We start from the raw sequence: 112334 nt of genomic DNA, 5'->3' as shown, positions 1-112334 counted from the left end.
GGCGTCGGCAAGCCCGACGAGGGTCAGGTAACGGTGGGCGGCCGGGTCGGCGCCCTGCTCGATCTCGGCACGGGCCTCACCGACGACCTTACCGGACGCGAGAATATATTCGTTGCGGGCGTGATCGCCGGCATGCTCCGCTCGGAGGTGGAAGCCAGGTTCGACTCGATTGTCACCTTTGCCGAGCTCGAGTCGTTCATAGACAATCCCATCCGCACCTACAGCACCGGCATGCGGATGCGCTTGGCCTTTGCGGTCGCCGTCCATGTCGATCCGGAAATCCTGCTGGTCGACGAGGCCCTTGCTGTCGGAGACCTTGCCTTCCAGCGCAAGTGCCTGGCGCGCATCGCCGAGATCAAGGCTTCGGGCTGCACGATCTTCCTCGTCTCCCACGAAGCGTCGCAGATCCGCGCCTTGTGCGACGAGGTGCTCTATTTGCGGCAAGGGCGCCTGATAGCGCATGGGCCGCCCGACGAGACGCTGGCCCTGTACGAAACGTCCGCCCTGTCCGGATACCCGAGCGAGCCGGTCGAGGACACTGCCGATCGCCCGATAGCCGAGGGCCGGTCGCTCCGGATGGGCGTCAATCGATTCGGCTCCTACGAGGCGGAGATTACCTCGGTGACCTTTTTCGACGGGCACGGCCGAACGACCAGCACTCTTTTTGCCGGAAACCCGCTGATCGTCGAGCTCGGCATCGAACCCAAGCGGCCGGTTCGGGGTGCGCTGGCCAGCGTCGCCATCCTCCTGTCCGACGGTACCCCCGTCCTGGACACGAACACGCAGATAGGCGGCCTCGATCTGGGCGAGTTGAGCGATGCTGCGACCATTCGGCTGGTGATCGACCGAGTGGACCTCATCGGCGGCGAATACCTCGTCACCGTGGGCCTGTACGCCGCGGAGTGGGAGTACAGCTATGACTATCATGCGGAGGCCTATCCCCTCAGAGTCATCGGTTCCAGCTCCGGGAAGGGCCTCCTCAATCCGCCCGTCAAATGGGCGATGGAAAGCGTTCGGTCGGCCGGGGACCAGCCGCGCCAGGTCAGCGACAGGCTTGGCTGAAATGAAGTTCCGACCGGCTCTGGCCATGGAGTCGTTCGCGGAGCTTTCGGAGCCTTCCATCGCACTCCTGGCGGCAGGGGGCGAATTGTGGGACGACTTCCTTTCGACGATCCACCTTCCGCTCGAACGCTTTTGCCACGAGGGTCCTGGCGGTTGGATGCTCGGCTATATGGACGCCCTCGCCCTCGAAGGGGTCAGGACGGTCTTGATCCTGTTTTCGGGACAGGTCCCCTCCCCCCGCCGCTACCTTCATGCCCCCAGCGGGAATGTGATCGCCGTGCTCCCGGCTCCGCCCCGCTATCTGAAGCTTCGGCCCTACGTCCCCGATTATCGGCAGCTGATGGGCATGCAGGGCTTAGGCGGACTGAAGAGCGTGCCGGCGAGGCTCGCCGGATCGGCGGCTTCGCACGCAAGCACGCCCTGGCGCAGTCTCGCGAACGAGCTGAGACTCCATCGATGCCGGGCACTCCTCAGCCAGGAATATGAATATTTCCGTTTCGACACGACCGTCGTGATGGGGAAACGGCTTGGACTTCCTGTCTTCGCGACGTTCCAGGGAAGCAGCACCGAACCCAACCTTCTCAGCCGCGCCTGGAAAGCGCCTCTCGTGCGCCGGGCGGACGGCCTCATCATCGCCGCCAGCGAGGAAATCGATCGCGTGCGCCGGCGCTATGGCCGCGGCGTCCGGGTGACTCAGATATTCAACCCGGTGGACGTGCGGCAGTGGCACGGCCGCGACCGAACGCAATTGCGCGCGGAGCTGGAGATCGGCCCTGAGACGTGCCTCGTCGTTTGGCATGGAAGGATCGCCATTCACGACAAGGGCCTCGACATCTTGTTGGCCGCCTGGGCGGAGGTGCGGCGCAGCCGGCCGGACCAGGACCTTAGGCTGATGCTGATGGGCACCGGCGAGGATGCATCCGAATTCCAACGCATGATCGACGAGGCATCGGACCCGACGATCTCGTGGAGGAAGGATTACGTCACGGACAGGGAGGCTATACGGCGCTTCCTGGCCGCCGGAGACATTTATGCCTTTCCGTCGCGGCTTGAGGGATTTGCCGTCGCGCCGGTCGAAGCCATGGCCTGCGGGCTTCCCGTCGTGGCCGCCGCGGCATCGGGCGTCCCGGCCATCTTCCGGAGCGAGTCGGATGGCGGATTGGTCGCCCCTACCGGAGTCGCGCCTACCTTTGCCGCTCTGCTCGGGAGCCTGATCGACGATCGCGATCGACGCAAACGGCTCGCTGCCGCAGCCAGAATGCGCGCAGAGGAGGCATTTTCCCTGGAGCATGTGGGCAGGCAGTTGCGAGAGACGCTGCTGAACGGGGACGGCCGCTGATGGAATCGCCGATCCGAAGAAGCCGGATAGAGCCGCATCCCGACCTCCCGCGCCCCTACTGGTCGGTGATGATCCCCGTTTACAATGCGCGTGCCGAGCTTCGCAGGAGCCTCGCCAGCGTCCTCGAGTGCGGACTGGGGCGGGAGGTCATGCAGATCGAGGTGGTGGACGACGGGTCGAGTGACGACCCGCAGGAGGTCGTCGCCGAGATCGGCCGCGGACGCGTCGAATTCTACCGTCAGCCATTCAATGTGGGACACAGTCGCAACTTCAATACATGCATCGAGCGCGCCCGGGGACATGTCGTTCACATCCTCCACGCCGACGATCGCGTCGCCGAGGCTTTTTATGTGAGGATGGCTCGGCTCTTCGACACCTATAGCGAGATCGGGGCGGCCTTCTGTCGTCATGCGATCGTCGACCCGGACGACCATATGCTGCGGGTCTCAAGCCTGGAGCGGGAGGAGAGCGGCATCCTCGAACGATGGCTGCCCCGCATCGCGGCCGAATTGCGGCTGCAGCCACCGTCCATGGCGGTGCGCCGCTCCGTCTATGAACGGTTGGGCGGGTTCGACACGCGGTTGGTCAGCTGCGGGGAGGACTGGGAGATGTGGGTCCGGATCGCGGCACATTATCCGGTCGCCTACGAGCCTGAGGTTCTCGCCTATTACACCGACAATGCTGAATCGCTCACGAAGCGATCCATCAAGAATGGTCAGAACATCCGCGACGTCCGCGCCGCCACCCACATGGCACGAACCTATTTGAACGATGAGGCGGCGCTAGCGGCCAATCGCCGTGCCTTGGAGAACTGGGCCAATTGGGCCGTCTACTGGGCGTGGCAAATGATCGAACATCGTGAATACAAGGCTGCCGGGGTCCAGCTTTGGCAAGCGCTTATGTGCAGCCGCTCGGCAACGATCCTTCGCGCCGTGGCACGCATCGTGCGGCTCGGGGCGGCAAGGGCCGCCGGACGAGCCGTGGCTTGGGCGAACATTGGCTAAGGCTGCGAGCATGGGTTGGCCCCTGTTGCCGTCGGTGCCGGACGGCCCCCGTCCGCTCTGGTCGGTGATGATCCCGACCTACAATTGCGCGCAATATCTGCAGGACACCCTTGCAAGCGTGCTGGCCCAGGATCCGGGTCCGGGCGTCATGCAGATCGAGGTCGTGGACGATTGCTCGACCAGCGATAATCCGGAGGCGGTGGTCCGGGAGTTCGGAGCGGGCCGCGTCTCCTTCCACCGAAGGCCGGCCAATGGCGGCCATGTCGCGAATTTCCGGACCTGCCTCGAGCGTTCACGGGGTCACCTGATACATCTTCTCCACGGCGATGATGCCGTACGTCCCGGCTTTTACGACAAGCTCCTGCGCGGCTTCGAAGCCGGCGACGATATCGGCGCGGCTTTCTGTCGGCAGATCTATATCGACGAGAAGGGACAGCAGGTCTGGATTTCGGAGCCGGAACGGCAGGAGAGCGGCCCCCTCGATCATTGGTTGGAACGCATCGCCGAGCGTCAGCTGATCCAGACGCCGTCCATTGCGGTTCGCCGTAAAGTATATGAGACTATCGGCACGTTCGATCCCCGGCTGTCTTGGTCAGAGGATTGGGAAATGTGGGTCCGGATCGCCGCTCATTACGGGATGTGGCACGAGGTGGAACCGCTCGCCCTTTACCGCGTCCATCAATCCTCCAGCACAGCCACCCGGATCAGGACCGGCGAAAATCTGCGCGACGCTCGCCGGGCGGTGGAGATCACCCAGACCTACCTGCCCCCCGAGCTGAGCCCCGTGCGCGCGAAATCGCTCCGTTTCTGGGCCGAGGATGCCATCACGAACCGCATTCCGCTGCTTCTGCGGAGGGATGAATTCCAGGCGGCCTTGGCTCAATTGCGGGAAGCGAGCCGCTGCAGCCGCTCTGAGGTCCTGCGGCACGCGCCATTCCTTGGATCGCTCATGGTCAAGGCTTGCACCAGGCGGCTGGCACGCTGGATCCGGCGGCGGGAGAGCGCCCCCACCTGAAACACATGTCACGCGGAACTGCCGAAGCCAGGAAGGGAAACGAATGCCGCACGCTGTCCTGGACCTGGACTTTTCGAGGCTGCCGGAAGGGTTGGAAGGAAACGGCGCCTGTGATGGGGCGCTCGTCCTGTTGCGACTCGATGGCCGCCCGTGCGGTCAGGCGCTGCTGACCCTGCGGGGGCTCGAAGCGGACGACCTTCGCGAACGCTTGCTGGAGGCGGCCGATTCCGGCTTCTGGGAAGCCTGGTTGCAACGCGAATTGGGCCTGTCTCAGCCTCCGCCGCCGGCTGCGACCGGCCTCGCCGCCACGGTTGCGGTCTGCACCCGTGACCGGGTCGACGATCTGGAGCGCTGCCTCGCGGCCTTGCTCGACATGCCGGACGATGACCAGGAGATACTGGTCATCGACAACGCTCCGACCAGCGACGCGACCCGTCAGCTTGTCGAGCGGGTCGGCCGCGTCACTTATGTCCGCGAGGACCGCCCCGGACTGGATGTGGCGAGGAATCGCGCCTTGCGGGAGGCGAAGCACGAAATCGTCGCGTTCACCGATGATGATGCGGCCCCTGATCCGCTTTGGCTGCGCAACCTTCTCAGGAACTTCTCGGATCCGCTCGTGCTGGCGTCGACGGGGCTCACCATGGCCCTGGAACTCGAGACCGATGCCCAGATCACCTTTCAACGGTTCGGCGGGTTCGTTCGCGGCTTCAAGCGCGTCACCCACGATGCGGGGAGCCTGGACCCTTTTCTCGCCTGGCATGTGGGCGCCGGAGTCAACATGGCGCTCCGCAGGTCGGTCGTCGAGCTGGTCGGCCCCTTCGACGAAGCACTCGATGCGGGAACGCCGACTATGGCGGGCGGAGATTCCGACCTTTTCCGGAGGATCCTCGCTGCCGGCTATCGCATTGCCTACGACCCGGAGGCGCTGAACTGGCACCGGCACAGGCGCACGATGACCGAGCTCGAGCGGCAGGTTTACGGTTACGAAGCTGCGGCCTTCGCCATTCTCACCAAGGCAATGCTCTTCGAAGGGAACTGGGCGGCGGGAGTGCATGTCGCGAAATGGACGCGCCGCCAGATTCGCGCCCTCGCGCGCTCGCTGCTGAGGCGGCCGGGCGCCACGGCTGCGCGCATGCAGCTTGCCCAGCTTCGTGGCGGGATAGCCGGCCCCCTATTGTACATGCGCGCCCGGCGGAGAGCGGCCCATGGCCAGTGACGCGACTGCCGGGATCAGCATCATCATCCCGAGCCATAATCGCTGCGCGCTGCTGCAGCGTGTGCTCGATGCGCTCGGCAGGCAGGACTTCGCGCAGCAGTCGTTCGAAGTCGTCGTAGTCGCCGACGGGTGCGTCGACGACACGTTGGAGATGCTGGCCTCCTATCGTCCCGACTTTCTCCTGAGGGTGCTTGAGGCAGATGGCGTCGGCCCCGCCGAGGGTCGTAACATCGGCGCCGCGGCGGCACAGGGGCAATTGCTGATATTCCTCGACGACGACGTCCTGCCGGAGCCTGAGTTTGTGGCCGCTCATGTAGAGGCCCATCAGGGCGAGTCCGAGAACGTCGTCATTGGGCCCTACCCTCCCTATCCCTACGCCTCGAAAAGCCTGTTCCGACTGCGCGTTCGCCATTGGTGGACCAAGCATTTCGAGGAGATCGCAAGACCTGGACACCGGTTCAGCTATCGCGACCTGCTGACCGGCAATCTCTCAATATCCGCCGAGCTGTGGCGCAGCATCGGGGGCCTGGACGCGCAATTCCGCTACGCGCGGGAGGATTATGAGCTCGGCGTGCGTCTGATGCGCAGAGGCGTGCGCTTCGCCTTTGCGCCCGGCGCTCTTGGTTATCATCACGAGCATTTGACCATGTCGCTTGAAGGGTCGTTTCGGCGAGCCTTCGAGGAGGGCCGGTCGGACATACGAATGGGGCGGAAACATCCACATATTAAGATCAGATTGAAAGCGTGGCAGTTCCGCATGCGCTCGCGCCGTCTGCAGCGGCTGGCCGACCGCGGCCTGTTTATGGCTAAGCACCGTGGCGACGGGCCGGCCACGCTCATCGCCCGGCTCCTCGGCCCGCTTGAGCGGCGCGGCCTGAGGTCTGCTTATCTGATGCTTTACTCCGCGCTCAACCGTTACTGGTATCTTCGAGGCGTTGCGGAGGAGCTGGGTTCGTTCGCCGCCTGGCGCGAGTTCACCAAGGGCCTCGCCGCACCGGGGGTGAAGAGCGAGATCACGATCGATCTGCGGGAGGGAGTCGACGCCGCCGCGGAGGTGCTGGACACCCTTCGCCCGAGATGCGCCCGCTTTCGTTACGGCCATCGCCCGATCGGCATCATGCTCGACGAGCCCGGTTCGGAGCGATGCCGCGGGGATCATATTCGTCGTCTGCTGGCAGAAGGCTGGGGATCGCGGCTGTTGGCCGCCATGGCCGCCGACGGTGCGATCCTGCCGTCGGGGCAGGTCCGCCAGGCAAGGCTGGTCAAGGCGATCGAGGCTGCCGGCGCCTATTACGGCCCGCCGCGCCCTGCCGATATGTGGATGGAACAATATGCCCAATGGAGACGGCTAGACCGCCGAATGATGAGGGCCGCCGACCGCGCCAGCGCCCGAGAGCCGCGTCAAGGCGCTCTTGCAGATCACGCCTATCCCGACTGAGCCTTTCTTCCGCTCCCTAGCGCTTGGGGTTGGCTCGGTCGGCGATCAGGGGCGGTTTACCCCGCCGCCACAGCACGAAGGCACGCCAGATTCCCGCGTCACGTGAGGCTGGGCGGAGTACCGGTCGGTCGCTCGCTTCGCCGTCTTCCCTGAACAACCACATCAGCCCGAAATGGGCGCCGGCAATGGCGGCGACGGTGAGCAGCAACATGCCCATGAATAGATAGACCACCGTCGCCTCCCTGCTGCCTTACTGCTCCCGGAGCGACCTCCACATGCCCGCGAAGAGCGGTTCAAACGCATATTGGAGCGCCGTCCGCTTCCTCAGCGGGATGAGAACCTGAGCGGGCATACCGGCTCTCAAGGCCAGCTTACCGTCGCCTTCGCCCCGCAGGCCTTTCAGCTCCTCCAGCGGGACCTCCACGTCGACCGTGAAATAGCTCTCGCCGGTGCGCTCGTCGACGAGCGCGTCCGCGGAGATACGGGTTATCCGTCCTTCGAGATTGGGCAGGTTCCGCTCGTGAAGGCCGGGAAAGCGCACGAGGCCAGTTTGCCCGGGTGCGAGGTCGTCCGCATCCTTCGGCGCCACTCGGGCCTCGACCAGCATCGGCGCGTTCCTCGGCACGACATCCAACAGCTTCTGGCCAGGCGCAACCACGCCGCCCACGGTAAAGACGCTAAGTCCGACAACGGCACCGCCGACCGGGGCCTTGATCGCTGTGCGTCTCAACTGGTCGCGCGCGGAGGTCAGCCTCGGCTGCACGTCGCGCAGCGTCGTTTCGACCTCACGCAACTCGGCAGCGACGCGCTCCTGATGCTCGCGCTCGAGCTCGAGTATGCGGACACGGGCTTCGCCCACCGCCTCGCCCGATCCGGCGATCGAGGCGCGATACTGCCCGCGCTGTCCGCGCAATTCCGCTCGGGCCCGCTCGAGGGCGCGAATGCGGTTGCGGGATACGAAACCCTTGGCGGCCAGTTCCTTGAGACCACGAAGCTCCTCGGTGAGGAGGCGTTCCTGTTCCGCGGCGGATTCCAACTGGCTTCGATAACCGTCCGCCTCGTGCGCTATCTGCGCCGTGCGCTGCCCGAACGCCGCCCGCTGCGCCTCCAGAAGGGACGAGCGCGTCTGCAATTGCATTTGCTGCAGCCTCAACGCTTCTTGCGCGATCGAAGCATCCTCGCCGCTCAATCCGGCAAGCCCCGCGGGCATCGGAATGACATTTCGGCCCGCCTGCTCGGCCTGGAGCCTGGCCTTTTGTGCCAAGAGGCCGATGAACTGCGACGTAAGGGACCGTTCCTGCGCGAGCAGCTCGGAGGCGGCGAGCTGCATCAGAACCTGACCGCGACGGACCTGCTGCCCCTCGGTGACGTAGAGTGCCCCGACGATGCCGCCATCGCGATGCTGAACCGTTTGACGCTGTCCCGACACGACCAGCTTGCCATCCGCATAAGCGGCGGCGTCCATGGGCGCGATCGCCGCCCATCCGAGGAAGCCGATAAAGAAGATCGCGGCGATGATCAGGCCGAAGCGAATTTCGCGGGACGGGTCACCCGTCGCGCCATAGTCTGGGCCGACAACAGGGAACCCGCCCACATTCGCAACGGCCCGCTTGCCCGAAAGCACGAGATCCTGCCTCACCTGATGTCTCCTTCGGTGCCCGCCTGAACGTGCGTCACCGGCCGTTTCGGTTCCGGCGGCGCGATTCGACCCATCACGTCGTCGCGAGGGCCGTACATCTCGACCCGCCCGTCCTGCATCACGACGAGCTTGTCGACGATCGGCAATATGCTGAGCTTGTGCGTAACGATGAGGATCGTGACGCCGTTGGCCTTGAGCTCTCCCAGCGTGGTGATGAGTTGCAGGTCGCCGTCCGCATCCAAGTGGGAATTCGGCTCGTCCAGCACGAGGAAGTCGGGCGAACCGAAGACCGCCCTCGCAAAGGCGATCCGTTGCGCCTGGCCCGTCGACAAGCCGCGACCGCCCCAATCGAGCTCATAGTCATAGCCGCCGGACAAGCGCAGAATGACGTCGTGCGCCCCGGTAAGCTTGGCCGCTTCAATGGCGGCGGCATCGACCGACCGACCTCCAGAGGCGGTATTGGACCTGAACCTCGCGATATTGTCCTTGATCGTGCCCGCGAACAGCGTCGGCTCCTGCGGCATATAGCCGACATGCTGGGCCAGGATCTCCGGATCCCAGTCCGTCTGTTCAGCGCCGCCAAACCTCACCGTCCCGCGGTCCGGAGTGAGGGCGCCGGCGATGACCCGCGCCAGGGTCGACTTGCCTGCCCCGCTGGGCCCGACAATGCCGACGACTTCCCCCGGTTCGACCGCGAAGCGGACGCCGCTCAGGATCGGCCGTTCCTCGGATTTGCCGAACACGCTGACATTCTCGACTTCGATCCGGCCCTGGGGAGGGGGGAGCGTCGTCTGTTCCGATTTTGAATCGTGAAGGAGGAGGAGCTTCGACAATGAGCGATGCGCGTCTCTCATCTGGACGATGTTCCTCCAGGCGCCCAGCATCTGATCGATCGGGGCCAAGGCTCTGCCAACCAGGAACATCGCCGCGAAGATCGCGCCCGGAGAGATCTGGTCATTGATCGCGAGCAGCGCTCCCAGGCCCAGCGCACCGGATTGGAGCGCCAGCCGGACGAACTTCGAGGCCGCCACATGCGTGCTCGACTTGAAGCTCGCCTCGGTTTGCAGACGCATCATCGTCTCGCGCTCGCGCAGGTGCCGGTTCACGATCGCCTCGCGCATGCCGAGTGCGCGAATGGTGTCCGCCGATGCGGCGCTCGCGTCCTGGCTGGCATAAGCGCGCGCGGCGGCATCATTCGCGTCCTTGAGCGGCAGATGCGTCGCCTGCTCATTGCGCCATGCGATGAAGATCAGGCCTGCCGCTCCCCCGAACGCCAGCAGCCCGAGCAGCGGATGGATGAGGAAACAGATCAGGATGTAGATCGGCGTCCAGGGGGCATCGAGGAGCGCCAGAATGCTGGTGCCGCTCACCGTCTGGCGCAGGGTGTCGAATTCACGCATCGCCTGGCGCAGCCCGATATCCGATCGATCCGACGATCCCAGCGCCATGGACAGGATGGGACGCGCCAGCACCTGATCCAGCCGTGCACTGGCTCGAACGAGCAGCCTCGACCGGGAATAATCGAGCAAGGACAGGGTCATCAGGGCGAACATCAGGACGATCGTCAACAAGACGAGCGTCAAGGTGCCTTGAGTCGGAACAACCCGATCATAGACCTGAAGCATGTACAGCACAGGAAATATGAAAAGAATATTCAGCAACGCGCTGAACGCAGCCGCATATTTGTAGTGGCTCTTGGTTGCAGCAATGGCCTGCTTCAAGGCGCCTTCATTCAATTTGTTCATAGACCTGACATTCTAATAAGCCGGATTCACCAGCGAAACGGCGGGAGCTCAAGCCAGAAGGGCTCCGCGCCAGCAAGGGCGTGCGATTGCGACTCGGCGAGTCAAAAGATGAATTTGTTTCGCTGCCCGTACTACTTTTGCCCGCTCTCCAACTAAATCTCAGGCTGACGTGAGTCTTACCGTAAAACACGCAGTGGTGCGGTGAGTCGACGACTTTTCTCGACCTGCCGAGCCAGGAAGGCTGTGCCGTATAGATGAGGGGCTGACAAACTGTTTTGCGTCATCGCGCAGATTCCTTTTAGCCGTAACGAATCTTACGAGAAAGGCGGCCAGGTACTCGCCTTTTGCGACGGCAACTTCTTCGCTCGTAGGCAGATGATGCAAGCTGGACTAAGCTCTGGTAAGATTTGCTCTGCGACGGCCACGATGGCTGGGCACTTGGGAGGATCATGTGGTTCGCGCCGCTTTGCTTTCCCTATTGGTGGCCGGTGTGACCAGTTCGGCCTGGGCCGCGAATTGGGTGAACGCGTGCGTGCCTGACGGTGCTGCCGACGGTTGGCATATCGATTCGGCCAGTCTGAAAGTCGAACGCGGGCAGCCGGTAGCTTGGCTGAGGCAGAGGTTCCCACAAGGCGGCGGCGCCGCGCACGAGGAAAGAGTTCGGGTGCGCTTCGACTGTATTGCCTGGAAGATGTCGGCACTGGAATGGAGCCGGCATAATGGCGAAGGCTCTCTTCTGGGTTCGGGCCGCTTGCCGGACACGCCGAACAACTATCGCGAGCTGCAATCTGAGTCGGTCTTCGATACGACAGCGACGAAATTGTGCAGCCAAATACCGGTCACCGCCGGTCTCTCTATCCCTTCCAAGGTCGGCACCAGGAGCTCCGGCGCTGCCGTTCGGCGCAAGGGCCTCGTCACGATCGACCGGGCCATTCAACAGCTTGGAGGTCGCATAACGAGCGGCAGGCGCACGGCGGCGTTGCAGCGGGCGCTTTTTCGGAGAGGCGTCACCCGCGTACTCAACAGCGCCCATGTGCTCGACCGTGCTCGGGACATCGTCGGCCTGACCCGGCAGCAGATCTTTGCGGCGGCACGCCTGGCGCAGGTCGAAGTGCAGTCGCTCATTTGGGAGTCGGGCCGAGGCCGCTATCAGGGCACGGGACCGCACTGGCATCTGGAATTCGGCCACGGGCCACGGACTCATGTCCGCGAGGCCGGGAAGCAATTGCGATGGCGAACATGTGAGGGGATGCGGCAGGCATCCTGACGCGAGCCAAGGTAAGCCGCCGTCACGGAACTTGCTGGCCCCTCGTCCCGTTCGTGCAACGACATGCACCAGGGATAAAGCATCATGCCCGAGCATAAGCAGGGGGAAATAGTGGTGGTGACGGGTGGCTCGGCCGGGGTTGGGCGGGCGACCGTGCGCGAGTTCGCCAAGGCCGGCGCTGACGTCGTAGTCCTGGCGCGAGGGAAAGAGCGGATCGATGCTGCCTGCGCCGAAGTGGAGGCGATGGGCGGGCGGGCACTCGGCATCTCGGTCGACGTGACCGACTGCGACGCCGTGGAGGCGGCGGCGGAACGGATCGAGCGCGAGCTGGGGCCGATCGATATCTGGATCAACAACGCTTTCGCCGGCATCTTCTCGCCCTTCATGGAGATGACGCCGGAGGAATATCGGCGCGTCACCGAAGTCACCTATATGGGCCAGGTCCACGGCACGCGGGCCGCGCTGAAACGGATGCTGCCGCGCGACAGCGGCATGATCGTGCTGGTCGGCTCCGCCCTCGCCTATCGCGGGATTCCGCTCCAGTCGGCCTATTGCGGCGCCAAACACGCCGTTCAGGGCTTCCTCGATTCCGTCCGTCCGGAGCTCGACTACCGCGGCAGCCAGGTCAGGATGTGCATGGTCCAGCTGCCGGCGCTCAACACGCCGCAATTCGAGTGGGCGCGGACCCATATGGGCAAGAAGCCGAGGCCGGTCGGCAAGATCTATCAGCCCGAGGTCGCCGCGCGCGCCATCCATTTCGCGGCCCACGCCAACCGCAAGGAAGTCTGGGTCGGATCGACCACGCTCGAGGCGATCCTCGGCGATGAAGCCGCCTCTGCCCTGCTCGACGAGTATCTGGCCGAAACCGGCGTGGACGGGCAATCCGCCCCTGCGCCGGTGTCGCCCGGCCGGAAAGACAATCTCTTCGAGCCGGTGCCCGGCGACTTCGCCGCCCATGGCCGGTTCGACGACGTCGCCCATGCGACCAGCACGCAGATGTGGCTCAACCGCAATCGCGGCGCGGTCGCGGGGGCGGTCGCGGCGGTCGCGGCGGGCGCCGGGCTGGGCTTCATGCTGGCCCGGCGGGACGAGGGCTAGCCTTGCTCAGCCGCTCCTCGGCAGGGCCCTTTGCTTCCGAAAGATTATAGGCGCTGTTCACCAGCGCGAGGTGCGACAACGCTTGGGGGAAGTTGCCGAGCATGAAACCCTTGGCGGCATTATATTGCTCGGAGAGCAGCCCCAGATCGTTCGCAAGGCCCAGCAATCTCTCGAACAGCGCATGGGCGTCATCGCGCCGGCCCTGCAGGTGATAATTGTCGACCAGCCAGAAGCTGCAGGCCAGGAAGCTTCCCTCGCCGGGCGGCAAACCATCCGGTGAGCGACTGGTATCGTAGCGCTGGACGAGCCCGTCCTTCATCAGCTCCGTTTCGATCGCGCGCGTAGTCCCGATCGCGCGTGGATCGTTGGCATCGATGAAGCCGACGATCGGCAGCAGCAGCGTGCTCGCGTCCAGTTCGCGCGATTCATAGGAGCGGACGAAGCTGTTCCTCTCCCTATCGAAGCCCCTGGCGAGCACCTGGTCGCGTATTTCGTCGCGCACGCGGGCCCAGCGTTCCAGCACGCCGTGCTCGCAATGCCCCTCGAAGCTCCGCACGCCCCGGTCGAACGCCGCCCAGGCGAGCACCTTCGAATGAATGAAATTCTGTGGGTTGGAGCGGACTTCCCAGATTCCGGCGTCCGGACCTTGCCAGCATTTCTCAAGCGCCTCCAGAAGCTTGCGCTGGAGATCCCATTCATATCCATCGGCTTCAAGACCGCGGCCGCGGGCTAGATGAAGAGAGTCGATCACCTCCCCGAAGACGTCGAGCTGGAGTTGGTCGTGCGCCGCGTTGCCGAACCGCACCGGCTGCGACCCGTTGAAGCCCTTGAGCCAGGGGGCCGGCCGTTCGAGAATGCCTTGATCGCCGTCGAGGGCGTAGAGCGGCTTGGCGTCGCCGGGTTCGCCCGCTCCTGCGCGAATCAGCCAGTCGCGCCACGCCGCGGCTTCCTCCCGGTAACCGCCGTGGACGAAGGCGAGCAGCATGAAGGCGGCGTCGCGCAGCCAGCAATAGCGATAATCCCAGTTGCGTTCCCCGCCCATGGACTCGGGGAGCGAGGCCGTTGCGGCGGCGACCGTTCCTCCCGTGGGACGATAGGTGAGGGCCTTGAGCGTGACGAGCGAGCGCACGACCGCGTCGCGATAGGGGCCCTTATAGGTGCACCGTCCGGCCCAATCCTGCCAGAAGGCCTCCGTCTCCTTCACGGCCGCGGCGACATCGACCGGCTCCGGCACGTCGGTGTGCGACGGGAAATAGGTGAGCACGAAATTGACGCGATCGCCCTCCTCGACCGTGCATTCGCCGACGATGGCGGTTTCCTCGACACTGAGCTCCCGGTCGCTCCTGAGGACGATGCCGTGCGGCCCGGCGATCGCTGAGATCTCGCCATCCTCGACCCGCCGGATGAGCGGGCGGAGCTTGCCATATTCGAAGCGCAGGTCGAGCACCGAGCGGATCGTCACCCGCCCCTCCCGGCCGACGAGCACGCGAACGATATCGGAATTGCGGCCTCTCAAGGGCATCAGGTCGATCAGGAGGACCTTGCCTTCATCCGTCTCGAACAAGGTCTCAAGGATCAGCGTGTTGCCGCGATAGCGCCGGCGGGTCCCGCGGATCTCGCCGCAGGGCGCAATGCGCCAGAAGCCGTTGCCCTCGTCGCCGAGCAAGGCGGCGAGGCAAGCTTCGGAGTCGAAGCGCGGCCAGCACAGCCAGTCGATCGAGCCGGTGCGGCTGACCAGCGCCGCCGTCTCGCTGTCGCCGATGAGGCCGTAATCCTCGATGCGCCGGCGACCATGGCCGCCGGTCCAGAATGTCGGCTTGTCCTCCGCCATCCTGCGCGAACGTCGGCCTGCATGGCGCGGTTCCGCTCAGTCGAAGCGCATCCAGGGATGGCGCCCTACCCGGTCGCGGACCGTGACGACGCGAGGCCGGTCGCCCAGCGTGATGGCAAGGCCGCCGGTGCGCTCCAGCAATGTGCGGTCGGCTTTGAGCCAGCGGGGGAGGCAGGTGCGCGGCAAGCTGCGATCGCTGACGACGATATCGGCCGCGGCGCAGGCGCGTTCCAGCGGCTCATAGTCGACATAGCGGCGGCTGCGGGTCGCCAGCAGCCGCCAGGTGCGACCGTCGCGCGTGAAATGGGCGGCGCACAGGTCGGCGCTGCAGGCGGCGGTCGGCAAATCCTCGATGGCGGCAAGTTCGCCCTCGTAGCCCGACGTCTCTGAAAGCATGTCGCGAACATAATCCCCGGCGCGGGTGCGGAGCAGGGCGAAGCCGCCGCGATCGGTGCGGAGGGCGAGATGTTGGCCGTCGCCGGTGACGACCAGGTCGGGCGCGGGGGTTCCGAGGGCCCAGAATGCTCCGGCCGCCACGGGAAGGAGGCCCCAGCGGCGCCATTTCGTCTTCCAGAGGCAGATCCAGAGCCCGCCCCCGACCATCAGCGCGAAGGCGGGCATCGGCATGGTCGGGAGCAGCGCCACCGCCCCCGGCGTCTCGGCAACGGCGTGCGCGAGGCCGAGCAGCAGGGAAAGGGTCTGGCCGGTCAGCCACCAGAAGGGCGCGCCGAGGGCGACAAGGTCGAACAGCAGCGCCAACGCCTCGAGCGGCATGATGATGAAAGTGGTGAGCGGAATGGCGACGACATTGGCGAGCGCGCCGTAGAAGCCCGCCTTGTGGAAATGATAGAGCGCGATGGGCGCCAGTGCGATCTCGACGGCGAGGCCGGTGAGGATGAGGGCGAGGAGGAAGCGGCCGACCTTCTGCGCCAGGCCTTCGTCCCGGCGGGTGAGCAGCGCCTTGATCCTGGGATGCTCGTGCAGGGCGACGATGGCGGTGATGGCCGCGAAGCTCAGCTGGAAACTCGCGCCGGCGAGGGACTCGGGCCAGAAGAGAAGCACGATGAGGGCGCCGACCGCGACCAGACGCAGAGTGATGGCCTCGCGCCCGAGCGCCACGCCGATCAGCACGAGGATCGCGGCGACGCAGGCGCGGACGGTGGGCACCTCGGCGCCGGTGACTATGGTATAGGCGATGCCCGCCAGCGCTCCCGCGCCCGCCGCCACGACGGTGAGGCGGAAGCGGAGGGCGAGCATGGGGCTCAGCGCCAGCAGCTTCAGCGTCAGCAGCATCACCGCGCCGACCACCGCCGTCAGGTGAAGCCCGCTCACCGACAGGAGGTGGGCCAGGCCGGAGCGGCGCATCGCCTCGGCATCCACCTCAGAGATGGCGCCCTGGTCGCCGGTGGCGAGCGCCGTGGCGATGCCGCCCTCGCCGCCCGACAGCCGCGACTGGACATGGTCCGCCAGCGACTGGCGCCACCCGGCGATCATCGCGCGCCAGCCCGGTTCTCCTGCGGGAGCGATCACCTCGACCTCGCTGGCGCGGCCGGTGCCGCCGATGCGGCTGAACCAGGCGTAGCGCGCGAAGTCATAGGCGCCCGGCACGGCCATCGGCGGCGGCGGCATCATCCAGGCGCGGATGCGGACGGTGGCGCCCGGCTGGAGAGCCGGAACCGCATCCTCCGCGTCGACATTGACACGCAGCCGGGGCGGCAGGCCGGTGTCGGCGGACCGGACGACCAGCCGCACCGAGTCTCGAGCCGGCAGGCGCTGGAAGCGCTCGATCGTTCCGGTGAATTCCGCCATTCGGGGATGATCGAGCACCGGCGCCGCGATCCGTTCCGCCTTCCACCAGATATGGCCGCATCCGAGCGCGGCGGCGAAGGCGAAAATGGCGAGCGCCTTGCCCCAGCGGGTGCCGGCGCGGCCAAGGGCTCCGAACAGGAGCGCTCCGGCCGCGAGCAGGAACGCCGTCCAGGCATAGGCGTCGGAGAGCGCGAACCAGGCCGCGACGCCCAGACCGAAGCCGACCGGCAGCCACAGCGGCAGCTGGTCGCGTTCGGCGTCGAAACGGGCTTCGAGCCGGCCGGAAAGACGCGAGAAGAGCACCGTCATCCCGAACTTGATCCGGGATCCAGGAACACCGGCCTCAGCGCCTATTTCCTCGGCGTTCATGGTCTTGGGTCCCGGCATTCGCCGGGATGACGCAGGGGCACGGATTGCCGCGTTTGTCGCGGCCCATCCGCTATGCTACGGGCGCCCCTGTCATCCGCCGGCATAGCCGGCATCCTTGGAGAATTGGCGCTTGAGCGCAACCACCGAATCCCGCCCGGTCATAACCCGTTTCGCGCCTTCGCCGACCGGCTTCCTGCATATCGGCGGCGCCCGCACCGCCCTGTTCAACTGGCTATTCGCCCGCCATCACGGCGGGAAGTTCCTGTTGAGGATCGAGGATACCGACCAGGCCCGCTCCACCCAGGCGGCGATCGACGCCATCCTCGACGGCATGAAGTGGCTCGGCCTCGATTGGCACGGGCATGAATATTACCAGTCCCAATTCGCCGCCCGGCACGCCGAAGTGGCGCAGGAGCTGCTGGCGCGCGGGCAGGCCTATCGCTGCTACATGACCCAGGAAGAGCTTGCCGACCAGCGGGCCAAAGCTCAGGCCGAGCGGCGGCCGTTCAAGGTGAACAGCGTCTGGCGCGATTGTTCGGCCGATGCGCCGACGCCGGATGCGCCCTTCGTCATTCGCCTGAAGGCGCCGCGGGAGGGCGAGACGGTGATCGAGGACCGGGTGCAGGGCCGGGTCGCCGTGCAGAACAGCGAGATCGACGATTTCATCCTGCTCCGCTCGGATGGAACGCCGACCTACATGCTCGCGGTCGTCGTCGACGATCACGACATGGGCGTCACCCACGTCATCCGCGGCGACGACCATTTGAACAACGCCTTCCGGCAGCTCGGCATCATCCGCGCCATGGGCTGGCCGGAGCCGATCTATGCCCATGTGCCGCTGATCCACGGCCAGGACGGCGCCAAGATGTCGAAGCGGCACGGCGCCACCGGCGTCGAGAGCTACCGCGACGAGCTCGGCATGCTCCCGGAGGCGCTGTCCAACTATCTGCTGCGCCTCGGCTGGGGGCATGGCGACGAGGAGATCATCTCCCGCGAAGACGCGATCAAATGGTTCGATCTCGACCATGTCGGCCGCTCCCCATCCCGCTTCGATTTGAAGAAGCTGGAGAATTTGAACGGCCACTATATCCGCGAAGCGGCGAATGGCCGCCTGGCGGGGCTGGCAGCGCCGAGACTGGCGGAAGCGCTCGGGCGGGAGGTCAGCGATGACGAGCTGGCCCTCCTCGCCGAAGCGATGGAAGGGCTGAAGCCCCGCGCCAAGAATCTCAACGAATTGGCCGACGGCGCTGCCTTTCTTTTCAAAACCGTTCCTCTGGACGTGGACGAACGCGCCGCGGCGTTGCTAGAGGGACAGGCACCGGACCTGCTCGCCCTCGTCCATGCGGCCCTCGCCGCGCTTCCGGATTGGACGGCCGAGGCGACGGAGCGGGCCGTGAGGGGAGTATCCGAGGCGGCCGGCGTGAAGCTTGGTCAGGTGGCGCAGCCGCTTCGCGCGGCGCTCACCGGGCGGGCGACCTCGCCGGGAATTTTCGACGTGCTGGTGCTGCTGGGCCGAGACGAAAGCCTGGCGCGCATAGCGGACAAGATGACGAACAAGGAGCAATAAGCATGGCGGACAGCAAGGCCAGCCTCACCGTCCACGACAAGAGCCACGACTATGACGTGCTGTCAGGGTCGGTAGGTCCCGACGTCATCGACATCCGCAAGCTCTACGGCCAGACCGGCGCCTTCACCTTCGATCCCGGCTTCACCTCGACGGCCAGCTGCGAATCCAAGCTGACCTACATCGACGGCGACAAAGGCGTCCTGCTCCATCGCGGCTATCCGATCGACCAGCTGGCAGAGCATTCGACCTTCATGGAGGTCGCCTATCTTCTCCTGCGCGGCGAGCTGCCGAAGCGGAAAGAGCTCGACCAGTTCACCTACACCATTTCGCGCCACACCATGCTGCACGAGCAGCTCATCCAGTTCTATCGCGGCTTTCGGCGCGACGCCCATCCGATGGCGATCATGTGCGGCGTGGTGGGGGCTCTGTCGGCTTTCTATCACGATTCCACCGACATCACCGATCCCGACCAGCGGATGATCGCGAGCCACCGGCTGATCGCCAAGATGCCGACCATCGCGGCGATGGCGTATAAATATTCGGTCGGCCAGCCCTTCATGTATCCCGACAACAGCCTCGGCTATTCGGGCAATTTCCTGCGCATGACCTTCGGCGTTCCGGCCGAGCCGTTCGAGGTCAACCCGGTCGTCGAGCAGGCGATGCGGACGATCTTCATCCTCCACGCCGATCACGAGCAGAATGCGTCGACCTCGACGGTGCGCCTCGCCGGATCCTCGGGGGCCAATCCCTTTGCCTGCATCGCCGCCGGCATCGCCTGCCTCTGGGGCCCTGCCCATGGCGGCGCCAATGAGGCTGCGCTCAACATGCTGCGCGAGATCGGCACGCCCGACCGGATCCCGGAATATATCGCCCGCGCCAAGGACAAGGACGATCCGTTCCGCCTGATGGGCTTCGGCCATCGCGTCTACAAGAATTACGATCCGCGCGCGAAGGTGATGCAGAAGACGGCGGAGGCGGTGCTGAAGGAAATGGGCGTCAACGACCCCATTTTCGACGTCGCCCGCGAGCTCGAGCAGATCGCCCTCAACGACGAATATTTCATCGAGAAGAAGCTCTACCCGAACGTCGATTTCTATTCGGGCGTGATCCTCTCGGCGATCGGCTTCCCGACCTCGATGTTCACCGCCCTCTTCGCCCTCGCCCGCACCGTCGGCTGGGTGGCGCAGTGGAACGAGATGATCTCCGATCCCGACCAGAAGATCGGCCGTCCCCGCCAGCTCTACACCGGCCCGACCCAGCGGGATTATGTGCCGGTGGACAGGCGGTAAGCGCGAAATCGGCCGGGCGTTGGAACGGACCCGGCCGGCTTCTTTATCTACATTGTTAGTAGACATTGGAACTGCGTCGCCTATTTCCTGAGGCGATGCGGCCGCGTAGCCCCTTGCCATCCCTGGTGCACGTCGCCGTCATAGGCGGCGGCTTCAGCGGCACGATGGCCGCGATTCACCTGCTGCGAAACAATCATTGCCGTGTGACGCTGATCGAGCGTCGCGACCGGGTTGCGGCCGGGGCCGCCTATTCGACGCAGGAGCCCGCCCATCTTCTGAATGTGCGGGCGGCGAACATGAGCGCCTTCGCCGATGCACCGTCGCATTTCGCCGATTGGCTGGAGCGTGCGACGGGCCAGCCGGCGGACAGCTATGCCGAGCGGCGTCTATATGGCCGCTACCTCGCCGAGCTGCTCGCGGCCCAGTCGCCCGACGAACGGCTGACGATCCTTCACGATGAGGCCGTCGCTCTCGAAAAGAACAGCGGCGGACTGACGGTCACCCTTTCCTCCGGAAGCGACCTTCACTGCGACTGCGTAATAGTGGCGAGCGGGAACGTCGCGACCAACCGCCCGTCCTTTCCGCTCCAGAGCCGCCGCCTGGTCGAAAATCCCTGGAGCGAAGATGGACAAGAGGCGCTCCGAGAGATCGCCGAGAAGCAGGGCGACGTCATGCTGCTCGGCACGGGCCTCACCATGGTCGACATGTGCCTGTCGCTCAGGACCAGGGGTTTTGCCGGCCGCATCATCGCCACGTCGCGCCGGGGCCTGGCCCCGCTCGCGCATCAGGCGTTCACGCCCGCGCCACTGGCGGCTGCGCCCGCGCCCCGGTTGAGCGATCTCCTTCGGCAGACCAGGAACCGGGCGGAAAGTCATGGCTGGCGCGCCGCCGTCGACGCCCTTCGACCGCACAGTGCTGCCTTGTGGCAAGGCTTTTCGATTGAGGAGCAGCGCCGTTTCCTGCGCCACCTGAGGCCCTATTGGGACGTGCACCGTCACAGGATCGCGCCGGCCGTGGCGGGGATGCTGGACGATCTTAGCCTCAAAGGAAGCCTCGAAATCGTCGCCGGCCGCATCGCTCATATACATGACGACGGTTCGTCGCTCGATGTCAGCATCGCGCACCGGGGCGACGGGCGGTCCGTCGACAGACGCGTGGAGGCGCTCATCAACTGCACCGGCCTCGCTGCCGATATTGGCGCGACGACCGACCCGCTGCTCCGCCAGATGATCGACAGCGGCATGGCGCGGCCGGACAGGCTGCGGCTCGGCCTCGATGTCGATCCGTTTTCCCGTGTCACCGATGGCGACGGGACGCCCCATGACAATGTTTTCGCGATCGGGCCGATCACCCGGGGACGATTCTGGGAGATTGTCGCCGTGCCCGATATTCGAGAGCAGATCAGCCTTTTGACAGCCCGGATCGCGGATGCCGCGGCGCCCTGCCTCGAGGCGGAACCCTCTTAAATCTCTGGAGACAGCTCGCCGACCCAGGCCGAGCCATGTCCCTCCTCCACCGGGTAGTCCAGCTCGCGCCAGGCCTTCATGCCGCCATCCAGCGCCGTGGCGCGGCGGAAGCCGAGCTCTCGCAGGGTGGCCGCGGCCAAGGTGGAGACCTTGCCATATTCGCAGACCGTGACGATGCGCAGTGTCGGATCGGGAAGGTCGTGGTTGACGCGGAGCTCCAATTGGCCACGCGGCAGGTTCCGGGCGCCGGGGATATGGGCGGTGTCGTAGGAAGCGCGCTCCCGCACGTCGAGGATCACGAAATCGTTGCGGCGCTCGCCGAGGCGCGCGCGAAGCTCCGACAGAGACATGAAGGGCACCCTGGCCGACGCTTCGGCCAGCAACTGGTCGACCGTCTTGCCGCCGCCCATGTTGGTCCGCAGCGCTTCAGTCATATGCTGGGGGGCTGACAGGTTCAGCCGATCCATCATCTCGATGAAGGCCTGGCGTTCCCGCTTCTGAAGGCGCGGATTCTCGGCCATCTCGCGGCCGATCGTGCTCGACTGTCGCCCCGAATAGTCGTGGCCGGGATAGACATGAATCTCGGCATCGAGGGTGAGGAGACGGTTGAAGAGGCTGTCGTAGAGGGCGTCGGGATCGCCGGTGGGAAGGTCCGTGCGGCCGGTGCCGCCGACATGCAGCGTATCGCCCGTGAACACCCGGTCGCCGGCCAGCAGGCACAGGGAATCGCTGGTGTGCCCGGGCGTGTGGAGCGCCTGCAGGCGGATGTCGCCGACGATCAGCATGTCGCCGTCGTCGAGGCGGAGATCGGCGTAGGGCGCCATGCTCTCCCGATGCATCACGGCGGGGACGCCGAAATCCTCCTTCAGCTGCCGCGCCGCCGAGAAATGATCGGCATGGGTATGGGTGTCGACGACATAGCGAAGGGTGAGGCCTTCCCGCGCCAGCAGGCCGCGATAACGGTCGAGCTGGGCCAGCGACGGGTCGATCAGGATGGCCGTGCATTTGTCGGGGCAGCCCAGCAGGTAGGACTGGCAACCGCCATTTCCGATCTGGTGGAAGATCATGCCCTCACTGCCTCCTGGTGGAAGGGAGCGCTCGCCGCACGGGCGCTCCGCTTGCCTTATACCCGCTCGGGCTTCTCTATAAGCTCCACCTCCTGCGTTACGTCCGATGCGCCCGGCTGCGGCACAAGCCGCATATAGGACGTGAGCGCCTTCCAGCCGCCGGGGAAGAGCGCCTTCGCCTCCTCGTCCGAAACAGACGGCACGATGATCACATCCTCGCCCTGCGACCAGTTGACCGGAGTCGCGACCTTGTAGTCCGCCGTCAGTTGGCAGGAATCGAGCAGCCGCAGCACTTCGAAGAAGTTCCGGCCGCTGCTCATCGGGTAGACGAGCATCGCCTTGATGAGCTTGTCCGGCCCGATCAGGAAAACGGTGCGGACGGTCTGGTTGGTGGCCGCCGTCCGTCCTTCGGCACTGCCGGGCGTCTCGGCGGGGAGCATGTCGTAGCGCTTGGCGACCTCGAGGTCGTGATCGGCAATGATCGGATAGTTCACGGTTGCGCCCGTGACCTGGGTGATGTCGGCCAGCCAGCGATGGTGATCGTCGACGGGATCGACCGAAAGGCCGATGATCTTGCAATTGCGCCGCTCGAACTCCGGCTGCATCTTGGCGAGATAGCCAAGCTCGGTCGTGCAGATGGGCGTGAAGTCCTTCGGATGCGAGAAGAGCATCGCCCATGAATCGCCGATCCACTCATGGAAATTGATCCTTCCCTGCGTGCTGTCGGCGACGAAATCGGGAGCCGGATCACCTATGCGAAGCGCCATGTCGACCTCCTTTGATGGAGTCGCCCGTATAGCAAATCCGCGATGTGTTAACCATTCGTGCCAGGCGAGCCGGCGCGGGAATCGGGCACTCCACACCCTCAGACGAAGGCCGGCTCGACACTGGGTCCGCGCTCGATCCAGGGCGGTACGGGCAGCCCTTTGGAGCGCAGGAACTCCGGGTTGAACAGCCGGGACTGGTAGCGCGTGCCATAGTCGCAAAGGACGGTGACGATGGTGTGCCCCGGGCCCATCTGCCGCGCCAGCCGGATGGCGCCGGCGACGTTCACGCCCGACGACGGGCCGAGGCAAAGCCCTTCATGCTCCAGCAGGTCGAAGACTGCGGGTATCGCCTCCTCGTCCGGGATCTGGAAGGGCACGTCGACCGACAGGCCCTCAAGGTTGCGGGTAATCCGCCCCTGCCCGATCCCCTCCGTGATGGAGTTGCCGCTGCTTTCGAGGACGCCGGTCGCGTAATAGCTGTACAGCGCCGCGCCCATCGGGTCGGCGAGGCCGATGACGATGTCCGGCCGCCGCTCGCGCAGAGCCTGCGCCACGCCCGCCAGGGTGCCGCCCGTCCCCACCGCGCAGATGAAGCCGTCGACGCGGCCGCCGGTCTGCTCCCAGATCTCCGGCCCCGTCGTCTCGACATGGGCCTGGCGGTTGGCGACATTGTCGAACTGGTTGGCCCAGACCGCGCCCTGCGGTTCGGTCTCCGCCATCCGTGCGGCCATGCGCTCCGACACTTTCACATAATTGTTCGGGTTGGCGTAGGGGACCGCGGGCACCTCGACCAGCTCGGCGCCCATTGCGCGGAGCGTATCCTTCTTTTCCTGGCTTTGCGTCTCGGGAATGACGATGACGGTGCGCATGCCGAGCGCGTTCGCCACCATGGCGAGGCCGATGCCGGTGTTCCCCGCCGTCCCTTCGACGATCACGCCGCCGGGCTTGAGCGCCCCGCGCGCCAGGGCGTCCTGGATGATGAAAAGAGCCGCGCGATCCTTCACCGACTGGCCCGGGTTCAGGAACTCCGCCTTGCCGAGAATGTCGCAGCCGGTCGCCTCGGACGCACGCTTCAGGCGGATAAGGGGCGTGTTCCCGATCGCCTCCAGCACGCCGTCACGAATGTCCATCGCCCACGCCTCCTTCTAAAGGCGCTCGTCCATATCATAGCGGCGGGGCCGGCGGCTATTGCATGGTCGGCAGGATCGGCTCGCTTGTCCCGATGGCGCCGGCGAGCAGCGCGAGATCGGCCGATCGGGACGGACGGGTGAAGCGGGCGCGATAGGCGGCGGGGCTGACGCCCATGCGCCGGGCGAAAGCGCGGCGCATGCGCTCGTAGGTCATGAAGCCCGCCTTCAAGGCGATCTGATCGATATGATAGACGGTGTGCTCCAGCAGGCGCTTGGCGACCTGCATACGCACCTCCTCGACCCATTCGGCCGGCGACGTGCCCGTCGCTTCCTCGAACGAGCGGTAGAAGTTGCGCAGGCTCATATGAGCGCGCTCGGACAGTATCGCGGTGCGAAGGTCCGCGGCGGGATTTTCGGCGATCCAGTGGAGCAGCGGCGCCATCGGGCCTTCGACCGACTGGCTCTTCAGCGGCGTGCTGAACTGCGACTGGCCGCCGGGCCGCTTCAGGAAGATCACCATCATCCGGGCAACGAGCAGGGCGAGATCGCGGCCGTGATCCTCCTCGATCATCGCCAACGCCATATCCATGCCCGACGTGACGCCAGCCGAGGTCCACAAGCCGCGATCCTCGACGAAGATGGAGTCCCGATCGACATCGATCTCGGGAAAGCTGGCCTGGAGCAGGTCGCAATAGGCCCAGTGGGTGGCGGCGCGTCGCCCGTCGAGGAGCCCCGCAGCCGCGAGGACGAAGGCGCCTGTGCAGGTGGAACCCAGCCGCCTGACCTTGTCATGATTGCGCCGGAGCCAAGCGACGACCTCGGGGTCGCAATTTGCGTCATCGACGCCGCCGCCGGAGACGAGGAGGGTGTCGTAATCCCCCACGTCGAGCTCCCGCAGCGGCTTGGTTTCGAGCCCGAAGCCGATCGAGCTCTTGACGATACCGCCGAAGCGGGACAGGAGATCGATCGCGTAGAGCGGCTCGCTCGCCGCGCCGATCCGCTGAAGCTGGCAGGCCGCGCTGTGGAAGACGCGCACCGGTCCGACGGAATCGAGCAGATCGGTGTCGTCGAACAGGACGACACCGACCCGTTTCACTTCGCCATTCATCGCACCCTCCGATCCGGATGCCGCCCGCCCCCGTCCAGCATACCCCTGCCGGACGAGCGGCGGAACGGCCATTCACAAGACATGCCGACCTCCCTCAGGCGAGGAGGCAGGTGCGGCTGATCGACGCGGCCTCGACGCTTTCCGCCGGCGCGACGGCGGCCCCGACGAAGACGATGGCGAGCAGCAAGGCGAAGGTGCCCGAGGCAAGCTGCTGAAATCCGGTCCGATACAACATCTGGTCCTCCATTCCGGCCGGCTGGATGTCCGGCCCATGGAAGGAATCTAATGCTGAGCGGCTCCGGCAGAAATGACAGACAACCCTCGTTTCGTGCCAAAGTGGGGACCGGCCGCGATAGCCATCAGGCGGCCACTCGCTCCATTCCAGGCTTCAGCACGATCTTGGTATATTCGTCCTGATCGTCGTGCCAGTGGCGGTACATCGACGGCCCTTCCTCCAGGCTGGCGTGGTGGGAGATGAGGAAGGTCGTGTCGATCTTGTCCTCGCCGATCATCTCCAGCAGCTTTTGCGAATATTTCTGGACGTGGGTCTGGCCGGTTTTCAGCGTCAGGCCCTTTTCCATGAAGGCGCCGATCGGGAATTTGTCGGCCATGCCGCCGTAAACCCCGGGGACGGACACGCGCCCTCCCTTGCGACAGGCGAGGATCGCCTGGCGAAGCGCGGCGGGACGATCGGTGCCGAGGAAGGTGTGCGCCTTGGCCGTGTCGACGAGATTGTCGATGCCGAGACCGTGGCTTTCCATGCCGACGCAGTCGATGCAGGCGTCCGGACCGATGCCGCCGGTCATCTCGAACAGCGCTTCGCGGACGTCGACTTCGCGATAGTCGAGTATCTCGGCGCCGAGCCGCTTCGCCAGATCCAGGCGCGCGGCGTAATGATCGATGGCGATCACCTTGTGCGCGCCCATGATCAGCGCCGACTGGATCGCGAACAAGCCGACCGGGCCGCAGCCCCAGACGGCGACTGTATCGCCCTCCTCGATCTCGGCATTCTCCGCCGCCATCCAGCCGGTGGGAAGGATGTCGGAGAGGAAGAGGACCTTGTCGTCCTCGAGCCCGTCCGGGATGACGATCGGGCCGACATCCGAATAGGGGACGCGCAGATATTCGGCCTGGCCGCCGGCATAGCCGCCGGTGAGGTGCGCGTAGCCGAGCGCCGCGCCCATCGGATAGCCGTAGAGGGTCTCCGACATGTCGGACGTGGTCGCGGGATTGGCGTTGTCGCAGGCGGAATATTGCTGCTTCTTGCAGAAGAAGCAGTCGCCGCAGGAGACGGTGAAGGGGATGACGACGCGCTGGCCCTTCTTGAGCGGGCTCTTGGCGCCGACTTCGACCACCTCGCCCATATTCTCGTGGCCGAGAATGTCGCCCGCCCGCATCGTCGGGATATAGCCGTCGTAAAGATGAAGGTCGGAGCCGCAGATGGCGGTAGAGGTGATCCTGATGATGGCGTCGCGGGGATTGACGATCTCAGGGTCGGGGACGGTCTCGACACGGACGTCGTGCCGGCCCTGCCAGGTTAGCGCGCGCATGGATCTCTCTCCTAGATATACTGCTTGGCGGGCGACTCCGATCGGCGCCCGGAGGGGCTGGTGGAGCTGGTGATCTCGCCGGTTTCGAGGAACTGCTTCAGACGCCGCAAATCCCGCCGCGCCTGTTCGGCCGGTTCGCGCTGGAGCAGCTTGGCGACCAACCGGCCTGCCGTCCCGCCGGGCGGATCATAGACCATGGTGAGGCGCACCATGGTGCCGCGCCCCGGCGCCGCGTCGAGAAACTCGACGCGTCCGGAGTTTCGAATGTTTGACCCTTTCGTCGACTCCCAGGCGATGAGGCGGCTGGGCTCATCCTCGGTCACGACCGAATCCCATTCGACCGTTGAGCCGCCCGGCGCCTTCACCACCCAGTGCGACTGGCGCTGATCGATCACGTCGATCCGCTCGACATTCTCCATCACCTGGGCGAGGTTGGAGAAATCGCGCCAGAAGTCGTAGATCTCCTGGGCCGGCTTTGCGATCGTCACCGTTCTTCCGATCAGGGAATTGCGGCCGCGTCGGGTGGAGCGCGGGGCATCGCTGATCCAGGGCTCACCGCGGCCCGACCGCAATTTGCTGCCGATGAATAAGGCTGCGCCGGCCGCCGCGGCTACCGCTGTGGCGCCGACCAGTGCCCTCTGAAGCGCATCGCCCTCGCCGTTACCGCGCCTTTCCTTGATGTCCATCCGGGCCTCTCCTCCGCCGCGTGGATGGACTGGGTAACCTTTGCCCGATGCCGAGGTTCCTCCGCCTACCGCAGCGGCAGAGTGAAGGTGAAGCGCGCGCCCTGCCCCGGCGCGCTGTCGACGGAAATGTCGCCGCCCATCGAGCGCGCGAGGCGCCGCGCGATGTAGAGGCCGAGGCCGGTGCCGCCCGGCTCGGTGGGGTCGACCCGCTCGAACTTGTCGAAGATGCGCGCCTGATCATCGGGGGCGATGCCCTTGCCCTGATCGGCGATGACGACGGCGGCGAGATCGTCCTCGCGGTCGCAGCGTATCCAGACCATCCCGCCTTCGGGCGAATAGCGAAGGGCGTTGGTGAGGAGGTTCATGACGATCTGGAGCGCGCGCCGGAAATCGCCGGTGGCGGGCAGCGCCTCGTCGTCCGCCGGTCGGTCGATCGTCACGTTTGAATCGCCGGCGCGGACCGAGAGAAGTCCCGCGGCCCGGCGAGCGACATCGGCGAGGTCGATGGGTTCGGCTTCAGGCGCGAAATCCGGCCTTTCGATAGCCTGGAGATCCACGAGATCGTCGACCAGCGCCAGAAGATGGCGCCCGGCGGCGGCAATGTCTTCGGCATAGCCGGCATAGTCGCGGCGGAGCGGTCCATCGGGCTGCGCGCCGATCGTCTCGGCGGCGGCGATGATATGGTCGAGCGGGTCGCGCAGCGCCTTGTCGAGCCGTTCCCCGAAAGCGGGAGACTCCTTGACCGGCGGCGGAGCCGGGGCGGCGTCGTTGGCGGGCGCCGAGGGCAGCCATTTGGGAAGGCTTGCCGCGGCGCCGCGAAAGCCCGCGAAACGGCCGGCGCCGTCGATCAACGGCACACCGCTCAACCGGTATCGGGCCTGGCTGCCGGAGCGGAGCTCGGCAAACTGGTCGTCGAAGCGGCGCTTTTCGGCAAGCGCGGTAAGGATCGGAAGCGCGCCATCCTCGCCTTCCTGGAAACGGAACAGGCGGGTAAGCTGCTTGCCGATGAGATCGGCGGGCGTCTTGCCGATCGCCGCCGCGGCGGCCGCGGTAAGGCTCGTGAAGCGGAGCGCCTCGTCGGTCTCCCACATCCAGTCGGCCGTGGCGCGGAGGAAATCGGCCTCGCGCTCGCCTTCGCCGACGTCGGCGGGGGCACGGGCCGGGCGTTCGGTCCATCCGCCTATGGCGAGCGTCACGCCGTCTTCGATCGGCTCCGCCCGCACCCAAAGATCGAGGTCGCGGTCCCCATCAGCGGCGATGACGGCGCGGGAAATGACGATGCCAAGCCGGCGCGACAGGCGGGCGAGCGAGGCGACCTGCGGGATGGCGAGGGCGCCCCCTTCCCGTCCTCCAGCCCGCGCGTGCAGGCCGGCGAGCGCGGGATCGGCCGCCACCAGCCGCCCTTCGCGATCGACCCGTCCGACGACAAGCGGCATTTCCGGGCGATGCTGCGCGCTCATGCGGCCTCCGCGACGGAACGGGCACGGGTCGAGAGGCGCGCCACGGCGGCGCGATAGCCGGGATCGACCTGCCAGAGGCGAAGCACGTCGCGCGCGGCGGCCTCGTCGGTGGCTTCGAACAGGTCGAGCTGCCGGGCCGCGGCATTGCCTTCGGCGCCGGAGAACATGCGCCCCCGGCTGTTGAGGACGAGCAATATCCCTGCGGCCTGATCGCGCTCCACCTCGGCGGCCCGAAGCAGGAGGGCGGGCCCTCTGCCGCGCGGGTCCGACAACACCTCCCAGGCGGCGGGATAATCGAGACCGGCGCGCACGCCGATGGCGGCGATGAAGAGCGGCAGCAGACCGTCCTCCAGAATGAGCTGAAGCACCGCATCGTCGAGGCGACCGGCGCGGGCGAGGCGCCGTGCCAGGCGCACCGAGCAAGCCTCCAGGCTCGCCCCCTCGTCATAGGAAGCGATGAGCTCGCCCGCGACGGCCGCGATGGCGGCGTCGGCGCGCCCGGACGCGAGCCCGTGCTGCTGGACCATATATTGGCGCAGCGCGGCGGCGATCATCCAGACCAGGCGGTGCTGGATCTCGGCCGGCAGCTCCGTCTCGCCCATCACCGGTTCGTTGAACTGGTCGAAGCGGCGGCTCCTCGCGATCATCAGGGCCATGGCGTCCGAAGCGATGCCCGCATCGTGGTCGCGGACAAGGTCGAGCAGATATTCCTCCGACCCATCGTCGCTGCGCGCATTCTCCTTCCAGAAGCGATGCTCCTCGACGCGGCGGACGAGAACGGTGCCGAGCTCCGCATCGCGCAGCACCTGCGCTCGCTCCAGCACGGGCTGGGCGATGGCGACATGCGCGGAGGAGAAGGCGGCGTGTAGCCCGTCATGGTCGGCGAAATGCTCGGCGAGGCGAGCGCGGAGCGCGTCTTCGATGGTGCGGACGAGGCGGATCAGCAGCGCGGCGGCGGTGAGGCGCTGCCATTCGGTGAGGCGGGCTTCAGACGGCAGCAGGAGATCGGTTGCGGCCACGGAGAAGCGCTCGCGCGCCGCTGCCAGCAGCAGCCGCGCGGCATCGCCATCTCCGCCCTGCCCTTGGGACCGTCTCTCCGCCATCGCCTGCGCATAGCGCGGCCAAGGTTAAACTGTCGCTAATCTTGCCGATCGGCCTCGTGAACGTGCCGCTGCGCCCAGAAGAAGGAGCCGGCCGCATAGGCGGCCAGGGCGGCAAGGCCGATCGCCCAATATCCGGCCAGACCGAAGGGCAGCATCAACCAGGTCATGCCCTTGCGTTCGGCGAGCGCCGACTGGCCCGGCAGCTCGCGCCCCCGCGCCTCCCGGTCGAGCGCGACGAGGAAAGCGAGAGCGGTGGCCGCGAGGGCCAGACACCCCCATCCTCGTGTCTCACTGAGCGACAGGCTGAGCGTGCCGAGCGCCACGCCGGACAGCACCGGCAGGAGAAAACGCCACCAGACGCGGCCGGGCCTCGGCAGCAGGCGGAGCGCCGCGAGCCGATCGGCGATACCGTCGAGCGGCGTCGCCAGCAGCAGGAGCAGCGCGCCGGCCCAGATCCAGTCGCGCGCGAACAGATAGGCGCCGAGCCCCGTCATCGCGGCGCCGAGGAAGTAGATCGCGCCCGGCGTGATGGTCGCCGACATGAGGAGGCCGGTCGCAGCGCGCTCGATCGGCGCGAGGAGCCGCGAAGCCCAGCTTCCGCGCGCGGCGCCGACGCTTTCGATGATCCGGGCTTCCGCTTCCTCGAGATCCGCATTGCGCTCGGCGACCAGCAGATGCTCCTCGCCCGTCTCCTTGACGGCGATCTGCCGGGCGTGCGCCTGCACGGCCCGCCGGAGCAGGGTCGACTGCAGGTCCCAATCCTGGAGCATCGCCGCCGTCTGCCGGAATATGGTTCCATCCAGCAAGGCCAGGCCCGCCCATCGAGAATCGGCGTCGATCCGTTCGAAACGGTCGTCGCCGAGATGATCGGCCATGGTCAGCAGCGCCGGGGCCTCGGCTTTGAGGAGGCGGTCGATATGGCTTTCATCGACGACAAGCCCGTCGCTCATCAGCAGCAGCCGGGCGTCGGCCGGAATCGCTTCGGCCGCTTCGGAGGCGCTGCGGCCGACGACGACTCCGATGCCCTCGACGCGCATGCGGTCGATGGCGGCGGTGAGCTCCGGCGGCAGGCGCTCGACGACGAGCACGACCGGCTTCGCCCCCGCCAGCGCGGCGAGGCGCGCCTGGCGCTCGACGACGGTGCGGCCGGCCAGTTTCAAGGTCGCGCGGAGCCCGTCGCCGGGCTCGCTGCTTTCATGATAGGCGCAGATGAGAGCGGCCAGAGTCACAGGGCCGAAGTCCCTCCCCGAATGAAGAAAGGACAAGAATAAGCGGGCACCCGGCCGCTTGCAAAGCGCTTCCGCTCAGGGTGCGCTGAAATCGCCCAGGGCTTGCGTGAGCTTTCGAAGGACGACCGGATCGCCGGGCGCCCCGGCCAGGGCTTCGTCGGCCAGTTCGATGAGTCCCAGCGCGCCGAAGCTCGCGGCGACGCTCTTCAGGCGCGAGGCGGCAAGCTCCCAATTGGCGTCGCAGCGGGCGCGGCACATGAGGTCGACCTGCCGGGCGGCACTCTCGACGAAGGCGGCGCGAAGTTCGCCCATCAATTGGCCGTCGCTGCCGACCGCGGCGGCGAGCGAGGCGTCGAGGGCTCCGGGATCATAGACCATCCGCCCCATCTAAGCGGCCAGCCGTTAACGCCCGGTTGCATGGTTACCCTTCCGCATCGCCCCAAACATGATAAGGTCCTGCCATGACGACGGGGGCACAACGCGCCGAGGCGCGGCCGGAGCACGGCATCATCGACACCGACCCGGGCCAGTGGAATGGCCCGCAGCCGGAAAGCGAAACCACCGAGAGCATGGAATGGGCGGGCGAGCCCGTCGAGCCGGCGGGCGAGACACCTTCCCCCGGCCGGCTCTTCCCCATCGGCCTTACCCTGCTCGCGCTGGCGTGGATCGGCGTTTCCGCCTGGTCGCTCGTCCAGTCGGGCGCCCCTTACCCGCTGACTGAGGTCGTGCAGTGGATCGCCGTCAGCAGCGCGCCGCTCGTCCTCCTCTGCGCCTTGTGGATCGCCTTCGGACGCACCTCGCGGCGCGAGACAGAGCGCTTTGCCAGTGCCGTCGTGCGCATGCGGAGCGAAAGCGAAGCCCTGGAGACCGTGCTGGAGATCGTCGCCAGGCGACTCGAAGAGAATCAGGCGCGGCTCGCCGGCGAGGCGGCAAAGCTGATGGAGCTGGGCGACGAGGCGTCGGACCGGTTGGGACGGGTGACCCATTATCTCTCGAAGGAAACCGCGACCCTCGATCGCAAGGCCGAAGCGCTGGAGACGGCGGCGAATGCGGCGAAAGTCGATATCGGCGTGCTGCTGCAGGACCTGCCGCGCGCCGAGGAGCAGGCGCGATCCCTCGCCGAGTCGATGCGCTCGACCGGCATGGCCGCCCTGGAGCAGGCGGGCGGCCTCGAAAGCCAGCTCTCCGCCCTGATCGCGCGGGGACGCGAGGCCGACGAAGTGGCGAGCGGATCGGCGCAGCGGCTCGCCGCCCAGCTCGCCCGGATCGAAAGCAACACCGCGTCGGCGGCGGGGCGGATCGACGAGGCGGCGGCCGGCATGGCGGCGGCGATCGACGGCACCATGGCGCGCGCCGCGGAATCCGTGGACGCAGCCCGAGCCGGCATCGAGGAGCAGGGCAAGGCGATGCTGGCGCTGCTCGAGCAGAGCCGCGCGGCGTTCGAGCGGACGGGCGAGGATGCGGCGCGCAGCGTGGCGCAGCGGCTCGACAGCATCGGCCACAAGATGCAGGAGCTCGCCGGCCATCTCGCCGCCCAGGATGCGGCCAGCCAGACGCTGGTCACCACGCTCGCCCGGGAATTGACCGAACTCGACCAGCGCTTCGTTCGCCTGACCGAAGCCGGCAGCAGCGGCGCCGCGCTGATGACCGGGTCGTTCGAGACGGTGCGGAGCTGCGTGCAGCAGCTGTTCGCCGAGTTGGGCGGCAGCCACGAGCGCGCCGCCGCCCTGATCGATCGCAGCGAGGAAATGGCGCGTTCGCTCGCGGCCATCGGCGACCGGCTCGACGGCCAGCTGCCCGCCGCCCTGTCGCGGGTCGAGGCCCAGGCCGGCCGCACGCGCGATGCCGCGGCGTCCATGGTGCCGGAGATCGCCGCGATCGAGGCCACGGCCGACAATGCCGCCTCAAGGCTCACCTATGCCGAGGACAGCATCGCGCGGCAGCGCGAGGCGCTGGAGGCGCTGCTGGCCATCATCAATGACGACGTCGCGAGTGCCGAGGCGCGGCTACAATCGCTCGCCTTGGCCGTCGGCGAAGCTGACGAGGCGGCCGCGAAGATCGTCGGCGAGACGACCGGCGAGCTGGTCGACGCGCTGGTCCGCGTCCGCGACACCGCCAACCAGGCGGCGGAGAAGGCGCGCGAGGCGATCAGTGCCGTCATTCCCGAAAGCGCGGCCGCGCTGGGTGAAGCCAGTCGCCAGGCCGTCGGCGAGGCCATCGGCGACGAGGTCGGCCGGCAGATGGGCGAATTGGGCGAAGTCGCCGAACGGGCGGTCGAGACGGCGCGCCAGGCTTCGGAACGGCTGACGCGGCAGATGGTGACCCTCGGCGAGAGCGCCGCCGCGGTCGAAGCCCGCATCGACGAAGCTCGGCGCGAGCGGCAGGAGAAGGAGGGCGAGGCCCTTTCCCGCCGCGTGTCGCTGCTGATCGAATCGCTGAACTCCACGGCGATCGACGTCACCAAGATATTGTCCAACGAGGTCACCGACAGTGCCTGGGCCGCCTATCTCAAGGGCGATCGCGGTGTCTTCACCCGCCGGGCGGTCCGTCTGCTCGACGCGACCGAAGCGCGCGAGATCGCGCAGCATTATGAAGCCGAGCCCGAGTTCCGCGACCAGGTCAACCGCTACATCCACGACTTCGAAGCGATGCTGCGGCGCCTGCTGGTCGACCCCGACGGCTCGGCGCTGAGCGTGACGATCCTGTCGTCGGACATGGGCAAGCTCTACGTCGCCCTCGCCCAGGCCATCGAGCGCTTCAGGACCTAAGTCCTCCCGGGGAGATAAGGTAAGCACGTCATCCCGGCGAAAGCCGGGACCCACGAACACCATCATCGTCGGAATGGTGACGGCATTTACGCCTTCACCGAAAAGAGCGGTGTTCTTGGATCCCGGCTTTCGCCGGGATGACGACGGGGCGTCAGCTGTTCCGACGTCGGTCGCTGCGGAACTCGCGGCGATCTATTCCCTCACCAAGCTCGGCATCGGCCCCTCCCCGAGGAGGAGAATTAGTGCGCCCAGTCCAAGGCATCGATCCCGATCCAGCCATAGACATAATTGGCGTAGAACAGGCCGAAGAGGATGACCGACAGGATCACCGCGCGCAGCAGCGGCCGCCAGAAGCTGAATTGATGCGGCGCGCTGTCGGCGTGGCCGGGTTGAACCTCATGTCCCTCCTCCTCGCTGGTACGGACACCGAACGGCAGCACGACGAAGAAGCTCAGCACCAGGAACAGGAAATAGACGGCGGCGATGGAGCCCCATTGCATGGTCATACCCTCACGATCAGGACGTCGACGACCGGCTTCTTACCGGTCCAGTCGGTGGCGCAGCGGCGAACCGCGAGGCGGATGCCTTCGCGAAGCTTCGACTCGCTGCCGCTATTCTTCCGAGCGGCGTCGGAAGCGGCATCGCAGGCTTCCTCCAGGAACGCGTCGCGATCCTCCTCGACGGGCACGCCTTCCAGGCTGATCTGGACGTCGCCTACCACGCGGTCGTTATCGTCCATCGCCAGCGCGACGGAGATGACGCCGTTGTTGGCGATCTTGCGGCGCTCGTTCATCGTCGAGCCGTCGGCGGCGAGGATGACATCGCCGTCGAGGACGAGGCGGCCGACCCGCTCCTCGCCGAGCTTTTCCGGGCCCTCCGGCGCCAGCCGCACGAGGTCGCCATTCTTCTGGACGATGCCGTGCGGGACCTGGCACATCCTCGCGAACCGCGCCTGCTCGGCCATATGGCGCATCTCGCCATGGACGGGCACGATGATCTGGGGCCGGATCCACTGATACATGGACGCGAGCTCCGGCCGGCCCGGATGGCCGGAGACGTGGACCTCCGCCTGCCGGTCGGTGATCATGGCGATGCCCTTTGCGGCAAGCTCATTCTGGATGCGGCCGATGGCGATCTCGTTGCCGGGGATCTGCTTCGATGAGAAGACGACGAGATCGCCGGCGTCTAGCTTCAGCTTGTGCTGGTCGAAGGCGATGCGGGCGAGCGCGGCGCGATATTCGCCCTGACCGCCGGTGGCGATGATCATCACCTCGCGGCGGGGTAGCTGCATCGCCTCGTCGAAGTCGATCGTCTCCGGAAAATCGGTAAGATAGCCGACGCTCTTCGAAACGCGCAGGATACGGTCGAGCGAGCGCCCGGCAACGCAGACCTTGCGGCCGGTGTCCTGCGCGACGTGGCCCAATGTCTTCAGCCGCGCTGCGTTGGAGGCGAAGGTGGTGACCAGCACCCTTCCCTCGGCGGCGGAGATCACCTCGTCCAGACCTTCGCGCACCGTCGCTTCGGAGCCCGAAGCCTGGTCCTGGAAGACGTTGGTGGAATCGCAGACGAGGGCGAGCACGCCTTCATCGCCGATGGCGCGCAATTCCGCCTCGGTGCTGGGATCGCCGAGCTGCGGGGAATCGTCCAGCTTCCAGTCGCCGGTGTGAAAGACACGGCCGTAGGGCGTGTCGATGAGGAGCGCATTGCCCTCCGGGATCGAATGGGCGAGCGGGATGTAGCGGAAGCCGAACGGGCCGAGCCGGAAGTCGCCTTCCATGTCGACGACCTTGAGCTTCACCTCGTCGGTGAGCCCCTCTTCCTCCAGCTTTCCAGCGATCAGGCCGGCGGTGAAGGGCGTGGCGTAGAGGGGGACTCCGAGGTCGGCGGCGAGATAGGGAATGGCGCCGATATGATCCTCATGCCCGTGAGTAAGGACGATGCCGAGCAGGTCGGCCTTGCGCTCTTCGATGAAGGCCAGGTCCGGCAGGATCAGGTCGATGCCGGGATAGGCGGGATCGGCGAAGGTCATGCCGAGGTCGACCATCACCCACTTGCCCTGGCAGCCGTAGAGATTGACGTTCATGCCGATCTCGCCCGAGCCGCCAAGCGCGAGGAAGAGAAGTTCGTTGCCGGGTTTCACCATGTCGTTCCAATGCTCGTCATTCCGGCGGAAGCCGGAATCTCTATTCTGTTCCTGGCGACGTGCCCCCCGACGAACCGCCGGGGTCTAGATGGGGCGCCGAGACTAGACCCGGCTTTCGCCGGGTAACGCTCGAAGTTCAACCCCGCGTTCGTTCGTAGAGCAGCCCCAGCCCCTGGATGGTCAAATCGGGCTCGACCGCGTCGAAAATTTCGGTGTGCTTGTCGAAGAGCACCGCCAGCCCGCCGGTCGAGATGACCTTTACCGGCCGCCCTATCTCCGCCTTCATCCGCGCGACCAGCCCTTCCATCATCGCGACATAGCCCCAGAAGATGCCGATATGCATCTGGTCCTCGGTCGTGCGCCCGATGACCGAGCCGCTCTCCGGCGCTTCGATGGCGATGCGGGGCAGCTTGGCGGCGGCTGTGACCAAGGCCTCGAGCGAGAGGTTGATGCCGGGTGCGATGATGCCGCCCTTGTAGGCGCCGGTAAAGTCGACCACGTCGAAGGTCGTGGCGGTGCCGAAATCGATGACGATGAGATCGCCCTCGTGGAGAGCGTGGGCCGCGATCGCGTCGAGCGCGCGGTCCGCGCCGACCGTCTTCGGCTCGACCACGTCGAGTTCGACGCCCCATTCCGCCGGCGCCTCGCCCGCGACGATCGCCTCGGCACCGAAATATTTGGAAGCGAGGACCTGAAGGTTGTGCAGCGCTCTCGGCACCACGGTCGCGATGATCACATCGGCGATGTCGGTGCTGTCATAGCCTTCGAGGGCGAGCAGCTGATGCAGCCACACCGCATATTCGTCGGCGGTGCGCCGCGGATCCGTCGCAATCCGCCACCGCGCCCGGATCTCCCGATCCTTGACCAGCGCGAAGACGACATTGGTGTTACCGGCGTCGATGGCGAGCAGCATGTGAAGCATCCCTAGCGGCGCGTGCCGGAATTGGCGAGGGTCGATTAGATCAGGAAAACATCGCCGGCCCGAACGACCCGTACGGACCCGTCCGCGAGCCTCAGACGCAGAGCGCCGGTTTCATCCAACCCGTCGAACAACCCGTCCCCTTCGGACGTCGAGAGCGCGGTGCCGATTGGATGCGCAGCGGACAACCAGCGGCTGCGGATGGGGCCTATGCCTTCGAAGCGCCAGCGCTGAAGCCAGCGGGCGAAGCTTTCGGCGAGCATTTCGAGGAAGGTGGCGGAATCGGGGGCAGTCCCGGTCAAGGCGGCAAGGCTGATGGCGGGGCGGTCGAGGTCTTGGGGATGATGCGCAAGATTGACGCCGAAGCCGATCACCACCGCGTCGCCGGCGCGCTCGAGGAGAATGCCCGACAATTTGGTACCCCCCACGAGGAGGTCGTTGGGCCACTTGATCTGCACGACGTCATCCCGGCGGAAGCCGGGACCCAAGAACTCAGGCGTCGGTGTGCTTGGGCCCCGGCTTTCGCCGGGGTGACGCGTGAGGGCCGCAACGACCTCGTGTAAGGCAACCGCGGCGACTAGGGCGAGAGTGGGCGCCGGAGGATCGCCCGCCCGCACTCGCACCAAGGTGCTCACGTAGAGATTGCCTTCGGGCGATTGCCACGCCCTCCCCTGCCGGCCGCGGCCGCCGGTCTGGCGCTCGGCGCGGAGCCACAGGCCTTCGGCCGCGCCTTCCCGAGCAAGCGCAGCCACGTCGTCGTTGGTCGATCGGGTTTCGGAGACGGTGCGGATGTCAGCCACGCTTCCTCCTGTCGTCATTGCGAGCGGAGCGAAGCAACCCAGCGACGGCGCGGTGGATTGCCGCGTCGCTCCGCTCCTCGCAATGACGGCTTAGAACAGCGCTCCCGCCGCGTTCAGGGTCGCTGCGTCCATCATCGGGATCGCCAGATAGCCGAGCGGAGACACGAACAGCGCCGCCAGGGCGATCAGCACACCCTCCGCGCGGTCGCGGCTCTTCTCATAGGCGGGCGCCGGCTCGTCCATGTACATCGTCTTGACGATCATCAGATAATAGAAGGCGCCAATCACCGAGGTGGCGATGCCGACGGCGGCAAGCCAGGTGAGGTTCGCCTCGACGGCGGCGGTGAAGACCAGGAATTTCGGCCAGAAGCCGAACAGCGGCGGCACGCCGGCCAGGCTGAACATGAAGGTCGCGAAGGCCGCGGCCAGCGCCGGGTTGGTGCGCGACAGGCCGGAGAGAGACGCGATCGTCTCGACCGGACGGCCCTCGGCGTCGCGCATCCGCTGCACGCAGAGGAAGGCGCCCAGGGTCATGGCGATATAGACGGCGAGGTAGAAGAGCACCGAGGCCACGCCCTCGCGGGTCCCGGCGGCGAGGCCAATCAGGATGAAGCCGATATTGTTGATCGACGAATAGGCCAGCAGCCGCTTGATGTTGGGTTGGCTGATGGCGGCGACACCGCCGAGGATCGTCGAGGCCAGGGCCATGAAGATGATGATCTGGCGCCAGGCGTCGGTCGCCGGGCCCATCGCCTCGATGACGACGCGGACTAGCAGGGCGACGGCGGCCACCTTGGGAGCGCTGGCGAAGAAGGCGGCGACCGGGGTCGGGGCGCCCTCGTAGACGTCGGGAGTCCACATGTGGAAGGGGACGGCGCTAACCTTGAAGGCGATGCCCGCGAGGACGAAGACGATGCCGAACAACTCACCATTCGAGAGGCCGCCACGGCTGATCGCCACGGCTATGGCGTCGAACAGGGTCGATCCGGTGAAGCCGTAGAGCAGCGAGATGCCGTAGAGCAGGATGCCGCTGGCAAGCGCGCCGAGCACGAAATATTTGAGGCCCGCCTCGGCCGAGCGCGTGTCCTTCCGCTGGAAAGCGGCGAGGACATAGGAGGCGAGGCTCAGCAGCTCCAGCCCGACATAGAGGGTGAGGAGGTCGCCGGCGGAGACCATCATGCCCATGCCGACCGCGGAGAGCAGGATGAGCACCGGATATTCGGCGCGGTAGACGCCGTCGCGCCGGAACCAGCCGGCGGCCGCGATCAGCGACACGGCAGCCGCGATATAGACCAGTATCTTGGCGAAGGCGGCGAAGCTGTCGGCGATGAACAGACCGTCGAAGCCTACCCCTCCCTCATCGAACACGCCCGGCACGAACAGGGCGGCACCGAGCAGGGCCGCCAGCGCGAGCCAGGTCGCGGCCCGGGCCGACTTGTCGCCCGCATAGGCGGAGACCATCAGCAGCGCCAGCGCGGCGAGGGTGAGGATGATTTCGGGAAGCGTCAGGGCGAGACTGTGACCCATTAGTGCGCTCCGGCTTCGGGATCGTGGGTGCCGCTGTCACCGGTCGGGGCTGCGGCGGAAGTCATGGCGAGTTGCGCGTCGCCCGGAGGGTTGGCGCGCTCGATCCTGTCGAGAAGGATGGCGACGTCGTTGCGCATCGGCGCCAGGAAGCTTTCCGGATAGACGCCCATCCACAGCACGACGGCGGCGATCGGCGCGAGGATGAAGAACTCCCGCTTGCTGAGGTCCGGCATGGCGGCGACGTCGGGCTTGTCGAGTTTCCCATAGGCGATGCGCCAGTAGAGATAGAGCATGTAGCAGGCGCCGAGGATGATGCCGGTCGTGGCGAAGAAGGCCACCCAGCTGTTCGCCTCGTAAGCGCCCATCAGGCTCAGGAACTCGCCGACGAAGCCGCTGGTGCCCGGCAGGCCGATCGAGGCCATGGTGAAGAGCAGGAACAGCAGCGCATAGGCCGGCATATTGTCGGAGAGGCCGCCATAGCGCTCGATCTCGCGCGTGTGCAGGCGATCGTAGATGACGCCGACGCAGAGGAACAAGGCGCCCGAGACGAGGCCGTGGCTGAGCATGACGATCAGCGCGCCCTCCATCCCCTGCCGGTTGAACGCGAACAGGCCGATCGTGACGAAGGCCATGTGCGCGACCGACGAGTAGGCGATCAGCTTCTTCATGTCCTTCTGCACCAGCGCGACGAGGCTGGTGTAGACGATCGCGATCAGCGAGAGGATCATGACCAGCCAGAAGAACTGGGCCGAGGCCTCCGGGAACATCGGCAGCGAGAAGCGGACGAAGCCGTAGCCGCCGAGCTTCAGCAGCACGCCGGCGAGGATCACCGAGCCCGCCGTCGGCGCCTGGACGTGGGCGTCGGGAAGCCAGGTGTGGACCGGCCACATCGGCAGCTTGACCGCGAAGGAGGCCAGGAAGGCGAGCCACAGCCAGGTTTGCGCCTCGACCGGGAAATCCGTCTCCAGCAGGGTCGGGATGTAGGGGGTGCCGGCGAAGTTCACCATCCACATCATCGCGACCAGCATCAGCACCGATCCGAGGAAGGTGTAGAGGAAGAATTTGTAGCTGGCGTAGATCCTGTCCTTGCCGCCCCAGATGCCGATGATGAGATACATCGGGATCAGGCCGCCCTCGAAGAAGATGTAGAAGAGGAAGATGTCCTGCGCCATGAAGACGCCGAGCATCAGCACCTCCATCAGCATGAAGACGGCCATATATTCGGGCACGCGCTTCTCGATCGATACCCAGCTCGCGCCGATGCAGATCGGCATCAGGAACAGGGTCAGCATGATCAGCATCAGGGCGATGCCGTCGATGCCCAGCGCCCAGGCGAAGCGGCCGAACAGGTCGAGATGCTCGACGAACTGCCACTGCGCCCCGCCAATGTCGTAATTCGCCCAGAGCAGGATGCCGAGCGTGAGATCGATGAAAGTCGCGATCAGCGCCGTCCAGCGGGCGCCTTTGGCGCTGAGGAACAGGCAGGCGATCGCCGCCACCATCGGCACGGCGAGCATCAGCGAAAGGATGGGGAAGCCGAGCTGGTTCACTTCGAAACGCCCCCAGCCTCATTCGTGCCGAGCGTAGTCGAGGCGCGCCCCTCGGTCGTGCCAACGCCCCTCGACTGCGCTCGGGACGAACGGGCTTGGTGGGTTCTAACGATCATCGGGTCATCGCCCAGGTGGTGGCGGCGGCGACGCCGAGGAGCATCACCAGCGCATAGGTATAGACATAGCCGGACTGGAGCCGGGCGGTGAGCTTGTTGCCGCCGACGATCAGGGCCGCGGCGCCATCGGGGCCGAAGCGGTCGATCGTGCCCTCATCGCCCTTCTTCCAGAACAGGCGGCCGAACCAGAAGGCCGGACGGACGAACAGGAAATGGTAGATCTCGTCGAAATACCATTTGTGCAGCAGGAAGGCGTAGAGGATCCGGAAGTGGCTGACGAAGCGCGCGGGGAACGACGTGTCGCGGATATAGGCATAATAGGCGATCAGCAGTCCCAGCAGCATCACCACGGCGGGTGAGAGCTTCACCCACAGCGGGACGTGGTGCAGCGCCTCCATGAAGTGGGCATCGAAGACCAGGCTGCCGGCCCAGAACGCGGCGCCTTCCACCGGCTCCAGGAAGGGCGCGTGGAAGAGGAAGCCGGCGAAGATGGCGCCGAGGGCGAGGACGCCCAGCGGAAGCAGCATCGTCCACGGGCTCTCGTGCGGATGATAGCCGCCGGTGCCGGTGGGGATATCCTTCGCGCCCGGATCGCCGACATGGGGCTCGGCGCCCGCCGTTTCGTCGTCCGGGTGATCATGCTCGTCGCCATGGAGCGCGTGCTGGATATGCTCTGACGCGGCCCAGCGCGGCTCGCCCCAGAAGGTGAGGAACATGAGCCGCCAGCTGTAGAAGCTGGTGAGAAGGGCGGCGAACACGCCGATGAAGAAGGCGAGGCTGCCGACCGTCGTGCCGCTGGCGAACGCCGCCTCGATGATCGCGTCCTTGGAATAGAAGCCGGCGAAGCCGAACACGCCCAGCACGCCCACGCCGGTGATGGCGAGGGTGCCGGCCATCATCGCCCAGAAGGTGAGCGGGATGGATTTCCTGAGGCCGCCGTAAAAGCGCATGTCCTGCTCATGGTGCATCGCGTGGATGACCGAGCCGGCGCCGAGGAACAGCAGGGCCTTGAAGAAGGCGTGGGTGAAGAGGTGAAACATTGCCGCCGAATAGGCGCCGACCCCGGCCGCGAAGAACATGTAGCCCAATTGCGAGCAGGTCGAATAGGCGATGACCCGCTTGATGTCGTTCTGGACCGTTCCGACCGTCGCCGCGAACAGGGCGGTGGCGGCGCCGACGAAGGTCACGACGGCAAGCGCGGTGTCGCTCGCCTCGAACATCGGCGAGAGGCGGCAGACCATGAACACGCCGGCGGTGACCATGGTCGCCGCATGGATGAGGGCGGAGACCGGGGTCGGGCCCTCCATCGCGTCCGGAAGCCAGGTGTGGAGGCCGAGCTGCGCCGACTTGCCCATCGCGCCGACGAACAGCAGCAGGCAGAGCAGGGTCATGGTGTCGACGCGCGCGCCGAGGAAGCCGATCGTCGTCCCCGCCATGCCCGGCGCGGCCTCGAGGATCGCCGGGATCGACACCGTGCCGAACACCAGGAAGGTGCCGAGGATGCCGAGCAGGAAGCCGAAATCGCCGACGCGGTTGACGACGAACGCCTTGATTGCCGCCGCGTTGGCCGAAGGCTTGTGGTACCAGAAGCCGATGAGAAGGTAGGAAGCGAGGCCGACGCCTTCCCAGCCGAAGAACATCTGGACGAGATTGTCGGCGGTCACCAGCATCAGCATCGCGAAGGTGAACAGCGAGAGATAGGCGAAGAAGCGCGGCTGGCTGTCGTCCTCCGCCATGTAGCCCCAGCTGTAGAGGTGGACGAGGCTGGAGACGGTGGTGACGACGACCAGCATCACCGCGGTCAGCGCGTCGACCCGCAGCGCCCAGTCGACGACCAGGTCGCCGGAGCGAATGAACGTCAGGACCGGCTCGACATATTCGGTGAGGCTGCCGCTCAAGAAGCCGATGAAGATCGGCCAGGAGAGCGCGCACGACACGAACAGCGCGCCCGTCGTGATGAGCTTGGCGAGCGTGTTGCCGAGCGCCCGATTGCCCAGTCCAGCGACGATCGCCGCCAGAAGCGGCAGGAAGACGATGAGTTTTATCATGCCGGAATCACGCAGATGAAGCGGCCGTCATCGCGAGGAGCGCAGCGACGCGGCGATCCAGAATCTGGATTGCTTCGCTTCGCTCGCAATGACGGCGTTGAGGACGTGTGGGGGTTCATCATCATCACCCCTTCATCTGATGAATGTCGTCGACCGCGATCGTGCCGCGGCCGCGGAAGTAGATGACGAGGATGGCGAGGCCGATCGCCGCCTCGCCCGCCGCCACGGTCAGCACGAACATGGCGAACACCTGGCCGACCATGTCGCCGAGATAGGCCGAGAAGGCGACGAGGTTGATGTTCACGGCGAGCAGGATGAGCTCGATCGCCATCAGGATGATGATGACGTTCTTTCGGTTGAGGAAGATGCCGAACACGCCGAGCACGAACAGGATCGCGCCGACCGCGAGGAAATGACCGAGACCGATCATGAGCGGGACTCCCTGCCAGGCTCGTCATGCCGGACTTGATCCGGCATCCATGAACACTGCTCGAGACCAGCTTTCCCCGCCGGTGATCCTGGACCCCGGATCAAGTCCGGGGTGACGGTGAGCGCCTCGATCACAGCTCCACCCCCTGCCCCACGGGCTGTTCGATATTGCGTATCGCGTCCTCGGGCCGGCGGCGGTTCTGAGCCGAGATGTTCTGCGGGCGGGTGCCGCGGCGCGTGCGCTGAGTGAGAACGATGGCGCCGACCATCGCGACCAGCAGGACGAGGCCCGCACCTTCGAAAACGTAGAGATAGCGGGTGTAGAGAACGGTGCCGAGCAACTCGATATTGGGCACGTTCGGGTCGGTCGGCGCCGCCTTGGCGGAGACCTCGATGCCACCCGCGTTCCACGCCGCGACGGCGAAGATGATCTCGGCAAGAAGGACGAGGGCCAGCAGCGTGCCGAACGGCAGATATTTGGCGAACCCGGCGCGAAGCTCGGCGAAATCGATGTCGAGCATCATCACGACGAACAGGAAGAGTACGGCGACCGCGCCGACATAGACGATGACGAGCAGCATCGCGATGAACTCGGCGCCGACCAGCAGCATCAGCCCCGCCGCGTTGAAGAAGGCGAGGATCAGCCAGAGCACGCTGTGCACCGGATTCCGGCTCGCGATCGTCATCACGCCCGCGGCGATGACGATGGTCGCAAACAGATAGAAGACTAGCGTCTGGATCAAGGTCTCTGTCTCAGTTCTCGTTCGTCTCGAGCGAAGTCGAGAGACGTTGGGCGCAGGCGGTCCTCGACTTCGCTCGGACCGAACGGAATCGGGACGCCAGGGCCATTAACGGTAGGGCGCATCGGCGGCAAGGTTCGCCGCAATCGCCCGCTCCCACTTGTCGCCGTTGGCGAGCAGCTTCGCCTTGTCGTAGAGCAGCTCCTCGCGCGTTTCGGTCGAAAATTCGAAGTTCGGCCCCTCGACGATGGCATCCACCGGGCAGGCTTCCTGGCAGAAGCCGCAGTAGATGCACTTGGTCATGTCGATGTCGTAGCGCGTGGTGCGGCGGCTGCCGTCCTCGCGCGGTTCGGCCTCGATCGTGATCGCCAGCGCCGGGCACACCGCCTCGCACAGCTTGCACGCGATGCAGCGCTCCTCGCCGTTGGGATAACGGCGCAGCGCATGCTCGCCGCGGAAGCGGGGCGAGATCGGGTTCTTCTCGTAAGGGTAGTTGATCGTCGCCTTGGGCCTGAAGAAATATCTCAGGGTCAGCCAATGCGCCTTCACGAACTCCCAGAGGGTGAAGGATTTGATCCAATGCGCGATCATGAAGTGGCTCCGGCCGCGTCGAGGCCCTGGTTGGTGGTCAGCGTCCTGGAGGAGCAGGACGGCATGTAGAGGCCGGCATTATCCCGCGAGATGACGGTGCCGGGCGCCGGGCACGGTTCCTTGGTCAGCATTAGATAGCCGGATACCAGGAACACCCAGGTGAGCGAGATCGGCAGGAAGACCTTCCAGCCGAGCCGCATCAGCTGGTCGTAGCGGAAGCGCGGCACGGTCGCCTTCACCCAGGAGAAGATGAAGAAGAAGACGAAGATCTTGAGGAAGAACCACAGGATGCCCGGCACGAGATAGAGCGGCGCCCAGTCGATCGGGGGCAGCCAGCCGCCCCAGAAGAGGATGGCGTTGAGCGCGCACATCAAGAGGACGTTGGCATATTCGCCCAGCCAGTAGAGGGCGAAGCTCATCGAGCTATATTCGGTCTGGTATCCGGCGACGAGTTCGCTCTCCGCCTCGGTAAGGTCGAAGGGCGTGCGTGCCGTCTCCGCCATGGCGGAGATCAGGAAGATCACCGCCATCGGGAACAGCAGCGGATTGAAGCCGAAGCCGTTCAGGAAGAAGACGTGGCTGCGCTGCGCCTCGATGATGCCGGAGAGGTTGAACGTCCCGGCCCAGAGGATGACGGAGATGAGAATGAAGCCGATGGAGACTTCGTAGCTCACCATCTGCGCGGCAGCGCGCATCGCCGAGTAGAAGGGATATTTGGAGTTGGACGACCAGCCGGCGATGATCACGCCGTAGACGCCAAGCGACGAGGCGGCGAGAATGTAGAGCAGGCCGACATTGATGTCGGCGAGCACCATGCCCGGCCCGAACGGGATCACCGCCCAGCCGATCAGCGCGACGGTGAAGGTAATGATCGGGGCCAGGAGGAAGAGCCCCCGGTTCGCCGCCGAGGGAATGATCGTCTCCTGGAGGAAGACCTTCAGGCCGTCGGCGAAGCTCTGCAGCAGACCCCATGGGCCGACGACGTTCGGGCCCCGGCGCAGCGCCATCGCCGCCCAGATCTTGCGATCGGCATAGATGATCATGGCGACCGCCAGCATCAGCGGCAGCGCGATCATCAGGATAAGGATGAGCGTCGCGACGAACCAGCCGAAGCCGTATCCGAGCGTGCCCTGGAACCATTCGGTCATTTGCAATTGCTCCGGACATCAGAGCCGTTCGTCCCGAGCGAAGTCGAGGGGCGCTGGCACTGAGTCATCACATACGCCCCTCGACTACGCTCGGGACGAACGAGGTTATTGCGGCTCAAAATCCTCACTCCGCCGCCTCTTCATACTGCACGCCGTGGAGGATCTCGGCCGAGCAACGCTGGAGCGTGGGCGAGGAGCGGGCGATCGGGTTGGTGAGGTAGAAGTCCGCAATCGGATAGACGATCTCGCCCGACAGCTTCGGCGCCTTCCCCGGCGCGGGCAGCGGATCGAACGCGGTCAGCCCGGACACCGTCAGATGCGGCCTTGTGGCGCCGATGGCGGCACGAAGCTGCCGGAGGTTGTCGAACGGCAGCGTCTTGCCGAGGACGTCGGACAGCGCGCGAAGGATCGTCCAATCCTCACGGGCCTCGCCCGGCGGGTTCACCGCCGGCTCGGAGAGCTGCACCCGCCCTTCCGTGTTCACGTAAGTGCCGTGCTTTTCGGAATAGGTCGCGGCCGGGAGAATGACGTCGGCCACCTTGACGCCGGCATCGCCATGGCTGCCGATATAGACGGTGAAGGTATCCGCGAAGGCGGAAAGGTCCATCTCGTCCACGCCCAGCAGGAACAGCGCCTTCAGCGCCCCTGCCCGCTCGCGAATGGCGCTGACGCCGCCATTGGTGACGAAATTGAGGTCGAGCGCACCGACGCGGGAAGCGGCGGTGTGGAGCAGGTTGAAGGTGGCGCCCAGCGAAGCCGCAGCGGCGCGCGCCCCTTCATAAGCGCCTTCATGCACCAGGGCCCCCATGCCGACGATGACCGCCGGATTGGCCGCGCCCTTGAAGCCTTCCGAGATTTCCTTGGGCAGCTTGGCGAGGAGCGACAGGTCGTTGCCCAGCCAAGTCACCGGATAGGTGAGGTCCACCTCCGGCCCGATGGCAAAGACCTTGGCGCCGCGCTTGATCGCCTTGCGGATGCGCGTGTTGACCAGGGGCGCTTCCCAGCGCGGATTGGTGCCGACGAGGAGGATCGCCCTCGCCTCCTCCAGTCCGGCGATGGTGGAGTTGAGCCGATAGGCGGTAGGGCTCGACACGTCGTAGAGGGCGCCGTCCTGACGGCATTCGTGCAGGTTGGAGCCATAGGCGCCGAGCAGCGCCTGCGTCGCGTAGACGCTTTCGAGATCCTGGAGATCGCCGGCGATGGCGGCGACCTGGTCGCCCTTCGCGCCCTTCATCTGCTTGGCGATGACGGCGAACGCCTCTTCCCAGGTCGCGGGCTGGAGCTTGCCGCCCTTGCGCACCCACGGCCGGTCGAGCCGGTTGCGCAAGAGACCGTCGACGGCGTGGCGGGTCTTGTCGTGCGCCCACTCCTCGTTGACGTCCTCGTTGATCCGCGGCAGCGCGCGCATCACCTCGCGCATGCGGGCGTCGAGGCGGATGTTGGTGCCGACCGCGTCCATCACGTCGATGGCCGGGATCTTGCGCAGCTCCCAGGGCCGCGCCTCGAAGCTGTACGGCTTGGAGACGAGCGCGCCGACCGGGCAGAGATCGACGACGTTGCCCGAAAGCTCGCTGGTGAGGGTGCCTTCGAGATAGGAGGTGATCTCCTCATTCTCGCCGCGCCCGATGATCCCGATCTCCTCGACCCCGGCGACTTCCTGGGCGAACCGCACACAGCGCGTGCACTGAATGCACCGCGTCATGATCGTCTTGACCACGGGGCCCATATATTTCTCGGTGACCGCGCGCTTATTCTCCTGGAAGCGCGAATGGCCGCGGCCATAGGCCATGGCCTGGTCCTGGAGGTCGCACTCGCCGCCCTGGTCGCAGATCGGGCAATCGAGCGGGTGGTTGATGAGCAGGAACTCCATCACCCCCTCGCGCGCCTTCTTGACGCCCGGAGTCATGGTGAAGATTTCCTGGCCCTCGCTGGCGGGCAGCGCGCAGGACGCCTGCGGCTTGGGCGGGCCCGGCTTCACCTCGACGAGGCACATGCGGCAGTTGCCGGCGATCGACAGCCGCTCATGATAGCAAAAGCGTGGAATTTCCTTGCCGGCAAGCTCGCAAGCCTGCAGCACGGTCGCGCCCTGCGGAACCTCTATCTCGACGCCGTCTACTTTGACCTTAGGCATAATTCAGTTTGTCTCCACCGCGGCCTCAAGCAGAGCCGTCGGAAGGGAAAGATACCGAAAGAAGGCCCGCGCAAGCTCCGCGCGGAGCCCCGCGCGATCCAAACTCAGCTGATTTCCTGTATCAACGCAGGTTGGGAAAACGGCTGTGATCGCCTTGATCGCGCGGTCTTCCGATTTCGATCCAGCGCGGGTTCGCATCAGCTTTTCAACATCCTTAGGAGAGTGAGCAACGATGCATTCCGCCATGGCCGCAGCGAGTGGCCAACCTTCAGTTCGCCTTCCAATAGCCTGAGCCAAGGAGATCGTCGTCAAATTCTCGTAAGTAGTCCGGCTGCTAAAGCGATAGCCAAGGTTGCGGTACAATTGCTCCGCGGCCTGTCCAGCGAATAGCGAGCGGGTACGCGGGGTATCCGGCAGTCCGCTATCTTGAAAACATCCCGAAATAACGTCGTCCAGAGTTCCGTAGGCCGCCAATTCGGCTGGCGAGTTCGGGATGCTTCCTGCAAGATGCACGACTGCGGGGCCGTTGGCATCAATCGCGCAATCGATCGCCTCGTCAATTGCCTCGACGTCCACGGGCATCGTCCCCGGCTGAGCCTGGCTCATAAGGAGCGCCATGGCGAGCGAGATCAACATCACTCCGCGGCCTCCATCATGGAGGCGCCGTTCTTCTCGTTGATGCGCCGCTCGATCTCCGGCCGGAAATGGCGGATGAGGCCTTGGATCGGCCAGGCGGCGGCGTCGCCGAGGGCGCAGATGGTGTGGCCTTCGACCTGCTTGGTGACATCGAGGAGGGTGTCGATCTCGCCGATCTCGGCATTGCCTTCGCGCAGGCGCTCCATCACGCGCCACATCCAGCCCGTGCCCTCGCGGCAGGGCGTGCACTGGCCGCAACTCTCGTGCTTGTAGAAATAGGAGATGCGGCTGATCGCGCGGACGATGTCGGTCGACTTGTCCATGACGATGACGGCGGCGGTGCCCAGGCCGGACTTCAAGTCGCGCAGGCCGTCAAAGTCCATCGGCGCGTCCATGATCTCGTGCGCGGGCACGAGCGGGACCGAGGAGCCTCCGGGGATGACGGCGAGCAGGTTGTCCCAGCCGCCACGGATGCCGCCCGCATGACGGTCGATCAGCTCGCGGAAGGGAATGCCCATGCACTCCTCGACCACGCAGGGCTTGTTCACATGACCGGAGATCTGGAAGAGCTTGGTGCCCTCGTTCTTCTCGCGGCCGAAGCTGGCGAACCAGGTCGCGCCGCGGCGGAGGATGGTCGGGACGACGGCAATGGATTCGACGTTGTTGACCGTGGTCGGGCAGCCATAGAGGCCCGCGCCGGCCGGGAAAGGCGGCTTCAGGCGCGGCTTGCCCGGCTTGCCTTCCAAGCTCTCCAGCAAGGCGGTTTCCTCGCCGCAGATATAGGCGCCGGCGCCGCGGTGGACGAAGACGTCGAAATCGTAGCCGGACTTGGCGGCGTTCTTGCCGAGGAGGCCGTAATCATAGGCTTCCTGCACGGCGGCGAAGAGCGTCTCCGCCTCGCGGATGAATTCGCCGCGTATGTAGATATAGGCGGCCCGCGCCCGCATGGCGTAGCCGGCGATCAGCGCGCCTTCGATCAGCTTGTGCGGATCGTGGCGGATGATCTCGCGGTCCTTGCAGGAGCCGGGCTCGGACTCGTCGGCGTTGATGACCAGGAAATTCGGCCGGCCCTCGCTCGGCTCCTTGGGCATGAAGCTCCACTTCATGCCGGTCGGGAAGCCGGCGCCGCCGCGGCCGCGCAGGCCCGAGGCCTTGACCGCTTCGATGATCTCGTCCTGGCCGATGGCCATCAGCGTCTTGGTATCGTCCCAGTCCCCGCGCTTCTGCGCCGCCTTCAGGTTCCAGGGCTGGAACCCATAGACGTTGGTGAAGATGCGGTCCTTGTCGGCGAGCGGAGCGACGGTCATGCCCATTCTCCCCGATAATCATGGTTTTCGCCGACCATCTCCGGCAGCGTCGTCGGGCCGCCTTGGGGGCAGCTCGTCTGGCGCTCGATCTGCGGGCCGGGCTTGGGCGCCTCGCCGCGCGCCAGGGCTTCGAGGATCGCGGTCATGCTCTCGAACGTCAGGTCCTCGTAATTGTCGTCGTTGATCTGGACCATCGGCGCGTTGGCGCAGGCGCCGAGGCACTCGACCTCGCTCAGGGTGAAGAGGCCGTCCGGCGTCGTCGCGCCCTTCTTCAGGCCCTTCTTGTAGCAGGCGTCGAGCACGTCGTCGGAGCCGCGCAGCATGCAGGGCGTGGTGCCGCAGACCTGGATATGGTGGCGGCCGAGCGGCGCCAGGTTGAACATGGTATAGAAGGTCGCGACCTCGTAGGCCCGCATATAGGGCATATCGAGATAGCGGGCGACATATTCGATCACCGGAATGGGCAGCCAACCCTGCGTCTCGTTCTCCGCCCCCACCTGCCGCTGGGCGAGGTCGAGCAGCGGAATGATCGCGCTATGCTGCCGCCCCGGCGGATAGCGGCCGATCACGACCTTGGCTTGGCGTTCATTCTCGGCCGTCCAGGCGAAACCGCCCCAGCGGGCGCGGATTTCCTCGGTGGCGGGCATTCTCTTGACGTCGGCCATTAGCGGTCGCACTCCCCGAAGACTATATCCATGGCGCCGAGGATGGCGGTGACGTCGGCGAGCATGTGGCCCTTGGTCATGAAGTCCATCGCCTGGAGGTGGCTGAAGGCGGTCGGGCGGATCTTGACGCGGTACGGCTTGTTGCTGCCGTCCGAGACCAGGTAGATGCCGAACTCGCCCTTGGGGCTTTCGGTCGCGACATAGACTTCGCCGGCGGGCACGTGGAAGCCCTCGGTATAGAGCTTGAAGTGGTGGATGAGCGCTTCCATCGACTGCTTCATCTCGGCCCGCTTGGGCGGAGCGACCTTGCGGTCGAGCGTCTGGACCGGGCCTTCCGGCATCTGCTGAAGGCACTGCTTCATGATGCGCGCCGACTGACGCACTTCCTCGCAGCGGACCATCATGCGGTCGTAGCAGTCGCCCTTGGTGCCGACGGGGATGTCGAATTCCATCCGATCGTAGACGTCGTAGGGCTGCGACTTGCGGATGTCCCAGGGCAGGCCGGCGGCGCGGATCATCGGGCCGGAGAAGCCCCAGGCGAGCGCATCCTCCTTGGAGACAACGGCGATGTCGACGTTGCGCTGCTTGAAGATGCGGTTGTCGATGACGAGCGAGAGGCTGTCCTCGAACAGGCGGGGCAGGCGGTTGTCGAGCCAATCGCCGATGTCGGCGAGGAGCTTCAGCGGCACGTCCTGATGGACGCCGCCCGGGCGGAACCAGGCGGCGTGCATGCGCGCGCCCGACGCCCGCTCGTAGAAATTGACGAGATCCTCGCGCAGCTCGAACAGCCAAAGGTTCGGCGTCATCGCGCCGACGTCCATGATGTGGGAGCCGATGTTGAGCAGGTGATTGGAGATGCGGGTCAGCTCGGCGAACAGGACACGCAGATACTGGGCGCGAAGCGGCACCTCCAGGTCGAGCAGCTTCTCGATGGCGAGCACATAGCTGTGCTCCTGGCTCATCGGCGAGACGTAATCGAGGCGGTCCATATAAGGGAGCGCCTGGAGGTAGGTCTTGTATTCGCACAGCTTCTCGGTGCCGCGGTGAAGCAGGCCGACATGCGGGTCGACACGCTCCACGATCTCGCCGTCCAGTTCGAGGACGAGGCGGAGCACGCCGTGGGCGGCGGGATGCTGCGGGCCGAAGTTGATCGTGTAGTTCGCGATCTCGGAGGCAGTCGCGCCCTCGGTCGCCGCTTCCTTCTCGGTCCAGATCTCGGTGCGGGTGTCAGTCACGTGACGACTCCTCTCCCGTCATTCCGGCAGAAGCCGGGGTGACGCCCAATAGCGTAATGCCGCGCACCATCATTTCTTCACCTCGGCGGCCTTCTCGTCCGCCTTCACCGGGCTCGGGGCGCCAGCCTGCTGCGGCTGAACCTTCTCGTCGCCCGGAAGAATATATTCGGCCCCTTCCCACGGGCTCATGAAGTCGAAATTGCGGAAGTCCTGGGCGAGGCGAACGGGCTCGTAGACGACCCTTTTCTGCTCTTCGGAGTAACGCAGCTCGACATAGCCGGTGAGCGGGAAGTCCTTGCGCTGCGGGAAGCCGCGGAAGCCGTAATCGGTGAGAATGCGGCGCAGGTCCGGATTGCCCTCGAAGAGGACGCCGTACATGTCGAACACTTCACGCTCCAGCCAGCCGGCGACGGGCCAAAGGCCGGTGACGGAGGGAACCGGCTTCTCCTCGTCGGTCGAGACCCGCACCCGAAGGCGGTGGTTCTTCGTGACCGAAAGCAGGTGGTAGACGACCTCGAACCGCTCCTCGCGGCCCGGATAGTCGACGCCGGCGATTTCCATCAGCTGCTGATAATCGAAGCGGTCGCGAAGGGTCGTCATCGCTTCGACCAGCGCTTCGCGGCGCACGTCGATGGAGACTTCGCCGACCGCGTCCCTGGCCGACAGGAAAGCCTCGCCGAGCGCAGCCTTCACCTCGTCGATAAGCCCTTCGCGGGGCGCGATCCTTGGTGCCGAATTGTTCATCGTCTCAGCGCTCTATCGTGCCGACGCGGCGAATCTTCCGCTGCAGCTGCATGATCCCGTAGAGGAGGGCCTCGGCCGTCGGCGGGCAGCCGGGGACATAGATGTCGACCGGCACGATGCGATCGCAGCCACGCACGACGCTGTAGCTGTAATGATAATAGCCGCCGCCATTGGCGCACGACCCCATCGAGATGACGTAGCGCGGCTCCGACATCTGGTCGTAGACGCGACGGAGCGCCGGCGCCATCTTGTTGCAGAGCGTGCCGGCGACGATCATCACGTCCGACTGACGCGGAGAGGCGCGCGGCGCGGCGCCAAATCTTTCAAGGTCATAGCGCGGCATGTTCACATGGATCATCTCGACCGCGCAGCAGGCGAGGCCGAAGGTCATCCACCACAGCGAACCGGTGCGCGCCCACTGGAACAGCTCCTCGGTCGAGGTGACGAGGAAGCCCTTGTCCGAGACTTCCGCCTGGAGCTGGTTGAAATATTCCGGATCCGGCGCCTGGAGGTCGGCGGGATGCGGATTCTCATGTCGCGGGTCTAGGATCACTCCCATTCGAGCGCTCCTTTCTTCCAGGCATAGGCGAGGCCGACCGTCAGCTCGGCGAGGAAGATCATCATCGCCAGCCAGCCGGCGAAGCCGATGGAACCCAGAGAAACCGCCCAGGGAAAGAGGAAAGCGGCCTCGAGGTCGAAGATGATGAAGAGGATGGCGACGAGGTAGAAGCGCACGTCGAACATCGAGCGGCTGTCCTCGAAGGCGGGAAAGCCGCATTCATATTCGGCGACCTTGTCGGGATAGGGATTGTGCGTGCCGGTGAACCGCGAGGCGATCATCGGCAGCACGACGAAGGCGAACGACAGCACCAGCGCCACGCCGAGGAACAACAGGATAGGCAGATAACCGGCGGCGACGGACGCCATCGAGATTCTCCAGGTCTTGGGTTGCCGCGGCTTCTAGGACCCGTGCCGCGAAGAGGCAAGGCTTGCAGAATGAGAATCGCTCGCAAGAACGGAGACTTAGGCTTAGCGCCTCATGTCACGCAGCGGCGGGGGCGAAATCGTCACCAGCAAACGCGTTCGGGGTCACCTCCGCCTCTAGCCACAGCTTAACTTGGGTACCGCAATAAGTTCAGAATGACGCGAAGGGGGAGGACACCCACAGGTCGTCTTCGATCTCAAGCCGGGTTTCCTCGAACCGTTCGACCGGCGGCCAAGGCTCCTCTAGGCTGCCGGCGCCGAAGGCTGCTTGGCGGACGGCCTCGCTTGGCCAAAGCGCGATCGCCACGAAGTCGCCTGACTCGTCGCGCGAGAGCAAGGAACCGAGCGAGCCATGCTCCCGAAGATGAATAGTGGCCTTACGCCAGCGAGCACGGAACGCCGCATGATGCTCCTCGGCGACGGTCCAGCGATAGATGACGGCGAAGCCCATGGGCTCTTATTCCGGAGCGGCAGCGGTGATGGCAACCCAAGGCCCGTTGCCTCCTTCATATCCGCCGCCCTCATATTCAACAGTGGAGATGATCCGCCAATCGCCTGATCGGCGATAGGCTTTGAGCATGTCGTCGAGCGACAGATAATTGAAATAGCGGCCGAAGCGGTCGCGACCTTCGGCTCCGCCACCTTTGTAGCTCGCGAAATGGAGACCGCCGGGTTTGAGCGCCCGCATGACAGAAGTGAGTATGGCCGGCAGACCGGATCGGGGGACATGCAGCAGGCTGGCATTGGCCCAAACCGCGTCGTAGCGCCCTATGACATCAATCTCGTCGAACCGCATTAATCGTACGGGGCGACCGACACGCGCCTCCGCCTTGGCCGCCATCTCCAGCACCCCATCGGTCGGGTCGACGTCGAAACCTTGTGCCAGCATCCATTCGGCATCGCGACCACCGCCGCAACCCAGCTCAAGAATTGAGGCACCAGGCTCCAGCCGATCCAGAAATCCGATCAGGTGGCGGCTAATGCCGCCGGGGCCGCTGGATACATAGACGGGCGCCTCATCTGCGTAGAAGCGCAAGGTCGCCGCGTCGTAGCCATGAGCCATGCCCGTGACGGTAGGAGAAGCGGCGGCGTTGAGCCAGTCCTCACTGTCGACGAAGCGGAATCAGGCGCGCACTGCCTTCGCGATGAGCTTGTGGAGCTTGGAATGGAGCTGGTCGTTCGCGGCCAGGAACTCGTCGCGCTCGATCACCTTGTCGCCGCCGCGGAAATCCGTGACGAAGCCGCCCGCCTCGCGGACCAGCAGGATGCCCGCGGCGACGTCCCATTCCTCGAGATTCTCTTCCCAGAAACCGTCATAGCGGCCGGCGGCAACCCAGGCGAGATCGAGGGCCGCGGAGCCGAAGCGGCGGATGCCGGCCACTTCCGGCGCGACGGCGGCGAGGATCTTGTCGAAGCGGTCGATGTCGCCATGGCCCTTATAGGGGATGCCGGTGGCGATGAGCGCATCGGAAAGGTCCCGGCGCGAGGAGACGCGCAGGCGCCGCTCGTTGAGCCAGGCTCCTCGGCCCTTCTCCGCCCAGAAGCTCTCGTCGGTGAGCGGCTGGTAAACGAGTCCCTGGGTCACTTCGCCCCAGCCGCCGCCGAGCTTCGGCTCCTGAACAGCGATGGAGATCGCAAAATGCGGGATGCCGTGGAGGAAGTTGGACGTGCCGTCGATCGGGTCGACGATCCAGCGCGGCTTGCGCGGATCGCCCTCGATCGTGCCGCCCTCCTCCATGTAGAAGCCCCAATCCGGCCGGGCGTGGCGGAGCTCTTCCATCACCGTCTGCTCGGCGCGCTTGTCGGCCATGGAGACGAAGTCGGCGGGCCCCTTGCGGCTCACCTGCAGCTGCTCGACCTCGCCGAAATCGCGGCGGATGCGCGGCGCCGCCTTGCGGGCGGCGCGCTGCATGACGGTGATCAATCCAGAGTGGCTAACCAACAAAACTCTCCGTTCGTCCCGAGCGCAGTCGAGGGGCGCTGGCACTGACTCGTCACGTGCGCCCCTCGACTTCGCTCAGGACGAACGATCTTTGCGACTGCTTAGTCCGCGCGGCGGACGTAGGTCTGTTCGTAAACGTCGACGACGATGCGGGTTCCGCTGGTGATGTGCGGCGGGACCATCACGCGGACGCCATTGTCGAGGATCGCGGGCTTGTAGCTGGAGGAGGCGGTCTGCCCCTTCACCACGGCGTCGGCCTCGACGATCGTCGCCTCGATCTGGTCGGGGAGCTGGACCGAGATGGGCCGCTCCTCGTGAAGCTCCATGATCACGTCCATGCCATCCTGGAGGAAGGCCGCGGGCTCGCCGATCAGGTCCTTGGGCAGGTGCACCTGTTCGTAGGTGTCCTTGTCCATGAAGACGAGTTGGTCGCCCTCGGCATAGAGATATTGGAAATCCTTGGTGTCGAGGCGCACGCGCTCCACCGTCTCGGCCGAGCGGAAGCGAACGTTGTTCTTGCGGCCGTCGATGAGGTTCTTCAGCTCCACCTGCATATAGGCGCCGCCCTTGCCGGGCTGGGTGTGCTGGATCTTCACGGCGCGCCAGATGCCGCCTTCATATTCGATGATGTTGCCGGGACGAATGTCCACGCCGCTGATCTTCATGGATGTCTCACGATTTTGAAAAAGAGCCGGAAGGCGGGCTTTAGCGAGAGCGTTCCACTTATTCAATTGTTTGCCAGCGCCATTTCAACCTTCCCCGGCCAACAACGGATAGGGATTGATGGCCGAGCCCTCCCACCAGCCGTCGCCCGGCTGCATGCGGTGAATGGCGAAGTGGAGGTGCGGGCCTTCCGGATTGGCGTTGCCGGTGCTGCCGACCCGGCCGATGGGCGTGCCGCGCTTCACCTGCTGGCCCTCCCTCAGGCCGGGCGCATAGCCGGCGAGGTGTGCATAATAATACATCCAGCGCTTGTCCGGAGAGCGCACATAGACGGTGATGCCGCCGCCCCCGTCGCTGAAGAATAGCTTCTCGACGGTTCCGGGCGCGGCCGCGACCACGGGGGTGCCCTGGTCTGCCATGATGTCGATCGCATCATGGACACGAGCGCCGCCGGCCCTCGCCTGGGTGTAGGTATCGACGAGCTGGTTCGGCTTTACACCGGCGACCGGAATGGCGAGCCCCGTGGGGCCGACGACCAGACCTTCGGCAATCTCGACCTCGCCGCCCCGCTCCGTCTTGACCACTGCCGTATCGCCGGCCGCCTCGACATCCTCGCCGTCCCCCGCATTGCTGTAGGCGATGATCCAGAAAGCGCTGGTGAGGAGGCAGACGATGATGGCGGTGGCGATATTGCTCGCCCAGAGCTTGAACCTCATCAAGCCTGGAATATCACGGGCATGCCGTCGCTGGCCATCTGGCTGACGCGCGCCGCGTCCCAATTGGTCAGGCGAACGCAGCCATGGCTCTGCGCGCGCTGGATCGTTTCCGGCGCGCTGGTGCCGTGGATGCCATAATTTTCTTTGGAAATATCGATCCAGACGACGCCGACCGGGCCGTTGGGGCCGGGCGGAAGACGCTGCTCGTCCTCGTCGTCGGCCACGTCCCAGAACAGCTCGGGCTGATAATGGAAGGGCGGGTTATAGGCGATGCTGGTCACCTTCCAATTGCCGAGCGGCAGCGGGTCGTGGGTGCTGCCCATGGTCGCGGGGAACTGCGCGAGCAGCCGATCGCCTTCGCCATAGAGGCGGAGAACGCCGTCCGACTTGTCGACGACGATCCGCTCGGCCTTGGGCAGGTCACCGCTGACGTTGAGGTCGCTCAGCATCTTCGCCGCCTCGGCCGGCACCTCGCCATAGTCGCGAGAGCTGGGAAGGACGTTGGGCAGGCGCAGCACCGTGCCGGCGCGGAGCACCATGTCCGGGCGGTTGAGGGCGATGATGGTGGCCGGCGTCGTGTGGAACTTCTCGGCGATCTTCTCGAGCAGATTACGATAGCCGAGCCGCTCCATCTTCGCCTGCTCCGCCGGATCGTCGGGAATGGAGCCGACGAACGGCCCCTGGGCATCGCTCTCGTCGATGCGCAGGCGCCTGGTGGAGGGCGCCTTGTCGGTGAGCAGCGCACGCCGTGTGGGCGTATCGAGCACGCCCGTCACCTTGAGGCCCCGCGACGTCTGGAAGCCCTTCACCGCCTCTTCGAAGGACATGCCTTTCTTGCCGTCGATGACGCCGGGCGCGAAGCCGGCGCGATCGAGCAGGACCTGGGCATGAAAAATCGTGCCATCGATGCCGCCGTCCTCGCGCTGCGGCGACCCGCCTGTTTCGTTCTGGGCAACCGCCGCGCCGGCCAAAGGAGCCGCGGCTACTACGGCCAGCGAGCACAGCAGCGCCGCCAGTAATTTTCTGTCACGCACGCAATCACTCCATCCTGGTTTGCGGCGTTCAACGTCGGAAGCGAAACTTCTTTCCCCGAACCGCCGTTCGGCCGGAGTTATGGCAAAGCGTGGCGAGATCAGGATCGGCTGCTCGGGTTGAACTACAAGCATTGGCGCGGCCGCTTCTATCCCGAAGGACTGCCGCAGAAGCGCTGGTTCGAACATTATGCGGCGACCTTCGACACGGTCGAGATCAACAACAGCTTCTATCGCCTGCCGACGGCGGAAACTTTCGACAAATGGCGCGAGCAGGCTCCGGACGGCTTCTGCTATGCCGTGAAAGCGAACCGTTTCCTGACCCAGGCGAAGAAACTGAAGGACTGCGCCGAGCCGCTGGAGCGGATGATGACGCCCTTTCGGCACCTAGGCGACCGCCTCGGCCCGATCCTCTACCAGCTACCGCCGCGCTTCCGCGCCAATCTCGAACGGCTCGACGAGTTTCTCAGCTTGGTGCCCAAGGACGTGATCAACGTTTTTGAGTTTCGCGAGAAAAGCTGGCTTACCGAGGAGGTGCTGGGGCTGCTCGGCCGGCACGGCGCCTCCTTCTGCGCCCACGACATGCCCGGCTCGGCGACCCCGCGCTGGGCGATCGGGCCGATCACCTATGTCCGCTTCCACGGCAGCGAGGGCAAATATTGGGGGCGCTATTCTGATGAGGGCCTGCTCGGCTGGACCGACTGGATCGTGGAGCAGGCGAAAGGCGGCCGCTCAGTCTGGTGCTATTTCAACAACGACATCGACGCCCACGCCATCCACGACGCACTCACGCTGCGCGCGATGGTGAAGCAGGCCACAGGGTGAACAAGTCGTAGACTCGTTCGTCCCGAGCGAAGTCGAGGGGCGCTGGCACGGAGTCATCACATATGCCCCTCGACTTCGCTCGGGAGGAACGGACACTCCTACTTGCGCGTCAGTATGTCTTGGAATTGCTTGATTGCGGACGCCGGTCCCTTCGCATGCCCCCACACCGAACCGCAAACCGCCAGGAAGTCCGCTCCCGCCTCGACCAATATGCGCCCATTTTCCGGCGTAATGCCGCCGATGGCGACGCAGGGGATTTCGAACAAGGTCGACCACCAGCCGAGGATCGACGGGTCAGGGCGGTGGATGGTCTCCTTGGTGCGGGTGGGGAAGAACGCGCCGAACGCGACATAGTCGGCCCCCGCCTCCCCCGCTTCCATGGCCAGGTGCCGGCTGTCGTGGCAGGTGACGCCGATCTGGGCCGAGGGGCCGAGCAGCGCCCTCGCCTCGCGCGGGTCGCCGTCGCTCTGGCCGAGGTGGACGCCGTCGGCACCCAGGCGCTTCGCCAGCGCCATGTCGTCGTTGACGATGAAGGCGACGTCATGCTCCGCGCAGATGCGCTGGAGCGGCTCGGCGAGACGCGCCGCCTGATGCTGGTCGACGTCCTTCACCCGGAACTGGAAGGCGGCGACTGGGCCTCCGTCCAGGGCGGCGGAGAGCCGATCCGGAAAGTCGCCGCCCACCTCGAGCGGCGAGATCAGGTAGAGCTGGCACGGCGCACGTGCCCCGCCTTCGAAGCGCGCGGCGAATTCGGGATCCAGCAGCAGATCGTCTTCGTCGGTCATGCGTCCCTCTCAGCACCAAGCCGGGCCGCGCTCAAGCAGAGAAAGCGGTCAGGCTTGCGGCCGCTGCCCCAGCGGCCCCTGACCTTCCCGAACCCCGCCTCGGCGAACAGCCGCTGCACATCATGGCCTTCATAGAGCCTGAAGCCATGTTCGTGCCCGGGCCATTTGCGAAGCTCGTAGGCCGGCTCGAAACAAATGGCGAGGCGACCGCCGGGCCGGAGCACCCGTGCGAACTCCGCCATCACCGCGGCGGGATCGGACCAGAAGTAGATGTTGTTGACGCTGCACGCCTTGTCGAAGGCTGCGTCGGGCAGCGGCAGGGCCTCGGCGGATGCCCGATGGAGGTGCAGGCGCTCATGGCGGCGAAAGCGTCGGCGGGCGCGGGCCACCATCGGCTTGGAGATGTCGACGCCGTGAACCTCGCCCGAGGTGGCGGCGAGGATCATCGCCAGCAGTTCGCCGCCGCCGAACCCGACCTCCAGCACGCTATCATGCGGCTGGAGGTCGAGCTGCTCCAGGGTCACCCGGTTCATCTTCCGGCCGATGCGGTTGAGCCATGGGCCCATCCACCAATGCCCGGCCCAGCCGCTCGGGCAAGCGAACTGCCGGGCCAGGAAGCGATGGACGAAGGACAGCGTTATTCCTTTGCCGTCGAGGCCTGATGGATCTCGTCGATCGCCTGCCCAAGCGAACGATCGAACTCCTCGTCGCTCATCTGGTGGCGGAGATCCTCGAGCAGGGCGCGCGAGAAGCTGGCGATCATGCCGTCATTCTTCGCCAGCTCGCGGCAGGCGTCCGCGCGCGAGTAGCCGCCAGAAAGCGCCACGACCCGCAGCACGCGCGGGTGATCGACGAGCGGCTTGAACAGGTTGGCCTGGACCGGGATCGACAGCTTCAGCATCACCTTGTCGTCGCCGGGCAGCGCGTCGAGCGCCTTGGTCAGCTCTTCCAGCAGGATTTGATCGGCCTCGGTACGCTCCGGGCTCTTGATGTTGACCTCGGGCTCGATGATCGGGACGAGGCCGGCGGCGAGCACCTGCCGCCCCACCTCGAACTGCTGGCGGACGACGGCGGCGATGCCCTCGCGGTTGGCGAGGTTGATGACCGAACGCTCCTTGGTGCCGAAAACGCCCAGGCTCTTGGCGCGGGTCAGCAGCGCGTCGAGCTCCGGCATCGGCTTCATCATCTGGACGCCGTTCGCCTCGGCTTCGAGGCCCTTGTCGATCTTGATGAAGGGAACGACGCCGCGTTCCTTCAGCACCTCAGGCACCGGCTTGCCATCAACCTGGCCGTCCATGGTGCGCTCGAACAGGATGGCACCGATCACCTTGTCGCCGCTGAAGGCGGGCGAGGTGATGATGCGCGAGCGCATCTGGTGGATGAGGCCGAACATCTCTTCCTCATTAGACCAGGCACCCTCTTCGATGCCGTAGCCCTTCAGCGCCTTGGGCGTAGAACCGCCGCTCTGGTCCAGCGCGGCGATGAAGCCTTTGCCGTTCCCAATTTTCGACAACATCTCGGAATTCTGCATCGAAATATCCTCAGTTAGAATCAGCGGGTGGGCACGGGTGCCCAGGGTGGACCTTTCAGCTCCAGATTATTTCCCTCCGGATCCGAAAGGTAAATGGATGGGCCGTCGCCCTCCGCGCCGTAGCGCGAGACTATCTCGGCCTCGATACCGTGGGATTTGAGCTCGGCCAGGATCGCCTCCCCATCCCACGGCATGACGCGGAAGCAGATATGGTCGACGTTGCGGCCTTCAGCCCCCGGCGCAGCGCCGCCCATGGCGCCGAGCTTTCCGTCGACCGGCACGAGATCGACCAGCGCGGAGCCGGTCCGAAGTTGGTAAAGTCCGATCGCTTCCTGCTTCTTTTCCCAACGGGCGCCGAGCACGTCGATGTAGAAATTGGCCACCCTCTCCAGGTCGACGACGCGCAGCACGACATGGTCGATGGCCTGGATCGTGATCATGCCCGCTCCAGTGCTTTCACCCCCGGCAGTTCCTTGCCCTCCATCCACTCGAGGAAGGCTCCGCCCGCCGTCGAGACGAAGGTGAAGTCGTCCGCCACCCCGGCATAATTGAGCGCCGCCACCGTGTCGCCGCCGCCGGCCACCGAGACGAGCGATCCGCCCTGGGTCAACGCGGCCGCGGTCTGGGCGAGCTGGACGGTCGCGCGGTCGAAAGGCGGCGTCTCGAAGGCGCCGAGCGGGCCGTTCCAGACGAGCGTGCGGCAGGTCTTCAGCGCATCCGCCAGAGCCTCCACGGCAGCCGGGCCGACGTCGAGGATCATCTCGTCGGCCGCGACTTCATGGACGTTGCAGGTGCGCAGGCTCGGCGGATTGGCCGCGAATTCCTTCGCGACCACCACGTCATAGGGCAGGTGCACGGTGCAATTGGCGGCGTCGGCCGCGTCGAGGATGGCGAGCGCCGTATCCTTGAGGTCGTGCTCGCACAGCGACTTGCCGACATCGACGCCGCGCGCGGCCAGGAAGGTGTTGGCCATGCCGCCACCGATGATCAGGTGATCGACCTTGGCGACCAGGTTCTTCAGCACGTCGAGTTTGGTCGAGACCTTGGCCCCGCCAACGACGGCCGCGACCGGCCGCTCGGGGTTGCCAAGCGCCGCTTCGAGCGCCTTCAGCTCCTTCTCCATCGCGCGCCCGGCATAGGCCGGAAGCAGATGGGCGAGGCCCTCGGTCGAGGCATGGGCGCGGTGGGCGGCCGAGAAGGCGTCGTTGACGTAGAAATCGCCGAGCTCGGCCATCGCCGCGGCGAGCGCCGGATCGTTCTTCTCCTCGCCCGGGTGGAAGCGGGTATTGTCGAGGATGGCGACATCGCCCGGGTTCATCGTCGCCACGGCCGCCTTGGCGCCGTCGCCCTGGCAATCCTCGACGAAGCGCACCGGCCGGCCAAGCACGTCGCCATAAGCCCGCGTCACCAGCGACAGCGACATATCCGGCCGCTGCACACCCTTCGGCCTGCCGAAATGCGCCAGCAGCAACACGATCACGCCGCGATCAGCGAGCTCGGTCACCGTCGGCAACGTGGCGAGCAGCCGCGTATCGTCGGTCACCGCGCCGTCCGCCATCGGGACGTTCAGGTCCACGCGCACCAGAGCACGCTTGCCGGCGATATCGCCTAGATCGTCGAGGGTTTTGAAGTTCGCCATTCGCTTCCTCATGTCATTCCGGCGAAAGCCGGAACCCAAGAACACGGGCTTACTCGAAACACGCCGTGTCCTTGGGTCCCGGCTTTCGCCGGGATGACGCAGATCAGATCAGCTTCGCGATCGCAGCGGCCGTGTCGACCATGCGGTTCGAGAAGCCCCACTCGTTGTCGTACCAGGAGACGACGCGGACGAGCTTGCCCTCCAGCACCGCCGTCTCGAGGCTGTCCACGGTCGACGAGGCCGGATTGTGGTTGAGGTCGATCGAGACCAAAGGCTCGTCGGTGAAGGCGAGGATGCCCTTCAGCGGACCGCTTTCGGAGGCCGCCTTCAACGCTCCGTTCACTTCCTCGAGCGTCGTGTCGCGCGACGGCGTGAAGGTGAGGTCGACGAGGCTGACGTTCGGCGTCGGGACGCGGATCGCCGATCCGTCCAGCTTGCCCTTCAGCTCCGGAAGCACCTCGGCGACGGCGCGGGCGGCGCCCGTGGTCGTCGGGATCATCGACATGGCGGCGGCGCGGGCGCGGCGCATGTCCGGATGGATCTGGTCGAGAATCTTCTGGTCGTTGGTGTAGGCGTGGATCGTGGTCATCAGGCCGCGCTCGATGCCGATCGCCTCGTGCATGACCTTGGCGACCGGCGCCAGGCAGTTGGTGGTGCAGGACGCGTTCGAGACGATCGTGTGCTCGGCGGTCAGCTTGTCATGATTGACGCCGTAGACGACGGTGAGGTCGACGCCCTTGGCGGGGGCCGAGATGAGCACGCGCTTGGCGCCGGCATCGATATGCTTCTGGGCCGACGCGCGATCGGTGAAGAAGCCCGTCGATTCGATCGCGATGTCGATCTGGTTCTCGGCGTGCGGCAGCTTGGCCGGGTCGCGCTCGGCAGTAACCTTGATGCGCTTGCCGTCGATGATGAGGTCGTTGCCGTCGGCCTTCACCTCGCCCGGATAGGGGCCGTGGACGCTGTCGCGCTTGAAGAGCATTGCGTTCGACTTGGCGTCGGCGAGGTCGTTGATGGCGACCAGCTCAAGCCCGCAATCCGGCCGCTCGAGGATCGCGCGCGCCACGAGGCGGCCGATCCGCCCGAAACCGTTGATTGCAACTCTGGTCGCCATGTCATTGATCTCCTTGCTGAAGCGCCGCGACGATCTGCGGCACGATGGCTTCGGCGGTGAAGCCGAAGCGCTTGAAAAGGTCTTCCGCCGGCGCGGAGGCGCCGAAGCGGTCGAGGCCGATATTGAGGCCGTGCGAACCGGTATAGCGTTCCCAGCCGAGCGTGGTGCCGGCTTCGATCGACACGCGCAGCACGTCCGCACCGCCGAGGATGTCCGCCCGGTAGGCGGCGTCCTGCGCGTCGAAAAGATGCCAGGCCGGCATCGAGACGACGTCGGCGCCGATCCCCTGCCCTTCGAGTGCGGCGGCGGCGGCCAGCGCGGTCTCGACTTCCGATCCGGTGGCGAGCAGCACGACTTTGCGGGCCGCGCTCGCCGCCCGCAGGCGATAGGCGCCCTTCGCGCAGAGATTCTCGCTCGCATCGCTGCGGACCTGCGGCAGGTTCTGGCGGGTGAGGCAGAGGAGCGACGGCCCGTCCTGCTTCTCCAGCGACAGCGCCCAGCATTCCGCCGTCTCGACCGCGTCCGCGGGGCGGAAGACGGCGAGGTTCGGGATCATGCGCAGGCTCATCACATGCTCGACCGGCTGATGGGTCGGGCCGTCCTCGCCGAGGCCGATCGAATCGTGCGTCATCACGTAGATGGAGCGCACATTCTGCAGCGCCGAGAGCCGGATCGCCGGACGGCAATAATCGGAGAAGACCAGGAAGGTCCCGCCATAGGGAATGATGCCACCATGCAGCGCCATGCCGTTCATCGCCGCGGCCATGCCGAACTCGCGGATGCCGTAATAGATGTAGCGGCCCGAATAATCGTCGGCCGTCAGAGGCTGGGTCGCCTTGGTCTTGGTGTTGTTGGAGCCGGTGAGGTCGGCCGAGCCGCCGATCGTCTCCGGCAGCAGGTCGTTGATCGCGCCGAGCGCCATCTCGGACGCCTTGCGCGTCGCGACCTTCTGCGGATTGGCGATGAGGTCGCCGAGATAGGCGTCGAGCGAGAAGCCTTCCGGCAGACGCCCTTCCATGCGGCGGACGAACTCGTCACGCTCCGCGCTGCCTGCAAGGCGGCCGCGCCACTCGCCATGGGCGCCGGCGCTGCGCCGTCCCGCCTCGCGCCAGGCGTCGAGGACGTCGGCGGGAAGCTCGAACGGCTCGTGCGCCCAGACCAGATGTTCGCGCGCGGCGGCGACCTCGTCCGGGCCGAGCGCCGCGCCGTGGGTGGCCGAGGTGCCCTGCTTGTTGGGCGCGCCGTAACCGATGATGGTGCGGCAATCGATCAGCGACGGCCGCGGATCGGCGAGTGCCTCGTCGATGGCCCGGCGAATATCGGCGAAATCATGCCCGTCGCAGGAGACGGTATGCCAGCCCGACGCGCGGTAGCGGGCAAGGATATCCTCCGACGACGACAGATCGATCGATCCGTCGATGGTAATCTTGTTATTGTCCCACAGGACGTTGAGCCGGCCGAGCTTCAGGTGCCCGGCGAGACCCACCGCCTCGTGGTTGATGCCTTCCATCAGGCAGCCGTCGCCGGCGATCGCCCAGGTGCGGTGATCGACCAGATCGTCGCCGAACGTCGCATTGAGGTGCCGCTCCGCGATCGCTATGCCGACGGCCATCGCGAATCCCTGCCCGAGCGGCCCCGTGGTCGCCTCCACGCCCGGCAGCATGAAATTCTCGGGATGGCCCGCGCAGGGCGAACTCATCTGGCGGAAGTTGCGGATGTCCTCCATCGTCGGCTTCTCGTAGCCGGTCAGATGGAGCAGCGCGTAGATCAGCATCGAGCCATGGCCGGCCGACAGGACGAAGCGGTCCCGGTCATGCCAATCAGGGGCTTGCGGATCGTACTTCAGATATTCCGTGAAGAGCACGGTCGCGACGTCCGCCATGCCCATCGGCATCCCGGGATGGCCGCTGTTCGCCGCCTGCACGGCATCCATGGCCAGTGCGCGAATGGCATTGGCGAGCAATCTCGGTTCGGCGGGCATGAGCTTCCTTTTAAGATGGAGACGGCGGCGCTAGGCGACTCGTGGCGCTCCCACTGCAGGTTCCTTTAGAGGCGGGGGCGCGCTCGTCAACTCCAGCACCCCTGAGGCGTTTGCCGCGGCGAAAGGTCATGCTATTGCTGGCGTCATGGCGGACGAACGGGCGATGACGGCAATCGAGAGGATCGAGCGGGCGCTGGGCCGCATCGAAGCCGCCTCCCAGGCGGCGGCGCAGGGCGCACGAAGCGACGGTGGCGAGCTGATCGAGCTTCGCCAAACCCATCAGGCGCTACGCAACAAGGTCGAAGGCGCCATCGGACAGATAGACCGCCTGCTGGCGAGTCAGGGAGGATAGGATGGCGTCCGTCGAGGTCGAGATCGCCACGCGCAAATATGCCGTCGCCTGCCGCGACGGCGAGGAAGAGCGCCTGCGCTCCGTCGCCGCCATCGTCGATCGCAAGGCGCGCGATGCGACCGGCGCGCTCGGCAGTCTCGGCGAATCCCGGCAGCTCCTTTACGCGTCCCTGCTCCTCGCCGACGAACTTAAGGAACGGCGCGAAGGCGGCGGCGGCCCCATTGAGGCGGAGCCCGACCCCGCCATCGCCGATGCGCTGGAGCGGCTGGCGGAGCGGATGGAAACCCTCGCCTCCCGGCTTGAGGCGGACGCTCACAACTCCTAAATAGAAGCGCGACGGGTACTGCCCGGTACGAGCTTTCGAGAACATCCCTGAGGCGATAAGACATCCTCGGGGGCTGTCCCTGCCCGGACCCTGGTCCGACGTACATGGCTCCCACCTGACGTTCTGGCGTCAGAGGATATTCCAGCAAACGGCCATGGCGGTCCCGTCACCTTCCAAGAGCGATATGCGCACCCATGCCCTTGCCGAGCGGCGGGCGTTCGCGCGATCGCTGAACGCCTCGCTCCGGGCGGAGCTGGAGGCGAAGCTCGTTCCGATCGTGCTGCCGCGGCTCATCGGCGCACGGATCGTCGCCGGCTACCACCCGCTGAAGGACGAGATCAGTCCCTATCCGGTCCTGGAAGCGCTGGGGAACGGCCAGGCCGCGGCCTTTCCCTGGTTCGCCGGGCGCGATTCCCGAATGACCTTCCGCCAGGGCCCCGCCGTAGAGCCGGCGCCCTGGGGCGTGTTGCAGCCCTCGGCCGACCGCCCGGCGGTCGCTCCGGACATCGTGCTGGTGCCGCTCGTGATGGCAGATCGTGGTGGCGTCCGGATCGGCCACGGCAAGGGCCATTATGACCGCGCGCTATCCCACCTCAAGGAGGCCTCCCCGATCCTGGCGATCGGCCTTGCCTGGGATATGCAGATCAGCGACAGGCCCATTCCGGCCGATCCGTGGGACATGCGCCTCGATGCGATCGCCACGCCCACCGAATGGATAGATTGCGAATGACCAACCCAAGCTGGCGCAAACCCTTCGGGATGTTCCTGATCCTGCTGCTGATCCTGGTTTGGTCGATCATCGTGGTGAGCCTGGCAGGACTGCTGGACGGTCTGCCCTGGCCAGTGCACGCGCTCTACTACACGGTGGCGGGAATCGTTTGGATCCTGCCGCTGAAGCCGCTTCTTAGATGGATGGAAACGGGAAAGTGGCGCGCTTGATGCCGGCCTGAGGCGCCGCCTTGGCCAACGAAAAGGAGCGCCCACCGATGGCAGGCGCTCCCTAAATAACCCCTCCTTGTCGGAAAGGCGTTAGCCGTTACGGGCTGACCGGCTCGTCATTGTCGTCGTCAACGAGCTCGACAATGCCCCAAATGGCCAGGCCGACCACGATCGCGCCGACGATCCAGGCAGCGGGTCCCATCTCCGCGAACTGAGCGTTCGCGCCCTTGCTGCCGACCGATTCCGTGGCCGGAGCCGGAGCGGTCGCGGCCTGCGCAACCGCCGGAGCGGAAGCAAGAAGAGCGGCCGCGCTGACCGCTGCGATTATTTTCTTCATTATTATCAATCCTTAGCTCAACTAGTCCGGAAGTGTGTCTAGACGGGGTCAGCCGGACTACGCATCCCCCAAATGAGGTAATTACACGATTTTCGTGCCCGCCGCTACGCTTCGGCCGAACGGCGCCGCTTTATTGCAACAGATAAGGTCGAGCGCCAGCCGCGATGAGGCCGCAGCTGAAGGGCTGGGAGATGATGATCAAGGAAATGGCGCGAGTGACGGGGCTCGAACCCGCGACCTCCGGCGTGACAGGCCGGCGCTCTAACCAACTGAGCTACACCCGCGTTCTGGTGTGGGGCGCGAACTAGGCGAGCGCCCCATGGCTGTCAAGCAAGGCTACCGCCTATTTTTGAGGGGCCCGACATCCTCGTCGACATCCTCGTGGTGACTGCCGGTCAACGTCCCCTCCTCGAACAGGAATCCGGCGATGTCCGGCTTGCCGGCGGCGTCGAGCACCGTCTTCAGGATGATGAGCAGCGGGACGGCCAGCAAGGCACCGGTCGTGCCCCAGACCCAGGCCCAGAAGCTCAAGGCGACCAGGATCAGCAGCGGGTTGATCGTGAGCCGCCGCCCAACGACGGAGGGCGTGATGATGTTGGCCTCGATCAGATGGATGACGGCGAAACTGATCGCGGGCAGGAAGGCGTAAAAAGGATCGGCGAACGCCATCAGACCGCCGAGCGCCAGCAGCAGCGTCGAGGCGATCGGCCCCAGATAGGGAATGTAGTTCAGCACCGCGACGATGCCGCCCCACATCAGCGGCGTCGGCATCTCGAGCATCCACAGGACCAGCGCCACCACCAGCCCCATCGAGACGTTCACCAGCGTGATGGTGCCGAGATAGGTGGACGTCGCGTCCACGACCTGCTGGATCACCCGCGCCGTCGTCATCGCGCCGTCGAAGCTCGCCCGGGTGACGATCGTCCGCTTCCGCATCCGCGTCCATCCGGCCAGGAAGAAGAAGATGACGAGAAGGGCGAAGAACATCTGGATGGCCGCATAGGGCGCCGACGTGGCGATGAGGTCGAGCATCGAATTGGGCGTTTCCACCGTCACTCGCTGCTCGGCGCCGGCGCGGCTGCCGAACTCGCGGACGATGTCGTCCATGAAGCGCTCCAGGCTCGCATAGACGTCGAGGATCGGGGCGAGCGTCTCCCGAATGCGCCCGATGCGATCCGGCAGGAGCATCACCCATTCCGTCGCCGGAAGAACGATCGAGGCGACCGCGATATTGGCGGCGGCGATGAAGAGAAGAACGCAGATGAGCGCGGACAAAGCGGAAGGGATTCGCCGTCGTTCGAACCATTCGAGCAGCGGCACCAGGGCGATCGCGATCACAAGGGCCGCGGTCACTGGGAGGAAGAATTCCGCGCCCGCCCGAAGCGCGAAAGGAAGCGCCAGCGCAAGGCCACAACCGGCCATGAGAGCGAGCGCGGCCAGCAACCGGTCGCGGCGATAGGCGGCCTCGGTCACGTCGTGCAGGGCGTCCTCGCCAGCGATAGGCCGCTCAGGCTTGTTCATGCCAACGCTCCGGCTTCGGCCGAAAGGCCAATATTTTCAGCACCGGTGCGGGTGCCGGAGACAATAGCGAAGACGGGGCTGAGAACCATGGAGGCATCATGCCCCAAAGCCGGGCTGTAGGAAAACGGGAATTGGTGCCCCTGGCCCGAGTCGAACGGGCACTCCTTTCGGAACTCGATTTTGAGTCGAGCGCGTCTACCAATTCCGCCACAGGGGCACGCAAGGCCGCCCTCTAGTGGAGCGGCCGGTGGGGAGCAACCGCTAACACAGCCCCCCGAAACTCCATTCGATCCGATCCCTCCGGCTGCGATCCTCAGGCTATCTGCGTCCGCACCCAATCGTCGACCTCGCGCTCGAGCACGGTCAGCGGCATCGCGCCCTTGAGCAGGATCTGGTGATATTGCCGGATGTCGAAGCGTGGCCCAAGCGCCGCTTCGGCTTTCCCGCGCACTTTCGTCCACATCGTGTGACCGACCTTGTAGCTCGTCGCCTGGCCGGGCGAGACGCAGTAGCGGTCGATCTCGCGGATCGTGCGCGGGCGCGGGAAGCCGATGGTCGAGACCATGTAATCGACCGCCTGATCACGGCCCCAGCGCTTGTGGTGGATGCCGGTGTCGACCACCAGGCGCGCGGCCCGGAACAGCAGCGACTGGAGCATGCCGACGCGGCCGAGCGGATCGCCCTCATAGGCGCCCATCTCGTCGGCCAGGGTTTCGGCATAAAGGCCCCACCCTTCGGTATAGGCGCCAAACGGGCTGAGCTTCAGCAGCATTGGCGTCGCCGGGCTTTCCATGGCCAGGCTGATCTGAAGGTGATGGCCGGGCGACGCCTCGTGATAGGTCAGGGACGGCAGCGTGTATTTCGGCCAGTCGTGCGTGTCCTTGAGGTTGATATAATAATAAGCCGGGCGCGACCCATCGAGCGCGGCGCTGTTGTAATAGCCGTTGGAGGCGCCGTCCTGGATGAACTCGGGCACGCGCACGACCTCGATATCGGCCTTGGGCAGCGTCGCGAACGCCCGCGGAAGCATGGCGTCGAGCTCCTTCATCTGCTCGTTGAGGCTGGCGAGCAGGGCCGCCCTGCCCTCGTCGGTGTTGGGATAGAGCTGCTTCGGGTCCTTGTTGAGCGCGACCATCCGCTCGCCGACAGTGCCCGACGACATGCCCTGCTCCTTGAGGATCGTGTCGATGCGTCCGCTGATATCCGCCACCTGGTCGACGCCAAGCTGATGGACCTCCTCGGGAGTCATGCTAGTCGTCGTCGAGGCGCGCACCGACGCCGCATAATATTCCGCGCCGTCGGGAAGCCTCCAGACGCCCGCGTCGTCGGTGGCCTTCGCGCGCATCTCCTCGACCAGCGCGATCTGACGGTCGAGCGCCGCGAAGACCTTTTCGCTGACGATCTTCTCGGCCTGGGCGGCGTGATCGCCGGCGACATTCGCCTCCTTGGCCCGGCGGGCGATGGAGGCGACGAGCACCGTCTCGGCCGCCGGCTGGTTGCGCAGCGCCTTCAGCTGGTCGAGCGCCGTGTCGAGACAGAAGGAGGGGGCAATGGCGCCGAGTGCCGCATCGGCACGCGCTCTCTCGCTATTCTGGTCCAGCACCGTGGAGAAAGCGGAGAGGCGGGCCAGATAGGCGTCCGCATCCGCCTTGTCGCGGATCGCGTGCTGCGAATCGAGGAAATCCGGAACGCCCTGATAGGCGCCGTCCTGCTGACTGATGACGAAGGGCGTGTAGCCAATGCCGTTATTGCCATAGGGAAACCGCTCGCCGCCTTCGACGATGTTGTTTCCGAGATAGGTGACGCAATCATAATGGAGCCGGCTCGCCTCCGACAGGCTGCCGCGGTCGATCGCCTTCAGCTCCGTCTGGAAGCCCTTGGCCACCGCCAGCTGCCGCGCAGCCTCGGCCTTGGAATAATCGGAAAGCTTCGACTTCAGCGCGGCGCGCGGGCCCTTGTCGAGGCCGAGCACGGTGGCGAATTCCGGCGTCGTATCGATGAAATTGTAGAACATGCGATCCATCACCGAGGCGAGTTTCGCTTCGGCCGGCGATGCCTGCGTTCCGCCTTGAGCGAACGCCGCGCGCGCGACGCCGCCGCCCATCAGCGCGATGGCGGAAACGGTGCTTGCCGACAGGATGAATGACCGACGATCCATTATGAACTCCCTCCCCTCGCCCGATTACGGGCGATTCATTGATGGCACTGCATCCAATGGATCGCGGCGACCGTCAATTGCGCGGCGCCTGCCGCCGATAGCTCAGGGCCTCGGCGACATGGACGCGGGTGACGCGCTCGCTGCCGGCGAGATCGGCCACGGTCCGGGCGACGCGGAGGACGCGGTGGAAGCCACGGGCCGAGAGCCGCATCGCCTCGGCCGCCTGCGCCAGGAGCTTCCGCCCCGGCTCGTCGGGCGACGCGACCTCGTCGAGCAGGTCGCCGTCGGCCTCGGCATTGGTGCGGACGCCGCTGCCATTGTAGCGGTTGGTCTGGGCGTCGCGCGCGGCCTTTACGCGAGCGGCGACTTCCGCCGACCCTTCCGCGGGCGGTGGCAGGACCAGGTAGGCGGCGGAGACGGCGGCGACATCACAGTGAAGATCGATGCGATCTAGAAGCGGGCCGGACACCTTCGCCTGATAATCGGCGGCACAGCGCGGCGCGCGGGAGCAGGCGAGCGCGGGATCGCCGAGATGACCGCAGCGACAGGGATTCATCGCAGCGATGAGCTGGACGCGCGCCGGAAAGGTGACATGGCTGTTGGCGCGGGCGACGCTGACGGTGCCGGTCTCCAGCGGCTGACGAAGCGAATCGAGCACCGAGCGCTGAAACTCGGGAAGCTCGTCGAGGAAGAGCACGCCGAGATGGGCAAGGCTGACCTCGCCTGGGCGGACCTTGAGACCGCCGCCGACGAGGGCCGCCATCGACGCCGAATGATGCGGGGCACGAAAGGGACGCTTGCGCATCAGCCGACCGTCCACGAGCGAACCGGCGACGCTCGCGACCATCGACACTTCGAGCGCTTCGGACGGCGTCAGCTCAGGCAATATGCCGGGGAGGCAAGCGGCGAGCAGCGACTTGCCGGCGCCAGGCGGGCCGCTCATCAGCACGTTATGGACTTAGGACCCTCTAACTTCTAAGAGCCCTTACATGTCCAGCAATCCCTCCCGTGCGTTCAGAAAGGCCTACTCCTACCTGCGTTTCTCAACGCCGGAGCAAATGAAGGGAGACAGCCTCCGCCGACAAATGTCGATGGCACGAGATTACGCGCGGCGACACAATCTAGAATTGGACGAAACCCTCACCTTTCACGACTTAGGGGTTTCGGCATTTCGAGGGCAGAACGCTGCGGGGGGCCGCCTCGCCTACTTTCTTGAAGCCGTCCATACCGGCTTGGTTCCGAAAGGGTCGCTCTTACTAATCGAGCAATTGGACCGGCTCAGTCGTCTCACTCCCCGCTTGGCGAGGAGAATACTGGAGGACATTCTGGAAGCCGGAATCTCTATCGTGACGCTGAACGATGGACGCGAGTATTCCCCGGAGTCACTTGATGACCCGATAGACCTCCTGGTCTCCATAATGGTGTTCATGCGCGCCAATGAGGAGAGCGTGACCAAGGCGCGGCGCCTCAAACAGGCTTGGGAGAACAAGAGGGCCAATCTGGCGGAGCGACCGCTAACCAGCCGCGTCCCGGCTTGGATAACGCTGGACCGGCAAAGCAACGTTCTTCGTCTTATACCCGAACGCGCAAAACTAGTGCGGCGGATATTCGAGCTGACCATAGAAGGCTTGGGGCAACACAAGATAGCGGAGACGTTCAACCGTGAAGGTCTCGCGCCATGGGGGCGCGGGAAGCATTGGCACAGGTCATACATTGCCAAGATACTCAGCAATCCGGCCGTCATTGGGACGTTCCAGCCCCAAACACTGGAGTATGAGGACAATCGGAAGGTTCGGAAGCCCCTGGAGCCGGTGCAGGGCTACTTTCCCGCCGCTGTTCCGGAGGCTCTTTGGAAAGAGGTTCAAGCTCTCCAGGCGAGCCAAAGAGCGCCCACGCGCGGACGCCACGCGAGGAGCGCAATCAGTAATATCTTAGCTGGTCTTGCAACCTGCCCCACGTGCGGGGGGACCGCCACTCGCGTGAACAAGGGCAAGCGGAGTGTTCCGTCTTTCGTCTGTGCGCGGGCGAAGGCCGGAGCTGGGTGTAGCTACAAATCCGTCCGCTACGAGTGGGTAGAGCAAGCCATCATAGAGCGTCTGCCTTCGCGTCTCAGGGACACTCCGGCGGGGGGCGGAACTGGAGAGCTGGACGACGCACTCGCGAGCGTGGAAGCTCAACTAGACGTGCTTAGGGACCAAATCAAAACGGCGGTGGGCAACCTTACGTTTTCTCACTCCCCTGCCCTCGCTTCAAAGCTCAAGACTCTAGAGGCGGAGCTAGTGGAGCTTACAGCCGCTAGGGATGACTTGCTGGACAGGCGTTCGGCCGCGTCGGGCCCTCTTGTCGGGCAAAGGGTGGAGAGGCTTCTGGAGGCCTTGGAGGCAGCGTCGCTGGACCGTGAGGCAGCTAATCACGCCATGCGGAGCGTCTTTTCGCGCGTAGTTATCAACTATCCGCACGGAGAACTGGTTTTTGAGTGGACTCACGGCGGGACGTGCGAGGTCCCGTTTATGTGGCCCAACGAGAGCCACCTAACTAGTCTCTAGAGCATCGGAGGGAGAATGGAGGAAGTTGCGCGAGAAAAGCGTATTGAGGAGCTGCTAAATGAAATAGCCGAGCAGCGCGATACCCTAGCGAAGCTCTTGATGCCTGCGGTCGACCCAGCCGAAATCTCCTTCACAGCGAAAACTCCCTACAAAGTCGCCTGCTACCGACAGGGTCTCCTGTGGCGAGCGAACGAGCTCTCCCGGTCCGGATATGCCTCATTAGCGCGAGGCGACGCTATCGCGGGAAACGTCCTTGCGAGGGCTTTAGTAGAAGTAGCAGCCGCCATGGGCCACCTCCATAGACTCCTTCAACGACAAGTAGAGGGAGGACTGGAGGCAAATTTTGATGAGACAGTCATGCAGCTATTACTGGGCAGCAGGAATGATGAGGCGATGCCCCAAGCCGTCAATGTGATGGCCATGTTAAAAGGCGCCGACAAAGACGCTCCCGGCCTACTCGGCCAGTATGAGCAACTTTGCGAAGTAGCTCACCCGAATTGGGATGGAACCTGTGGCGCCTTCTCCACCGTGGACCGGGAACAAATACTAACCCACTTCGGGACTGAAACGGACCGCTATAAAGTGAGGGTCCTAATCGGACTTCACAGCGTCGCCGGAGCACTCGCCGGTGTTCTACACTGGCAAAAGAAAGTTTCCGACCTAATACCTGTCATCACTTCATTGTGTGAACAAGATATTTCTTCTCGGTCCGGTTAAAGGACTCATTGCACGAATAGAGCGACGATGGAGACGAAAAGAGCAGCGATGCCCGAGATTTGGCTCGCCCGATTGACGATTTCCCATATCAAGTCGGCCGGCGGCTCAGGTGATTCGGCCAAGCTGAGTGCCGCAACTATATAGGCTCGCGCCTGGGACTTCTCACTGTTGCCCATACGAAGACTATCTAGCGCGTCCTCAGCTTCTTTTAATGCGGAGACAAGCAATTCCTGGCTTTCGTGCGGGAGCGATGCGCGGGCGGACGAGGCGGAGCGACTATTCGCTACGCTTCCCAACTCGCGGGGAGGCTGCGCTTCATCGCCGCTAGGGACGGCGAACCCCCATCCTCTATCCCGTTCGATATGTTCTTCGACGAATGCTGAGCCGGGAGCCCGAATACGGACCTTCCATGTCTCGCGCGGTCCCATGTGCCCCGATACCTGGGCGTGACCGTTCGTAGCGGTCTCATCTGAAAAGCGGGCAATCCAATTGTCGCGCAGCGGCAATTCAGCCACCTTTGCCATCTCTCCGATGGTGAAATACTCAGGCCCATGCACTTCCGCGGCCTCGTAGATGGTGCGCAGTAAGCTGTTATAGAACTCCCGGTATTTCACTGAGGCAACCCCCGTCACAGCATCACGGCGATAGCCGCGCCCGCCGCCCATGTGAACAGCCAGCCGAATACGCTTTGAGCGAATACCTGTAGCGATGCTTCTTTGTCCTCACGCGCAAGCATTGCTGAGAGTGACGGGTCCATAAACAAGCCGATGAATAGCGACAACCCGAAGGCATGTAAGACGCCAATTTGAGGCAGGCCCAACGGAACGACAAACCAAGCCCACATGTCGCAAATGATAAAGGCTCTCAGGACCCCAATGGGCAACAAGACAAGCCACGTCGCGGCCAAAACGAAAGTCGCGTGAAATGCACTGACAACAGCCCCCATCCCCTCTCTCCCCCTGAATTTTCCGAAACCTTACTGTGACGCAACGATGGGAACAACAACAACCGTGGCCGAGGCTTTAACGGCTTTTTTGAAACGTCTAATTGCAATGCCAGGGGGACCCGAGACGCGGAGGAAATGGGACCCGTAGGAGTCCCAGCCGAAAGCAAAGGCGACCCGCCGAAAATGGAACCGCCCCTCCCCGGCCAAGCTCACTCGCCCCCATCATACCTAACGACCGGCCGACATATGCACCGTGAGCCCACCAGCTTCCGCACAAAAGGGGATTCACAGGTAGGCATTAGCATGTTACATACTAGTCAACGTCCGTTCACTGGTATGTAAAGGCCTCAGCTATGACCGCCTATGTTCCATACGTCCGCGTCTCCACGGCCAAGCAAGGTCGCTCAGGATTGGGCCTAGAGGCTCAGGAGGAAGCTATCCGGCAATTCCTGAAACCGGGGGACTCGCTGCTTTCTCCTACATACGTGGAAGTAGAGAGTGGGAGGCGAGGCGATAGACCGGAGTTGGCTAAGGCGCTGGCCCACGCGAAACTCACGCGGGCAACGCTCCTTGTAGCGAAGCTAGACCGTCTATCGCGAGACACTAAATTCCTCCTCACCTTGATTGACAGCGGAGTGGACGTGGCATTCGGGGACCTGCCGCAAGTCGAGGGAGCGATGGGGCGCTTCATTCTGACTCAGATGGCGGCTGTAGCTGAGCTGGAGGCAGGACTTACCTCTCAGCGGACCAAGGCAGCTCTTGCGGCGGCGAAGGCACGGGGCGTGAAGCTAGGTGGCTTCCGGGGTGTGAAGGTGGACCCAGCGCAGGGGCGGGAAGCCAAGCGGAAGGCGGCTGAGGAATTCCGCCAGAGGATTGCTCCTGTCTTTCAGACGTTAAAGGCCGAAGGTATCGTTAGCGCGTCGGCGTTGGCACGTTCATTGAACGAAAAAGGCATTCGGACGCGACGGGGAGGAAACTGGACGGCAACTCAGGTGCTCAGGGTTCTGTGAGGCATGGACCTAGCTGTGAACGCTGGCTCTAGCGTCAATTCTCAAGGACCGAGGCTGTCTCTGATAGGCTTTGGGACACCTGAGATTCTGCGGATTCCAACTCGCTAACTGCCTCGTCCAAATCAGGAACTACATACCTCCAATCGTCGTAGTCGAAGCGTGCAGCTATATGGTCTAATTCAGAATGAGCATTCTGTACGGAGGCAACAGCAGCTTCGACTTCCGATAAGCTCGCTTGAGCGTCCTCGATGGTTGTTTGCGCATCCTCAAGCTGCCGCGCCAACTCCGCGTTTTCGTTTTCCAGGCGGGCAATTTGCGACAAGAGTTCATCCTCAGTCGGCCCATCGTTGTTCGCGCAAGCTGCAAGTGCCCCAAGGCAGCCAATTATAAAGATTGCTTTCACATGCATTCCTCCCCCCAATGCGCCTCGCGCGCTAACATTCTCCCCTGCCCCCTGGCATTCTGGGGATGTTAATTGCCCGCCATTTGCGTCGAGTTACATTCAAATCTCCAGGGCATCGTGGGCCTCTACTCGGGACCACAGCCTCTTAATCCACTCACGCGCGACCAGTCGACTCTCTGCATCTTCGAGCTGCTGATACAGGTAGTCTGCGGAGTCCACGAATGCCTGGAGTTCAGAGAGCCGCTCGTTGTCGAGACCCTCGCCCTGTGTAATATCATTGTCTACCCAGGAGACGACCGGACCATCATCTTCAATCGTTGGCTGGATATTGGCATCGCGCAACCAACGGGAAATTGTATTCGGCCAAGCTATGTTGGCGAGTTCTCGTCGGATTTGTCGAAGAGATTTAACGGTGCCGTCCAGGCGTAAATGCCTTCCCGCTTCGACATACAGGGCGAAGCATCGACGCTTGTCGCTTCGGCTCAATGAGAGCCCGTGGGTAGCATTAGCCTCGATTGCAACGGCTACTGCGGTATCCTCCTGCATGTTTGCTACGCGAGCCTCAACGGTCTCAAGTCCCGCTGCCCGGGCGGCTTCCAAACGATGAAAGCCATCAACAACGAACAGCTCCCTTCCGATACGGGCTACAGAGATTGGCGGGAACGCATCACCACGCAGCATCGCCGCTTTGTATCGAGCAACTGTGTTCTCACTCAGGGTGTCTCGCGGTTGAAATCGCCTATCTAGCTTAATGATTGAAACGCCGAGGGATGCTTGGCGCCATCTGAGGCGCTGAATATCAGGAGCTGAAATGGGACTCTCCGAGGATACAGGTGTACAATTTGCACATGCGGTATAGAGGCGCGAGCTAGGCATCGCCATCTGGATAATATGGCTTTTCCGGTCGTTGACCCGCCTCGGCAGCTTCGAATAGATGTTTATGTTTCAGCGGGTTAGGCTGCGGGTTGTGCGGAGCATAGCTATCGCGGGTGTGCCAGAAAGACATCGAAACAGAAAGAAGCGTACAGCCCCCGCTCAACGGCGGTCGAACACCACAGCTCCGATGGCTGCTAGAACTATACCTTGAAGGACCGTGAGCAATATCGCCGATTGCTCAAACAATTGGTAGGGCGCTGCCTCCATACCCGGCTCCGCCAGTAACAAGGTGAACGCAATGAAGAGGAGCGCCCCGCTTCCCCAAAATGCCAATCGATACTTAAAGGCATGAGCTGCGGCGTTTCTCCAGCTAGCTTTAGGGTCCACCAAGGCCGCAGTCACTAGAATGGATACTGGAGGGACTATAAGCGCCAGATACCAGCTCCAAGCCGAGGAAGCGTCGTCGCCATATTTCCCTGCTACGGCCTGGGCCAAAATCAGCAATCCAAGAAGTGGTGCGACACCGAGCCACACATACAGTACCCGCTGGAGGGCTTCCTCACGCGTCATGATGCAAATCCAAGGGATTTCGCGTGAATTGCGAACGGAAGTCGCTCGTTCTCGGCGACCAGCCTCCCCTCCCGACCCTTATCGGCCTGAAATTCGTACACCAGGAGAGTGACGGTCGTACCCGACGGAACAGGCGTGGTCGACACCCGAGGGGGCAGTATCAAGCTTCCGGTGGACCGCCAGCGACCCAAATCGGTTTCAGTCGCGGCGTACGAAGCAGGCGTAAAAGCTCGATTGGTCACGACGAACACAAAAACTCGGAAGCGCCCATCCTCTCCCCAGACAAGCCTTTTGAAGTAGTCGAAGGCACCAAGCCATCCCCCTATCTTACCCGTCGAAAACCGCTTCTCCGCGACAGGGCTCCCGTCAGCGGCAAATCGCTCAAGTTCGGTGGCCATTGCGAACCCGCCCTCCACTCCAAAATAGAGGACTTTGTCATAGCCTTTCCCATCGAGTTTGGAGCGCAATCGCTGAGCAACGTCACCCAGCCGCCCCTTCAGGCTCACCCGACCCGTAAGGCTGTCCATGCTACTCGGTTGGGGAGGGGGCCAAGGGAGAAATGGAGCCGCGACATCCGCGTCTGCAAATGCGGCGGTCGCCGTTGTCGTGGCACTCGCCCATCGCGCCTCCGGGGGCCAACCACAACTGGCATCTACAACGGCAGCCCCGGTGTCGGAGGTGCAATACGCCAATCCCATCCGAGCTTTTCCGTCTATCCAGTCGGAGGTAGGCAACGGCGTCGTCCCCAGAAGCACATCGACAGAAGGGACTGGCGGCTCGCTAACAGCGACAGTGTCGGCTGGCGTCGATGGCCGCGCCTCCGATGCGCTACGCGGCGAATCTGAGGACTGGCACGCAGCCAACCCCGCCGCGAACACCCAAACCCCAACGATTCGTTTCATATGAACCCCTTGCCCATCCTGAGGTGCTCAGACTCAGATGTCTAGAGGGGTCTTGAATACACAATATGAGGAGATTGTGACCACCTGCCGCGGCGATCTCCAACGCCCGCTTGGCGGTCTCCTGCCCCTTCACCTGAGCGAGGTCGGGGCCGAACCCCGGCGGATCGGCCTCGCCCGGCGTGGGCGGCGATAAAGCCGCGCTTCCGCGGAAATGGTTGAGAAGCGCGATGAGGTCGGGCGCGGCGAGCACCTCGATGTCGCCCGCCCAGGCGGCTTCGGATCCTTGCGCCGCCGGGCAGATGAGCCCGAGGCTGCGCGACGAGGCGTGCATCGCCGCGAGCAGCACTCCCGGCGACGGCGCCAGCCGGCCGTCGAGCCCGAGCTCGCCAATGACGACATAGCCGGCCAGCATCTCGGCATCGACCGCGCCCATGGCCGCGAGCAGGCCGAGCGCGATCGGAAGATCGTAATGCGACCCCTCCTTAGGGAGATCGGCCGGCGACAGGTTGACGGTGATGCGCTTGGGCGTAAGCGAGAGGCCGATGGCGGCGAGCGCCGCATGCACCCGCTCCCGGCTCTCGGCGACCGCCTTGTCCGGGAGACCTACGACGACGAATTTCGGCAGGCCGCTCGCAATCTGGACCTGCACCTCGACGGCGCGCGCCTCGAGCCCCAGAAACGCCACCGTGGCGACATGCGCGACCATGCGAACTCCCCCCTGACGGCCTACACTCTGGCGTCACACCGCCGCCGAGTCGAGTCAGCCGGCTTCGCGCCGGATGCGGGCCCAATCGTCGTACAGCCCCTCACCCGGCTCCGATGGCACCGGCACATGAACCAGATTGAGAGGCATCTCCGGCAACGGCCTTCCCAGGTCCTCGTAGATGGTCGAAGTCGACAATCCATAAGGCTCCCCCTCCTCGTTGGAGTAGGCGTAGGCGACGTCGCGGATGCCGGTCATGTACATGGCGGCGAGGCACATCGGGCACGGATGACCGCTCGCATAGACGCGGCACCCGTCCAGGCGCGGCGACGCAAGCGCGTGGGCGGCGGCGCGCACGGCGTTCAGCTCCGCATGCGAGGTCGGGTCGCCGCTCGCCAGCATTTCGTTGACGCCCGATGCGATCACGGCGCCGTCCTTCACAACGACCGCACCGAAGGGGCGTCCCCCCTTTGCCACATTCTCGCGCGCCAGTTGGATCGCTTCCTCGATGAACGCCTTGTCGTCTGTCATTGTCGATCCTTTGCTTTCGTCTGCCTTGAGCCGGGAACCGGCCCCACCCACATGAGCGGCCATGAAGCTGCGCCGCAAATGGATAGCGCTCGGCAAGGTGCCTGCGGTCCGCACGAGCCTGTTCGTGCTGGGCCTGCTTTTGATCGTGTCGGCACCGCTGGTGGGCGTCGTGCCTGGACCAGGAGGCGTCATCGTCTTCGCGACCGGACTGGCGCTGGTGCTCAAATATAGCGAATGGGCGAAGCGGCGCTATGTGCAGTTCAAACGGCGGCACCCCAAGAAAGGCGCCTGGGCGGACTGGGGATTGCGCCGGCCGAGCGCCCGACGCCGTGAAAGGCTGCGCAAGGAGCGGCAATTGCGCGCGCTCGATGATTGACTTGCGCCCCACTTTTGCATATCCGCGCCCCCAACGAGGCCGCCACCTAACCGGCGGCCCTTTTAATTTCTTTCGAGGTATGAGCGATGAAGCGCACCTTCCAGCCGAGCAAACTCGTGCGCAAGCGGCGTCACGGCTTCCGCGCCCGCAAGGCGACCGTCGGCGGCCGCAAGGTCCTGGCCGCCCGCCGCGCCCGCGGCCGCAAGACCCTGTCGGCGTAAGCGCTCCGGGCGACATCCGGACGATCAGCCGCCGCGCGGATTTCCTCGCGGCGAATCGCGGCCGCCGCGCGCCCATGCCGGGATTTGTCCTGCTGGTGCGCGAGCGCGAAGATGGCGATTCCGCCATGCGGCTCGGCATCACCGTCACCAAGAAGATCGGCGGCGCTGTCGTCCGCAACCGGATGAAGCGCCGTTTTCGCGCCCTCGCCCGGGAGCTGTTGCCGACAGAGGGAATCGCCGGGGCGGATCATATCCTGATCGGTCGGGCCGGCGGTATCGAGCGGGATTTCGGCCTGCTTCGGGCTGAGCTCAGAAAAGCCCTGAAGAAAATTGCCCCCTCTCCCGTTCGCCCTGAGCCTGTCGGAGGGCTCGCTTCCACTTCTGGCGCTGAAGAGGAGAAGGAGAGGGCTTCGACAAGCTCGGCCCGAACGGGTGGGGCTGAAACTGGGGCGAGCCAATGATCGGCAAGTTCCTCATCCTGATCGCGCGAGGGTGGCAGCTTGGGCCGTCGCTGATCCTGCCGCCTTCGTGCCGATACACGCCCAGCTGCTCGGCCTATGCAATCACCGCCATTGAACGCTATGGGGCGCTGCGCGGCGGCTGGATGGCCGCCAAGCGCCTGTCCCGATGCCATCCCTGGGGGGGATCCGGCTATGACCCAGTACCTTGAGGGGAAGTAAGTGAGCGACAACCGCAACATGATCCTGGCGATCGTCCTTTCGGCGATCGTGCTCCTGGGCTGGAGCTTCATTTCGGATCGTTACTTCCCGACGGCGAGCGAGCCGTCCACCAAGATCGTCGAAGGCAAGCAGGTGCCGATCCCGCAGCCAGGCGAGGATCCCGCCGCGGACGCCCCGGCCGCCATCCGCGACCGCGCCGTGGTGCTGGCGGAAACGCCGCGCGTGGCGATCGAAAGCCCGCGTCTCAGGGGCTCGATCAATCTTCGCGGCGCCCGGGTCGACGATCTCGTCCTCACCGATTACCGCCAGAGCCTGGCCGAGGATTCGCCGTTCATCCGCCTGCTCTCCCCGTCCGGCACGTCCCAGGCCTATTTCGCGAGCTTCGGCTGGACCGGCGAAGGCATGACGCTCCCCGGCCCCGACACCGTCTGGACGGCGAGCAGCACCCGCCTCGCCCCCGGCAATCCCGTGACGTTGAGCTGGGACAATGGCCAGGGGCAGCGTTTCGACATCCGCCTCTCGGTCGATGACGGCTATATGTTCACCGCCGACCAGAGGGTGAGCAACAGCGGCACCGGCGCCGTTGCGGCGCGTCCCTACGCCCTCATCAGCCGGGCGGAGGAGTCCGAGGATCCCGACAGCTGGACGATGCATGTCGGGCCCATCGGCGTATTCAACGACGCCGCCAATTACGACTGGAGCTATGAGGACATTGCCGAGGAAGGCGACCAGCGCTTCTCCAGCACCGGCGGCTGGCTCGGCTTCTCCGACAAATATTGGCTGACGGCACTGGTACCGCCTCAGCCCGCCGACATCTCCGCCGCCTTCCGGCGCGGCGCCAATGGCGGATTCCAGGCCAATTACACCGTCGAGCCCACGATCATCGCCCCGGGCCAGGCGGCGACGCACCAGTCACGGCTGTTCGCCGGCGCCAAGGAGGTGGAGTTGCTCGCCCATTATGAGGACGATCTGGGCATCGCGAAATTCGACAAGGCCATCGACTGGGGCTGGTTCGAATGGTTCATGAAGCCGATCTTCGCCCTGCTGAACTGGCTGTTCCACGCGCTCGGCAATTTCGGCCTGGCGATCATCTGTCTCACGCTCATCGTCCGCCTGCTGCTCTTCCCGATCGCCCAGAAGCAGTTCAAGTCGATGGCCGCGATGCGCATCGTGCAGCCCAAGATGAAGGCCATCCAGGAGCGCTGGAAGGACGACAAGCCGCGCATGCAGCAGGAGATGCTGAAGCTTTATCAAGAGGAGAAGGTGAACCCGATGGCGGGCTGCCTCCCCATCCTGCTTCAGATCCCGATCTTCTACGCGCTCTACAAGGTGCTGATGCTGGCGGTCGAGATGCGGCACGAGCCCTTCATCCTGTGGATCAAGGACCTCTCCGCGCCCGATCCGATGACCCCGGTCAACCTGTTCGGCTATCTCGACTTCACGCCGCCGGCCTTCCTCGCGCTCGGCATCCTGCCGATCCTGCTCGGCATCACCATGTGGCTACAGTTCAAGCTCAATCCGCAGCCGATGGACCCGGTGCAGAAGCAGGTCTTCTCCATCATGCCCTGGGTGTTCATGTTCATCATGGCGCCCTTCGCGGCGGGCCTGCAGCTCTACTGGACGGTGTCGAACATCCTCACCATCGCGCAGCAGAAGTGGCTCTACAGCCGCCATCCGCAGATGAAGGAAGCGGCCGAGGCGAAATGAGCGAGGCGACGGACGACCTCGACGAGACGGCCCGGAAGCTTTTTTCCGGGCCGATCGCTTTCCTGAAATCGGCGCCCTCGCTCCAGTTCCTGCCCGAACCGGAAGTGGAGGAGATCGCCTTCGCCGGCCGCTCCAACGTCGGCAAGTCGTCGCTGCTCAACAAGCTCACCAACCGCCGCGATCTCGCCCGCACGTCCAACACGCCCGGGCGGACGCAGGAGCTCAATTTCTTCGATGTCGGCCAGCCGCTGCGCTTCCGACTGGTGGATATGCCCGGCTACGGCTTCGCCAAGGCCCCGAAAGAGGTGGCGCGAAAATGGCGCTTTCTCGTCAACGACTATCTTCGCGGGCGGCAGGTGCTGAAGCGGGCGCTGGTCCTCGTCGACAGCCGCCATGGGCTCAAGGACATCGACCGCGAGGTCATGAAGATGCTCGACGATGCGGCGGTCAGCTATCACCTCGTCCTCACCAAGGCGGACAAGGTGAAGGCGAGCGAGCTTCAGGAGGTCGAGAAGCGGACGGCCGAGGAAGCGCGCAAGCATCCGGCGGCTCATCCGGAGATCGTCACCACCTCGAGCGAAACCGGGCTGGGCATTGATCGGTTGAGACGCGCGGTCGTGGAGGCGATAGGCTGACGAGCGGCCGTCATGTTGGGCTGATTCAGCGTCCATGAACATCGCCGGTCGAACCGGCTCAACCTGTGTTCATGGATCCCGCGTCAAGTTCCGGATGACGATTGGAGGAAAGATGCTCAAGCTCATCATCGGCAACAAGGCTTATTCCTCCTGGTCGTTGAGGGGCTGGCTGGCGGTCAAGCAGTCCGGCCTGCCCTTCGAGGAAATCACCGTTCCCATGTTCGACGAGGAATGGAATCGCCGACGCGAGGGCGACGAGTTCGCGCCGTCGGGCGGCAAGGTGCCGATCCTGTGGGACGACAAGACCGTCATCTGGGACAGCCTCGCCATCATTGAATGGCTCGCCGACAAGACCGGCCGTGACCGCTACTGGCCGACCGACGACGCTGCCCGCGGGATGGCCCGGTCGATGGCCGCCGAAATGCATTCCAGCTACCAGAATCTCCGGCGCGACTATGCGATGAATGTTCGAAAGCAGTTCCCGCCGACGGAGCTGTCTGAGGATGTTCGGGCCGAGATCGTCCGGATCATGGAGCTATGGGCTCAGGCACGGGCACTGCACGGCAGGGGTGGCCCGTATCTGTTCGGGACCTTCGGCGCCGTCGACATCATGTTCGCGCCCGTCGTCACCCGCTTCGCCACCTATTCCATCCCGGTGCCCCGCTTCGCCGCCGCCTATATGGCAGCGATCCTCGACCATCCCTGGATGCGGGAATGGATCCAGGCGGCCCAGGACGAGCCTTGGATCATCGAAAATTATGAGGTTCCGGCGACGTAGGGCTTCCCGTCCTTATGCGTGTAGCCGCCGCTCTTGGCATCGAGATGCAGATCGATGTCGGGATAGTGGCAATCGCTCCTCGCCGCCTTGCCGACGGCGACGAAGACGCAGTCCCTGTCGCTGCGGTTGACCAGATGATGGCCGTTCGCCCTCGCCTTTGGAAAGGCGGCGACGTCGCCGGGCCGCATCACGGTCTCGCCATCCTCCTCGACCAGCACGGCCTCCCCGGCAAGGAGGATGACGAGCTCGTCCTCGCCCTCGTGCCAGTGCCGCTGGCTCGACATCGCGCCGGGCCTCAGCGTCACGTGGCTTGCGCCGAAATCGGTAAGCCCCGCGGCCGGCGCGAGGCGTCGATACCAGCGGCCGGCCACGTCTTGCGCGAACGGCGCCGGATAGCCGGTCCGGTTGGTGAGTTCGATCGAGTCGAGGTCGATCTTCGGCATCGCATTACTCCGCTGGGCAAGGCGTGGTCCCCTTGCTAGGCCGCGTGCATGACCGCTGCAATCGACCCCGTTGACCTCGCCTCCCGCCTCATCGCCTGCCCCAGCATCACGCCGCAGGAAGCGGGCGCTCTCACCATATTGGGTGAGGCGCTGCAGGAACTCGGTTTCGAGGTACATCGCTTCCTCTCCGGCAGCGCGCCGGACGGACCGGTCGAGAATCTCTTCGCCTCGCGCGGCAGCGGCTCGCCCCATTTCGCTTTCGCCGGTCACATCGACGTCGTTCCCGCGGGCAACGGCTGGACGTCCGACGCCTTTACGCCCCAGATACGCGGCGACCTCCTCTACGGTCGGGGCGCAGTGGACATGAAGGGCGCCATCGCCGCCTTCGTCGCGGCGGCGGCGGACGTGCCGACCCACCGAGGGACGCTAAGCTTCATCATCACCGGCGACGAGGAAGGCCCCGCCGTCTTCGGCACCGCCGCAATCATGGAATGGATGGCGGAACGCTCGATCCGCCCCGACATGATCCTGATCGGCGAGCCGACGTCGGAGCATCGTCTCGGCGACATGGCGAAGATCGGCCGCCGTGGCTCGGTGAACATCTGGATCGACGTCCCCGGCACCCAAGGTCACGTCGCCTACCCGCATCTCGCCGACAACCCGATCGCGCGCCTCGCCCGCATCCTCGCCACGCTCGAAGCCATGCCGCTGGATGACGGCACCGAGTGGTTCCAGCCGTCCAACCTCGAAATCACCGACCTCAGGGTCGACAATCCCGCCTGCAACGTCATCCCGGGCGAGGCCCATGCGCGTCTCAACATCCGCTTCAATGACCGGCAGCGCGGACCCGAACTGGTCGAACGCGTGCGCGACATCGTCGAGGCGCATGCGCCCGGCGCGCGGTTCGAGGCGAAGATCTCGGGCGAGGCTTTCCTGAACGAGCCGGGGCCGCTCTCCGACATGATGACCGACGCCATCCGCGCTGAAACCGGCCTGACGCCGGTCCTTTCGACCAGCGGCGGCACGTCCGACGCGCGCTTCCTCACCCGGCTTTGTCCCTTGATCGAATTCGGCCTTCCGAACGCGACGATGCACAAGCTGGATGAGGCCGTCGCGGTCGACGATCTGAGGACCCTCCGCGCCATTTACAGGCGGATGATCGAGTCGGCCTTGGGCGCCGGCTAGGCGATCCTCGGCAGCCGCGCCGGCGGCAGCATGTGATCACCGATCCAGGCGACGAATTCCGCCTCGCCCATCGGCTCGGCGAAGGCGAAGCCCTGGAGGAGGTCGCAGCCGATCGCCCGCAGCACGTCGCGCTGCTCGGTCCGCTCCACCCCTTCGGCTACGGCCTCGCAGCCGAGGCCGTGGATGAGATGGATGACAGCCGAGACGATCGTACGGGCCCCGTCCGATACGTCGACCCCCTGGACCAACCCCTGATCCAGCTTGATGCGGTCCAACGGCATGTCGTTGAGACGCGACAGGTTCGAATAGCCGGAGCCGAAATCGTCGATGGCGACGGAGGCGCCTTCCTCGCGCAGCGCCGCCAGTTCGCAAAGCGCGGCTTCGTCGCATTTCATGGCGAGGCTCTCGGTGAACTCAAGCTCGAGCAGCCAAGGGGGAGCGCAGGTGTGGGCGAGGGTTTCGCGCAGGCGCTTGAAGAAGTCCGGGCGCTCCAGCTGACGGGGGCTGACGTTGAAGGTCAGCCGCTGAGTCATGCCGGCCGCGCGCCAGCGCTGAAGCGTCGCCGCGGCGGCATCGATCACCCAGTCGCCGATGTCGACCATGAGGCTGCTTTCCTCGGCGACGGCGATGAAGCTGCCGGGAAGCCGCATGCCCTCGGTCGGGTGGTTCCAGCGCAGCAGCGCCTCGGCCGCCAGCACCGAGCCCGTGCGCGCGCAGATCTGCGGCTGGAAGGCAAGCTCGAACTCGCCGCGCGCGAGGGCCTGTCGCAGGGCCTTTTCCGTCATGATCTTCTGCTCGACGGCCGCCGCCATTTCGGGGCGATAGAGCGAGACCCGGGAACGTCCCTTGGCCTTGGCGTCGTACATGGCGGTATCCGCCGCCTTCATCAGGCTGGTGAGATCCTCGCCGTGGCGCGGGCAGATGGCGACTCCGATCGAGGCGCCCATGTCGACGGAGTGCTCGGCGGCGCTATAGGGCTGGCCGATGGCAGCGAGAGCCAGGCCGGCGATCCGTTCGGCCTCCTGCGCGTCCTCCACGGCGGGCAGGAGCAAGGTGAACTCGTCGCCCGCGAGCCGAGCGAGGAGCGGCTGCGGCTCGTGCGCCGGGCGCGCTTCGGCCTTCACCACCTCGCGCAGCCGATTGGCGACCATCGTCAGAACATGATCCCCCAGGGCGTGGCCGAGATTGTCGTTCACTTCCTTGAAGCCGTCCAAGTCGATGAACAGCAGGGCAACCCGCTCACCAGGTCCACGCGTCTTGAGGATGCGGTCGGCCTCGCCCTTGAAATGAATGCGGTTGGGGAGCGCGGTGACGGGATCGTAGAGGGCCATCACATGGACGTTGTCGAGGTTGGAGCGCACCTGGGCGAACAGATTGTCGACCGCGGAGGCAAGGGCTGGCATCTCATGGCGGACCACCGCCGGCGCGGGAGAGGTGAGATCGCCCTTGTCGACGGCAAGCAGGCGGTCGATCAGCGCGCTGACGGCGCGGGCATGCCCACTGTTGGGCCGTTCCGACGCCACCCAGACGATGAGCAGCGCGAACAGCCCCATGGTGAGCGACGCCGCAATCTGTTCGTCGAGGTCGCGCAGCATGATGACGGCGACCAGCGTAAACACAAAGGAGGCGATTCCCGCGAACAGCGAGACCATGAAGTTACTGATTCGCTCCAGCCTGTCCTTCATCGCCCCCCACACAATCCGCCCCGGTCCGTTGCGCATCCGAAATAGTGGATGGCGCATCCACCAGCTTAGTGAGCGAGCCTTAACGTTCCGTCTATCGGACCTTGCGGCGGCGAAGGATGATGTAGAGCGCGCCGGCGCCGCCGTGGCGGGGATGCGCATTGCGGACAGCGGCAATGTCGCCGGCATGGCGCGAGGCCCCCAGCCAATCGCCCACCGCCGCACGGATCGCGCCGCGGGCCACCGGCCGAACAGGCTCCGACGGCGGCTTGCCCGTGATCAGCAGCATCACTCGCGCGCCCATTGCCAGCGCCTGCTCGAGCTTCAGGTCGAGCAGATGATAGGCGGTGGCGAGGTTGTGGCCGTGGAGATCGACGGTGATGTCGGGCTGCACCAGCCCGCGGCCGAGACGCCGGTCCCACGAGTTGTCGAGGGTGACGCCCGGTCCTGTTGTGGACGGCCGGGCCGGGGGAGCGGGCCGCGGCCGCTGGCGAGGAGCCGATTGCGCCGGCGGCGACGCGGCCGACGGCGGTTCATCCTCCGCCGAGGTGGCCGCGCCGTGAGAATGGATGGGACGAACGCTCGCGACCACCTTCTCCCACAGCGCCCGCTCGTCAGCGTTGAGACGCCGCATATTCTGTGTTCAGTCGCGCCACCGTTCCCTTGGGGAGCAGCACATAGGCCTCGCCATTTGCCTGCATGCCGCCGGCAATGCGCTTCGCCTCTTCGCCCGCGCCCCAGAAAGTGTCGAAGCGATTGGCGCCCTTAATCGCGCCGCCCGTATCCTGAGCGATCCACAGGCCCGACGCCTCCGGCTTGTCGACCGCCAGAAAGACGGGCGCGCCGAGCGGCACGAATTTCGGGTCCGCGGCGACGGTCGCCCGCGGCGTCACCGGATGCCCCATCGCTCCGATCGGGCCTGGACCGGTCAGTTCGCGGAAGAAGATATAGCTCTTGTTCTCGCGCATGATGGCGCGGCCTTCCTCGGGATGCTCCCGCAGCCAGGCGACGATACCCTGCATGCTCGTCTGGCCCGGGCCGAGAAGCCCCCGTTCCTTCATCATACGGCCGATGGCGACATATTCGCGGCCATTCTGGCCGGCATAGCCGATCCGCATCACGCCGCCGTCGGGCAGCAGCAGCCGGCCGGAACCCTGAATATGGAGGAAGAAGAGGTCGATCGGATCGGCCGCCCAGGCGATCTCCAGCCCCCGCCCGGCGAGAGCGCCGTCCAATATCTCGGCGCGCTCATAATAAAGCACATAGTCGTCGCCATCGACTCGGCCGCGCCCCGTCTCTCCGGTGAAGGGATTGGCGTCGAGAAGATCATCGGGCTTGGCATAGATGGGCACATCGTAGCCCGGCCTGCGCTCACGCGAACCGAGGATCTGCGGCTCGAAATAACCGGTGGCGAAGGCTTCCCCGGCGCCGACCTCCGCAGCCTCGAAATAGCCCTGGAAGAAAGCCTCGGCCTGGGCCGTCGGCCACTGCTCCGCCGCGGCGCAGGCCGCCGACCAGTCTTCCGGCCGGGTGAGGCCGGACGCGTCGCTCCGCTTCATCAGCGACGGGCAGCTGATCCGGAAGGCGACGAGGGCGTTGCCGGCCGAAGTCGGCGTGATGCCGAGCCCGGAAAGGGCGGGGCCGGCGCTCACGCCCGCGGAAAGGGCGGTATCGGCCGGCGGCGGCGCTGGCGGAGCGGGCTGCCGGGACGGCGGAATGACGGTCGGCGCGCAACTGGCGAGCGCGAGCAGGGCCGCGCCCAAGGCCGAAAAACGCGCCTTCCGCCTGAACTTGTCTATGAAGCCCGAATCCCGCACCGGGCGACTATAACCGCGGGGTTCCGGTCGAGGAAAGGAGAAGCTGGAATTGCGGGCGCCACGGGCGCCGCGAAGTGGCCCTTAAGCTTCGTCGGTCTCGACGAGCAGCCAGTTGGGATCGTCCGAACCCAATGTACGCCGGAAGGTCCAGATGTCGTGCGTCTCGACGGCGTCGCTCATTGAACCGGCGATCACCTCGCCTTCCTGGTTGCGCGTCACCGCCGCGATGTCGGCATCGAAGCGGACCGTGAGGCTGGCCGCGCGGCCGTCGAGCCGGGCTTCCTCGATCATCGCCCGCTCGATCGTGATCAGGCGATTGTCGAGCCTGTAACCCGCCGCCTCCCGCTCGGCGATAGCTTCGGCGAAGGACGCGCGGACATCATCACCGACGAGCTCGACGAGAGTGTCCTGGTCGCCTTTCCAGAAGGCCTCGAGAATCATGCGATAGGCTGCCTGCGCGCCCTCGAGGAAGCGGGCGACGTCGAATGAGGGATCGGCGGCAACGATGGCGCGAATGCCGCCGGCCGCAGACTCCTCATAGACGAGGCCGCTCGCCCGGTTGCGATCCGGCGAGATATCCGTGACGGGAGCGGGCTGGTCGGTGCCGGGCACCGTTTCAGGCCGCGTCACCGGCTGCTGCTCATGGCCGGTGCGGCGACCGAGGACGGCATAGAGGCGCAGGCCCACGAACAAGGCCACCAACGCCAGCAGGACAATCTCCACCGTCACTCATGTCTCTCCAGTAAATCAACGCCTACATAGGGCCGAAGGGTCCGCGATTCAAATGCCGCGTCCGACCGTCTTCGCCAACAGCCCCATGTTGCACGGACGCCCCGCGCCTGCTACCCGCGCGCCAACGGCCGAGGCCTTCGAGTCCGGCGCTTCCTCATATCCGTAAAGGTAACAAAAAAATGGCCGGACAAGAAGGCGTTGTGGGCGGGCAGGATCAGGCTGCAAATGGCGGCGACAAGACCCCGCAGGTCGGCATCGTCTCCCAATATGTGAAGGATCTCTCCTTCGAGAACCCCAATGCTCCGGCGGTCTACCAGTGGCAGGGCCAGCCCAAGATCGACGTCCAGTTCAATATCGGCACCCAGAAAGTGGGCGAGGACGTTCACGAGGTGGTCCTCAAGATCGAGGTCACTGCCCAGGCGGAGGAGCGCAGCGCCTTCCAGGTGGAACTGGTCTATGCCGGCCTTTTCCACCTCCGCAACATCCCCGAGGAGCAGCTGCAACCCTTCCTGCTGGCCGAGGCGCCGCGCCTTCTCTTCCCCTTCGCCCGCCGCATCATCTCGGACGCCGCCGTGGACGGCGGTTTCCCGCCATTGATGCTCGATCCGATCGATTTCGGCGCGCTCTACATGCAGCGTGCGGCGCAACTGCAGTCGGATACGGTCGGGGGTTTGTCCGGGGACGTCGTCGGTCAGGCCTGAACCCAACCGAAGCGGGGGCTGAGGCGCCATGAGCCTTATCAAAGCCACCGGGACGATCGGCGGGCTGACGATGGTGAGCCGCGTCGCGGGTTTTGTCCGCGACATGATGCTGGCCCGCATCCTGGGTCCCGGCGTCGCGTCGGATGCGTTCCTGCTCGCGCTCCAGCTTCCCAACATCTTCCGCCGGCTTTTCGCGGAAGGCGCCTTTTCCGCGGCCTTCGTGCCGATGTTCAGCCGCCGGCTCCATAGCGAAGACGGCCAGGCATCGGCCGAGGAATTCAGCAGCGACGTGTTGTCGGTGTTCGTGCCGCTGCTGATCATCTTCACCGCCCTGTTCGAAATCGCCATGCCGGGCGTCATCTGGGTGATGGCGAGCGAATATCAGGAGATTCCCGGCAAGTTCGATCTCACCGTCGCGCTGACGCGGATCACCTTTCCCTACATCCTGCTCATCAGCCTGGTTTCCCTGCTGACCGGCATCCTCAACTCGCTGTCGCGCTTTGCGCCCGGCGCGTCCTTTCCGATCCTGCTCAACCTGGCGCTGATCGTGGGCCTGCTCCTCGGCGATCAGATGCGCGGCGAGACGGGCAACGACGCGCTCGTCGCCTACATATTGGCGTTCGCGGTCGCAGGCGGCGGGATCCTTCAGCTCCTCTGGCTGTGGGTCTGGACGCACCGGGCCGGCGTTCGCCTCCGCATCCGGCGTCCGAAGCTTACGCCCGAGGTGAAGGAGCTCGGCATCATCATCCTTCCCGCCGTGTTCGGCGCGGGCGTTTACCAGGTGAACCAGTTCGTCCAGCTCTTCTTCGTGACGCGGCTGCCGAACGGCTCCCTGAGCTACCTGAACTTCGCCGACCGGCTGAACCAGCTTCCACTCGGCATCATCGGCATTGCGCTCGGCACCGCCATCCTTCCCATGCTCTCGCGCTATATCGGGACCGAGGATCGCAAGGGTGCGGACCGGATCCAATCCAATGCCATCGAGTTGGCGATGCTGTTGACCCTTCCCGCCGCCGCCGCGCTCGCGGTGTGTGCGGGCCCCTTCGTCAACGCCTTCTTCCTCGGCGGCCGCTTCAGCGCGCTCGATGCCAGCATCACCGCCAGCGTCGTGGTGGCGCTGGTCGCCGGTCTGCCCGCCTATGTGCTGATCAAGGTCCTCACCCCCGCCTATTTCGCCCGCAAGGATACGAGAACGCCGGTTTGGGCCGCGGTGGCGGCGCTGCTCGTCTTCATCCTGTTCAACCTCGTCTTCATCGAGCGGTTCGGCATTGTCGGCCTCGCCGGCGCGACGGCGGCCGGCGCCTGGCTCAACAGCCTCGTTCTTTATGCGATACTGGTCCGGCGCGACCATTATAGGATCGATCCTGTGCTCGGCGGCCGGCTGCTTCGCCAGGTCGCCGCCACGGCGGCGATGGTGGCCGCGCTGTGGCCGCTGCGCCAATGGCTGTGGCCCTGGTTCTCGGGCTCGATCCCGGAGCGCACGCTCGCCATAGGCGCCCTGATCGGCACCGGCGCCCTGGTCTATTTCGGAGTCGCCTTGATGATCGGCGCCATCGACAAGGAGAAAATTGCCATGTTCAAGCGTCGAAAGGCGACCGCCTGATGCGCGTCGTTTCTGGTATCCAGCCGACAGGCAATCCGCATCTCGGCAACTATCTTGGCGCCATCAAGCGCTGGACCGAGATGCAGCACGAGTCCGAGTGCCTGATCTTCCTCGCCGATCTCCACGCGATCACCGTCTATAACGAGCCGGCGCAGCTCGCCGCGACCATCCGCGAGGCGGCGGCGACCCTGATCGCCTGCGGCATCGATCCCGACAAGGCCATTCTGTTCAATCAGGCGCGCATTCCCGCACACGCCGAGCTCGCCTGGCTCCTCAACTGCACGGCAAGGGTCGGCTGGCTCAACCGGATGACGCAATTCAAGGAGAAATCGGGCAAGAACCGCGAGGGCGCGAGCGTCGGTCTCTACGCCTATCCGGTGCTGCAAGCGGCCGACGTCCTCCTCTACCAGGCGACCCACGTTCCGGTCGGCGAGGACCAGAAGCAACATCTGGAGCTGGCCCGCGACATCGCGACGAAATTCAACACCGACTATGGCGTCGATCTCTTCACGCTGCCCGAGCCGCTGATCGGCGATACCGCGGCGCGGATCATGTCGCTTCGCGACGGCTCGGCGAAAATGTCCAAGTCCGATCCCTCGGACATGAGCCGGATCAATCTCATCGACGACAGCGACACGGTCGCCCAGAAGATCCGCAAGGCGAAGACCGACCCGGAGCCGCTTCCGGATACCGTCGATGGACTCGAAGCCCGGCCCGAGGCGCGCAACCTCGTCGGCATCTATGCGGCTCTCGCCGGGCGCGACATGAAGGACGTCCTCCAGGAATTTGCCGGCCAGGGCTTCGGCGCCTTCAAGCCGGCGCTGGCGGAGCTGACGGTCGAGACGCTGCGTCCGATCAAGGCGCGGCTGGACGAGCTGATGGCTCATCCGCAAGAGATCGATAGGATACTGGAACAGGGGTCGACCCGCGCGGCATCACTGGCGCAACCGACTCTGGACGGCGCCTATAAGGCATTGGGATTGCCCAACAAACGCTGACACCGCTTGTCGCCCTTCAGCAACCGTTCAGCGGCGTGGTGATAAGGCAAGCGCTTGTGTAAAGTGTAATCCTTGTTCCGAAAGGCGCCCCTTCAATGTCGCTTTCCAAGAAATTCCTCGCCCTCGCCGCGCCCGTGGCGCTGCTGACGCTGAGCGCCTGCGCGACCGGCTTTCCCGCCCAGGTCTCGCGCTTCCAGGCAATGCCGGCGCCGCAAGGGCAGAGCTTCGTCATCCAGGCCGCCAATCCGGAGGACCGGGGCGGGCTGGAGTTCTCGCAATATGCCGACCTGGTTCGTCGTAATCTCCTTGCCGAGGGCTATAGCGAGGCGCCCTCACCCGATGCCGCCACGCTGCTCGTGACGCTCGATTACGGCGTCGACAATGGCCGCACGGCGGTTCGCACCTACCCATCAAGCCGCTTCGGCTATGGCGGCTTCTACGATCCCTTCTATTCGCGCTGGGGCTATTTCGGCCATCGTGCCCATCCCTTCTATTATGGGTGGCACGACCCCTTCTGGTATCGGCCGCTCGCCTATGACGTGGACACCTATACCGTCTATACGAGCTTCGTGGACATGGACATAAGGCGCACCGCCGACGGCCAGTCGGTGTTCGAGGGAACGGCCCAGGCGCGCTCCCGCACGAACGAACTGCCTGTGCTCGTCCCGAACCTCGTCGAGGCGATGTTCACGGGCTTCCCGGGCCGTTCGGGCGAAACGGTGAAGATCACCGTTCCGCCGCCCCAAGACCGCTGACCGCCATCGTCATTGCGAGCGAAGCGAAGCAATCCAGACCGGCGCAGAACTGGGTTGCTTCGTCACTTCGCTCCTCGCAATGACGAGGGCTATTTTCTTCCTGACAAAAAGAAGGGGAGGAACGGGCGACCGTCCCTCCCCTTCCCATTGGGCCCCCCGCCCTAACTTTCCAACTGGCGCGTCAGAAGGCGGATATCGGCGTCGAGCTCGGCATCGCTCTGCCGCAATTTCTCGATCTGGCGGACGGCGTGGATCACGGTCGTGTGATCGCGCCCGCCGAAGCGCCGTCCAATTTCGGGCAGCGACCGAGGTGTCAACTGTTTGGATAAGTACATCGCCACCTGGCGCGGCCGGGCGACCTCGCGGGCGCGGCGAGCCGAAGTCATCTCCGCCTTGCGGATACGATAATGATCGGACACGCGGGTCTGGATCTCGTCGATCGAGATGCGGCGCTGATGGGCGCGCAGGATATTGGCAAGCACCTCGTTGCAGAAATCGAGATCGATCGTCCGGCCGCTCATCATCGCATAGGCGGCGATCCGGTTGAGCGCGCCCTCCAGCTCGCGGACGTTGGAGCTGATCCTCTTGGCGAGGAACATCACCACTTCCTGCGGCACCGCGACGCCCGGAAGCGATTCCAGCTTCTTGATGATGATGTTGAGGCGAAGCTCGAGGTCGGCCGCGTTGATGTCGGCGACGAGACCCCAGGAGAGGCGCGAGAGGATGCGCGGCTCGATGCCGTCCAGATCCTGAGGTGCGCGATCGGAGCTGATCACCAGCCGCCGTCCGGCCGAGATGATCTCGTTCATCGTGTGGAAGAATTCTTCCTGGGTCGATTCCTTGCCGGCGATGAACTGGACGTCGTCGATCATCAGCAGGTCGGCGGAGCGGAGCTGCTGCTTGAACTGGATCGTCTCGTTGGCGCGCAGGGCCGCAACGAATTCGACCATGAACTTCTCGGCCGACATGTAGACGACCTTGGCGCCCGGCCGGCGCGCGCGAAACTCATGCCCGATGGCATGCAGCAGGTGCGTCTTGCCGCGACCGGTGCCGCCGTGAAGGAACAGCGGATTGAAGGCGACATTCTCTGCCGTGGCGAGGGTGCGGGCGGCGTTGAAGGCGACTTCGTTGGCCTTGCCGACGACGAAGGTGTCGAACCGATAGCGGGATTCCAGCGATGCCGAATAGAGCCCGTCCCCTTCATCGGCTTCGGAAGTCGGCTCCGGCGCGGCCGGGATTTCAGCGAGTGCGGCGGTGCGCTGGGCAGCGGCGCCGACGCCGATGCTGACATGGCGGACGGCGGGCAGGAGCGACCGCCAGGCGAGCAGGAGTCGCTCCGCGAAATGGGTTTGCACCCAGTCGGCCATGAACTGGGAGGGGAGTTCCAGCCTCACGGTTCCGCAATCCGGATCGAATCCGGCCAATGCGATCGGCCGAAGCCAGCCGTCGAACGTCCGCGCGCCGCAATCGCGGCGAAGGCCGGCCCGGATTTGCTCCCATGCGGCCGCGACCGGATCGGCGACGTCCTTCTGGTTTGCAAAAGCTGCCCCGCTGGCCGGCGTCTGTTTCACGCGAGCACCCCCTCCGTCTCTGCCGCTCGTGGCGGCTTTTCAATGGCAAACGAACTCCCCCCACGGCTGACACCCTGTGCCGCCGACTCGGTACGCCGTTATGCCGTCTTGCTCCGTCGGGATTCGTCCGTCGGAATGGACGTTGTAGGAAATGGATCAGCGCCCGATCAACGGTGAAAATTTAACGCAGGTGAAATAAAGGCTGTTGACACGCAAAAGAGCGGCTGGCGCGGAAAACCGCCGATTTTCGCGGCTTTTCAAGGTCTTCAAATTGTAACCCGACTGTAACGAAAAAACGCGAATCGCGGGGAATCCTAGGGGTTCGATCTTCGTTCGCTTGGACATGAAAAAACCCGCCGATCCAGGATCGGCGGGCTATCATGTTTCAGTCCGGGAAAAGAGCTCAGCCGAGCGCCGCGACCCGCTTTGACAGGCGAGAAATCTTCCGCGCCGCGGTGTTCTTGTGGACGACGCCCTTGGCGACGCCGCGAGCCAGCTCAGGCTGCACCTTCTGGAAGGCGGCCTTGGCCTGATCCTTGTCGCCGGCGGCGAGGGCGGCCTCGACCTGCTTGACGAAGGTGCGGATGCGGCTGACGCGCGCGCCGTTCACCTCCGCCCGGCGATTGTTGCGGCGGATGCGTTTCTTTGCTTGCGGCGTATTCGCCATCGTCAGTGCCTCATATCGGTAAAATGAAAACGGCGCGGAATCGGGCCGCACCGGTCAGGCGCGCTCTCTACGCATCCAGAGGCGGATGGTCAACCGCCTAGCGCTGGCATCGGGCGCAATAGAAGGTCGAGCGGCCGCTGTCGGTCCGCCGGCGAATCATCGCGCCGCACGAACAGGCGTCCCCTTCCCTTCCGTAGACGCGCCACTGGCTCGAGAAATAGCCGAGATCCCCGTTGGGCCGGGCATAATCGCGAAGGGACGAACCGCCCGCGTCGATCGCAGAGACCAGCACCGCTTTCACCGCGTCCACCAATGCGACAAGTCGGGTCTTCGATATTCGCCCCGCGGCGCGGCTCGGCGCGATCTTCGCCATGTGGAGCGCCTCGCAAACATAGATGTTGCCGAGCCCCGCCACGATGCGCTGATCGAGGAGGAGTGCCTTGATCGGCGCGATTCGACCCTCGAGGGCCCTTGACAGATAGGACGCCGAAAAGGCGTCGCTCAGCGGCTCCGGGCCCATTTTGGCGAAGGCTGGGAATCTCGCCAACCTCTCCGTCGGCACGAGATCGATCGATCCGAAGCGGCGCGGGTCGTTGAGGGCGAGCCGCCTCCCCTCGTCGGTCTCAAGCAGGAGGTGGTCGTGCGCGCCGATCTCCTGTGGGTCGATCCTCCATTTGCCCGACATGCCGAGGTGGAAGATCATCGTGTCGCCGCGATCGGTATCGATGAGGCCATATTTTGCGCGCCGCCCTAGCCCCGTCACCTGGGCACCGGTCAGTCGCTGGCGAAGGTCCGGCGGGAAGGCGTAGCGCAGGTCCGCCCTTCGCGCTTCGATCGACACCAGCCGCCGCCCTTCCAGAACGGGAACAAGTCCTCGGACCGTGGTTTCGACTTCCGGAAGCTCAGGCATGTCGTTTCGGCATGAGATCGTGGCTGCACATCATGCACAACCCCTGCTAGAGGCTCGCGCCATGGACAAGTTTTCTTTCGGTTACGAGGACGTTCCCCCGGAGGAAAAGACGCGGCGGGTGCGCGGCGTCTTCTCGAACGTCGCCTCGCGCTACGACCTGATGAACGATTTCATGTCGGCCGGCATGCACCGCATCTGGAAGAATCAGTTCGTGGCCAAGCTGAAGCCCAGGGCCGGCCAACACATCCTCGACATGGCCGGCGGCACCGGCGACATCGCCTTTCGCATCGCCGAGCGGGGCGCGCAGGTGACGGTCGCGGACATCAATCCCGAGATGCTCGCCGTCGGCCGCGAACGCGTGAAACGACGCGGCATTGAAGGCCTGCTCTGGGCCGAGGAGAATGCCGAGGCGCTGAGCTTCCCCGATCAGACGTTCGATGCCTATACCATTGCCTTCGGCATTCGGAACGTGACGCATATCGACAAGGCGTTGGCCGAGGCGTACCGTGTGCTCCGCATCGGCGGCCGCTTCCTGTGCCTCGAATTCTCGACGACCACCTGGCCCGGGTTCAAGCAACTCTACGACCGCTACAGCCACGACGTCGTGCCGAAGATCGGCAAGGCGGTGGCGCGCGACGAGGACAGTTATCGCTACCTCGTCGAGTCCATCCGCCGCTTCCCCGACATGCCGACCTTCAAGCGGATGATCGAGGCGGCCGGCTTTGCCCAGGTGACCGTGGATCCGATTCTCGGCGGTGCAGTCGCCATCCATAGCGGCTGGAAGACGTGATGCGCTCCAGCGTGTCGCGCCCCGGCTTTCGCCGGGGCACATCGTCATGACCTCTCCCGCCATCCATATCTGGCGGCTCCTCAAATGGGGTCGGGTGCTGGCGCGCCACGGCGCGCTGCGCGGCATCGAGCACGACATCAACACGCCCGCCCCCGTCCGTCGGCTCGCCCGGATCGCCCGCTTCGGCGCGCGCGTGCCGAAGGTGCCGACCTATGGCGAGGCGTTCCAGGAGCTCGGTCCGGCCGCCATCAAGTTCGGCCAGGCGCTGGCGACCCGGCCCGATCTCGTCGGCGAGGAAGCCGCGCACGACCTTCAGCTCCTCCAGGACCGACTGCCGCCAGCCCCCTTCGAGCAGATCAATGCCTCGATCGAGCAGGCGCTGGAAAAGCCCGTCGATCAGCTCTTCCTGGAGATCGACCCCGAGCCGATCGGCGCCGCCTCGATCGCCCAGGTCCACCGTGCCGTCACCACCGACGGCCGCCATGTCGCGGTGAAGGTGCTCCGCCCCAATATCGAGGAGGATTTCGCCCGCGCCATCGACACCTATGAGTGGGCCGCCGCGCAGGTCGAGGCGATGGGCGGGGAAGCGGCGCGGCTCCGCCCCCGCCTCGTCGTTGCGACATTCCGCCAGTGGACCTTGCGCGAACTCGACCTTCGCCGCGAGGCGGCCTCCGCCTCGGAGCTTCGCGAGGGGATGGAGGCCGAGAGCGGCTTCTACGTTCCGCAGATCGACTGGACCCGTACGGCCCGGCGGGTGATGACGCTCGAATGGATCGACGGCATCAAGCTCACGAACCGCCAGGCTCTCATCGACGCCGGCCATGACCTCAAGGAACTCGCGGCGATCCTTGTCCGCGCTTTCCTGCGCCAGGCGGTGGTCGACGGCTTCTTCCACGCCGACCTCCACCAGGGCAATCTCTTCGCTCTCCCCGACGGCCGCCTCGCTGCCATCGATTTCGGCATCATGGGCCGGATCGACCGCCAAGCGCGAGTGTGGCTAGGCGAGATCCTCTACGGCCTCATCACCGGCAATTACCGGCGCGTCGCCGAGATCCATTTCGAGGCGCAATATGTCCCGCCTCACCACAGCGTCGAGGAATTCGCCACCGCCCTCCGCGCCGTCGGCGAGCCGATCCGCGGCCTGCCGGTCAAGGAGATTTCGGTCGCCCAGATGCTGGACGGCCTGTTCACCATCACGCGCGATTTCGACATGCCGACGCAGCCCCACCTGCTGCTTCTGCAGAAGACGATGGTGATGGAGGAAGGCGTTGCTACCGCCCTCGATCCCGACATCAACATGTGGGAGACGAGCGAGCCGTTCCTCCGCGAATGGCTGCGAAGCGAAATGGGCCCCGAGGCCGCCGTCGCCGACGCGCTGATCCGGAACTTCCGCACCCTGCGCAGGCTCCCCGACCTCATCCGGCGCATCGAACTCCATTATCCCGCGCCAGGCGCCGCCCCACCCCCGCCGCCGCTTCCCGACATCGTCGTCGTCCAGCCGATGCGCGTTTGGCGCTATCTGCTGACCGCCGCAGTCGCCGCCGCGACTGGCGCCGGGGCCGTGTGGCTCCTAAGTTGAAGAGATGCGGGGAAAACGCGTCCTCCTCATCGTCGGCGGCGGCATCGCCGCGTACAAGAGCTGCGAGCTCGTTCGGCTGATCCGAAAGGCCGGCGGCGAAGTCACCTGCGTGCTGACGGAGGGCGGACAGCAGTTCGTGACGGCCATGACGCTCGCGGCGCTCTCCGAGAACAAGGTTTATACGAGCCTGTTCGATCTCAAGGACGAGGTCGAGATGGGGCACATCCAGCTCTCGCGGGCGGCAGACCTGGTCGTCGTCTGCCCGGCCACCGCCGATCTGATGGCGAAGATGGCCGCCGGCATCGCCGACGATCTCGCCACCACATTGCTCCTCGCCACCGACAAGCCGGTCCTGGCCGCGCCCGCCATGAACGTGCGCATGTGGCAGCATGCGGCGACCATGCGCAACGTCGCCCAGCTCCGCCGCGACGGCATCACCGTGCTGGAGCCGGACGAGGGCGACATGGCCTGCGGCGAATATGGCCCGGGGCGGCTACCGGAGCCGGAACGCATCCTCGCGGCCATCGATCAGCAAGTCTCCGGTCGGACTGAGCGGACAAGTGCGGGAAAGCTGGCGGGCCGCCACATCATCGTCACCGCCGGGCCCACGCATGAGCCGATCGATCCTGTCCGCGTCATCGCCAATCGTTCTTCAGGCAAGCAGGGTTTCGCCATCGCCGGCGCGCTGGCTGGCTTGGGCGCGCGGGTGACGCTCATTGCTGGGCCGGTTAGCCTGCCCACCCCTGCCGGCGTGGACCGGAGCGATGTCGAGACCGCGCGCGAGATGGAGGCCGCTGTCGCCGCGGCCCTGCCCGCCGATGCCGCCGTCTTGGTCGCTGCGGTTGCCGACTGGCGGGTCGATGCCGCCGCGTCCAAGCTCAAGAAGCGCGACGGTCCCCCGTCCCTCAGCTGGCACCCAAATCCCGACATCCTCGCCGGCCTCGCTGGCCGCCCCGATCGCCCGCGCCTTATCGTCGGCTTCGCGGCCGAAACCGACAATGTCGTCGCCGAAGCGCAGGCCAAGCGTGCCCGCAAGGGCTGCGACTGGATCATCGCCAACGACGTCTCCGGCGACGTCATGGGCGGCGAGAATAACGCCATCCACCTCATCACCGAAACGGGCGTCGAAAGCTGGGACCAAGCGCCCAAGCAGGAGGTTGCCCGCCGCCTTGCCGACAGGATTGCCGATGCACTCGATTGAAATCGAAGTAAAACGCCTGCCCCACGCAGAGGGCCTTCCGCTTCCCTCCTACGCCACCGAACATGCCGCCGGCCTCGATGTGGTCGCCGCCGAGAGCCTAACGCTCGCCCCTGGCGCGCGCCATGCTGTCGCCACCGGCTTCGCCATCGCCATCCCGCACGGCTACGAGGTGCAGGTGCGGCCGCGCTCCGGGCTCGCGCTGAAGCACGGCATCACCTGCCTCAACACGCCCGGCACGATCGACAGCGACTATCGCGGCGAAGTGAAGGTGATCCTCGCCAATCTGGGCTCCGAGCCGTTCGAGATCGCGCGCGGGGAGCGCATCGCCCAGCTCGTCCCCGCCCCTGTCCAGCGTGCTGTCTTCGCCGAGGTGGCGGAGCTCGACGACACGGCGCGCGGTGCCGGGGGCTTCGGCTCGACCGGCCGGTGACGCTCACCGATCTCCAGCTCGACCGCTACGCCCGTCACATCGTGCTGCGCGAGGTCGGCGGCGAAGGGCAGAAACGACTGCTGTCCGCGCATATGGCGGTGATCGGTGCGGGCGGCATCGGCTCGCCCGTCATCCAGTATCTCGCCGCTGCCGGCGTCGGCCGCCTGACCATCATCGACGACGATGTGGTGAGCCTTTCCAACCTCCACCGCCAGACCCTGTTCGCGACCGCGGACGTGGGCGCGCCGAAGGCCGAACGCGCCGCCGCCGTCGCCACGGGCCTCAATCCCGACGTTGACGCGCGCGCCGTCCGCCAGCGTATCATGCCCGCCAATGCGGCGGCGCTGCTGGACGGCGCGGATATCGTGATCGACGGATCGGACAATTTCGCGACGCGGCTCGCCGTCGCGGACGCGTGCGTGGCCTTGCGAATCCCGCTCGTCTCCGCGTCGATCGGGCAGTTCCAGGGCCAGATCGGCACCTTCCGCGGCTGGGAGCCGGACCAGCCCTGCTACCGCTGCTTCGTCGGCGACGCCTTCGACTCCGATGATTGCGACAGTTGCTCGGAACTCGGCGTGCTGGGGGCGATACCGGGCATCATGGGAAGCTGGGCCGCCATGGAAGCGATCCGCCACATCGTAGACTTCGGCCCGGACGCGGCGGGCAAGCTCCACATCTTCAACGGAATAACCCCCGCAATGCGCACGGTGCGCATCACCAAGGACCCCGCCTGCAAGACCTGCGGGAAGCCCTCCTAGGCCGCTACGATCCTATCGCGGAACCATTGGGCGAGATTGTCTTCGGAAACTTCACCCGCGGCCAGACCGAGCATCACTGCGATAGCGTCAGCCGGGTCGAACTCCAGAGCTTGGCCGTTAAGCCGCAGGAACAGGCGCGCGAGGACCCAGGTGGTTCGCTTGTTGCCGTCTACGAAGGGATGATTGCGAGCGACTCCAAAGGCGTAGCTCGCTGCCAACGCCGCGAAGTCGGGCTCGCCATAGTTCCAGCTGTTCACCGGACGGGCAAGCGCAGACTCGAGCATTCCAATGTCCCGGAGTCCGGCTCCGCCGCCATGCTCCGCTAGCTGGCGATCATGGATCGCAAGGGTCAGATCGAGATCGATCCAGTCTGGCTGATCGCCTGTGGCGTCGCTCACTTAGAAAGCACGCGAAGGATGTCCCGATCGGACCTCATGATATCCTCCGCGGCCGCCATCTTACGTTCGAAGTCGGGATCTGATGGTGTCAGCCTATACCCGCCTTCCGGCGCCTCGCTCAGAAACAACGCATCTCCCTGCCCCACGCGGAGTCGCGCGAGGACTTCCTTCGGGAGGATAACGCCGGTCGAGTTGCCGATCGGTATGAGCTTCAGCGGCTTGTTCATACGCCTGTTATAACATTTAAGGCGCGATCATCCAAGCCAACGAAGTTCAGGACTGCCCGCCGGCCTCACCTATGCCGAGCAGCTCGATCGTGAACAGCAGGGTCGCGCCGCCGGGGATGGGGCCCTTCCCCTTGGCGCCGTAAGCCAGGGGGTATGGAATGGCGAATTCGTAGGTATCGCCGACCGTCATCAGCGGCACGCCTTCCTGCCATCCTTTGATGAGCTTGGGCAGCGGGAAGGTGGTGGGCTCGCCGCGCGAGACGGAGCTGTCGAACTCGGTGCCGTCGATCAAGCGGCCCGTATAGTGGATCGTGACCGTGTCGGTGGGGCTCGGGCGGGCATCCCCCGGTCCTTCCTTGACGCGGCGGTAGCGGAGGCCGCTGGCCGTCGAAGCCCACCCCTCCTCGCTCTTGAGCTCCATGAGGTAGAGCGCCTGCGCGTTATGCCATTCCGCATCATGCTTCGGCGCCTGCGCCACCGCCAGCGCGGAGACGAGGCCGGCGGCACCGACGACGGCCAGCATGGTCTTGAACCCTGTCATATTCGCCCCTTCACTTCTTCTTGGCGCCGGTCTTCTTTGCGGGCGCCTTCTTCGCGGCCGCCTTTTTGGGAGCCGCCTTCTTGGCCGGCGCCTTCTTCCGGCCTTTCTTCGCCGGCCCCTTGGCGGCGCGATCGTCGATCAGCTGAGCGGCTTCCTCCAGGGTCAGCTGATCGGGCGCGATCGTCTTCGGCAGGGTCGCGTTGGTCGTGCCGTCGGTCACGTAAGGACCGTAGCGGCCTTCCATCAGCTTGATCTCCGCCTCGGTCCGGGGATGAGGCCCAAGCACCTTCAGCGGCTCGCGCGATCCGCGCGCCTGGCCCCGGCTGTTCGCCGCATCCGCCAGCTTAGCGACCGCGGCGTTCATGCCAGTCTCGAACACCTCGGCGGTGGAGCCGAGCTTCGCATATTTGCCCTCATGGGCGAGATAGGGCCCGTACCGGCCGATGCTGGCCGTAATCGGCTGGCCCGTCTCCGGATGGTTACCGATCGTCCGCGGGAGCGACAGGAGCTTCACGGCCAGGTCGAGATCGAGCTCGCCCGCGTCCCTCGGGATCGAGGATCTCTTGGCCTCCTTGCCGCTCCCCATCTCGATATAGGGTCCGAACCGGCCGCTCTTGCGGGTGATGTCCTCGCCGGTCTGGGGATGCTGGCCCAAAATCTCGGGACCGGTGTCTTCGGCGACGCCCTCCCCGCCCTGGGCGAAGCGGCGGGTGAACTTGCATTCGGGATAGTTGGAGCAGGCCACGAAGGCGCCGAAGCGGCCGCCGCGCAACGCGAGCCGCCCCTCGCCGCAGGCCGGGCAGAGGCGCGGATCGGAGCCGTCGGCCTTGGGCGGGAACAGGAAGGGCGCAAGGAACTCGTCGAGCGCCGCGGTTATGTCCGACGGCTTCTGCTCCATGATCTCGGCCGTCTTGGGCTTGAAGTCGCGCCAGAAGGCTTCGAGCACCTTCTGCCAGTCCGCCCGGCCGCCGGAGATATCGTCCAGCTCCTCCTCGAGCCCTGCGGTGAAATCATAGGAGACGTAGCGCTCGAAGAAGCGCTCCAGGAACGCGGTCAGCAGGCGCCCGCTTTCGGCCGGGAAGAAGCGGTTCTTCTCGACCGTGACGTAATCGCGATCCTTCAGCGTCTGGAGCGTCGCGGCATAGGTGGAGGGACGGCCGATGCCCAGCTCCTCCATCTTCTTGACCAGGCTCGCCTCGGAATAGCGCGGCGGCGGCTGGGTGAAATGCTGCTCGGCATGGACGGCCTTCTTGGCCGGTGCGTCGCCTTCCTTGAGGCGCGGCAGGCGGCGGCTCTCCTCGTCCTGCTCGTCGTCGCGGCCCTCCTCGTACAAGGCGAGGAAGCCGGGGAAGAGGACGACCTGGCCGGTGGCGCGCAGCGCCGTCTGGCCCGTTCCGTCGACCATCTCGACCGTCGTGCGCTCCAGCCGCGCGGAAGCCATCTGGCTCGCCAGAGCGCGCTTCCAGACGAGGTCGTAGAGCCGGGCATGATCGCCCGAGCCGGCCCGGTCGCGGCTGAAATCCGTCGGGCGGATGGCCTCGTGCGCCTCCTGCGCATTCTTGGCCTTGGTCTGGTAATGGCGCGGCTTGTCCGGCACGTAGCCGGCGTCATAGCGGCTCGCCACGGCCTTGCGGGCCGCGGAGATCGCCTCTTCGGCCATCTGCACGCCGTCGGTCCGCATGTAGGTGATGGCGCCGTCCTCGTAGAGCTGCTGGGCGATGCGCATCGTGTGGCTCGCCGAGAAACCGAGCTTGCGCGCCGCTTCCTGCTGCAGAGTCGAGGTGGTGAAGGGCGGCGGGGGATTGCGGGTGAGCGGCTTGGTCTCGACCGTCTGGACGGTGAACCGGCCGGCCTCGACCGCGGCCTTGGCGGCCATCGCCGTGCCTTCGTCGCCGATGCTGAGCCGATCGAGCTTCTCGCCCTTGTAGCGGACGAGACGGCCGAGGAACTCGGTGCCGTCCGCCTCCAGCGTGGCGGAGACGCTCCAATATTCCCGCGCGCGGAACATCTCGATCTCGCGCTCGCGATCGACGATCAGACGCAGCGCTACCGATTGGACCCGCCCGGCCGATTTGGCGCCGGGCAGCTTGCGCCACAACACCGGCGACAGGGTGAAGCCCACCAGATAATCCAGCGCCCGGCGGGCGCGATAGGCGTCGATCAGATCCTCGTCGAGCGCGCGGGGCTTGGCCATCGCATCGCTCACGGCGGATTTGGTGATGGCGTTGAAGGTGACGCGCTCGACATGGGCCGGCAGCGCCTTTCGCTTCTGAAGCACTTCCTGAACATGCCAGCTGATCGCCTCGCCCTCTCGATCAGGGTCGGTGGCGAGGATCAGGCTGTCGGCCTTCTTGGCCTCATCGGTAATGGCCTTCAGCTGCTTCGCCTTGTCGCCATAGGTCTCCCATTCCATGGCGAAGCCCTGGTCCGGGTCGACGGAGCCGTCCTTGGGCGGCAGGTCGCGCACATGGCCGTAGGAGGCGAGGACGCGATAGCCGCCCCCCAGATATTTTTCGATGGTCTTGGCCTTGGCGGGCGATTCGACGACGACAAGCTTCATAAACGGTTCAACAGGTCCTTCATGCGTGTACGCGTAGGGTGGTGATGCGGGCGAGCCGGCGTCAAGCGGATTTCAGCCGGCGAGACTCACCCTGCCGCCGGCGTGACGCTCGAGCCGTCCGCCCAGTTCCAGCTCGAGCAGGATCGTCTGCACGATCGCGGGCGCGAGCCCCGACTGGCGCAGGATCTCATCGACCGGGACGGCCGTGGGGCTGAGCAGACCCAGCACGGCGCGGCGCTCCGCGTCGCCGACGCTCGGATCGGAGACTTGCCCTTCATAGACCGCTCGCCGCTGCGCTACCGGGCGGAGGTGGAAGGGCCGGATCGTCTCCAGCACGTCGTCGGCATTCTGGATCAGGATGGCGCCTTCGCGGATCAGTTGATTGCAGCCCTGCGCGCGAGGATCGAGCGGCGATCCCGGAACGGCCATCACGTCGCGGCCGAACTCCGCCGCATAGCGCGCCGTGATCAGCGAGCCCGATTTCGGCGCCGCCTCGACCACCACCGTGCCCAGCGCCAGCCCGGCGATGATCCGATTGCGATAGGGGAAATGGCGGGCCCGCGGCTCCGTCCCCGGAGGTTGCTCCGCGACGAGCAGGCCGCGCTCGGCGATCGCCGCCTGCCGCTCCGCATTTTCGGGGGGATAGACGACATCGATTCCGCCGGCGATGACCGCGACGGTGCCGCCGTCCAGCGCTCCGTCATGCGCCGCCGTGTCGATGCCCCGCGCCAGGCCCGAGACGACGACCACCCCCGTCTCGCCAAGATCTCGCGCCAGCGCCCGCGCGAAGCGGCAGGCCGCCGCGGACGCGTTGCGCGCACCCACCACCGCAATCGCCGGCTTGTCGAGGAGCGTCGAGTGGCCCTTCACAACGAGCGCGGGGGGCGCCGTCTCCAACTCGGCCAGAAGCGGCGGATAGAGTCCTTGTCCCAGGAAGAGGTAGCGCGCACCCAGCGCTTCCACCGTCTCCATCTCCCGCTCGATCGCTGCGCGGGGAGCGAGCTTCGGCGCGCGTCCGCCGCCGCGTGCCGCGAGATCCGGGATCGCGTCGAGCGCCGCGCTCGCCGAACCGAAGCGCGCGAGCAGCTGAGAATAGGTGATCGGGCCGATATTGTCGGAGCGGATCAGCCGCAGCCGCGCGATCTGGTCTTCCGACGCGGACCGCTCAAGCATCCTTGGTGCCGCCAACCCGCGGCTCGGTGCCGGCCATCAGCCGCTCCACATTGGCGCGATGCTTCCAGATGACGAGCAGCGCCATCCCGAGATAGAGCAGCGCCAGATCGAAGCGCAGGAAAGCCGCGGCCGCGACCGGCGCCATCAGCGCGGCCGACATTCCCGCGACCGAGGAGAAACGCGTCAGCGAAAGCGTCCCCAGCCACAGCGCGGCGAAGAAGATCGACGACTCCCAATGCAGCGCCGCCATCAGGCCGAAGAAGGTCGCCACGCCCTTGCCGCCCTTGAAGCGAAGCCAGATCGGATAGAGATGGCCGACGAGCGCGGCCAGCGCCGCCATCTGCTCGTGGCCCGGAAACAGCTCCCGCACGATGATGACCGCGACCGCCCCCTTGGCGCCATCCAGCAGCAGGGTCAGCGCCGCCAGTTCCTTGCGGCCCGTGCGCAGCACGTTGGTCGCGCCGATATTGCCAGAGCCGATCGAACGCAGGTCCCCCGCTCCGCCGAGCCGCGTCAGCAGGACGCCGAAAGGGATCGATCCCAAAATATAGCCGAGCAGCAATGACAGAAGCGGCGCGGCCCACGTTTCGACTGTCACGGAACAATCCCCCGAAAGCTTCAGCCTACCAGCAAATCACGCCCGCGCAAGAATTTGGATTAATGAGGTTTATTGGGAAGCGGTTGCGCCCCTCATAGGCCCCGTTAAAGAAACCGGCATGACAGGCGCACGACCGCTCCTCATTTTCGACTCGGGTGTGGGCGGCCTCTCCGTGCTGCGGCCGATCCGCGCCCTGCTGCCCATCGCGCCGATCGTCTACGCAGCGGACAATGCCGGCTATCCCTATGGCATCAAAAGCGAAGCCGAGATCGCCGCCCGTGTGCCGGCCCTGCTCGGGCGGCTGTCGGAGCGGTTCGATCCCGAGCTGATCGTCATCGCCTGCAATACCGCATCCACCATTGCCCTGGATGCCGTTCGGGCCGCGTTGGACGTTCCCATCGTCGGCACCGTGCCGGCCATCAAGCCGGCCGCGGCGCTCTCGAAGAGCCGCGTCATCGGCGTGCTCGGCACCGAGGCGACGGTACGCCAGCCTTATGTCGACCGCCTCACCGAGGAATTCGCGTCCGACTGCCAGGTTTTGCGCCACGGGTCGGCCGAGCTGGTCGAGCTTGCCGAGGCGAAGCTGCGCGGCGAGGCCACCCCTCGGGAAGCTTATTCCCGCATATTGGAAGGTCTCTTCTCCCAGATCCATGGCGACCGGCTGGACGCGATCGTCCTTGCCTGCACGCATTTTCCGCTGGTCGAGGCAGAGCTAGCCACTGCGACGCCGCACCCCGTCGCCTTCGTCCATGGCGCCGAGGGCATTGCCCGCCGGACGGCTTGGCTGACGCGGCACCATGCCTGGCCGGACGGGCCAACCGAAGGCGTCGCCCTGTTCACCCGCCGGTCCACCGACATCGAGGCTTACCGAAAAGGGTTGATTTCCTACGGCCTAGGTCGCATCGAGACCCTGTAGCGGGACTGTTGCGAGCCGTTCTCACTGGCCTTTCGCACCCCTGATCCGTTAAGGACGGCCGAGCACCGGGAGCTATTGAAGTGGATTATCAGCGCATCTTCGCGCAGGCCATTGATCGGCTGCATGCCGAGGGCCGGTATCGCGTATTCATCGACATATTGCGCAACCGCGGCTCCTTTCCGGACGCGCGCTGCTTTGCCGGGCATAACGGGCCGAAGCCGATCACGGTGTGGTGCTCGAACGACTATCTCGCCATGGGCCAGCATCCTTCTGTGATCGCGGCGATGGAAGAGGCGCTGCACGATGTCGGCGCCGGCGCCGGCGGCACCCGCAACATCTCGGGCAATACCCATTATCATGTCGAGCTGGAGGCCGAGCTTGCCGACCTGCACGGCAAGGAAGCCGGGCTCATCTTCACCTCGGGCTACATCTCCAACGAGGCGACGCTGTCGACCCTCGGCAAGCTGCTCCCCGGCTGCGTCATCTTCTCCGACGAACTCAACCACGCCTCGATGATCGCCGGCATCCGCAACTCGGGCTGCGAGAAGCGGGTGTTCCGCCACAACGACGTCGCTCACCTAGAGGAACTGCTCGCCGCCACGCCGGCGGAGCTGCCCAAGCTCATCGCGTTCGAGAGCGTCTATTCGATGGACGGCGACATCGGCCCGATCGAGGCGATCTGCGACCTCGCCGACAAATACAACGCCATCACCTATCTCGACGAGGTCCACGCCGTCGGCATGTACGGCGCGCGGGGCGGCGGCATCTCGGAGCGCGACGGCCTCGCCCATCGCCTCACCATCATCGAGGGCACCTTGGGCAAGGCGTTCGGCGTGATGGGCGGCTATATCGCCGCCGACAAGAACATCGTCGACGTGGTGAGGAGCTACGCGCCCGGCTTCATCTTCACCACCTCGCTGTCGCCGGTGCTGGTCGCGGGCGCGCTCGCCAGCGTCAAGCACTTGAAGCAGTCCTCGGCGGAGCGCGAGGGTCAGCAGGCCGCCGCCGCCAGGCTCAAGGCGATCTTCGCCGAAGCGCACCTGCCGGTGATGAACTCGACCACCCACATCGTGCCGCTGATGGTCGGCGATCCGGTCAAGGCCAAAAGGATCAGCGACATCCTGCTCGCCGAATATGGCGTCTATGTGCAGCCGATCAACTTCCCCACCGTCCCGCGCGGCACCGAGCGCCTCCGGTTCACGCCCGGCCCGGCCCACACCGAAGCGATGATGCGCGAACTCGCCAGCGCGCTCGTCGAAATCTGGGACCGCATGGAGATGAAGCTCGCCGCCTGAGGCGCAATATCCTGTGGCATTCGCACCTCCCTTCCCCTAGAGGCTGGGCCTCAACCTAGGAATGGAGACTCGCGCGTGGCCGATCGCATCGCCATCGCTTCCGATCATGCCGCCATCGAGATGAAGGCGGCTCTTGCCGAGCATATGCGCGGCCTCGGCCATGAGGTGATCGACCTCGGTCCCGAAGGCGCCACCTCGGTCGACTATCCGGATTATGGCTACAAGCTCGCCGAGGCGATCGCCTCCGGCGCAGCGACGAAGGGCGTCGCCATCTGCGGCTCCGGCATTGGGATTTCGATCGCCGTCAACCGCCACCCCGCCGCCCGCGCCGCGCTCGTCTCCGAGCCGCTCTCAGCGCGCCTCGCGCGGGAGCATAACGACGCCAACGTCCTCGCCATGGGCGCCCGCCTCACCGGCATCGAGATGGCCAAGGAATGCGTCGACGTCTTCCTCTCGACGGCCTTCGGCGGCGACCGCCACCAGCGCCGGGTCGAGAAACTCTCCAACCCCAGTTTCGCGAAGGAAAACGCATGAGCAGCCGCCCCGCCAACGACCTCCACGACGTGCAGCCGGCCGGCTTCTTCACCGAGACGCTGCGGGGTGCCGACAGCGCGGTTGCCGATGCGATCGCCGCCGAGCTCGACCGCCAGCAGAACCAGATCGAGTTGATCGCCTCCGAGAACATCGTCTCCAAGGCGGTGCTGGAAGCCCAAGGCTCCGTCCTCACCAACAAATATGCCGAAGGCTATCCGGGTCGCCGCTACTACCAGGGCTGCGCCCCGTCCGACTCGGTCGAAACGCTGGCCATCGAGCGCGCCAAGCAGATGTTCAATTGCGGCTTCGCCAACGTCCAGCCCCATTCGGGTGCGCAGGCGAACGGCGCCGTCATGCTGGCGCTGACCAAGCCCGGCGACACCATCCTCGGCATGTCCCTGGACGCCGGCGGCCACCTCACCCACGGCGCCAAGCCCGCCATGTCGGGCAAGTGGTTCAATGCGGTCCAGTACGGCGTGCGCCCCGACGATCACCTGATCGACTTCGACCAAGTCGAGACGCTCGCCAGGGAGCATAAGCCCAAGCTCATCATCGCCGGGGGCTCGGCTTATCCGCGCCACATCGACTTCGCCCGCTTCCGCGCCATCGCCGACGAGGTGGGTGCGCTGCTGATGGTCGACATGGCCCATTTCGCCGGCCTCGTCGCCGCGGGCGAGCATCCGACGCCGTTCGGCCACGCCCATGTCGTCACCACCACCACCCACAAGACGCTGCGCGGCCCCCGCGGCGGCATGGTGCTGACCGACGATGAAGCCATCGCCAAGAAGATCAACTCGGCCGTCTTCCCGGGCCTCCAGGGCGGCCCGCTGATGCACGTCATCGCCGCCAAGGCCGTCGCCTTCGGCGAAGCACTGCAGCCCGAGTTCAAGACCTACGCCAAGGCCGTGATCGAGAATGCCAAGGCGCTCGCCGGCAAGCTCAAGGAGCGCGGCGCCGACCTAGTCGCCGGCGGCACCGACACGCATCTCGCCCTCATCGACCTGCGCCCGCTCGGCGTTACCGGCAAGGACGCGGACGAAGCGCTGGAGCGCTCGGCGATCACCTGCAACAAGAA

Annotated in this window: 111 protein-coding genes, 2 tRNA genes and 4 pseudogenes (2 of these 117 running past the window's edge); 41 read left to right on the top strand and 76 right to left on the bottom strand. The window is 65.4% G+C overall.

Going from position 1 to position 112334, the window contains the following annotated elements:
• The 6 genes in view from DF286_RS11515 to DF286_RS11490 are tightly spaced (at most 43 nt apart) and all read left to right on the top strand, a layout consistent with a single transcriptional unit that may run on beyond the window.
• Positions 1 to 1062, top strand: partial view of an ABC transporter ATP-binding protein gene (locus DF286_RS11515; protein WP_170303958.1) — the 3' portion only. It extends 225 nt beyond the left edge of the window; the window shows 1062 of its 1287 coding nt (coding positions 226–1287); the start codon falls outside the window, past its left edge; it ends in the stop codon at positions 1060 to 1062.
• A gap of 1 nt (position 1063) precedes the next feature.
• Complete coding sequence (locus tag DF286_RS11510) at positions 1064 to 2401, top strand: glycosyltransferase family 4 protein (RefSeq protein WP_158274674.1); 1338 nt, start codon at positions 1064 to 1066, stop codon at positions 2399 to 2401.
• Positions 2401 to 3405 (top strand): glycosyltransferase family 2 protein, encoded by a 1005-nt coding sequence (locus DF286_RS11505; RefSeq protein WP_109271562.1) that lies wholly within the window; start codon positions 2401 to 2403, stop codon positions 3403 to 3405. Before DF286_RS11510 ends, DF286_RS11505 begins: the two co-directional genes overlap by 1 nt.
• A 10-nt stretch (positions 3406 to 3415) precedes the next feature.
• Positions 3416 to 4420: a glycosyltransferase family 2 protein gene (locus DF286_RS11500; RefSeq protein ID WP_109271561.1), complete on the top strand. Its 1005-nt coding sequence runs from the start codon at positions 3416 to 3418 to the stop codon at positions 4418 to 4420.
• A 43-nt stretch (positions 4421 to 4463) separates the two neighbouring features.
• Positions 4464 to 5636 (top strand): glycosyltransferase family 2 protein, encoded by a 1173-nt coding sequence (locus DF286_RS11495; RefSeq protein WP_109271560.1) that lies wholly within the window; start codon positions 4464 to 4466, stop codon positions 5634 to 5636.
• Entirely contained in the window at positions 5626 to 7074 is a 1449-nt protein-coding gene (locus DF286_RS11490; protein ID WP_109271559.1) for a glycosyltransferase family 2 protein, read from the top strand. The genes DF286_RS11495 and DF286_RS11490 overlap by 11 nt, the downstream gene beginning before the upstream one ends.
• Before the next feature lie 16 nt (positions 7075 to 7090).
• Here DF286_RS11490 and DF286_RS11485 read toward each other — a convergent pair whose 3' ends face one another.
• From DF286_RS11485 to DF286_RS11475, 3 genes are read right to left on the bottom strand one after another with little or no spacing between them, the layout of a single operon-like run.
• A complete protein-coding gene (locus DF286_RS11485; RefSeq protein WP_109271558.1) occupies positions 7091 to 7306 on the bottom strand; it encodes a hypothetical protein in 216 nt (71 codons plus the stop codon).
• 18 nt (positions 7307 to 7324) lie between these two features.
• Positions 7325 to 8713, bottom strand: a complete 1389-nt coding sequence (locus DF286_RS11480) for an HlyD family type I secretion periplasmic adaptor subunit (protein ID WP_243444808.1) — start codon at positions 8711 to 8713, stop codon at positions 7325 to 7327.
• Positions 8710 to 10458: a type I secretion system permease/ATPase gene (locus DF286_RS11475; RefSeq protein ID WP_109271557.1), complete on the bottom strand. Its 1749-nt coding sequence runs from the start codon at positions 10456 to 10458 to the stop codon at positions 8710 to 8712. Before DF286_RS11475 ends, DF286_RS11480 begins: the two co-directional genes overlap by 4 nt.
• Positions 10459 to 10909: 451 nt before the next feature.
• On the opposite strand from DF286_RS11475, the gene DF286_RS11470 reads away from it, so the two are divergent.
• Together DF286_RS11470 and DF286_RS11465 are read left to right on the top strand one after the other, a co-directional pair.
• Positions 10910 to 11725, top strand: a complete 816-nt coding sequence (locus tag DF286_RS11470; protein ID WP_146193607.1) for a hypothetical protein — start codon at positions 10910 to 10912, stop codon at positions 11723 to 11725.
• Between the two features lie 84 nt (positions 11726 to 11809).
• On the top strand, positions 11810 to 12823 hold the full coding sequence (locus DF286_RS11465) for an SDR family oxidoreductase (RefSeq protein ID WP_109271555.1): 1014 nt from the start codon (positions 11810 to 11812) through the stop codon (positions 12821 to 12823).
• On the opposite strand, the gene DF286_RS11460 is transcribed toward DF286_RS11465, so the two are convergent.
• Both DF286_RS11460 and DF286_RS11455 read right to left on the bottom strand, forming a co-directional pair.
• On the bottom strand, positions 12795 to 14654 hold the full coding sequence (locus DF286_RS11460) for a glycoside hydrolase family 15 protein (RefSeq protein WP_109271554.1): 1860 nt from the start codon (positions 14652 to 14654) through the stop codon (positions 12795 to 12797). The two genes, DF286_RS11465 and DF286_RS11460, sit on opposite strands and share 29 nt — an antisense overlap.
• 36 nt (positions 14655 to 14690) lie before the next feature.
• The gene (locus tag DF286_RS11455) at positions 14691 to 16832 is read right to left on the bottom strand and encodes a ComEC/Rec2 family competence protein (protein WP_243444807.1); all 2142 of its coding nucleotides are present in this window, start codon (positions 16830 to 16832) and stop codon (positions 14691 to 14693) included.
• Positions 16833 to 16962: 130 nt separating this feature from the next.
• On the opposite strand from DF286_RS11455, the gene gltX reads away from it, so the two are divergent.
• The 3 genes from gltX (at position 16963) to DF286_RS11440 (ending at position 21154) form a co-directional block, all read left to right on the top strand.
• Positions 16963 to 18399, top strand: a complete 1437-nt coding sequence (gltX, locus tag DF286_RS11450) for a glutamate--tRNA ligase (RefSeq protein WP_109271553.1) — start codon at positions 16963 to 16965, stop codon at positions 18397 to 18399.
• Positions 18400 to 18401: 2 nt separating this feature from the next.
• Complete coding sequence (locus DF286_RS11445; protein WP_109271552.1) at positions 18402 to 19688, top strand: citrate synthase; 1287 nt, start codon at positions 18402 to 18404, stop codon at positions 19686 to 19688.
• A gap of 125 nt (positions 19689 to 19813) precedes the next feature.
• Positions 19814 to 21154: an FAD/NAD(P)-binding protein gene (locus tag DF286_RS11440; protein WP_158274673.1), complete on the top strand. Its 1341-nt coding sequence runs from the start codon at positions 19814 to 19816 to the stop codon at positions 21152 to 21154.
• Here DF286_RS11440 and DF286_RS11435 read toward each other — a convergent pair.
• From DF286_RS11435 to DF286_RS11390, 11 genes are all read right to left on the bottom strand, one after another.
• Positions 21151 to 22221 carry an MBL fold metallo-hydrolase gene (locus DF286_RS11435; RefSeq protein WP_109271550.1) on the bottom strand — a complete coding sequence of 357 codons (1071 nt, stop codon included), beginning with the start codon at positions 22219 to 22221 and terminating at the stop codon, positions 21151 to 21153. The genes DF286_RS11440 and DF286_RS11435 overlap by 4 nt on opposite strands.
• A 56-nt stretch (positions 22222 to 22277) precedes the next feature.
• The gene (locus tag DF286_RS11430; RefSeq protein ID WP_109271549.1) at positions 22278 to 22988 is read right to left on the bottom strand and encodes a peroxiredoxin; all 711 of its coding nucleotides are present in this window, start codon (positions 22986 to 22988) and stop codon (positions 22278 to 22280) included.
• A 98-nt stretch (positions 22989 to 23086) separates the two neighbouring features.
• Positions 23087 to 24118 (bottom strand): cysteine synthase A, encoded by a 1032-nt coding sequence (locus DF286_RS11425; protein ID WP_109271548.1) that lies wholly within the window; start codon positions 24116 to 24118, stop codon positions 23087 to 23089.
• Between the two features lie 55 nt (positions 24119 to 24173).
• Positions 24174 to 25226 (bottom strand): GlxA family transcriptional regulator, encoded by a 1053-nt coding sequence (locus tag DF286_RS11420; RefSeq protein ID WP_158274672.1) that lies wholly within the window; start codon positions 25224 to 25226, stop codon positions 24174 to 24176.
• 94 nt (positions 25227 to 25320) lie between these two features.
• Entirely contained in the window at positions 25321 to 25461 is a 141-nt protein-coding gene (locus DF286_RS15170) for a hypothetical protein (RefSeq protein ID WP_158274671.1), read from the bottom strand.
• A 124-nt stretch (positions 25462 to 25585) separates the two neighbouring features.
• A complete protein-coding gene (locus DF286_RS11415) occupies positions 25586 to 26776 on the bottom strand; it encodes a zinc-dependent alcohol dehydrogenase (protein ID WP_109271546.1) in 1191 nt (396 codons plus the stop codon).
• A gap of 11 nt (positions 26777 to 26787) precedes the next feature.
• Positions 26788 to 27462 carry an SRPBCC family protein gene (locus DF286_RS11410; RefSeq protein ID WP_109271545.1) on the bottom strand — a complete coding sequence of 225 codons (675 nt, stop codon included), beginning with the start codon at positions 27460 to 27462 and terminating at the stop codon, positions 26788 to 26790.
• A 65-nt stretch (positions 27463 to 27527) separates the two neighbouring features.
• Positions 27528 to 28922 (bottom strand): sensor histidine kinase, encoded by a 1395-nt coding sequence (locus DF286_RS11405; protein ID WP_109271544.1) that lies wholly within the window; start codon positions 28920 to 28922, stop codon positions 27528 to 27530.
• Positions 28919 to 30025, bottom strand: a complete 1107-nt coding sequence (locus tag DF286_RS11400; RefSeq protein ID WP_109271543.1) for a DUF2336 domain-containing protein — start codon at positions 30023 to 30025, stop codon at positions 28919 to 28921. Before DF286_RS11400 ends, DF286_RS11405 begins: the two co-directional genes overlap by 4 nt.
• 35 nt (positions 30026 to 30060) lie before the next feature.
• A complete protein-coding gene (locus DF286_RS11395; RefSeq protein WP_109271542.1) occupies positions 30061 to 31254 on the bottom strand; it encodes a hypothetical protein in 1194 nt (397 codons plus the stop codon).
• 75 nt (positions 31255 to 31329) lie between these two features.
• On the bottom strand, positions 31330 to 31632 hold the full coding sequence (locus DF286_RS11390; RefSeq protein ID WP_109271541.1) for an Hpt domain-containing protein: 303 nt from the start codon (positions 31630 to 31632) through the stop codon (positions 31330 to 31332).
• Positions 31633 to 31715: 83 nt separating this feature from the next.
• Between DF286_RS11390 and DF286_RS11385 the strand changes: the two genes are divergently transcribed.
• The gene (locus tag DF286_RS11385; protein WP_109271540.1) at positions 31716 to 34022 is read left to right on the top strand and encodes a coiled-coil domain-containing protein; all 2307 of its coding nucleotides are present in this window, start codon (positions 31716 to 31718) and stop codon (positions 34020 to 34022) included.
• A gap of 239 nt (positions 34023 to 34261) precedes the next feature.
• Here the strand turns inward: DF286_RS11385 and DF286_RS11380 are convergent, their stop codons facing one another.
• The 25 genes and pseudogenes from DF286_RS11380 to DF286_RS11260 form a co-directional block, all read right to left on the bottom strand.
• Positions 34262 to 34522 carry a DUF1467 family protein gene (locus DF286_RS11380; RefSeq protein ID WP_109271539.1) on the bottom strand — a complete coding sequence of 87 codons (261 nt, stop codon included), beginning with the start codon at positions 34520 to 34522 and terminating at the stop codon, positions 34262 to 34264.
• 2 nt (positions 34523 to 34524) lie between these two features.
• Positions 34525 to 36165, bottom strand: coding sequence for a ribonuclease J (locus DF286_RS11375; RefSeq protein WP_170303957.1), 1641 nt, complete (start codon positions 36163 to 36165; stop codon positions 34525 to 34527).
• 136 nt (positions 36166 to 36301) lie between these two features.
• Positions 36302 to 37078, bottom strand: a complete 777-nt coding sequence (locus tag DF286_RS11370; RefSeq protein WP_109271538.1) for a type III pantothenate kinase — start codon at positions 37076 to 37078, stop codon at positions 36302 to 36304.
• Positions 37079 to 37122: 44 nt separating this feature from the next.
• The gene (locus tag DF286_RS11365; RefSeq protein ID WP_109271537.1) at positions 37123 to 37902 is read right to left on the bottom strand and encodes a biotin--[acetyl-CoA-carboxylase] ligase; all 780 of its coding nucleotides are present in this window, start codon (positions 37900 to 37902) and stop codon (positions 37123 to 37125) included.
• Between the two features lie 72 nt (positions 37903 to 37974).
• A complete protein-coding gene (gene nuoN, locus DF286_RS11360; protein WP_109271536.1) occupies positions 37975 to 39411 on the bottom strand; it encodes an NADH-quinone oxidoreductase subunit NuoN in 1437 nt (478 codons plus the stop codon).
• On the bottom strand, positions 39411 to 40928 hold the full coding sequence (locus tag DF286_RS11355; protein ID WP_243444875.1) for an NADH-quinone oxidoreductase subunit M: 1518 nt from the start codon (positions 40926 to 40928) through the stop codon (positions 39411 to 39413). Before DF286_RS11355 ends, nuoN begins: the two co-directional genes overlap by 1 nt.
• 145 nt (positions 40929 to 41073) lie before the next feature.
• Positions 41074 to 43125 (bottom strand): NADH-quinone oxidoreductase subunit L, encoded by a 2052-nt coding sequence (gene nuoL, locus DF286_RS11350; RefSeq protein ID WP_109271534.1) that lies wholly within the window; start codon positions 43123 to 43125, stop codon positions 41074 to 41076.
• Positions 43126 to 43249: 124 nt separating this feature from the next.
• Positions 43250 to 43555 (bottom strand): NADH-quinone oxidoreductase subunit NuoK, encoded by a 306-nt coding sequence (gene nuoK, locus DF286_RS11345; RefSeq protein WP_109271533.1) that lies wholly within the window; start codon positions 43553 to 43555, stop codon positions 43250 to 43252.
• 130 nt (positions 43556 to 43685) lie between these two features.
• The gene (locus tag DF286_RS11340; protein ID WP_109271532.1) at positions 43686 to 44297 is read right to left on the bottom strand and encodes an NADH-quinone oxidoreductase subunit J; all 612 of its coding nucleotides are present in this window, start codon (positions 44295 to 44297) and stop codon (positions 43686 to 43688) included.
• Positions 44298 to 44402: 105 nt separating this feature from the next.
• The gene (gene nuoI / locus DF286_RS11335; RefSeq protein WP_109271531.1) at positions 44403 to 44885 is read right to left on the bottom strand and encodes an NADH-quinone oxidoreductase subunit NuoI; all 483 of its coding nucleotides are present in this window, start codon (positions 44883 to 44885) and stop codon (positions 44403 to 44405) included.
• Positions 44886 to 45004: 119 nt separating this feature from the next.
• Positions 45005 to 46033, bottom strand: a pseudogene (gene nuoH, locus DF286_RS11330) (NADH-quinone oxidoreductase subunit NuoH); the annotation flags it as partial.
• Between the two features lie 124 nt (positions 46034 to 46157).
• Complete coding sequence (nuoG, locus tag DF286_RS11325; RefSeq protein ID WP_109271529.1) at positions 46158 to 48164, bottom strand: NADH-quinone oxidoreductase subunit NuoG; 2007 nt, start codon at positions 48162 to 48164, stop codon at positions 46158 to 46160.
• Positions 48165 to 48167: 3 nt separating this feature from the next.
• Positions 48168 to 48800, bottom strand: coding sequence for a hypothetical protein (locus tag DF286_RS11320; protein WP_109271528.1), 633 nt, complete (start codon positions 48798 to 48800; stop codon positions 48168 to 48170).
• Positions 48800 to 50113: an NADH-quinone oxidoreductase subunit NuoF gene (gene nuoF, locus DF286_RS11315; RefSeq protein ID WP_109271527.1), complete on the bottom strand. Its 1314-nt coding sequence runs from the start codon at positions 50111 to 50113 to the stop codon at positions 48800 to 48802. Before nuoF ends, DF286_RS11320 begins: the two co-directional genes overlap by 1 nt.
• A complete protein-coding gene (locus DF286_RS11310) occupies positions 50104 to 50772 on the bottom strand; it encodes a complex I 24 kDa subunit family protein (protein WP_109271526.1) in 669 nt (222 codons plus the stop codon). Before DF286_RS11310 ends, nuoF begins: the two co-directional genes overlap by 10 nt.
• Positions 50772 to 51986, bottom strand: coding sequence for an NADH-quinone oxidoreductase subunit D (locus tag DF286_RS11305; protein ID WP_109272154.1), 1215 nt, complete (start codon positions 51984 to 51986; stop codon positions 50772 to 50774). The genes DF286_RS11310 and DF286_RS11305 overlap by 1 nt, the downstream gene beginning before the upstream one ends.
• A gap of 105 nt (positions 51987 to 52091) precedes the next feature.
• A pseudogene (locus DF286_RS11300) lies at positions 52092 to 52751 on the bottom strand (NADH-quinone oxidoreductase subunit C); the annotation flags it as partial.
• A gap of 4 nt (positions 52752 to 52755) precedes the next feature.
• The gene (locus DF286_RS11295; RefSeq protein ID WP_109271524.1) at positions 52756 to 53310 is read right to left on the bottom strand and encodes a NuoB/complex I 20 kDa subunit family protein; all 555 of its coding nucleotides are present in this window, start codon (positions 53308 to 53310) and stop codon (positions 52756 to 52758) included.
• Positions 53301 to 53678: an NADH-quinone oxidoreductase subunit A gene (gene ndhC / locus DF286_RS11290; RefSeq protein WP_109271523.1), complete on the bottom strand. Its 378-nt coding sequence runs from the start codon at positions 53676 to 53678 to the stop codon at positions 53301 to 53303. Before ndhC ends, DF286_RS11295 begins: the two co-directional genes overlap by 10 nt.
• Positions 53679 to 53886: 208 nt before the next feature.
• Positions 53887 to 54186 carry an antibiotic biosynthesis monooxygenase gene (locus DF286_RS11285; protein ID WP_109271522.1) on the bottom strand — a complete coding sequence of 100 codons (300 nt, stop codon included), beginning with the start codon at positions 54184 to 54186 and terminating at the stop codon, positions 53887 to 53889.
• A gap of 6 nt (positions 54187 to 54192) precedes the next feature.
• Positions 54193 to 54798 carry a class I SAM-dependent methyltransferase gene (locus DF286_RS11280; RefSeq protein ID WP_109271521.1) on the bottom strand — a complete coding sequence of 202 codons (606 nt, stop codon included), beginning with the start codon at positions 54796 to 54798 and terminating at the stop codon, positions 54193 to 54195.
• Positions 54799 to 54858: 60 nt separating this feature from the next.
• Positions 54859 to 55677: an inositol monophosphatase family protein gene (locus tag DF286_RS11275; protein ID WP_109272153.1), complete on the bottom strand. Its 819-nt coding sequence runs from the start codon at positions 55675 to 55677 to the stop codon at positions 54859 to 54861.
• A gap of 101 nt (positions 55678 to 55778) precedes the next feature.
• The gene (gene efp / locus DF286_RS11270) at positions 55779 to 56342 is read right to left on the bottom strand and encodes an elongation factor P (protein ID WP_109271520.1); all 564 of its coding nucleotides are present in this window, start codon (positions 56340 to 56342) and stop codon (positions 55779 to 55781) included.
• 84 nt (positions 56343 to 56426) lie between these two features.
• A complete protein-coding gene (locus DF286_RS11265) occupies positions 56427 to 57056 on the bottom strand; it encodes a M23 family metallopeptidase (protein WP_109271519.1) in 630 nt (209 codons plus the stop codon).
• Positions 57056 to 58090 carry a L,D-transpeptidase family protein gene (locus tag DF286_RS11260; protein WP_243444806.1) on the bottom strand — a complete coding sequence of 345 codons (1035 nt, stop codon included), beginning with the start codon at positions 58088 to 58090 and terminating at the stop codon, positions 57056 to 57058. The genes DF286_RS11265 and DF286_RS11260 overlap by 1 nt, the downstream gene beginning before the upstream one ends.
• Positions 58091 to 58207: 117 nt before the next feature.
• On the opposite strand from DF286_RS11260, the gene DF286_RS11255 reads away from it, so the two are divergent.
• Positions 58208 to 58912, top strand: coding sequence for a DUF72 domain-containing protein (locus DF286_RS11255; RefSeq protein WP_243444805.1), 705 nt, complete (start codon positions 58208 to 58210; stop codon positions 58910 to 58912).
• A gap of 98 nt (positions 58913 to 59010) precedes the next feature.
• On the opposite strand, the gene thiE is transcribed toward DF286_RS11255, so the two are convergent.
• The 7 genes from thiE to tkt form a co-directional block, all read right to left on the bottom strand.
• On the bottom strand, positions 59011 to 59697 hold the full coding sequence (gene thiE, locus DF286_RS11250) for a thiamine phosphate synthase (protein WP_109271517.1): 687 nt from the start codon (positions 59695 to 59697) through the stop codon (positions 59011 to 59013).
• On the bottom strand, positions 59694 to 60263 hold the full coding sequence (locus DF286_RS11245; protein ID WP_109271516.1) for a class I SAM-dependent methyltransferase: 570 nt from the start codon (positions 60261 to 60263) through the stop codon (positions 59694 to 59696). Before DF286_RS11245 ends, thiE begins: the two co-directional genes overlap by 4 nt.
• Positions 60264 to 60334: 71 nt before the next feature.
• On the bottom strand, positions 60335 to 61228 hold the full coding sequence (locus DF286_RS11240) for a fructose bisphosphate aldolase (RefSeq protein WP_109271515.1): 894 nt from the start codon (positions 61226 to 61228) through the stop codon (positions 60335 to 60337).
• 20 nt (positions 61229 to 61248) lie between these two features.
• Positions 61249 to 61668, bottom strand: coding sequence for a VOC family protein (locus DF286_RS11235; protein WP_109271514.1), 420 nt, complete (start codon positions 61666 to 61668; stop codon positions 61249 to 61251).
• Positions 61665 to 62867: a phosphoglycerate kinase gene (locus DF286_RS11230; protein WP_109271513.1), complete on the bottom strand. Its 1203-nt coding sequence runs from the start codon at positions 62865 to 62867 to the stop codon at positions 61665 to 61667. The genes DF286_RS11235 and DF286_RS11230 overlap by 4 nt, the downstream gene beginning before the upstream one ends.
• Before the next feature lie 103 nt (positions 62868 to 62970).
• Entirely contained in the window at positions 62971 to 63981 is a 1011-nt protein-coding gene (gene gap / locus DF286_RS11225) for a type I glyceraldehyde-3-phosphate dehydrogenase (RefSeq protein ID WP_109271512.1), read from the bottom strand.
• A 1-nt stretch (position 63982) separates the two neighbouring features.
• The gene (gene tkt, locus DF286_RS11220; RefSeq protein ID WP_109271511.1) at positions 63983 to 65962 is read right to left on the bottom strand and encodes a transketolase; all 1980 of its coding nucleotides are present in this window, start codon (positions 65960 to 65962) and stop codon (positions 63983 to 63985) included.
• Between the two features lie 145 nt (positions 65963 to 66107).
• Here tkt and DF286_RS11215 point away from each other — a divergent pair, with 145 nt between their 5' ends.
• From DF286_RS11215 to DF286_RS11200, 4 genes are all read left to right on the top strand, one after another.
• Positions 66108 to 66314, top strand: a complete 207-nt coding sequence (locus DF286_RS11215; RefSeq protein ID WP_146193606.1) for a hypothetical protein — start codon at positions 66108 to 66110, stop codon at positions 66312 to 66314.
• A 1-nt stretch (position 66315) separates the two neighbouring features.
• Entirely contained in the window at positions 66316 to 66639 is a 324-nt protein-coding gene (locus DF286_RS11210) for a cell division protein ZapA (RefSeq protein WP_109271509.1), read from the top strand.
• Between the two features lie 184 nt (positions 66640 to 66823).
• Positions 66824 to 67369 (top strand): 5-formyltetrahydrofolate cyclo-ligase, encoded by a 546-nt coding sequence (locus DF286_RS11205; protein WP_158274670.1) that lies wholly within the window; start codon positions 66824 to 66826, stop codon positions 67367 to 67369.
• Complete coding sequence (locus DF286_RS11200) at positions 67366 to 67578, top strand: DUF2842 domain-containing protein (protein WP_109271507.1); 213 nt, start codon at positions 67366 to 67368, stop codon at positions 67576 to 67578. The genes DF286_RS11205 and DF286_RS11200 overlap by 4 nt, the downstream gene beginning before the upstream one ends.
• A 97-nt stretch (positions 67579 to 67675) precedes the next feature.
• Here DF286_RS11200 and DF286_RS11195 read toward each other — a convergent pair whose 3' ends face one another.
• From DF286_RS11195 to DF286_RS11170, 6 genes and pseudogenes are all read right to left on the bottom strand, one after another.
• Entirely contained in the window at positions 67676 to 67915 is a 240-nt protein-coding gene (locus DF286_RS11195) for a hypothetical protein (protein ID WP_109271506.1), read from the bottom strand.
• Positions 67916 to 68122: 207 nt separating this feature from the next.
• Positions 68123 to 68199, bottom strand: a tRNA-Asp gene (locus tag DF286_RS11190).
• 52 nt (positions 68200 to 68251) lie between these two features.
• Complete coding sequence (locus DF286_RS11185) at positions 68252 to 69436, bottom strand: AI-2E family transporter (RefSeq protein WP_109271505.1); 1185 nt, start codon at positions 69434 to 69436, stop codon at positions 68252 to 68254.
• Between the two features lie 132 nt (positions 69437 to 69568).
• Positions 69569 to 69653 (bottom strand) — tRNA-Leu (locus tag DF286_RS11180).
• Positions 69654 to 69749: 96 nt separating this feature from the next.
• Positions 69750 to 71594, bottom strand: coding sequence for a DUF885 domain-containing protein (locus DF286_RS11175; protein WP_109271504.1), 1845 nt, complete (start codon positions 71592 to 71594; stop codon positions 69750 to 69752).
• Between the two features lie 73 nt (positions 71595 to 71667).
• A pseudogene (locus DF286_RS11170) lies at positions 71668 to 72549 on the bottom strand (YifB family Mg chelatase-like AAA ATPase); the annotation flags it as partial.
• 34 nt (positions 72550 to 72583) lie between these two features.
• On the opposite strand from DF286_RS11170, the gene DF286_RS11165 reads away from it, so the two are divergent.
• Together DF286_RS11165 and DF286_RS11160 are read left to right on the top strand one after the other, a co-directional pair.
• A complete protein-coding gene (locus tag DF286_RS11165) occupies positions 72584 to 74140 on the top strand; it encodes a recombinase family protein (protein WP_109271503.1) in 1557 nt (518 codons plus the stop codon).
• Positions 74141 to 74155: 15 nt separating this feature from the next.
• Complete coding sequence (locus tag DF286_RS11160; protein WP_109271502.1) at positions 74156 to 74857, top strand: hypothetical protein; 702 nt, start codon at positions 74156 to 74158, stop codon at positions 74855 to 74857.
• 5 nt (positions 74858 to 74862) lie between these two features.
• On the opposite strand, the gene DF286_RS11155 is transcribed toward DF286_RS11160, so the two are convergent.
• Together DF286_RS11155 and DF286_RS11150 are read right to left on the bottom strand one after the other, a co-directional pair.
• Positions 74863 to 75522 carry a hypothetical protein gene (locus DF286_RS11155; protein ID WP_146193605.1) on the bottom strand — a complete coding sequence of 220 codons (660 nt, stop codon included), beginning with the start codon at positions 75520 to 75522 and terminating at the stop codon, positions 74863 to 74865.
• On the bottom strand, positions 75486 to 75803 hold the full coding sequence (locus DF286_RS11150; protein ID WP_109271500.1) for a hypothetical protein: 318 nt from the start codon (positions 75801 to 75803) through the stop codon (positions 75486 to 75488). Before DF286_RS11150 ends, DF286_RS11155 begins: the two co-directional genes overlap by 37 nt.
• Positions 75804 to 76156: 353 nt before the next feature.
• On the opposite strand from DF286_RS11150, the gene DF286_RS15575 reads away from it, so the two are divergent.
• The gene (locus DF286_RS15575) at positions 76157 to 76813 is read left to right on the top strand and encodes a recombinase family protein (protein WP_109271499.1); all 657 of its coding nucleotides are present in this window, start codon (positions 76157 to 76159) and stop codon (positions 76811 to 76813) included.
• A 34-nt stretch (positions 76814 to 76847) separates the two neighbouring features.
• On the opposite strand, the gene DF286_RS11140 is transcribed toward DF286_RS15575, so the two are convergent.
• The 6 genes and pseudogenes from DF286_RS11140 to DF286_RS11115 form a co-directional block, all read right to left on the bottom strand.
• Positions 76848 to 77216, bottom strand: a complete 369-nt coding sequence (locus DF286_RS11140; protein ID WP_109271498.1) for a hypothetical protein — start codon at positions 77214 to 77216, stop codon at positions 76848 to 76850.
• A 99-nt stretch (positions 77217 to 77315) separates the two neighbouring features.
• The gene (locus DF286_RS11135; protein WP_243444874.1) at positions 77316 to 78092 is read right to left on the bottom strand and encodes a ParB/RepB/Spo0J family partition protein; all 777 of its coding nucleotides are present in this window, start codon (positions 78090 to 78092) and stop codon (positions 77316 to 77318) included.
• Between the two features lie 159 nt (positions 78093 to 78251).
• Positions 78252 to 78662: a hypothetical protein gene (locus DF286_RS11130; protein WP_109271496.1), complete on the bottom strand. Its 411-nt coding sequence runs from the start codon at positions 78660 to 78662 to the stop codon at positions 78252 to 78254.
• Positions 78659 to 79189 carry a hypothetical protein gene (locus DF286_RS11125; RefSeq protein WP_109271495.1) on the bottom strand — a complete coding sequence of 177 codons (531 nt, stop codon included), beginning with the start codon at positions 79187 to 79189 and terminating at the stop codon, positions 78659 to 78661. Before DF286_RS11125 ends, DF286_RS11130 begins: the two co-directional genes overlap by 4 nt.
• Positions 79190 to 79625: 436 nt before the next feature.
• Positions 79626 to 80270: pseudogene (locus tag DF286_RS11120) on the bottom strand (magnesium chelatase domain-containing protein); the annotation flags it as partial.
• Between the two features lie 54 nt (positions 80271 to 80324).
• Positions 80325 to 80798 carry a nucleoside deaminase gene (locus tag DF286_RS11115; RefSeq protein WP_109271493.1) on the bottom strand — a complete coding sequence of 158 codons (474 nt, stop codon included), beginning with the start codon at positions 80796 to 80798 and terminating at the stop codon, positions 80325 to 80327.
• A 61-nt stretch (positions 80799 to 80859) separates the two neighbouring features.
• Between DF286_RS11115 and DF286_RS11110 the strand changes: the two genes are divergently transcribed.
• From DF286_RS11110 to DF286_RS11080, 7 genes are all read left to right on the top strand, one after another.
• Entirely contained in the window at positions 80860 to 81174 is a 315-nt protein-coding gene (locus DF286_RS11110) for a hypothetical protein (protein WP_109271492.1), read from the top strand.
• 86 nt (positions 81175 to 81260) lie between these two features.
• Positions 81261 to 81395 (top strand): 50S ribosomal protein L34, encoded by a 135-nt coding sequence (gene rpmH, locus DF286_RS11105; protein ID WP_109271491.1) that lies wholly within the window; start codon positions 81261 to 81263, stop codon positions 81393 to 81395.
• Positions 81396 to 81418: 23 nt separating this feature from the next.
• Positions 81419 to 81856, top strand: a complete 438-nt coding sequence (rnpA, locus tag DF286_RS11100) for a ribonuclease P protein component (RefSeq protein WP_109272152.1) — start codon at positions 81419 to 81421, stop codon at positions 81854 to 81856.
• Positions 81853 to 82065 carry a membrane protein insertion efficiency factor YidD gene (gene yidD / locus DF286_RS11095; protein ID WP_109271490.1) on the top strand — a complete coding sequence of 71 codons (213 nt, stop codon included), beginning with the start codon at positions 81853 to 81855 and terminating at the stop codon, positions 82063 to 82065. The genes rnpA and yidD overlap by 4 nt, the downstream gene beginning before the upstream one ends.
• 10 nt (positions 82066 to 82075) lie before the next feature.
• Positions 82076 to 83782: a membrane protein insertase YidC gene (gene yidC, locus DF286_RS11090; protein ID WP_109271489.1), complete on the top strand. Its 1707-nt coding sequence runs from the start codon at positions 82076 to 82078 to the stop codon at positions 83780 to 83782.
• Positions 83779 to 84417 (top strand): ribosome biogenesis GTP-binding protein YihA/YsxC, encoded by a 639-nt coding sequence (yihA, locus tag DF286_RS11085; protein WP_109271488.1) that lies wholly within the window; start codon positions 83779 to 83781, stop codon positions 84415 to 84417. Before yidC ends, yihA begins: the two co-directional genes overlap by 4 nt.
• A gap of 112 nt (positions 84418 to 84529) precedes the next feature.
• Positions 84530 to 85195 (top strand): glutathione S-transferase family protein, encoded by a 666-nt coding sequence (locus DF286_RS11080; protein ID WP_109271487.1) that lies wholly within the window; start codon positions 84530 to 84532, stop codon positions 85193 to 85195.
• On the opposite strand, the gene DF286_RS11075 is transcribed toward DF286_RS11080, so the two are convergent.
• Positions 85174 to 85638, bottom strand: coding sequence for a cupin domain-containing protein (locus DF286_RS11075; RefSeq protein ID WP_109271486.1), 465 nt, complete (start codon positions 85636 to 85638; stop codon positions 85174 to 85176). The genes DF286_RS11080 and DF286_RS11075 overlap by 22 nt on opposite strands.
• A 48-nt stretch (positions 85639 to 85686) precedes the next feature.
• Here DF286_RS11075 and dapE point away from each other — a divergent pair, with 48 nt between their 5' ends.
• A complete protein-coding gene (gene dapE, locus DF286_RS11070; RefSeq protein WP_109271485.1) occupies positions 85687 to 86823 on the top strand; it encodes a succinyl-diaminopimelate desuccinylase in 1137 nt (378 codons plus the stop codon).
• Here the strand turns inward: dapE and DF286_RS11065 are convergent.
• The 4 genes from DF286_RS11065 to DF286_RS11050 form a co-directional block, all read right to left on the bottom strand.
• On the bottom strand, positions 86820 to 88508 hold the full coding sequence (locus tag DF286_RS11065) for a putative bifunctional diguanylate cyclase/phosphodiesterase (protein WP_158274669.1): 1689 nt from the start codon (positions 88506 to 88508) through the stop codon (positions 86820 to 86822). The two genes, dapE and DF286_RS11065, sit on opposite strands and share 4 nt — an antisense overlap.
• Before the next feature lie 91 nt (positions 88509 to 88599).
• Positions 88600 to 89139 (bottom strand): Smr/MutS family protein, encoded by a 540-nt coding sequence (locus DF286_RS11060; protein WP_109271483.1) that lies wholly within the window; start codon positions 89137 to 89139, stop codon positions 88600 to 88602.
• Positions 89120 to 90268 (bottom strand): murein transglycosylase A, encoded by a 1149-nt coding sequence (gene mltA, locus DF286_RS11055; protein ID WP_243444804.1) that lies wholly within the window; start codon positions 90266 to 90268, stop codon positions 89120 to 89122. Before mltA ends, DF286_RS11060 begins: the two co-directional genes overlap by 20 nt.
• A 135-nt stretch (positions 90269 to 90403) precedes the next feature.
• Positions 90404 to 91051: a Tim44/TimA family putative adaptor protein gene (locus DF286_RS11050; RefSeq protein ID WP_109271482.1), complete on the bottom strand. Its 648-nt coding sequence runs from the start codon at positions 91049 to 91051 to the stop codon at positions 90404 to 90406.
• Between the two features lie 182 nt (positions 91052 to 91233).
• On the opposite strand from DF286_RS11050, the gene secB reads away from it, so the two are divergent.
• From secB to DF286_RS11030, 4 genes are all read left to right on the top strand, one after another.
• On the top strand, positions 91234 to 91755 hold the full coding sequence (gene secB, locus DF286_RS11045) for a protein-export chaperone SecB (RefSeq protein WP_109271481.1): 522 nt from the start codon (positions 91234 to 91236) through the stop codon (positions 91753 to 91755).
• 28 nt (positions 91756 to 91783) lie between these two features.
• Positions 91784 to 93358 carry a murein biosynthesis integral membrane protein MurJ gene (murJ, locus tag DF286_RS11040; RefSeq protein WP_109271480.1) on the top strand — a complete coding sequence of 525 codons (1575 nt, stop codon included), beginning with the start codon at positions 91784 to 91786 and terminating at the stop codon, positions 93356 to 93358.
• Complete coding sequence (gene trpS / locus DF286_RS11035; protein ID WP_109271479.1) at positions 93358 to 94356, top strand: tryptophan--tRNA ligase; 999 nt, start codon at positions 93358 to 93360, stop codon at positions 94354 to 94356. The genes murJ and trpS overlap by 1 nt, the downstream gene beginning before the upstream one ends.
• 95 nt (positions 94357 to 94451) lie before the next feature.
• A complete protein-coding gene (locus DF286_RS11030) occupies positions 94452 to 95111 on the top strand; it encodes a DUF4136 domain-containing protein (protein WP_109271478.1) in 660 nt (219 codons plus the stop codon).
• Positions 95112 to 95272: 161 nt separating this feature from the next.
• On the opposite strand, the gene dnaA is transcribed toward DF286_RS11030, so the two are convergent.
• The 3 genes from dnaA to mutM form a co-directional block, all read right to left on the bottom strand.
• On the bottom strand, positions 95273 to 96682 hold the full coding sequence (dnaA, locus tag DF286_RS11025) for a chromosomal replication initiator protein DnaA (protein WP_109271477.1): 1410 nt from the start codon (positions 96680 to 96682) through the stop codon (positions 95273 to 95275).
• A gap of 403 nt (positions 96683 to 97085) precedes the next feature.
• Positions 97086 to 97349 carry a 30S ribosomal protein S20 gene (gene rpsT, locus DF286_RS11020; RefSeq protein ID WP_109271476.1) on the bottom strand — a complete coding sequence of 88 codons (264 nt, stop codon included), beginning with the start codon at positions 97347 to 97349 and terminating at the stop codon, positions 97086 to 97088.
• 97 nt (positions 97350 to 97446) lie between these two features.
• Complete coding sequence (gene mutM, locus DF286_RS11015) at positions 97447 to 98259, bottom strand: bifunctional DNA-formamidopyrimidine glycosylase/DNA-(apurinic or apyrimidinic site) lyase (RefSeq protein WP_109271475.1); 813 nt, start codon at positions 98257 to 98259, stop codon at positions 97447 to 97449.
• 61 nt (positions 98260 to 98320) lie between these two features.
• Here mutM and ubiE point away from each other — a divergent pair, with 61 nt between their 5' ends.
• From ubiE to DF286_RS10990, 5 genes are read left to right on the top strand one after another with little or no spacing between them, the layout of a single operon-like run.
• Positions 98321 to 99049, top strand: coding sequence for a bifunctional demethylmenaquinone methyltransferase/2-methoxy-6-polyprenyl-1,4-benzoquinol methylase UbiE (gene ubiE, locus DF286_RS11010; RefSeq protein WP_109271474.1), 729 nt, complete (start codon positions 98321 to 98323; stop codon positions 99047 to 99049).
• A gap of 46 nt (positions 99050 to 99095) precedes the next feature.
• The gene (gene ubiB, locus DF286_RS11005; protein WP_109271473.1) at positions 99096 to 100628 is read left to right on the top strand and encodes a 2-polyprenylphenol 6-hydroxylase; all 1533 of its coding nucleotides are present in this window, start codon (positions 99096 to 99098) and stop codon (positions 100626 to 100628) included.
• 4 nt (positions 100629 to 100632) lie between these two features.
• Positions 100633 to 101829, top strand: coding sequence for a bifunctional phosphopantothenoylcysteine decarboxylase/phosphopantothenate--cysteine ligase CoaBC (coaBC, locus tag DF286_RS11000; protein WP_109271472.1), 1197 nt, complete (start codon positions 100633 to 100635; stop codon positions 101827 to 101829).
• Positions 101816 to 102259 carry a dUTP diphosphatase gene (gene dut / locus DF286_RS10995; protein WP_109271471.1) on the top strand — a complete coding sequence of 148 codons (444 nt, stop codon included), beginning with the start codon at positions 101816 to 101818 and terminating at the stop codon, positions 102257 to 102259. The genes coaBC and dut overlap by 14 nt, the downstream gene beginning before the upstream one ends.
• A complete protein-coding gene (locus DF286_RS10990; protein ID WP_109271470.1) occupies positions 102256 to 103017 on the top strand; it encodes a HesA/MoeB/ThiF family protein in 762 nt (253 codons plus the stop codon). The genes dut and DF286_RS10990 overlap by 4 nt, the downstream gene beginning before the upstream one ends.
• Here DF286_RS10990 and DF286_RS10985 read toward each other — a convergent pair.
• The 6 genes from DF286_RS10985 to plsY all read right to left on the bottom strand — a co-directional run bounded on the left by DF286_RS10985 (position 103014) and on the right by plsY (position 108514).
• A complete protein-coding gene (locus tag DF286_RS10985; RefSeq protein ID WP_109271469.1) occupies positions 103014 to 103415 on the bottom strand; it encodes a type II toxin-antitoxin system death-on-curing family toxin in 402 nt (133 codons plus the stop codon). The two genes, DF286_RS10990 and DF286_RS10985, sit on opposite strands and share 4 nt — an antisense overlap.
• Positions 103412 to 103642 (bottom strand): AbrB/MazE/SpoVT family DNA-binding domain-containing protein, encoded by a 231-nt coding sequence (locus tag DF286_RS10980; RefSeq protein ID WP_109271468.1) that lies wholly within the window; start codon positions 103640 to 103642, stop codon positions 103412 to 103414. Before DF286_RS10980 ends, DF286_RS10985 begins: the two co-directional genes overlap by 4 nt.
• 46 nt (positions 103643 to 103688) lie before the next feature.
• Positions 103689 to 104183 (bottom strand): FKBP-type peptidyl-prolyl cis-trans isomerase, encoded by a 495-nt coding sequence (locus tag DF286_RS10975; protein WP_243444803.1) that lies wholly within the window; start codon positions 104181 to 104183, stop codon positions 103689 to 103691.
• Positions 104184 to 104193: 10 nt separating this feature from the next.
• Entirely contained in the window at positions 104194 to 106743 is a 2550-nt protein-coding gene (gene topA, locus DF286_RS10970) for a type I DNA topoisomerase (RefSeq protein WP_109271467.1), read from the bottom strand.
• A 72-nt stretch (positions 106744 to 106815) separates the two neighbouring features.
• A complete protein-coding gene (dprA, locus tag DF286_RS10965; protein WP_109271466.1) occupies positions 106816 to 107916 on the bottom strand; it encodes a DNA-processing protein DprA in 1101 nt (366 codons plus the stop codon).
• The gene (plsY, locus tag DF286_RS10960; protein ID WP_243444802.1) at positions 107909 to 108514 is read right to left on the bottom strand and encodes a glycerol-3-phosphate 1-O-acyltransferase PlsY; all 606 of its coding nucleotides are present in this window, start codon (positions 108512 to 108514) and stop codon (positions 107909 to 107911) included. The genes dprA and plsY overlap by 8 nt, the downstream gene beginning before the upstream one ends.
• Positions 108515 to 108632: 118 nt before the next feature.
• Here plsY and murI point away from each other — a divergent pair, with 118 nt between their 5' ends.
• From murI to DF286_RS10940, 4 genes are all read left to right on the top strand, one after another.
• Positions 108633 to 109430, top strand: coding sequence for a glutamate racemase (gene murI / locus DF286_RS10955; protein WP_109271464.1), 798 nt, complete (start codon positions 108633 to 108635; stop codon positions 109428 to 109430).
• 80 nt (positions 109431 to 109510) lie between these two features.
• Positions 109511 to 110725 carry a 5-aminolevulinate synthase gene (gene hemA, locus DF286_RS10950; RefSeq protein WP_109271463.1) on the top strand — a complete coding sequence of 405 codons (1215 nt, stop codon included), beginning with the start codon at positions 109511 to 109513 and terminating at the stop codon, positions 110723 to 110725.
• Positions 110726 to 110800: 75 nt separating this feature from the next.
• Positions 110801 to 111259 (top strand): ribose 5-phosphate isomerase B, encoded by a 459-nt coding sequence (gene rpiB, locus DF286_RS10945; RefSeq protein WP_109271462.1) that lies wholly within the window; start codon positions 110801 to 110803, stop codon positions 111257 to 111259.
• Positions 111256 to 112334 carry the 5' portion of a serine hydroxymethyltransferase gene (locus DF286_RS10940; protein ID WP_109271461.1) on the top strand. 232 nt of this gene lie beyond the right edge of the window, so the window shows 1079 of its 1311 coding nt (coding positions 1–1079); it begins with the start codon at positions 111256 to 111258; its stop codon lies off the right edge, out of view. Before rpiB ends, DF286_RS10940 begins: the two co-directional genes overlap by 4 nt.

The organism is Sphingosinicella humi (assembly GCF_003129465.1).
In the GTDB taxonomy this organism is placed as follows: Bacteria; Pseudomonadota; Alphaproteobacteria; order Sphingomonadales; family Sphingomonadaceae; genus Allosphingosinicella; species Allosphingosinicella humi.
This window is presented reverse-complemented; position numbering and strand designations above follow the sequence as displayed.

What these genes read in the sequence shown, in the direction of transcription:
- DF286_RS11510 (WP_158274674.1), top strand. Translation starts at nt 1,064, where the DNA reads ATGAAGTTCCGACCGGCTCTGGCCATGGAGTCGTTCGCGGAGCTTTCG.
- DF286_RS11505 (WP_109271562.1), top strand. Translation starts at nt 2,401, where the DNA reads ATGGAATCGCCGATCCGAAGAAGCCGGATAGAGCCGCATCCCGACCTC.
- DF286_RS11500 (WP_109271561.1), top strand. Translation starts at nt 3,416, where the DNA reads ATGGGTTGGCCCCTGTTGCCGTCGGTGCCGGACGGCCCCCGTCCGCTC.
- DF286_RS11495 (WP_109271560.1), top strand. Translation starts at nt 4,464, where the DNA reads ATGCCGCACGCTGTCCTGGACCTGGACTTTTCGAGGCTGCCGGAAGGG.
- DF286_RS11490 (WP_109271559.1), top strand. Translation starts at nt 5,626, where the DNA reads ATGGCCAGTGACGCGACTGCCGGGATCAGCATCATCATCCCGAGCCAT.
- DF286_RS11475 (WP_109271557.1), bottom strand. Translation starts at nt 10,458, where the DNA reads ATGAACAAATTGAATGAAGGCGCCTTGAAGCAGGCCATTGCTGCAACC.
- DF286_RS11465 (WP_109271555.1), top strand. Translation starts at nt 11,810, where the DNA reads ATGCCCGAGCATAAGCAGGGGGAAATAGTGGTGGTGACGGGTGGCTCG.
- DF286_RS11460 (WP_109271554.1), bottom strand. Translation starts at nt 14,654, where the DNA reads ATGGCGGAGGACAAGCCGACATTCTGGACCGGCGGCCATGGTCGCCGG.
- DF286_RS11455 (WP_243444807.1), bottom strand. Translation starts at nt 16,832, where the DNA reads ATGAACGCCGAGGAAATAGGCGCTGAGGCCGGTGTTCCTGGATCCCGG.
- DF286_RS11445 (WP_109271552.1), top strand. Translation starts at nt 18,402, where the DNA reads ATGGCGGACAGCAAGGCCAGCCTCACCGTCCACGACAAGAGCCACGAC.
- DF286_RS11435 (WP_109271550.1), bottom strand. Translation starts at nt 22,221, where the DNA reads ATGATCTTCCACCAGATCGGAAATGGCGGTTGCCAGTCCTACCTGCTG.
- DF286_RS11430 (WP_109271549.1), bottom strand. Translation starts at nt 22,988, where the DNA reads ATGGCGCTTCGCATAGGTGATCCGGCTCCCGATTTCGTCGCCGACAGC.
- DF286_RS11425 (WP_109271548.1), bottom strand. Translation starts at nt 24,118, where the DNA reads ATGGACATTCGTGACGGCGTGCTGGAGGCGATCGGGAACACGCCCCTT.
- DF286_RS11420 (WP_158274672.1), bottom strand. Translation starts at nt 25,226, where the DNA reads ATGAATGGCGAAGTGAAACGGGTCGGTGTCGTCCTGTTCGACGACACC.
- DF286_RS15170 (WP_158274671.1), bottom strand. Translation starts at nt 25,461, where the DNA reads ATGTTGTATCGGACCGGATTTCAGCAGCTTGCCTCGGGCACCTTCGCC.
- DF286_RS11415 (WP_109271546.1), bottom strand. Translation starts at nt 26,776, where the DNA reads ATGCGCGCGCTAACCTGGCAGGGCCGGCACGACGTCCGTGTCGAGACC.
- DF286_RS11410 (WP_109271545.1), bottom strand. Translation starts at nt 27,462, where the DNA reads ATGGACATCAAGGAAAGGCGCGGTAACGGCGAGGGCGATGCGCTTCAG.
- DF286_RS11405 (WP_109271544.1), bottom strand. Translation starts at nt 28,922, where the DNA reads ATGAGCGCGCAGCATCGCCCGGAAATGCCGCTTGTCGTCGGACGGGTC.
- DF286_RS11400 (WP_109271543.1), bottom strand. Translation starts at nt 30,025, where the DNA reads ATGGCGGAGAGACGGTCCCAAGGGCAGGGCGGAGATGGCGATGCCGCG.
- DF286_RS11390 (WP_109271541.1), bottom strand. Translation starts at nt 31,632, where the DNA reads ATGGTCTATGATCCCGGAGCCCTCGACGCCTCGCTCGCCGCCGCGGTC.
- DF286_RS11385 (WP_109271540.1), top strand. Translation starts at nt 31,716, where the DNA reads ATGACGACGGGGGCACAACGCGCCGAGGCGCGGCCGGAGCACGGCATC.
- DF286_RS11380 (WP_109271539.1), bottom strand. Translation starts at nt 34,522, where the DNA reads ATGCAATGGGGCTCCATCGCCGCCGTCTATTTCCTGTTCCTGGTGCTG.
- DF286_RS11375 (WP_170303957.1), bottom strand. Translation starts at nt 36,165, where the DNA reads ATGGTGAAACCCGGCAACGAACTTCTCTTCCTCGCGCTTGGCGGCTCG.
- DF286_RS11370 (WP_109271538.1), bottom strand. Translation starts at nt 37,078, where the DNA reads ATGCTGCTCGCCATCGACGCCGGTAACACCAATGTCGTCTTCGCGCTG.
- DF286_RS11365 (WP_109271537.1), bottom strand. Translation starts at nt 37,902, where the DNA reads ATGACGACAGGAGGAAGCGTGGCTGACATCCGCACCGTCTCCGAAACC.
- nuoN (WP_109271536.1), bottom strand. Translation starts at nt 39,411, where the DNA reads ATGGGTCACAGTCTCGCCCTGACGCTTCCCGAAATCATCCTCACCCTC.
- DF286_RS11355 (WP_243444875.1), bottom strand. Translation starts at nt 40,928, where the DNA reads ATGCTCGCCGTGCCGATGGTGGCGGCGATCGCCTGCCTGTTCCTCAGC.
- nuoL (WP_109271534.1), bottom strand. Translation starts at nt 43,125, where the DNA reads ATGATAAAACTCATCGTCTTCCTGCCGCTTCTGGCGGCGATCGTCGCT.
- nuoK (WP_109271533.1), bottom strand. Translation starts at nt 43,555, where the DNA reads ATGATCGGTCTCGGTCATTTCCTCGCGGTCGGCGCGATCCTGTTCGTG.
- nuoI (WP_109271531.1), bottom strand. Translation starts at nt 44,885, where the DNA reads ATGATCGCGCATTGGATCAAATCCTTCACCCTCTGGGAGTTCGTGAAG.
- nuoG (WP_109271529.1), bottom strand. Translation starts at nt 48,164, where the DNA reads ATGCCTAAGGTCAAAGTAGACGGCGTCGAGATAGAGGTTCCGCAGGGC.
- DF286_RS11320 (WP_109271528.1), bottom strand. Translation starts at nt 48,800, where the DNA reads ATGTTGATCTCGCTCGCCATGGCGCTCCTTATGAGCCAGGCTCAGCCG.
- nuoF (WP_109271527.1), bottom strand. Translation starts at nt 50,113, where the DNA reads ATGGGCATGACCGTCGCTCCGCTCGCCGACAAGGACCGCATCTTCACC.
- DF286_RS11310 (WP_109271526.1), bottom strand. Translation starts at nt 50,772, where the DNA reads ATGGCCGACGTCAAGAGAATGCCCGCCACCGAGGAAATCCGCGCCCGC.
- DF286_RS11295 (WP_109271524.1), bottom strand. Translation starts at nt 53,310, where the DNA reads ATGGGAGTGATCCTAGACCCGCGACATGAGAATCCGCATCCCGCCGAC.
- ndhC (WP_109271523.1), bottom strand. Translation starts at nt 53,678, where the DNA reads ATGGCGTCCGTCGCCGCCGGTTATCTGCCTATCCTGTTGTTCCTCGGC.
- DF286_RS11285 (WP_109271522.1), bottom strand. Translation starts at nt 54,186, where the DNA reads ATGGGCTTCGCCGTCATCTATCGCTGGACCGTCGCCGAGGAGCATCAT.
- DF286_RS11280 (WP_109271521.1), bottom strand. Translation starts at nt 54,798, where the DNA reads ATGGCTCATGGCTACGACGCGGCGACCTTGCGCTTCTACGCAGATGAG.
- efp (WP_109271520.1), bottom strand. Translation starts at nt 56,342, where the DNA reads ATGAAGATCAGCGGCGTGGACATTCGTCCCGGCAACATCATCGAATAT.
- DF286_RS11265 (WP_109271519.1), bottom strand. Translation starts at nt 57,056, where the DNA reads ATGAGGTTCAAGCTCTGGGCGAGCAATATCGCCACCGCCATCATCGTC.
- thiE (WP_109271517.1), bottom strand. Translation starts at nt 59,697, where the DNA reads ATGACCGACGAAGACGATCTGCTGCTGGATCCCGAATTCGCCGCGCGC.
- DF286_RS11245 (WP_109271516.1), bottom strand. Translation starts at nt 60,263, where the DNA reads ATGGGCCCATGGCTCAACCGCATCGGCCGGAAGATGAACCGGGTGACC.
- DF286_RS11240 (WP_109271515.1), bottom strand. Translation starts at nt 61,228, where the DNA reads ATGCAGAATTCCGAGATGTTGTCGAAAATTGGGAACGGCAAAGGCTTC.
- DF286_RS11235 (WP_109271514.1), bottom strand. Translation starts at nt 61,668, where the DNA reads ATGATCACGATCCAGGCCATCGACCATGTCGTGCTGCGCGTCGTCGAC.
- DF286_RS11230 (WP_109271513.1), bottom strand. Translation starts at nt 62,867, where the DNA reads ATGGCGAACTTCAAAACCCTCGACGATCTAGGCGATATCGCCGGCAAG.
- gap (WP_109271512.1), bottom strand. Translation starts at nt 63,981, where the DNA reads ATGGCGACCAGAGTTGCAATCAACGGTTTCGGGCGGATCGGCCGCCTC.
- tkt (WP_109271511.1), bottom strand. Translation starts at nt 65,962, where the DNA reads ATGCCCGCCGAACCGAGATTGCTCGCCAATGCCATTCGCGCACTGGCC.
- DF286_RS11215 (WP_146193606.1), top strand. Translation starts at nt 66,108, where the DNA reads ATGGCGGACGAACGGGCGATGACGGCAATCGAGAGGATCGAGCGGGCG.
- DF286_RS11210 (WP_109271509.1), top strand. Translation starts at nt 66,316, where the DNA reads ATGGCGTCCGTCGAGGTCGAGATCGCCACGCGCAAATATGCCGTCGCC.
- DF286_RS11205 (WP_158274670.1), top strand. Translation starts at nt 66,824, where the DNA reads ATGCGCACCCATGCCCTTGCCGAGCGGCGGGCGTTCGCGCGATCGCTG.
- DF286_RS11200 (WP_109271507.1), top strand. Translation starts at nt 67,366, where the DNA reads ATGACCAACCCAAGCTGGCGCAAACCCTTCGGGATGTTCCTGATCCTG.
- DF286_RS11195 (WP_109271506.1), bottom strand. Translation starts at nt 67,915, where the DNA reads ATGAAGAAAATAATCGCAGCGGTCAGCGCGGCCGCTCTTCTTGCTTCC.
- DF286_RS11185 (WP_109271505.1), bottom strand. Translation starts at nt 69,436, where the DNA reads ATGAACAAGCCTGAGCGGCCTATCGCTGGCGAGGACGCCCTGCACGAC.
- DF286_RS11175 (WP_109271504.1), bottom strand. Translation starts at nt 71,594, where the DNA reads ATGGATCGTCGGTCATTCATCCTGTCGGCAAGCACCGTTTCCGCCATC.
- DF286_RS11165 (WP_109271503.1), top strand. Translation starts at nt 72,584, where the DNA reads ATGTCCAGCAATCCCTCCCGTGCGTTCAGAAAGGCCTACTCCTACCTG.
- DF286_RS11160 (WP_109271502.1), top strand. Translation starts at nt 74,156, where the DNA reads ATGGAGGAAGTTGCGCGAGAAAAGCGTATTGAGGAGCTGCTAAATGAA.
- DF286_RS11155 (WP_146193605.1), bottom strand. Translation starts at nt 75,522, where the DNA reads ATGGGCGGCGGGCGCGGCTATCGCCGTGATGCTGTGACGGGGGTTGCC.
- DF286_RS11150 (WP_109271500.1), bottom strand. Translation starts at nt 75,803, where the DNA reads ATGGGGGCTGTTGTCAGTGCATTTCACGCGACTTTCGTTTTGGCCGCG.
- DF286_RS15575 (WP_109271499.1), top strand. Translation starts at nt 76,157, where the DNA reads ATGACCGCCTATGTTCCATACGTCCGCGTCTCCACGGCCAAGCAAGGT.
- DF286_RS11135 (WP_243444874.1), bottom strand. Translation starts at nt 78,092, where the DNA reads ATGCCTAGCTCGCGCCTCTATACCGCATGTGCAAATTGTACACCTGTA.
- DF286_RS11130 (WP_109271496.1), bottom strand. Translation starts at nt 78,662, where the DNA reads ATGACGCGTGAGGAAGCCCTCCAGCGGGTACTGTATGTGTGGCTCGGT.
- DF286_RS11125 (WP_109271495.1), bottom strand. Translation starts at nt 79,189, where the DNA reads ATGGACAGCCTTACGGGTCGGGTGAGCCTGAAGGGGCGGCTGGGTGAC.
- DF286_RS11115 (WP_109271493.1), bottom strand. Translation starts at nt 80,798, where the DNA reads ATGACAGACGACAAGGCGTTCATCGAGGAAGCGATCCAACTGGCGCGC.
- DF286_RS11110 (WP_109271492.1), top strand. Translation starts at nt 80,860, where the DNA reads ATGAAGCTGCGCCGCAAATGGATAGCGCTCGGCAAGGTGCCTGCGGTC.
- rpmH (WP_109271491.1), top strand. Translation starts at nt 81,261, where the DNA reads ATGAAGCGCACCTTCCAGCCGAGCAAACTCGTGCGCAAGCGGCGTCAC.
- yidD (WP_109271490.1), top strand. Translation starts at nt 81,853, where the DNA reads ATGATCGGCAAGTTCCTCATCCTGATCGCGCGAGGGTGGCAGCTTGGG.
- yihA (WP_109271488.1), top strand. Translation starts at nt 83,779, where the DNA reads ATGAGCGAGGCGACGGACGACCTCGACGAGACGGCCCGGAAGCTTTTT.
- DF286_RS11080 (WP_109271487.1), top strand. Translation starts at nt 84,530, where the DNA reads ATGCTCAAGCTCATCATCGGCAACAAGGCTTATTCCTCCTGGTCGTTG.
- DF286_RS11075 (WP_109271486.1), bottom strand. Translation starts at nt 85,638, where the DNA reads ATGCCGAAGATCGACCTCGACTCGATCGAACTCACCAACCGGACCGGC.
- dapE (WP_109271485.1), top strand. Translation starts at nt 85,687, where the DNA reads ATGACCGCTGCAATCGACCCCGTTGACCTCGCCTCCCGCCTCATCGCC.
- DF286_RS11065 (WP_158274669.1), bottom strand. Translation starts at nt 88,508, where the DNA reads ATGAAGGACAGGCTGGAGCGAATCAGTAACTTCATGGTCTCGCTGTTC.
- DF286_RS11060 (WP_109271483.1), bottom strand. Translation starts at nt 89,139, where the DNA reads ATGCGGCGTCTCAACGCTGACGAGCGGGCGCTGTGGGAGAAGGTGGTC.
- secB (WP_109271481.1), top strand. Translation starts at nt 91,234, where the DNA reads ATGGCCGGACAAGAAGGCGTTGTGGGCGGGCAGGATCAGGCTGCAAAT.
- murJ (WP_109271480.1), top strand. Translation starts at nt 91,784, where the DNA reads ATGAGCCTTATCAAAGCCACCGGGACGATCGGCGGGCTGACGATGGTG.
- trpS (WP_109271479.1), top strand. Translation starts at nt 93,358, where the DNA reads ATGCGCGTCGTTTCTGGTATCCAGCCGACAGGCAATCCGCATCTCGGC.
- DF286_RS11030 (WP_109271478.1), top strand. Translation starts at nt 94,452, where the DNA reads ATGTCGCTTTCCAAGAAATTCCTCGCCCTCGCCGCGCCCGTGGCGCTG.
- rpsT (WP_109271476.1), bottom strand. Translation starts at nt 97,349, where the DNA reads ATGGCGAATACGCCGCAAGCAAAGAAACGCATCCGCCGCAACAATCGC.
- mutM (WP_109271475.1), bottom strand. Translation starts at nt 98,259, where the DNA reads ATGCCTGAGCTTCCGGAAGTCGAAACCACGGTCCGAGGACTTGTTCCC.
- ubiE (WP_109271474.1), top strand. Translation starts at nt 98,321, where the DNA reads ATGGACAAGTTTTCTTTCGGTTACGAGGACGTTCCCCCGGAGGAAAAG.
- ubiB (WP_109271473.1), top strand. Translation starts at nt 99,096, where the DNA reads ATGACCTCTCCCGCCATCCATATCTGGCGGCTCCTCAAATGGGGTCGG.
- coaBC (WP_109271472.1), top strand. Translation starts at nt 100,633, where the DNA reads ATGCGGGGAAAACGCGTCCTCCTCATCGTCGGCGGCGGCATCGCCGCG.
- dut (WP_109271471.1), top strand. Translation starts at nt 101,816, where the DNA reads ATGCACTCGATTGAAATCGAAGTAAAACGCCTGCCCCACGCAGAGGGC.
- DF286_RS10980 (WP_109271468.1), bottom strand. Translation starts at nt 103,642, where the DNA reads ATGAACAAGCCGCTGAAGCTCATACCGATCGGCAACTCGACCGGCGTT.
- DF286_RS10975 (WP_243444803.1), bottom strand. Translation starts at nt 104,183, where the DNA reads ATGACAGGGTTCAAGACCATGCTGGCCGTCGTCGGTGCCGCCGGCCTC.
- topA (WP_109271467.1), bottom strand. Translation starts at nt 106,743, where the DNA reads ATGAAGCTTGTCGTCGTCGAATCGCCCGCCAAGGCCAAGACCATCGAA.
- dprA (WP_109271466.1), bottom strand. Translation starts at nt 107,916, where the DNA reads ATGCTTGAGCGGTCCGCGTCGGAAGACCAGATCGCGCGGCTGCGGCTG.
- murI (WP_109271464.1), top strand. Translation starts at nt 108,633, where the DNA reads ATGACAGGCGCACGACCGCTCCTCATTTTCGACTCGGGTGTGGGCGGC.